The organism is Streptomyces sp. NPDC046712, assembly GCF_040645695.1.
Taxonomy (GTDB): domain Bacteria; phylum Actinomycetota; class Actinomycetes; order Streptomycetales; family Streptomycetaceae; genus Streptomyces.
Genome location: NZ_JBEYYW010000004.1, coordinates 1 through 115,343 on the forward strand (window position 1 = coordinate 1; position 115,343 = coordinate 115,343).

Consider the following 115,343-nt stretch of genomic DNA (forward strand, 5'->3'; position numbering starts at 1 on the left):
GAAGGGCTTGATCTGCTCCGCGTACTGGAGCATCTCCTCGACGATCTGCGCGGCGTCGATGGCCCGGCGGTTGTAGAGCTTGGCGAGGAGCTGGTGGCTCGCCCCGGGCACCCCGCCGCGCCGCTACTGCGCCACCTGGTCCTTGTCGAGCTCGGCCGCCAGGTCCGCCGGGCGGCGCCAGCCGTGCTCGCCGCGGGCGCGGAGCCAGGCCGTGGTCTCGCCGGGCGGCATCGCGGCGGCGACCAGCCAGCCCTGGACCGCGTCGCAGCCCAGGTCGCGCAGGCGCTCCCAGGTCTCGTCGTCCTCGACGCCCTCGGCGACCACGAGCAGGCCGAGCGAGTGGGCGAGGTCGAGGGTGCAGCGGACGATCTCGGCGTCCTCCGCGTCGACGGCGAGGCGGGCCACGAAGGAGCGGTCGATCTTCAGCTCGCTCACCGGGAGGCGCCGCAGGTGCACCAGGGAGGAGTAACCGGTGCCGAAGTCGTCCAGGGACATCTTCACGCCGTGGCCGGTCAGGCCCGCCATGGTGTCGGCGGCGCGCTGCGGGTCCTCCAGGAGCACGTGTTCCGTTATCTCCAGCTGCAGGGCGCCGGCCGGGACCCCGTGGCGGGCCAGGCGGGCGGCGACCGCACCGGCGAAGCCGGGCGTGTGGACGTCCCGGGGCGACACGTTGACGGCCACAGGAACGTTCAACCCCTGCGCGCGCCATCGGGCCACCTGCGCGAGCGCGGTCTCGAGGACGTACTCGGTGAGGTGCGGCATGAGGCCCGAGGACTCGGCGATCGCGATGAACTCGTCCGGGGGGACCCGGCCGCGCTCCGGATGCACCCAGCGCACCAGGGCCTCCAGGCCGGCGACCTGGCCGTCGAAGCGGACCTTGGGCTGGTAGTGGAGTTCGACCTCGCCGGCGTCCAGGGCGCGGCGCAGGTCGCCGAGGAGGCCGAGCCGGTCGGGGGTGTTGGAGTCGCGCTTCGACTCGTACACCTCCACGCCCGTGCGGTCCCGCTTCGCCTGGTACATCGCGACGTCGGCGCGGCGCAGCAGCCCCTCGGCGTCGAGTGCGTGGTCGGGGAAGACGGCGACGCCGGCGCTCGCCTCCAGGACGAGCGTGAGCCCGTCCAGGTCGAGCGGCGAGGAGAGTTCGGCGACGAGGTGGCGGGCGACCCGCTGGGCGCTCGTGGTGGAGTCGGCCGTCGGGATCAGGACGGCGAACTCGTCGCCGCCGAGCCGCGCGGCCTCCGCCCCGCGCGGCAGGGCCAGCTTGAGCCGCTCCGCGATCTGGAGCAGCAGCCGGTCGCCGGCGAGATGCCCGAGGGTGTCGTTGACCGATCGGAAACGGTCGAGGTCGATCAGGACGAGGGCGGAGCGCGCGCCCTCCCCCTCGGCCTGCTCCAGCGCCGTCCAGGCCCGCTCCAGGAGCCACTGGCGGTTCGGCAGCCCCGTCAGCGGGTCGCGCAGCTGTTCCTCGGCGCGGGCGCGGGCTATCCACAGGGTGGAGTCGAGGGCGATGAGCGGGACGGCGAAGAGCGGCAGCAGCACGGGCTGGGAGCCCGCGACGACACAGATCAGCGGGGCGATGCCGAGCAGTGCGACCGCGACGAGGCCCTGCCGGAGCAGGGCCGTACGGGCGACGGTCGGCAGTCCGCCGCCCTGGGGCGAGAGGGCGTACCACAGGAGCAGCCGGGTCACCACGAGATAGGCGGCCGCGGCAAGCGCGACTTCCGGTACGTCGGCGATCCCCCAGTCGAGGGGCTGCCAGGGGTTCTCCACGGTCGGTACGTCTCCGAACGCGGCGAGGACCAGGGCGGCCGCGCCGATGCCGAGGACGTCCGCGGCGCCGTGCACCAGCCCCTGTCGCCAGCGGTGGCGGCGGGCGGCGCCGACCAGCACGACGACGGCCATGGAGACGAGGCCGGCGGGCACCCAGCCGTACAGCAGCAGGACCGCGAGGGTGAGGGCGGCGCCGGAGCCGGTGCCGCCCCACCAGCGGTCGCGGCCGAGGGCGACCAGGTGTCCGACGATGAACCCGGTGAGGACGGCGAGGGACCAGCCCGCGGCGCCGCCGGGGAAGAGTCCGTGGCCGGTGCTCAGGGCCCGGTAGAGCCCGGTGACGAGCACGACGGCGGCGAGGCCCACCACGGCTCCGGGCAGCCCGGAGGTGATGCCCACGAAGGCCGCCGCCCGGCCTCGCGGTCGTGAGACCGGGGCGGCACTCTCGGTCGGTTTCATTCCGTCCCTCTCACAGCCGGCGGTGCCGTTGCAACGCGATGGGCCGTTGTCATGCCTCCACGACCGGCAGAGCCCTCACACGGCCGTGCACGGCAGACGCACGGTCTCAACACTAGGCTGCGGAGGGCTCCGACGGGCAGCGCTCTCCATGTCTTGCCCGAATGCGACCCGGCCACCCGTAACGATCTGATATGCGCCGAACGGGTGATGTTCCCGGCTGCCCCTTGCCTCTCTCCCGTCTATTCCTCTACCGGCACCGCTGCCTCCCGAGCGGCCTCCGGACCCTGCGCGAGCAGCACCGCGAAGCCGTCCTCGTCCAGAACCGGAACCTTCAGCTGCATCGCCTTGTCGTACTTGGAGCCCGGGTTGTCACCGACGACCACGAAGTCGGTCTTCTTCGAAACGGAACCGGTCACCTTCGCTCCGAGGTTCTGGAGCGACTCTTTTGCGCCATCCCTCGTGAAGTTCTGCAGGGTGCCGGTCACGACGACGGTCAGTCCCGCCAGCGGACGCGGTCCCTGCTCCTCGCCGGCGCCCTCGTCCTCGAACCGGACCCCGGCCGCGCGCCACTTGCGCACGATCTCCCGGTGCCACTCCTCGGAGAACCAGTCCTTCACCGCGGCCGCGATGATCCCGCCGACCCCGTCGACGGCCGCCAGCTCCTCCTCGGTCGCCTGCTCGATCCGGTCCAGGGAGCGGAACTCCCGAGCCAGCGCCTGGGCGGCCACCGGCCCCACGTGGCGGATCGACAGACCGTTGATGAACCGGGCCAGCGGCCGCGTCTTGGCCGCCTCGATGTTCGCCAGCATCGCGAGCGCGTTCTTCTTCGGCTCGCCCTTCTGGTTGGCGAAGACCGTGACGACCTTCTCCTCGCCGGTCTTCGGGTCGCGCTTGGGCAGCCCGCTGTCCTGGTCGAGGACGTACGCCTTGATCGGCAGGAGACGCTCGATGGTGAGGTCGAAGAGGTCGCCCTCGTCGGCCAGCGGCGGCTCGGCCGGCTCCAGCGGGCGGGTCAGCGCCGCGGCGGCCACCGCGCCGAAGTTCTCGATGTCCAGGCACTCACGGCCGGCCAGATAGAAGAGACGTTCACGCAGTTGGGCCGGGCAGGTCCGCGCGTTGGGGCAGCGCAGATCGATGTCGCCCTCCTTCATGGCCCGCAGCGGCGTCCCGCACCCGGGGCACTCGGCCGGCATCACGAACTCCCGCTCGGTGCCGTCCCGCAGATCGGCCACCGGTCCGAGGATCTCCGGGATGACGTCACCGGCCTTGCGCAGCACGACCGTGTCCCCGATCAGCACGCCCTTGGCCTTCACCACCTCCTGGTTGTGGAGGGTGGCGAACTCGACCTCGGAGCCCGCGACCGTGACCGGCTCCACCTGCGCGTACGGAGTGACCCGGCCGGTCCGGCCGACGCCGACCTTGATGTCGACGAGCTTGGTGTTGACCTCCTCCGGCGCGTACTTCCAGGCGATCGCCCAGCGCGGGGCGCGCGCGGTGGAGCCGAGCCGGCCCTGGAGCGGGACCTCGTCCAGCTTGACGACGACCCCGTCGATCTCGTGCTCCACGGAGTGCCGGTTCTCCCCGAAGTACGCGATGAACTCCCGTACCTCGTCGAGCGAGCCGACCACCCTGTTGTGCTGGGCGGTCGGCAGGCCCCACTCGCGCAGCAGTCCGTACGCCTGGCTGAGGAGGTCGATGTCGAAGCCCTCACGGGCGCCGATGCCGTGCACGACCATGTGCAGCGGGCGGGTCGCGGTGACCTTGGGGTCCTTCTGGCGCAGCGAACCGGCCGCCGCGTTGCGCGGGTTGGCGAAGGGCTTGTCCCCCGCCTCGACCAGGCGGGCGTTGAGGGCCTGGAAGGCCTCCATCGGGAAGTAGACCTCGCCACGGATCTCGACGAGGTCCGGGATGCGGTCCCCGTGCAGCCGGTCCGGGATGTCCGCGATCGTCCGCACGTTGGGCGTGATGTCCTCGCCCGAGCGACCGTCGCCACGGGTCGCCGCCCGGGTCAGCCTGCCGTGCTCGTACGTGAGGTTCACGGCGAGGCCGTCGACCTTGAGCTCGCAGAGGAAGTGGTGCTCGGCGGCGCCCACGTCACGGGCGATCCGCTCGGCCCAGGCGGCCAGTTCCAGGTCGTCGAAGGCGTTGTCGAGGGAGAGCATGCGCTCGCGGTGCTCGACGGAGGTGAACTCGGTCTCGTACTGCCCCGCGACCTTCTGGGTCGGCGAGTCCGGCGTGCGCAGCTCGGGATACTCCTCCTCCAGCGCCTCCAGGTCGCGCAGGAGCTTGTCGAACTCGCCGTCGCTGATGACCGGCTGGTCCTTCACGTAGTACCGGAAGCGGTGCTCCTCGACCTGCTCGGCCAGGTCGGCGTGCTTCTCCCGTGCCTCGGCGGGCAGGGCCCCCTGTTCGACTGCCACCGTTACTCGTCCTCCCGTTGCCTCTGACCCCGTCACTCAGGGTTGTCCGCGAGCGATCTCGCCGCCCTGGCGCAGTGCGCGAGCGCCGCCCGGGCATATGCCGGTGATGCGCCCGCGAGACCGCACGTCGGGGTGATCACCACGGACTCGGCGAGAGTCCCCGGATTCAGCCCCAGCCTGCGCCACAGCGTCCTGACACCCATGACGCTACCGCCCGGGTCCGACAATGGAGTGTCGGTCGAGGGCACCACGCCCGCGAAGAGCTTGGTGCCGGACTCTACGGCCTCGCCGATCGGCTCCTCGTCACGTTCGGTGAGCAGCGAGAAGTCGAACGAGATCCCGTGGACGCCGGCCCGGCGCAGCAGCCCGAACGGGACGTCGGGGGCGCAGGAGTGCACGACGACCGGGCCGTCGTGGACCGCGATCACCTCGCGCAGGGCGCTCTCGACGATCTGCCGGTCGACGGCGCGATGGGTGCGGTAGCCGCTGGCGGTACGGATGTGGCCGCGCAGGACGGCCGTCAGCGAGGGCTCGTCGAGCTGGAGGACGAGCCGGGCGCCGGGGACCCGCTTGCGGAGCTCGGCGAGGTGATGGCCCAGCCCCTCGGCGAGGGAGCCCGTGAGGTCCCGGCAGGCTCCGGGGTCGCCGAGCGCCGCCTCGCCACCGCGCAGCTCCAGGGCGGCGGCGAGCGTCCAGGGGCCGACGGCCTGGACCTTGAGCGGGCCTTCGTAACCCTGGGTGAACTCCTCCAGGGCGTCGAGGTCCTCGCCGAGCCAGGAGCGGGCGCGCCGGGTGTCCCGGCCGGGCCGGTCGCTGACCCGCCATCCGCTCGGCTCCACGTGGGCGTACATCTCGACGAGCATCCCGATGGTCCGGCCGATCATGTCGGCGCCGGGCCCGCGGGCCGGCAGCTCCGCCAGGAAGGGGAAGTCCTCGAAGGAGCCGACGACGGTCTTCGCGGCCTCCCGGGCGTCCCCACCGGGCATGGACCCCACGCCGGTGGCGGGGCCCTGGCCGAACGCGTGCGTCTCGCTGGTCTCGGTCACCGTTCCTACCGTCCCGGACGAACCGTCAGGTCGTTGATCTCGGCGTCGCGTGGCAGGTCGATGGCCGTGACGATCGTCGTCGCGACCGACTCCGGGTCGATCCAGCGCGAGGGGTCGTACTCCTTGCCCTCCTGCGCGTGGACCTTCGCCTGCATCGGGCTGGCGGTCCGGCCCGGGTAGACCGAGGTGACCCGCACCCCGTTGCCGTGCTCCTCGTGGCGCAGGGAGTCGGCGAGCGCCTTCAGGCCGTGCTTGGAGGCGGCGTAGGCGCCCCACTCGGCGTGGGCGTTGAGCCCGGCGCCGGAGTTGACGAACACCACGTGCCCCTGGGAGACCCGCAGCTGGGGCAGGAAGTGCCGGGTCAGCTCGGCGGGGGCGACGAGGTTGACGTTGAGCTGATGGCGCCAGGTCTTGGGGGTGAGCTCGCCGACCGGCCCGAGGTCGACGACGCCCGCGATGTGCAGGAGGGTGTCGACCCGCTCGGGCAGGGTCTGGTGCGAGAACGCCCAGGAGAGCCGGTCGGGGTCGGCGAGGTCCCCGACGAGGGTCCTGGAGCCGGGGAACTCGGCGGCGAGCTCCTTGGCCCTGCCCGCGTCGCGCGCGTGGAGCACGAGCTCGTCCCCGCGCGCGTGCAGACGGCGGGCGACGGCCGCGCCGATGCCGGAACCCGCCCCGGTGATCACATGTGTAGGCATGCGCACCATGCTCGCATCACCGCACGCCGGTCGACGCCTCCAGGTAGGCGAGAGCGGACACGCCGTCCTCCGCGAAGAAGACCAGGTCCGTCAGCGGCAGGGGCAGGAAGCCCTCGTCCTCCATGCGGTGGAACTGGGCCTTCAGACCGTCGTAGAACCCGGCCGTGTTCAGCAGCACCACGGGCTTGGTGTGCTTGCCGTGCTTCCTCAACTCCAGGACCTCGGTGGCCTCGTCGAGCGTGCCGGTGCCGCCGACCATGACCACGATCGCGTCGGACTTGGCCAGAAGCAGCGCTTTGCGCTCGGCGAGGTCCTTGGCGACGATCATCTCGTCGGCGCCCGGCCGGGCCTTGGCGGCGAGGAAGTCGACGGAGACGCCGACGAGTCGTCCTCCCGTCTCCTGCACGCCGTCGGCGACGACCTTCATCAGGCCGACGTCGGAGCCTCCCCAGACGAGGGTGTGGCCGGCCTTCCCGAGACGTTCGGCGAAGTCGCGGGCGGGGGCGGTGTAGCGCTCGTCGAGGTCGGCGGCGGAGAGGAAGACACAGATGTTCATGGGCCGCACCCTATCCGTGACCTCGGCTTTCGAGCTTCTTACGGGAATTCCCCTCCCCCACCGATGAGTTCCGGGAGCGCCCCCGGTCATCACTGGCATGGACGAGATGAACGGCACGCCGAGCAGGTCCCGGGGACGGGTCACGTCGGGGGACGGGACGCGGATCGTCTACGAGCGGCGCGGGGAGGGGGCGCCGGTGATCCTGGTGGGCGGGGCGCTGTGCACCGGCGCGTCCGAGCGGCCGCTGGCCGAGCTGCTCGCGGCGCGCTTCTCGGTCGTGACCTACGACCGGCGGGGGCGCGGTGGGAGCGGAGACACCGGTCCGTACACCGTGGAGCGGGAGATCGACGATCTGGCGGCGCTGATCCACGAGGTGGGCGACCGGGTGGCCGTGCACGGCACGTCCTCGGGAGGGGCGCTGGCGCTGGCCGCGGCGGAGGCCGGCGTCCCGATCGACCGGCTGTCGGTCTACGAGCCGCCGTTCTCGGCGGAGTCCGGAGCCCGGGAGACGTTCGCGGCCCACCGGCGCCGGCTGACCGGGCTCCTGGACCGGGGACAGCGGGCGGCGGCCGTGGAGCTGTTCCTGGCGGACGCGATGGCGCCGGAGGCGCTGGCCGGGATGCGGGGCTCGGAGGCGTGGCCGCGGCTGGAGGCCGTGGCGCACACCTTGGCGTACGACCACGCGGTCCTGGGCGACGGCGCGGTGCCGGCCGCGTGGCTGGGGCGGGTCCACGCGCGCGTGCTGGTGGTCGACGGCGGCGCGAGCCCCGCCTGGATGCGCCGCGCGGCCCGGGTCGTCTCGGCGGCTCTCCCTCGCGCCCGGCACCGCACCCTGACGGGCCAGACGCACCTGGTGGGCCCGCACGTCCTGGCGCCGGTCCTCGAGGAGTTCTACGAGGAGGACTGAACCGGCGCGCGCCGCGAGCGCGCGCCGGCTGCCGGTGCCGCGGCCTCCCGTCAGAGGCTCGCCGGCTCCGTGCGCCGTACCGTCGTCGCGATCGTCGCCGAGCCCACCACGCGCGTGCCGTCGTACAGCACGATCGCCTGGCCGGGCGCGACACCGCGGACCGGCTCGTCGAAGGAGACCTTCAGCTCGCCGTCCTCCAGCGAGGCCGTCACTTCGGTCTCGCCGCCGTGGGCGCGCAGCTGGGCGGTGTAGCGGCCGGTGCCCTCGGGGGCCGTGCCGCACCAGCGGGGCTTGATCGCCGTCAGGCCGGTGACGTCGAGCGCCTCGACCGGTCCGACCGTGACCGTGTTGTTCACGGGCGAGATGTCGAGGACGTAGCGCGGCTTGCCGTCCGGCGCCGGGTGGCCGATCCGCAGCCCCTTGCGCTGACCGATGGTGAATCCGTACGCACCCTCGTGGGTGCCCACCTTCGTACCCGACTCGTCGACGATGTCGCCCTCCGCGCGGCCGAGCCGGGAGGCCAGGAAGCCCTGGGTGTCGCCGTCGGCGATGAAGCAGATGTCGTGGCTGTCGGGCTTCTTCGCCACCGCGAGCCCGCGCCGCTCCGCCTCCGCCCGGATCTCGTCCTTGGTGGTGAGGGTGTCGCCCAGCGGGAACATCGCGTGGGCGAGCTGCTTCTCGTCCAGGACGCCGAGGACGTACGACTGGTCCTTGGCCATGTCGGACGCCCGGTGCAGCTCGCGCGAGCCGTCCTCGGTCAGCACGACCGTGGCGTAGTGGCCGGTGCAGACCGCGTCGAAGCCGAGCGCGAGCGCCTTGTCGAGCAGCGCCGCGAACTTGATCTTCTCGTTGCAGCGCAGGCACGGGTTGGGGGTGCGGCCCGCCTCGTACTCCGCGACGAAGTCGTCGACGACGTCCTCGCGGAAGCGTTCGGCGAGGTCCCACACGTAGAAGGGGATGCCGATGACGTCCGCCGCCCGGCGGGCGTCGCGGGAGTCCTCGATGGTGCAGCAGCCGCGCGCGCCGGTACGGAAGGACTGCGGGTTCGCGGAGAGCGCCAGGTGCACCCCCGTGACGTCGTGCCCTGCTTCGGCGGCGCGGGCGGCGGCGACGGCGGAGTCCACACCGCCGGACATGGCGGCGAGGACACGGAGCGGGCGCTGGGGAGTCTCAGTCATAGCCCTACCAGGGTACGGGGCTCCGGGAACCGCGGTCGCGTGAGTAAGCGTTGTCCTGCACATGGGGAGTGACAAGAAGCGGGGGGTGGGGCGGCGAGCCGTCCTGCTGGGCGGCGGCGTCGCCGTGCTGGGGACGGCGGCGCTGGCCCGCGACGAGCTGGCGCGCGCCTGGTGGCGGCTGCCCGGCACGGAGAAGAAGCGGATCGAGGGCGAGCTCGACCACAAGGGCGCCGACTGGTCCGCCGCGTCGCGTGCGAACTGGCGGCGGGCGGACCGGCCCGACGACTACACCATCGACCGGGTGGTGATCCATGTCGTCCAGGGCAGCTACGCGAGCGCCCTGAAGGTCTTCAAGAACCCGGGGCACGGCGCCGCCACGCACTATGTCGTCCGTAAGGACGGGCATGTCGCGCAGATGATCCGCGAGCTCGACGTGGCCTTCCACGCCGGGAACCGGGACATGAACGAGCGGAGCGTCGGCATCGAGCACGAGGGCTTCGTCGACCGGCCGCAGGACTTCACACCGGCGATGTACGCGTCCTCGGCGCGGCTGACCGCCGGGATCTGCGCCCGGTACGGCATCCCGGTCGACCGGAAACACATCATCGGACACGTCGAGGTGCCCGGGACCGATCACACGGACCCCGGGCCGCACTGGGACTGGGACCGCTACATGAAGCTCGTACGGGAGGCTTCGAAGAAGGTCACATGAGGTCCGCGGTCACATGAGGCCCGCGGTCCGCGCCCGCTCGACGGCCGGGCCGATGGCGTCGGCGACCGCCGCCACGTCCTCCTTGGTGGAGGTGTGGCCGAGGGTGAAGCGCAGGGTGCCCCGGGCGAGGTCCGGGTCGGTGCCGGTGGCGAGCAGCACATGGCTGGGCTGGGCGACGCCGGCCGTGCAGGCGGAGCCGGTGGAGCACTCGATGCCCTGGGCGTCGAGCAGCAGGAGCAGCGAGTCGCCCTCGCAGCCGGGGAAGGTGAAGTGGGCGTTGGCGGGGAGCCGGTCGACCGGATCGCCGCCGAGGACCGCGTCGGGGACGGCGGCACGGACGGCGGCGACGAGCTCGTCGCGCAGGGCGCCGATCTCCCGGGCGAACTCCTCGCGCCGCTCGGCGGCGAGCCGCCCGGCGACGGCGAACGCGGCGATGGCGGGCACGTCCAGGGTGCCGGAGCGGACATGGCGCTCCTGCCCGCCGCCGTGCAGGACGGGTACGGGGCTGTACTCACGGCCCAGGAGCAGCGCGCCGATGCCGTACGGTCCGCCGATCTTGTGGCCGGAGACGGTGAGGGCGGCGAGGCCGGAGGCTGCGAAGTCGACCGGGATCTGGCCGAAGGCCTGGACCGCGTCGGCGTGCAGGGGGACATCGAACTCGCGGGCGGCGTCAGCGAGTTCGCGGACCGGCATGATCGTGCCGATCTCGTTGTTCGCCCACATGACGGTGGCGAGCGCGACGCTCTCCGGCTCGCGGGCGATCGCCTCGCGCAGGTCGTCGGGGTGGACGCGCCCGTACCGGTCGACGGGCAGGTACTCGACGGTGGCGCCCTCGTGCGTGGCGAGCCAGTCCACGGCGTCGAGAACGGCATGGTGCTCGACGGGGCTGGCGAGGACGCGGGTGCGGGCCGGGTCGGCGTCGCGGCGGGCCCAGTAGAGGCCCTTGACGGCGAGGTTGTCGGCCTCGGTACCACCGGAGGTGAAGACGACTTCGCTGGGCCGGGCGCCCAGGGCGGCGGCGAGGGTCTCGCGCGCCTCCTCGACGGTCCGCCGGGCGTGCCGCCCGGCCGCGTGCAGCGAGGAGGCGTTGCCGGTGACGGCGAGCTGGGCGGTCATCGCCTCGATCGCCTCGGGGAGCATGGGCGTGGTCGCGGCGTGGTCGAGGTAAGCCATGGTGTTCTGATTCTACGAGGGTGCTCCCGCGCCTCGGCTCCGTGGCCGGTTTACGCCACCGGGGCGGGGCCCGGGGCGGACGCACCGCTACCCGCGCCGGGGTCGTGGGGTGTGCCCACCCTCCCTCTGGGACTTCGTCCCGGGGGACCCTCGGCCCCGGCGGAAGAGTCGCCCACACCGAGGTCCGAATAGAGCGCGACGATCTCCGCCGCCGCCTCTGCCAGCAGGGTGCGGACCTCCTCCGGTTCCAGGACCTCGAGGCTGCCGCCGAGGGCCAGGAGCGGGCGGGCGTCGCCGAGTTCGGTGAGGGCCAGTTCGACCTCGGTCCACTCCTCCCCCCGCTCGGGGGCGGTGGTCAGGCGGTCGCCGTGCAGGCGGAGGAAGCGGTCCAGACGGTCGCGGTGGACCCGGGCCCGCACCAGGACACCGGCGGGGCGTTCCTCGACGCGGCGGCGCAGTTGCTCCCACACCTCGGCCAGTTCGGCGCCCGCCCGGCGGCGGACCGGGTCGTCGAGGAGGTCGGCCCGGTGCACCCGGTCCGCGCGGAAGAGCCGCGGCTCGCGGCGGTGGTCGGCGACCAGGTACCAGACGCCCGCCTTCACGACGAGACCGTACGGGTCGACCGTGTACGTCTTCGGGGCCGGCGCCCCGCTGCTCCGGTACCGCAGCCGCAGCCGCCGGTCGGCGAAGACCGCCCGGTCGAGGACGTCCAGGTCCACGGCCGGAAGGGGCGTGCGCATCCAGCGGTCCGGGTCGACCAGGATCCGGCGGCTGGTCAGTTCGGCGGCGGGCCGGTGGGGTTCGGGGAGTGCGGCCATCACCTTGCGCAGGGCGGAGCCGAGGGCCCGGTCGAGGCCGAGGGCCGCGTGGGCGCCCTGGGCGGCGAGGACGAACAGGGCGCGGGACTCGTCCGCGGTCAGGCCCGTGACGTCCGTACGGAAGCCGGGGAGGAGGGTGATGCCGCCGTGCCGGCCGCGCTCGGCGTACACGGGCACGCCGGACGCCGAGAGCGCCTCGACGTCCCGGTAGATGGTGCGTACGGAGACTTCGAGGCGCTCGGCGAGCTCCGTGGCGGGGACCAGGCCCCGGGTCTGGAGGAGCAGCAGGAGGGAGAGGAGCCGGTCGGACTTCACCGGCTCACGTTAGCGGCGCAGGGTCAGCCGCGCGGGGCCCGGGCCAGCTGGCGGGACTGGGCGACGAGCCGGTCCGCGCTGTCCCAGACCTCGGCGTCCTCCTCCAGGAAGCCGCCGGCGAGGTTGCGGGTGGTGATGGAGACGCGCAGCGGGCCGGGGGCCGGGCGGCAGCGGATGTGGGTGGTGAGCTCGACGGTCGGGGTCCAGCCCTTGAGGCCCAGCTCGAAGGAGGTCGGCGGCAGGGCGTCGACGGTGAGGAGCAGGGAGAGCGCGTCGGGCTCGCGGCCGTCGGCGAGGCCGAACCAGCCGCGCATCTCGCCCTTGCCCGAGGGCGCGCCGATCGCCCAGCCGACGGTGGCGGGGTCGAGCTTGAGGGCGAGCCGCTCGGTGATGGCGTTGGAGCCGGGGATCTGCGGCGTGGGGCCGTCGGAGGCGCCGAAGCAGTGCTCGATGGGCGCGATGGCCGGGGGTGTGGCGGCGGTGCGGACGTCGTCGGGGAGCGCGTCGAGGTCTCCGTACGAGGCGAGGACCCGGATGCGCTCGACCTCGGTGCCGTCCTCGGCGTACTGGAAGAGGGACGCCTGGCCGGTGGAGAGCGTGCGGCCGGTGCGGACGGTCTCGGTGCGGATCACCGCGGGGCCGGGCGCGGACGGCGTGAGGTAGTGCGCCGAGATCGTGAACGGGTCCGGGTGCGGGAGGTGGTCACCGAGTGCGCGGCCGAGCAGGGCGAGGAGATAGCCGCCGTTGACGGCGTTGATGATCGTCCAGCCGGCGGAGAGATCGGCGTCGTAGACACCGGGGGCGCGGAGGGTGACGGCGGTGTCGCGGTCGAACTCGCTCGTCCCCGCGATCGTCTCGATGCTCGTGCTCATGCTTTCGACGGTACAGCAGGAAACTACTGAGCGGTAGCTTTTTCGGGCTCCTCGCGGGCGGAGGACCGGCGGTTCCAGGCGCGGGGCGCGCGCCAGTGGTAGCGCATCGCGAGGAGGCGGAGAACGAAGGCCGTCACGACGGCGGCGCCGCTGGTGAACGCGTTGAGGGCGTCGAAGCGGATGCAGAGGACGACCATCGCCGCGCCCACCATCGCGGGCACGGCGTAGAGGTCCCGGTCCCAGCGGAGCAGGGAGGGGACCTCGTTGGCGAGGACGTCACGCAGGACGCCGCCGCCGACGGCGGTCGCGAGACCGAGCGCGGCGGAGGAGGTGAGGCCCAGGCCGTACTCGTACGCCTTGGTGGTGCCGGTGACGGCGAAGAGGCCGAGGCCGGCGGCGTCGAAGACGTTGACGGCGGTCTGGGTGCGCTCGACCTGGGGGTGCAGGAAGAAGACGAGGACCGTGGCGACGAGCGGCATGAGGAAGTAGCCGAGATCGGTGAAGGCGGCGGGGGGTACGGCGCCGATGATCAGGTCGCGGAGGAGGCCGCCGCCGAGGGCGGTGACCTCGGCGAGGACGGCGATGCCGAAGACGTCGAAGTTCTTGCGGACGGCGAGGAGGGCGCCGGAGATGGCGAAGACGAAGATGCCGACGAGGTCGAGGGCGTGTTGTACGGAGGGACTGAACAGATCGTGGAGCACCGCCCAATTGTGCCGGGTCCGCGCGAGGGCGGTGCCCGTGCGGCGGGCGCACAGCACGAGGCCCCCGTGCCTCATGGCAGCGGGGGCCTCGCGTAGTGCTACGCCTTGGGCGCGTCGCCCTCCGGCGCCTCCTTGGAGACAGGCGCCTCGGGCTCCGCCGGGGTCTCCGTCGTGGACGGCTTCGAGATCGTGACCTCCACCGACTCACGCGCCGACGGCACCGTCACACCCTCCGCGTTCTCCGGGTGGTGGCAGGCCACGCGCTGGCCCGGGCGGAGTTCCAGGAGCGGGGGCTCCTGCGTCTTGCAGAGGTCCGTCGCCTTCCAGCAGCGGGTGTGGAAGCGGCAGCCCGGCGGCGGGGCGATCGGCGAGGGGACGTCGCCCTGGAGCAGGATCCGCTCGCTCTTCGCACCCCGGCGCCGCGGGTCCGGCACCGGGACCGCCGACATCAGGGCCTTCGTGTACGGGTGCATCGGCGACTCGTACAGGGACTTGCGGTCCGCCAGCTCCACGATCTTGCCGAGGTACATCACCGCGATCCGGTCCGAGACGTGCCGGATGACCGACAGGTCGTGGGCGATGATCACGTACGTGAGGCCCAGCTCCTCCTGGAGGTCGTCCAGGAGGTTCACCACCTGCGCCTGGATGGAGACGTCCAGCGCGGAGACCGGCTCGTCGGCCACGACCAGCTTCGGCTTCAGGGCGAGCGCCCGCGCGATGCCGATGCGCTGGCGCTGACCGCCGGAGAACTCGTGCGGGTAGCGGTTGTAGTGCTCCGGGTTCAGGCCGACCAGGCCCAGCAGGCGCTGGACCTCCTTCTTGACGCCGCCCTCGGGCTCCACGCCCTGGAGCTTGAACGGCGCCGAGATGATCGAGCCGACCGTGTGCCTCGGGTTCAGCGAGCCGTACGGGTCCTGGAAGATCATCTGGATGTCGCGGCGCAGCGGACGCATCTTGGCCACACCGAGGTGGGAGACGTCCACGCCCTCGAACTCGATCGTGCCCTGGGTCGGTTCGAGGAGCCGGGTGATCAGCCGGCCCATCGTCGACTTGCCGCAGCCGGACTCACCGACGACGCCGAGGGTCTCGCCCGGCAGCACCTCGAAGTCGATGCCGTCGACCGCCTTGACCGCCCCGACCTGGCGCTGCAGCAGCCCCTTCTTGATCGGGAAGTGCTTCACCAGGCCGTTGACCTTGAGCAGAGGTTCCATGTTGTCGCTCACAGCTTCGGCGCAATCTCTTCGGTCCAGATCCGGGTCCGCTCCTCCGGCGACATGTGGCAGGCGGAGTAGTGCCGGCCGGGGGCCTCACCACTCGGCGCGAGCCGCAGCTCGGGGCGCTCCGTGCGCGTGATGCCGCCCTTGGGCACGTCGGCGTACGGGCATCGCGGGTGGAACGCGCAGCCGCTCGGGATGTTGATGAGGCTGGGCGGCGAGCCCTTGACCGGGATGAGCCGGTCGGTCTGCTCCCGGTCGATCCGCGGCATCGAGCCCAGCAGGCCCCAGGTGTAGGGGTGCTGCGGCTCGTAGAAGACCGCTTCGGCCGGACCGCGCTCGATGCACCGCCCGCCGTACATCACGAGGATGTCGTCGGCGAGCTCGGCGACGACGCCGAGGTCGTGCGTGATCATGATGACCGCGGAGCCGAACTCCTTCTGCAGGTCCCGGATGAGGTCCAGGATCTGCGCCTGCACGGTCACGTCGAGCGCGGTGGTCGGCTCGTCCGCGATCAGCAGTTCGGGGTTGTTGACCAGCGACATCGCGATCATCGCGCGCTGGCGCATACCGCCGGAGAACTCGTGCGGATAGGCGTCGAACCGCTTGTCGGGCTCGGGGATGCCGACCCGGTCGAGCATCTCGACCGCGCGCTTGCGGGCGACCTTCTTGTCGACCTGGTTGTGGGTGCGGTACGCCTCCACGATCTGGTTGCCGACCGTGTAGTACGGGTGCATCGCGGACAGCGGGTCCTGGAAGACCATCGCCATCTTGCGTCCGCGCAGGCGCCGTACGTCGTCGGCGTCGGCGCTGATCAGCTCCTCGCCGTCGAGCCAGATCTCGCCCTCGATCACCGGGCGGTTGCGGCTGTGGCCGGTGCGGTGCAGGCCCATGATGGCGAGCGAGCTGACCGACTTGCCGGAGCCGGACTCGCCCACGATGCCGAGGGTCTTGCCGCGGGCCAGGTCGAAGGAGAGCCCGTCGACGGACTTGACCAGGCCGTCGTCGGTCGGGAAGTGGACCTTGAGGTCACGCACCGAGAGGTACGCGTCGCTCGGAGGGCCGGACTGCACGGGGACGCCGACCGGACCGGTGGTGGCGCCCGCGGGGCTGTCGTTGTTCAGCGGGGTCTCGGTCACGTCAGCCTCACGCGCGGGTCGACGACGGAGTACATGATGTCCACGATCAGGTTCGCCATGACGACGAAGAAGGCCGCGATGAGGGTGACGCCCATGATGACGGGCAGGTCACCGGCGCCGATGGCGCCGACCGCGGCGGTGCCGAGGCCCTGGAAGTTGAAGGTCGTCTCGGTGAGCACGGCGCCGCCCATGAGGGCACCGAGGTCGAGTCCGACGAGGGTGATGACGGGGGTCAGGGTCGAACGCAGGGCGTGCTTGCCGATGACCACGTTCTCCTTGAGCCCCTTCGCGCGGGCCGTGCGGATGTAGTCCTCACCGAGGACCTCCAGCATGGTGGCGCGCGTGATACGGGCGTACGTGGCGGCGAAGAGGAAGGCCAGCGTCACCCAGGGAAGGATCATGCTGTTGAGCCACTCCCCCGGATCCTCCGCCAAGGGTTTGTAGTTGCTCTCGTCCAGCCACCCCAGTGAGTAGACGAAGACCGCGCCCGCCAGCATTCCGGTGAAGTAGATGGGCAGCGAGACGCCGGCCAGTGCCGTCACCATCGTCGCCCTGTCCCAGATCGTGCCTCTGCGCAAGGCTGAGATCACGCCCGTCAGGACACCACCGATCACCCAGAGGATCACCGCGCCGCTGGCGAGGGAGAGCGTGACCGGGATGCGGTCGAGCAGGATCTCCCAAACCGGCTGCTCCGCCTTGAAGGAGTAGCCGAAGCACGGCGCGGGGCAGTGCGTCACCTCCGTGCCCTGGTTGTAGTCGCGGCCGGCGACTATGCCCTTGAGGAACAGTCCGTACTGCTCGGGGATGGACTTGTCGAAGCCCATCTTCACGCGGATGCCCGCAAGAGCGGTTTCGTTGGTCTCGCGGCCTGCGTACATGAGCGCCGGGTCGCTGCCGGTTATTTTCGGCACCGCGAAGAAGATGCCGAAGGTGACCGCGGAGACCACCAGCAGCGTTGCGACGACGTTGAAAAGCCGCCGGATGAGGTAGACGAGCACTGCAGTCGGCCGCTCGGGGCGGGCGGCTGCCGCCCCTTGTGGGGACGACAGCCGCCGCCTGCGGCCTTCACCTGCCCTTCGAACTAGCGCATGTGGGGTGAAGGCACATGTCCTGCTATTACTTGACGACGCCCACGGTGGCGAGGTCGATCTTGCCCAGCGAGTCGTTGAAGTAGACGTTCGTCAGGCGCGGGTTGTGGTAGACGAGCGCCTTGTCGAAGTTGATCGGCAGGTAGAGCGCCTTCTCCATGATCTTCTTGTTGATCTCGGTGTAGAACGGCGCGGCCTCGGCCGGCGTCGGGGCGTCGGCGGCCTTGTCGAACAGGCCGTTCACCTCGGGGTCGTTCAGCATCGAGTAGTTGTTGTTGCCGTTCGGCAGGATGAACGAGCCGTCCACCAGCGGCTGCAGGAAGCCGGAGCCGGAGTTGTAGTCGGCACCCCAGCCCATGACGATGATGCCGTAGCCCTTCTTCTTCACGTTCTCGGGCGAACCGATCGTGGAGGAGGAGAGCTTGCCGTCGTACTGGTCGATCGAGGCGTCGATGCCCACGGCCTTCAGCGCGGCCTGCAGGGACTCGGCCGTCTTGACCTCGGCCTTGCGGTTGTTGCGGACCGCGATCGTGGTCTTGAAGCCGTTCGGCTTGCCACAGGCGGCGAGGGCGGCCTTGGCCTTGTCGATCTGCGGCTTGCCGCCGGTCAGGCCGTACGGGTCGTACGACTTGTCGGAGCCGGGGATGCCGGGCGGCAGCATGTTGGCGCCGAGGTCACCGGAGGTCGGGCCGCCACGGGCGGTCTGCAGGGACTTCGGGTCGGCCGCGTAGATGACGGCCTTGCGGCACTCGACGTTGTCGAACGGCGCCACCGTCTGCGGGAAGACCATGTAACGGATGTAGCCCGTGAACGGGTTGTCCGCGTTGGCCTTCAGCTTCGGGTTCTGCAGGATCTTGATCTTCGCGGCGTCCTGGACACCCGTGCCGTCGACCGCGAGGTCGATGTCACCGGACAGCAGGCGCTGGTCCATGTCTTCGGCGTTGGTGGTCACCGTGAAGGAGATCTTGTCCGGCAGACCCTTGCGGATCGTGTCGGTCTTCGGGTCCCAGTGCGGGTTGCGCTCGAAGGTCGCGCCCTTGCCGGCGGTGAAGCTGGTCACCTTGTACGGGCCGGTGGACAGCGGCTTGTTGGTGTACTTCGCGCCCGTGTCCTTGGCCATCGGGACCGGCGAGGAGGACGGCATCGCCAGCAGGTAGGAGAAGTCCGAGTTCGGCTTCGCCAGGTTGAAGACGATGGTCTTGTCGTCGGGGGTCTGGACCGACTTCAGGCCGAGCTTGTCGGCGGCCTTGTCCTTGTACGGGCCGGGGTACTTCTGGCCCTGGTCGAGGATGTCGATCAGGTACGTCGGACCGCCGGACAGCACGTCCTGCGCGAAGACGCGCTCGATGCCGTACTTGATGTCCTTGGAGGTGACGGGCGTGCCGTCCTCGAACTTGACGCCGTCCTTCAGCTTCAGCGTGTACGTCTTGCCGCCGTTGCTCAGGACCGGCAGCGCCTCGGCGAGGTCCGGGACCAGCTTGGTGCCCGCCTCGCCCGGCTTGCTGTCGTACGCGAGCAGCTGACGGATGTACAGGCGCTGCATGTTCCAGACGAAGCCGTAGTAGGCGCGCGCCGGGTCCAGGTAGTCGACGTCCTGGGGCGACCAGAGCTTGAGCTCGCCGCCCTTCTTGTCGGACACGTTGACGACACCCTTGGTCGCCGCGTCGAACCCGGCGCCGGCGGCGTCCTTCCCCTTGCCGCTGTCGTCGCTGCCGCCGCCGCACGCCGCAGTCAGGGAGAGCGCGGCGACGAGCGCGGTGAGCGCTGCTGCCTTCTTTCTACGGACCACTGTGTTCCAACCTCCTCAGGAATGGATTCAGGTGAATCAGGTGAATCGGTTCAGCTGCCCTTGGGGTCGAGTGCGTCACGCAGCCCGTCCCCGAAGAGGTTGAACGCAAGGACGGTGACGAAGATCGCGAGACCGGGGACCACCATGAACGTCGGGTCCGCCTGGTAGATCGGGACGGCGTCGGAGAGCATCTTTCCCCAGGACGCGGTGGGCGGCTTGACGCCGGCGCCCAGGAAGCTCAGGGCCGCCTCGGTGAGGATGTTGGTCGGGATGATCAGCGTCGTGTAGACGAGGATCGGGGCGACCAGGTTGGGCAGGAGCTCCTTGCGCAGGATGTAGCCGCGGCCGGCGCCCAGGGACCGGGCGGCCTCGACGTACTCCCGTTCGCGCAGCGAGATCGTCTGGCCCCGGACGATGCGGCCGATGTACGGCCAGCCGAAGAAGCCGATGACGACGATCAGTACGCCCATGCGGACGCCGGTGCCGGTGAGTCCCCACAGCGAGTTGGGGACCACGGAGACCAGCGCGATGGTGAAGAGCAGCTGCGGGAAGGCGAGCAGCAGGTCCATCAGACGGCTGATGATCCCGTCGACCCAGCCGCCGAAGAATCCGGCGACGGCGCCCAGGATGCTGCCGATGATGACGGAGACGAAGGCGGCCAGGAAGGCGACGAGGAGCGAGATGCGCGCCCCGTAGACGATGCGACTGAAGACGTCGCGCCCGTTGGTCGGCTCCACGCCCAGCAGGAAGTCGGAACTCATGCCGCCGAAGGCTCCCTTGGGGATGCCCAGGTCGGGGTCGAGCATGTCCTCGTGGAACTCGTTCGGCGGGTGGCCCAGGAGGCTGACGATCTGCGGCGCGAAGACCGCGACGAGAATGAGGAAGAGCACGAGGAACGCGCCTGTCAGTGCGACCTTGTCGCGCTTGAGGCGGGTCCATGCGATTCGGCCGGGAGAACGGCCCTCGATGGCCTTGGCAGGGACTTTGGCGGCGACGGCTGCGATTTCGTCCGCGGCCGTGTCGTGCAGTGGTGCCGTCATCGTGGTGGGGACCCCTCTCGGCCGACGGTGGCCGGCCCATGCCCGCCGCTGTAGCGGCTTGTCTCACATCGGTGTCGCTGATGGTGCGAACGGGTGCGTTTGTTGCGTACGGATTACTGCGAAGAGCGTCTGAAGTGCATGTGAAGAGCTGGTGGTCGCGGGCCGTCCGGCTCTCGGTTGGGGGGAGTCTTCATCGGGCTCACGATCACCCGCCAGACCTGCCGGGGATGTGATGCGCAACCGTGATGTGGCCCGAAGCCTTCCGTTATCCGGACCGGCAGATCTGCTGAGCGAAGCAACACCGCCCGTTCGGCGCGGAACGGACATCACGGCCAACAGGGCCTTCCTGGCCGCTTTTTGGGTGGATTCGCCGAGGACGACGAAGGCCGCACCGAGGTTCTCGGTGCGGCCTTTTCGGACAGACGTCTCGCGATGCGGACGTGGCGTCAGATCTCCTCCTGGTCTCGTCGGAGCCTCGTACGGGGTCTCCTCGGGCCCTCGCCGGAGCCTGGTCCGAGGTCTCGTCGGAGGTCCCGTCTCAGGTCTCAGCGGTAGACCGGGACATGCGCGTCGCGGTCGTAGAACGGACGCGCGTTGGCCCGCAGCCACATCGCCACCGGGTCGTACTCGTCGGACATCGCGACCGTCGAGACGGGCAGCCCGTCGGGGACCGCGGAGATCGACTGACGCATCATGGCCCGCACCGCGTCGACGGAGGCGGCGGAGGTGTCGTACAGGTCGAGACCGATGGCGAGGTAGGGGGAGCCCAGCGCGGGTTGCACCCAGGCGCGGCGCAACGCCCGTACGGACGGGGTCCGATGGGCGTTCTGGGTCAGCAGGGCATAGAACTGCGGGATTTCCAGAGCGGGTTCGGACAGCCGCAGGGGCCCGGCGGGCATCCGGTCCAGACCGGTGGCGATCCGCCGGAGATCGGCCCAGGGGATGCCGACGCCGCCGTTCGGGTCGTGCGGGTTGAGCCAGATGCCCCAGCGGTCCGGGTAGAGGGCGCGGGCGATGTCGCGACCCGTGACCACCTCGTGGGCGCGGGTCCAGCCGGACGCCGCGAGCTCCTGGGCGGAGGTGACGCACGGGGCGTACCCGAAGCCGTCGACCTCCATGTTCCCGTACTGGGCGTCGGGCGAGCCGGGCGCACCCTGCCAGAGCAGCATCCACACCGTGCCGTCGGCGAGGGCGTGCAGCAGTTGTTCGTACGCGTCGTAGCGTCCGGGTGCCACCTGGCGCAGCATGTGCTCGACCTGTCCGGCCGCAGCGGTGCCTGACGCGCTCACCCTGGGTCCCGCCCCTCTTCCGTCCACCGAACCAGCTTAATTACGCGGAGGCCCGCTGATAGAAGGGGCGCACCTGCTCCAGCATCCAGTCGCCGACCGGGTCCTGCGCAACGTCCAGCAGGATGAGATTGACCGGCCAGGCCACCTCGACCCGGCCCAGCGCGCGGCCGAGCGCGTCGAGCGGGGCGTTCCGGTCGATGCCGTCCCAGGCGGCGAGCTGGACGCCGACGAAGAGCGCCGGTTCGGTGCCCTCGACGCTGGCCAGGGCGCGGCGCGCGGTGACGACGACTCCGGTGGCCTCGAACTCGGCGGAGGCGGCGGCGAGGAAGTCGACGGGGTCGTCCTGCCAGTCGGGCTCGAACAGCCGGACCCGGCCGCCGCTCGCGGGGCCGTCCAGCGGGGTGCGGCCGACCCGGCACAGCTCGGCGACGGCGGGCGGGGGCAGCGGGGCGCCGACCGTGCCGCCGGGGTTCACCGCGATGCCGAGCTGCGGGGGCAGACCGCGGGCGAATTCGCGGGCGGGGGCGACGGTGAAGGACATGTGGGCGCCGACACAGGCCAGGAATTGCTGCTCGGAGCTGAAGACGGGGACGTAGGGCAGTCCGTCGATCTCCATCGTGGGGAGATCGAGGTCCCGGCTCTCGGGGCTGCCGCCGTTGGGCAAGGGCACCCAGACGGGGCTCCGTCCGAGCACCTCGACGAGCCGGCCCCCGGCGGCGGGGTTGCCGAGCGAGGCGGCCAGCACCTCTTCGAGCTCATTGCCCGGCCATGTGACGTCCACGGTTCTCGGTTCCCCTTCTCGCGCGCCAAGGTCGCGTCTCGCACACCCTGGTCGCGGCGCCCTCGGGGCAGAACCCTAACGCCGCCCCGGCACCGCCGTGGCCAAAAGCGTACGGAGCACCCCGGTCCGGATCGGCCGGCCCCAGGGCCTGTCCGCCGGACAGGCCCTAGGGCCTCTCCGGCGGATCAGGGTCGGACAGGCCCTAGCCCGCGTCTCGGAACGAAATCCTCCGCAGGGCGCCCGCCGCGTCCCTGTCGAGCAGGGTCGCCGAGGCGCAGCCGCGCGGCAGGCGGCCGGACTCGACGGAGTGCAGCAGCCGTCCGACGGCGCGACGGTGCCGGGCGAAGGCGTATCCCGACACCCCGCGGCCGCGCTCGCGCTGACCCTCCCGGGCGGCGGCCGGTGTGACGTCGAGCAGGACCAGGTGCAGGGCGCGGCCCCGGCGGCGGGCCTCGCGGGCGAGCCAGTTCCGCACCCAGGACTGCGTGCCGCAGTCGTGCACGATCACGCTCCGCCCGGAGCGCAGGGCCCGGCGCAGCCCGGCGTAGTGGGCGATACGGGCCAGCGGGCGGTAGACGGCGTACGGCAGAAAGCGGGGCAGTCGTGCTTCCCAGCGCTCGCGGGCGTCCTGCGAATCGATGCCCAGGCCCTCCGCCGCACGCCGCATGAGCGTCGACTTTCCGCTGCCGGGCAGTCCGGAGACGACGACGAGGTCACCGGCGGCGAAGCAGAGCGCACGGGGGCCCCGGCCGCCCCGCTCGCGCAGATCGCGCAGCAGGGGCGTGACACGGGAGCGCCTGCGGGTCCTCGCCCGGGCGCGCTGGGCTCGTATGCCCGTACCTGACGCGTATGCGCCGGTGTGCTGAAACGTCATCGCCTCTCCCCCTGTCGGGTCCTGAGGACCCTTGCCCAAGAAGTGTAAAGAAACGGTAATGAGGCACAAGCGATTTGCCGATCAGACCCGCCATGCAATGATGTGCGCGCCAAGCGCACACAACCACATACTGGCCGCTCGAATCCGCGCGGGAGAGTCCCGGACAGGGCTGTAGCAGTGCTGTAGCAGTCCGGGCGCCGAAGGAGCAAGACCCTCCCTTGAATCTCTCAGGCCCCGTACCGCGTGGATGAGGCAGATCTGAAAAGTGAACCGTCCCGGCGTGTCCGGCGCGGCTCCACCCAAGGTGCAAGCCGAGGATGCCCTCGGTGAACCTCTCAGGTTCCATGACAGATGGGGAGGATTGTCCTCACCCGTCATGCATGTCGTGCCCTGCACGCCCCTGGGACCCGGGAGCCACCCCATGAGCAACGCCCCCCGCCTGACCGCCCTCGATGCGCTGCATCGTTCGCTGGGCGCGACCATGACCGACTTCGCGGGCTGGGACATGCCGCTGCGCTACGGCAGCGAGCGCGACGAGCACAACGCCGTCCGCACCAAGGCGGGCCTCTTCGACCTCTCCCACATGGGCGAGATCACCGTCACCGGTCCGCAGGCCGTCGAACTCCTCGACTTCGCCCTCGTCGGCAACATCTCGACGGTGGGCCCGGGCCGCGCCCGCTACACGATGATCTGCCAGGAGGACGGCGGCATCCTCGACGACCTGATCGTCTACCGCCTGGGCGAGACGGAGTACATGGTCGTCGCCAACGCCTCCAACGCCCAGATCGTCCTCGACGCGCTCACCGAGCGCGCGGCCGGTTTCGACGCCGAGGTGCGGGACGACCGCGACGCGTACGCCCTGATCGCCGTCCAGGGCCCGGAGTCCCCCGGCATCCTGAAGTCGCTCACCGACGCCGACCTGGACGGTCTGAAGTACTACGCCGGCCTGCCCGGCACGGTCGCCGGGGTCCCCGCGCTGATCGCCCGTACCGGCTACACCGGCGAGGACGGCTTCGAGCTGTTCCTGAAGCCCGAGCACGCCGAGGGCGTGTGGAAGGCGCTGACCGAGGCGGGCGCCCCGGTCGGCCTGATCCCCTGCGGCCTGTCCTGCCGTGACACGCTCCGCCTGGAGGCGGGCATGCCGCTGTACGGGCACGAGCTGACCACCGCCCTCACCCCGTTCGACGCGGGCCTCGGCCGGGTCGTGAAGTTCGAGAAGACGACCAACGACGGCGACTTCGTCGGCCGCAAGGCCCTGGAGGCCGCCGCCGAGCGCGCCGCCTCCAACCCGCCGCGCAAGCTCGTCGGCCTGATCGCCGAGGGCCGCCGCGTCCCGCGCGCCGGCATGGCGGTCGTGGCGGACGGCCAGGTCGTCGGCGAGGTCACCTCCGGTGCCCCGTCCCCGACCCTCGGAAAGCCGATCGCCATGGCGTACGTGGACGCGGCGCACGCCGAGCCCGGCACGCAGGGTGTAGGTGTGGACATCCGCGGCACCCACGAGCCGTACGAGGTCGTCGCGCTGCCCTTCTACAAGCGCCAGAAGTGACGTTTCACACGCCCGAACGTCTCACTCCTCGTCTCATCCCGTAAGACCCGCGTACATCAGCACTCCCCCGATCCAGGAGAATCACGACATGAGCAACCCCCAGCAGCTTCGCTACAGCAAGGAGCACGAGTGGCTGTCGGACGTCGTTGACGGCGTCGCGACCGTCGGCATCACGGAGCACGCGGCGAACGCCCTCGGCGACGTCGTGTTCGTTCAGCTCCCGGAGGTCGGTGACACGGTGACCGCGGGCGAGTCCTGTGGCGAGCTGGAGTCCACCAAGTCCGTCAGCGACCTGTACGCGCCGGTGACCGGCGAGGTCGTCGAGGCCAACCAGGACGTCGTGGACGACCCCTCCCTGGTGAACACCGCACCGTTCGAGGGTGGCTGGCTGTTCAAGGTGCGCCTCGAGGGCGAGCCGGAGGACCTGCTCACCGCCGACGAGTACACCGCATTCACCGCCGGCTAACCGAGACCCCCTAGGGATCGATTCATGTCGCTTCTGAACACCCCTCTCCACGAGCTGGACCCGGACGTCGCCGCCGCTGTCGACGCCGAGCTCCACCGCCAGCAGTCCACCCTCGAGATGATCGCCTCGGAGAACTTCGCTCCGGTCGCGGTCATGGAGGCCCAGGGCTCGGTCCTCACCAACAAGTACGCCGAGGGCTACCCGGGTCGCCGCTACTACGGCGGCTGCGAGCACGTCGACGTGGCCGAGCAGATCGCCATCGACCGGATCAAGGACCTGTTCGGCGCCGAGTACGCCAACGTCCAGCCGCACTCGGGCGCCTCCGCGAACCAGGCCGCGCTGTTCGCGATCGCCCAGCCCGGCGACACGATCCTGGGCCTGGACCTGGCCCACGGCGGTCACCTGACCCACGGCATGCGCCTGAACTTCTCGGGCAAGCAGTTCAACGTGGTCGCGTACCACGTCGACGACGCCGGCCTGGTCGACATGGCCGAGGTGGAGCGCCTCGCCAAGGAGCACCGCCCCAAGGTGATCATCGCGGGCTGGTCCGCCTACCCGCGTCAGCTGGACTTCGCCGAGTTCCGCCGGATCGCCGACGAGGTCGAGGCGTACCTGTGGGTCGACATGGCCCACTTCGCCGGGCTCGTCGCGGCCGGTCTGCACCCGAACCCGGTCGAGTACGCGGACGTCGTGACGTCCACCACGCACAAGACCCTCGGCGGTCCGCGCGGCGGCATCATCCTCGCCAAGAAGGAGTTCGCGAAGAAGCTGAACTCCTCGGTCTTCCCCGGCTTCCAGGGCGGCCCGCTGGAGCACGTGATCGCGGCCAAGGCCGTCTCCTTCAAGGTCGCGGCCTCCGAGGAGTTCAAGGAGCGCCAGCAGCGCACCCTGGACGGCGCCCGCATCCTCGCCGAGCGCCTGGTCCGGGACGACGTCACCGCGCACGGTGTCTCGGTCCTGTCCGGCGGCACGGACGTGCACCTGGTCCTCGTCGACCTGCGCAACTCCGAGCTGGACGGCCAGCAGGCCGAGGACCGCCTCCACGAGGTCGGCATCACGGTCAACCGGAACGCGATCCCGAACGACCCGCGTCCGCCGATGGTCACCTCGGGTCTGCGCATCGGTACGCCGGCGCTCGCGACCCGCGGTTTCGGCACCGAGGACTTCGCCGAGGTCGCGGACATCATCGCGGAGACCCTGAAGCCCGGCTTCGACGCCGAGTCCCTCAAGGCCCGGGTGACCGCTCTCGCCGAGAAGCACCCGCTGTACCCCGGCCTGAAGTAATTTCGTACCCTTTTGTTCGTACGAAGCTCCGGGGCACCGCGCACACTGGACAGTGAGCGCGGTGCCCCAGCCCGTTTCCCCGCTCAGTTTCCTGCTCCGTTCTGCACCACCCCGGCAGACAACGGCGTCTAGCCCCCACAAGGAGTCACCCGTGGCCATCTCGGTCTTCGACCTGTTCTCGATCGGCATCGGCCCGTCCAGCTCCCACACGGTGGGCCCGATGCGCGCGGCCCGGATGTTCGCCCGCCGGCTGAAGAACGAGGGCCTGCTGGCCCACACCGCCGCGATACGGGCGGAGCTGTACGGCTCGCTCGGTGCCACCGGCCACGGCCACGGCACCCCGAAGGCCGTCCTCCTCGGCCTCGAGGGCAACTCCCCGCGCACGGTCGACGTCGAGACGGCGGACGAGGAGTTCGAGCGGATCAAGTCGAGCGGCCGGATCAACCTGGTCGGCGCGCACGAGATCCCCTTCGACTTCGACGAGGACCTGGTCCTGCACCGCCGCAAGGCGCTCCCGTACCACGCCAACGGCATGACGATCTTCGCGTACGACGCCGAGGGCGCCCTGGTCCTGGAGAAGACGTACTACTCGGTGGGTGGCGGCTTCGTCGTCGACGAGGACGCCGTGGCCGGCGAGAACCCGATCGTCCCGGACGACACCGTCCTGAAGTACCCCTTCCGCACCGGTGACGAGCTGCTGCGGCTCGCCAAGGAGACCGGCCTGTCGATCTCCGCGCTGATGCTGGAGAACGAGAAGGCCTGGCGCACCGAGGCCGAGATCCGCGAGGGCCTCCTGGAGATCTGGCGGGTCATGCAGGCCTGCGTCTCGCGCGGCATGTCCCGCGAGGGCATCCTGCCGGGCGGTCTGAAGGTGCGCCGCCGCGCCGCGAACACGGCCCGCAAGCTGCGTTCCGAGGGCGACCCGGCGGCGCTCGCGATGGAGTGGATCACCCTCTACGCGATGGCCGTGAACGAGGAGAACGCGGCGGGCGGCCGCGTGGTCACCGCCCCGACCAACGGCGCGGCCGGCATCATCCCCGCGGTCCTGCACTACTACATGAACTTCGGGTCCGGGGGTGCCTCGCAGGAGGAGAAGGAAGACAGTGTCGTCCGCTTCCTCCTCGCCGCCGGCGCGGTCGGCATGCTCTTCAAGGAGAACGCCTCCATCTCCGGCGCCGAGGTCGGCTGCCAGGGCGAGGTCGGCTCGGCCTGCTCGATGGCGGCCGGCGCCCTCGCGGAGGTCCTCGGCGGCACCCCCGAGCAGGTCGAGAACGCGGCCGAGATCGGCATGGAGCACAACCTCGGCCTGACCTGCGACCCGGTCGGCGGCCTGGTCCAGATCCCGTGCATCGAGCGCAACGGCATGGCGGCGGTCAAGGCCGTCACGGCGGCGAAGATGGCGCTGCGCGGCGACGGCAGCCACCTGGTCTCCCTCGACAAGGTCATCAAGACCATGAAGGAGACCGGCGCGGACATGTCGGTCAAGTACAAGGAGACGGCCCGCGGCGGTCTCGCCGTGAACATCATCGAGTGCTGAGGCCGTAGGCCCCGCCTCAGGCACAGGACCGGTCCGACTCCGGCGCCCGTCGTGGGGCGGGCGCCTGGGGCGGCGTGGGCTCGTCCTGGATCATCACGTACAGCTCGCGCCGGTCCGAGATGGACAGTTTCCGGTACGCCCTGCTCAGGTGGATCTCCACCGTGCGGCGCGTCACGTACAAGCGGTTCGCGATCTCCTGGTTGGTCAGGCCGCCCGCGGCGAGCAGGGCGGTTCGGCGTTCGGCCGGGGTGAGCGAGGCGGGTCCGGTCTCGCTGTCGCGGCGCGGCCTCGCGCCCGACTCGATCAGGTCCTGACGCAGCTCGCGGACGAGTGCTCCCGCCCCGCACTTCTCGGCCAGGGCCATGGCCGCGCGCAGCTGCTCCCGGGCCTTCCGGATCTTGCGGGTGCGCATGTACTCGCGGCCGAGGTCACCCAGGGCCAGGGCCTCCATGAGGGCCGCGCCGGACTCCCGGAGGATCGCGACCGCCTCGGCCAGGAGGGCGGCCCGCCGGTCGCCGCCGGCCAGCAGGCCGAGGACGCGCAGGGCGCCCCCGATGGCGTGCGGCGCACCCCAGGCGCGGGCCAGTTCCAGCTCCTCGCGGGCGAGCCGGTCCGCGATGGCAACGTTGCCGAGGCGGCTGTGGGCGAGGGCGGCCTCGGAGCGCCAGGGGTACACGACGGAGTCCGCCCACCCGCGCAGCCGCAGCCGACGGCCGCACTCCTCCAGGTCGGCCAGGCCCGCCCTGGCGTGTCCCACCGCGATGTGCAGCCTGCCCCGGTGGAACAGCAGCCCGGGCAGCGCCACCCCGGGCGGACAGCTCGGGACCCCGTCGTCCAGGAGGATCCGCCGGGCCTGTTCGAGGTCGCCGGACTCGAGCAGGGCCGCCCCCAGCCAGCAGCGGGCCTGGGCGGACCCCAGCCACTCGCGGCCGGGCAGGACCGGGCTGTGCTCCAGCGCGTCGTACGCGGCCCGGGCGGACTCCTGGAGGCGGCCCACCCGGAACGCGCACTCCGCGAGCGCGGACCGGGCCAGTGCGGCCACGGTGTGCGAGCCCTCGGCCGTCGCCTGGGCGAGCAGCGCCCGACAGGTCTCCCGCGCCTCGTCGTGCTCGCCGGCGCGGGCCAGGACGAGGACGAGGGCGATCCGCAGGGCCGCGTCCTCGTTGACGGTCCCGACCGGTTCGCTGAGCGCCAGCCGGGCGAGCTGTACGGCCTCCTCCCGCCGGGTGCCCCGCCACTGCGCGTGCAGGGCCGGTACCGCCGCCTCGGCGCGTCGGACCCAGGGGGTGCGGGCGACCTCGGAGAGCGCCGCCCGGGAGGCCGGCGGACCCGACCGGGTGCTCCGGCCGTCCAGCAGGCGCAGCAGCTCCAGCAGGGCGCGGGTGCCGGCGCGTAACTCCTTCTCGGCGTCCTGCCGTTCGAGGTCGGCTACCTCGGCCTCCATGATCCGCAGCGCTTCGGGGATGTCGCCGGTCAGCACCACGGCCTGGACGAGGTCGGCGAGCGCGGCGGCCCGCCGGTCGCCGACCTGGGGTATCAGGTCGACCGTGGTGCGCAGCCGGGGCACGGCCGCGTCGAGGTCGTCGGCGAGTTCGACATGGCCGAGCCGCCGCAGCAGCTCCGGTTCGCGGTCCGCCCCGCACTCCTCCATGGCCCGTTCCAGAAAGGCCCGGGCCTCCTTCAGGGCGCCGGCGGCGAGGGCGGTGTCGGCCGCGTCGACGAGGATCTGGCAGGCCCAGGGCGCGCCCACGGGTGCGGCGTGCAGAAGGTGGGCGGTGATCTCGTCGCGGGGCGCGGCCGCGGTGTGGAGCGCCTTGGCCGCCTCCGCGTGCAGGCGCGCCCGTTCGCTGGGCGGCATGGCGGCGAGGAACGAGGTCCGGACCATCGGGCGGCTGAACCTGATCCCCTCCTCGGTCTCGTCCAGGACTCCGGAGCGGGCGAGGGTGTGGAGGACGTCCGCGGCCTCGGCGGGGTCGAGGCCGGCCAGCTCCGCGACGAGTTCGGCGGAGTGCGCCCGGCTCATGATCGCGACGGTGCCGAGGGCCCGGCCGATGCCAGGGAACCAGGTCTCGAAGCGGGCGACGAAGGTCTCCGCGACCTCCGCCGATCCCAGTTCGCCGATGCGCTCGGCGGACAGCTCCCCCGGGCCGACTCCGGTGCGCTGCAGCTCCCGTAACAGGGCCTGGACCAGCAGCGGGTTGCCACCGGTGCTCTCGTGGCAGGCCCGGGCGAGGCCGGCGTCCATCGGTACGCCGAAGGAGGACGACAGCAGGTAGCCGACGCTGTCGACGTTCAGGCCGCGCAGCACCACGCGCCGGTGGAACTCGGAGGCGACCGCGGCCACCGAGGCCGTGTCGGGCCGCTGCGGCTCCTCGTCCGCCGGCTCCGTGTGGTCCCGCGCCAGGGTGCCGAGCAGCGCGACCGGCAGTCCTTCGAGGCGGGCCATGAGGTGACCGAGCCAGTGGAGCGAGCGCGTGTCGGTCCACTGCAGGTCGTCGACGACCAGGAGCAGCGGCTTGCGGGCGGCGTGTCCGGTGAGGAGGCGGTGCACCTGGGCCGCGGCGGCCTCGGGCGGGGAGGCCGCCGTCACCGCGGGCGGCTCGGTCGGACGGCCGCAGCCGCCCGGAGCGGACAGGAGCTGGTCGCGTACCTGGTGCAGCACTCCGTACGGCAGCGTCCGTTCCGCCTGCCGGGCCCGGGCCGACACCACCTCGAAGCCCCTGGCCCGCGCCGTCCTCAGGGCGGCGCGCGCCAGATAGGACTTTCCGGTGCCGATGCCGCCCTCCATGAGCAGGCTGGCTCCCATTCCCCCTGCCGCCGCGGCCAGCGCCTCTTCCAGGGCGGACACTTCGCCATCTCGACTGAGCACAGCAACTCCCCTTTTGCCCCAGGGTTTCGATGTCGCTCGTGGTGCGTGCGGGTGCGCTTCAGACGCGCTCCGGCCCCCGGTGCCGACTGCGCCACCGGTCGGTGGCCACCCCGCCGAGGACGACTTCGACGACGTCCTCCGCCAGGGCCGCGGTGACCGGCAGGTGGCCGAAGAGCACCCGGTAGTAGGTGGTGGAGGCCAGCATGTCCAGGAGCAGATCGATGTCCGCGTCCCCGCGGATGTCCCCCCGCTGGATCCCGCGCCGCAGCGCCTCGGCCGTCGAGGCCCGGCGTACGTGGAAGAACTTCTCCAGGAACTCCGACTCCAGCTCCGGGTCGTCGGCCAGGTCCGCGACCAGGGCGGGCAGGACCCGCCGCCCGACCGTGTGGGTGAACGCCTGGCTGAGCGTGCCGATCCCGGCGATGAGGTCGCAGTGCGTGCACCCGGTGTCCGGTGTCGGGGTGGTGCCGATCGCCGCGGCGAGCGTGTCCACGACGAGGTGCTGCCGGGATCGCCAGCGGCGGCGCAGGGCCGGCTTGCTGGTGCCGGCGCGCGCGGCGACCGCTTCCAGGGTCAGTCTCCCGTAGCCCGCCTCGTTGAGGATCTCCATCACCGCGCTGGGCACGGCGACGTCGATACGGCTGTCGCGGGGCCTTCCGGAGCGCTGCCCACCGGGGGGCCGCACGTCGGGCTCGGCGGCTTTCGGGGTGTTCACCATGGCGTCAGTATAGGTATGCTCACCACCGTTCCGTTCCGGTACGAAATGAAAATGGCTCAAGGAGTGACTCCATGTCTCACGGTGTCGACGAGGTGGCCGAGGGGTCGGGAGGGCCGGGAGGGTCGCCGGCCCCCGCCGCCGCGGAAACCAGGCCCTCGGAGAGCGTCTTCGCGGGGCCCTATCGGGCGCTGACCTTAGGCGTGATCCTTTCGGTCAGCATGGTCGCGTTCGAATCTCTCGGCGTGGCCACGGTGCTGCCCGACATCGCACGGAAACTGGACGGCCTGGGCGCCTACGGCTGGGGCCTGTCCGCCCTCATGCTCGCCAACATCATCGGTACGGTGCTCGGCGGCCGGTCCGCCGACCGGAGCGGCCCGTGGCGGCCGATGGCGGTCGGCCTCGCCGTCTTCGCCGTGGGCTGCGCGGTGGCCGGTGCGGCCACGTCCTGGCCGTTGTTCCTGGTGGGCCGGTTCACCCAGGGACTGGGCGTCGGCGCTGTCATGGCCATGGCGTACACGGTGATCGGTCTGGCCTACCCGGAGCATCTGCGGGCGCGCATGTTCGCCCTGCTGTCCTCCGCGTGGACCATCCCCTCGCTGATCGGCCCGGTCGTCGCCGGCACCCTGTCCGACCTCACCGACTGGCGCGCGGTCTTCCTGCTCATGCTCCCGCTCATCGCGATCGCGGCGGCCCTGACCCTCCCCGGCCTGCGCGGGCTGAACCGCTCAGGAAACACCGCTGCGGACGCCGGTGCCTCCGCTCCCACGGCCCTGCCCTGGTGGAAGAGCCCGTTGGCCAACGCCGTCCTGCTCACCGTGGGCACCGGCCTGCTGCTCCAGGCGCTGCTCCTCGAGAACATCGCCCTGCTCGTCGTCCTCGCCCTGGTGGGTGTGGCCGTCGCCGTACCGGCGCTGCGCCAGGTGACACCGGAGGGCACCCTCAGCGCCCGGGCCGGCCTCGGCGCCGGCGTCGTGATCCGTGGTCTCCTCTGCGGCGTCTACTTCGGCAGCGAGGCGTTCCTGCCGCTGGGCCTGCAGGAACTGCGCGGTTCGAGCGCCACCGAAGCCGGTCTCGGACTGTCCGCGGGCGCGATCACCTGGGTGCTCGGCTCCGCCTGGCAGGCGAAGCGGGACAGCCGGAACCAGGGCAGCCGCACCGGCGGCGTCGTGCTCGGCTTCGTCGTCCTGCTGGCCGGTGTGGCCGTCATGGCCCTCGCCATCCTCACCGACTCGGTCCCCGCCTGGATCGCCGTACTGGGCTGGGCGATCGGCGGCATCGGCATGGGCGTCGCGTTCAACGCCGCCACCACCGACACCCTGGAGCAGACGCCGGCCGAGCGGCAGGGCGAGGTCAGCAGTGCCCTCCAGCTCGCCCAGACCCTCGCCACCGGTCTGATCGCCGGACTGGGAGGCGCGGCGATCGCGATCGCGCAGCACTACGACTCCACCACCCGTACCGCGCTGTTCGGGGTCTTCGCGCTCACCGGCGCCCTCGCCCTGATCGGCATCCTGCTCTCCCGGCGACTGCGCCCGGCGGCCGCGGTGAAGTGACCGTCGGCCCTACGGCGGCGGCCGTACGAAGGCGGTCGCACGAAGGGGGCTCCGCGGTGATCCGCGGAGCCCCCTTCGTGTGTGTCCGACCCTGCCCGTCAGGCGCGGCAGCGCAGCATCACCAGGGGCGGATTGGCCAGGAAGTCCGCCCAGAACCGCTCACCCATGGCCCGTACGCCGTCGGCGGGCACGTGCAGCGGCACCCAGGTCACCTCGCCGAAACCCGCCGCCCGAAGGCTCTGTTCGTACACCTCGCGGCGCGGGTAGTTCGTGACGAACTCGACCGGCGGGTCCAGGAGCGCCGTGATACGTACGCGCGGCCCGATCGCCCCCTCCCCCACCGGCGTGTAGAGGAAGCCGTACTTGCCGGTGGACGGCCCGTCGAACCGGAAGTCGGGCGCCTGCGTCAGGACGAAGAACTCGCCCCCCGGCACCAGGCTCCGGTGCACACCACGGCACATGCGCTCCATGGCGGCCGCGTCGTCGGCGTAGTTGAGCAGATAGACCGCGGTGGCCAGGTCGAAGGGGCGCTCGGGAACCGGGAGTTCGGCGGCGTCGGCGACGGCGTAGCGCACGCCGAGGGGACTGTTCTCCTCGATGCGCCGGGCGGCGGCCACCATCTCGCCCGAGATGTCGACCCCGAGCACGTCCGCCGCACCGAGGCGTTTGATCTGCCGAGTGTAGAAGCCCGTGCCGCAGGCCAGGTCGAGCACGGACCTGCCCCGGACGTCACCGAGCAGCCGCAGAAAGCCGGCCCGTTCCGGGTACCGCGCCATGGGCAGCGCCTTGAACCCTTCGTACGCCTCCCCGATCTCGTCGTACTGCAGAGCGTCCTGCTGCGCACTCACTTCGTGGACCTCCTCGTCATGCGATCTCCCGGGCGTTCCCGATGACTTCGGCGCTCTCGCCGGCGCTCCTGCCGACCTTCCCGCCGACCTTCCCGCCGGCTTTCCTGCCGGTGTTCTCGCCTGCGGCGCGGCGCAGCAGGTCGCCCGTGAGCGCCGCGCGCCGCCCCTGGTGCCGGGCCGCCTCGCGTACGGCGCGCGTCACGGCGCCCGCCGTCAGCGGGTGCGAGGTGCCGTACGGGTTCCCGCCGGCCGCGAAGACCGCCGGGTCCGTGTAGCCGGGCGGCACCACCACCGCCCCGCTGTGGAGCAGCACATGGTGGAACGCGAGCAGCGCCGACTCGCTCCCGGCGTGCGGGCGCGCGGTCGCGACGAAGCCGCTCGCCGGCTTGCCGGACAGCGGGCCGGTGCCGGCGGCCGGTTCCAGCGCCTGGAGGAATGCCAGCAACGGGGGTGCCATGGCGCCCAGTCGCGCCGGTCCGCCGAACACCACCGCGTCCGCCCAGGCCACGTCCTCCGGTGTGGCGAGCGCCGCCGGGGGCCCGGTCCACCCGGCCGCGTCCTCGCGCGCCGAGCCGCTGGTGCCGACGACCCGCCGCAACCGGACCCGCGCGCCCACGGAGCGGGCACCCGCCGCGCACTCCTGCGCGAGGAGGCGTGCGGGCCCACTGTCGGCGCAGTGCACCACCGTCACCCTGACCGGCCCCCGGGCGGTGGGCGCGGCGGCCGTCGGGCGCGCCCGCGAGGTCAGCTCGGCGAGCCGGTGGCCCAGCAGCCGGGCCGCCTCCTCTTCCGCCGAGCCGATGCCGATGCCGGTGCCCGTGCCCGTCCCGGTGCCGGTCCCGTCCGCGCCGCGTGGCCGGGACTCCACCGACAGGCCGTACGGATTGCCGCCCACCGCCCGGAACACCGGGTCCGCCGGATCGGCCCCGACCACCCAGGAGCCCCAGTGGTACGCGGTCTGATGCAGCGACAGCAGTGTCGCCTCGCGGCCGCCGTGCGTACAGGTGGAGGCCGTCATCCCGGTCACCAGCCGGTCGGCGAGCAGCCCTTGCCGCCACAGCGGGCTGGTCGTCTCCAGGAACCGCTTGAATGCGGCGGACACATTGCCGAAGTACGTCGGTGTCGCAAGGACCAGACCGTCCGCCCACAGCACGTCGTCCGGCCCCGCGACGGGCTCCGGCCAGCGGCCGCCGCCCTCTCCCTCGTCCGCCACCCGCAGCAGCCGTACGCGCGCTCCACCGGCCCGCGCGCCCTCGGCCGCCGCCAGGGCGAGGGCACGCATGGTTCCCCGGCGGCTGTGGTGGACGACCGCGACCCGGGGCCTCATACCGGCTCCCCGGGCAGCGGCCGGGCACGCAGCACGAGCCGTACGTCCTCCCCGACTCGGCCCACCTCGTCGAGGTGCAACCGGACCCCGTCACCGAGGGTCCGTATCCCCAGGTCGTCGAGGACCGGGCGGCCTCCGGCGCCGAGCAGCAGCGGCGCCACATAGGCGACGACCCGGTCGAGGAGGCCGGCGGCGGCGAAGGCCGCGGCCAGCCGTGCACCGCCCTCGAGCAGCAACGAGCGCACGCCCCGCGCGTACAGCGCGTCGGCCAGGGCCCGGATGTCGAGCTCGCCGTCCACGACGGGCACGTCCAACACCTCGTGCCGCCGGGGCAGTCGGGGCGGTGGCGCGCCCCGCCCGACGACCACCAGCGTGGGAGCGGCGTCGTCGAGCACCCGGGCGCCGGGCGGGATGGCGCCGGTCCGGTCGAGGACCACCCGCAGCGGCGGCCGGCCGGGCACCGCGTGCCGGAGTCCCAGGTGCGGGTCGTCGGCATGCAGGGTCCCCGAGCCGACGAGTACGGCGTCGTGTGCGGCACGCAGGGCGTGGACGTCCTCACGCGCCGGCTGCCCGGTGATCCACCGCGAGGTGCCGTCGGGCGCCGCCGACCTGCCGTCGAGGCTGCCGCCGAACTTCCAGGTCACACACGGCCGGGCGGCGCGGACCGCGGTGAGCCACAGCTCGTTGCCGCGTTCGGCCTCCGCGCGGAGGACTCCCGGGACCACCTCCACGCCGGCCTCGCGCAGCCGCCGGGCACCGCCGGCGGCGTCGGGGGTGGGGTCCGGCACCGCGTAGACGACCCGGGCGATGCCCGCGCGCAGCAGCGCGTCCGCGCACGGTCCGGTACGCCCCCGGTGCGCGCAGGGCTCCAGGGTGACCACGGCGGTCGCGCCGCGCGCCCGGGCTCCCGCGGCGGCGAGGGCCTCGACCTCCGCGTGCGGGTGGCCGGCTCCCCGGTGGAATCCCTCGCCCACCTGGGAGCCGTCCGGGCCGAGCAGGACGCAGCCGACGACGGGGTTGGGGCTGGTCTCCCCCAGCGCGGTGGCCGCGAGGCCGATCGCCCTGCGCATGGCGGCTTCCTCGGCGGGGAGCACCGGCGGGCGCGGTGTGGCCGGTGCCGTCGGGTTCCCGGCCGTCACGGCGTCTCCGCGAGCCGGAAGCCCATGGCGTAGATGTCCCGCTCGTACCAGCCGTGCCTCCGTCGGCAGCGGGCGAGATCGCCGAAGCGGGTGAAACTGCCGCCCCTGGCGATGCGATAGGCACCGCGGGTCCGCGCCAGGTCGTCGGCGACGTCCGTTCCGCCGGGGTACGGGCGGTAGTCGTCCGCGGTGTACTCCTCGACGTTGCCCGCCATGTCGTGCACGCCGAACGGCGAACATCCGCCGGGGTGCACGCCGATGGGGGTGGTGGTCAGCGGGCCGTACTCCACGGTGTTGGCGCGGTCGGCCGCGAACTCCTCCCCCCACGGGAAGTCCCGGCCGTCGCCGCCGGAGGCCGCGTACTCCCACTCGGCTTCGGTCGGCAGCCGGAACGCCCGGCCCGTACGGTCCGCGAGCCAGGCCGCGTACGCGTCGGCGGCCTCGGGGGGAACGGTCCACACCGGGTGGTTGCCGAGCCCCTCGGGGTGGACCCCGAAGCGCCAGGAGGTGGGCAGCCACCTGCTGTCGGTGTCCTCGAGGAAGCGGCGGTACTCGGCGTTGGTCACCGGGTGGAGCGCGATCCGGAAGGCCGCGACGTCCGTCTCGTACGTGGGGCACTCCTTGGCGATCCAGTCCTCCTCCACACCGGCGTGCCGCCAGCGTGCGGTGACCGGCCCGACCGACTCCGGGTCGAGGCCGAGCCGGACCCGGGCGCCCGGGACGGTGGCCATCGGTGGGTCGTCGGGGCGGATGCGCGGGTCCCCGACGAGGCCGAGCACGGTGCCCGCGGCGTACCTCCGGGGGAAGGGGGTGCCGGGATCCTCCGCGATCGAGACGAGGGTCACGGCGGGGGCGCCGAGGAGGTCGCGGTGGGCCCGCAGCGCCCAGGGGCCCGTGCGGGCGGTGAAGGTGTCGGGCAGGCCCATGGCCGCCCGGTCGGACAGGGTGTTGGGGTTGGCCATGACTGCCGGCGGAGCGGCGGGAGACGTACTGCTGGTCATTGGTGCCTCCGGTCGGTCGAGGGGGCGGGCGCGCGATCCGTTCCGGCCGGGGCCGGGACGCCGGCGCGGGCCGTGGCAGCCGGCATACCGGCGGTGGGCACGGCCTCGGCCAGGGCGCGGTAGCCCGCGTCGTTGAGGTGGATGTGGTCGCCGCTGTCGTACGCGGCCCGCACGCGCCGGGGGTCCGCGGGATCGCGGACCGCCGCGTCGAAGTCCACGACGGCGTCGAACTCGGGCGCCGTGCGCAGCGCCGTGTTGAGTTCCGTGCGGGCGCGTTCGGCGTCCGGGGTCCAGAACGGCGAGTCCTTGAACGGGGTCAGGGTGCCCACCAGCACGCGGATGTCTCGTTCGCGCAGGCGTTGCGCCATCGTGCGCAGCCCTCGCAGGACGTCGTCCGCACCGGCGTGCGGCGCGAGCTGGAGGTCGTTGATGCCCTCGTAGAGCACGACGGTCCGCACCCCGGCCTGGGCGATCGCGTCCCGGTCGAGCCGCCCCAGAGCGCTGGTGCCCCGCTGCGGCCGGTCGGTCTCGGTGCCGTCGCGCAGCACGCGGTTGCCCCCGATGCCCTTGTTGAGCACGCCCAGGCCGCGGGTCGCCGGGTCGGCGGCGAGGCGGCGCGCGAGGGCGTCGGTCCAGCGGCCGTTGCCGTCCGGGGTGGACCCCACACCGTCGGTCTGCGAGTCACCGATCGCGACGACCGTGCCGCGCGCCCGTGTTCCCCGCGCGTCCGCCCCGCGTACGTCCACGCCGGTGAGGAAGAACCACGAGGTCTCGGTGCGGGTGAACGCGGTCCCGTCCTGGTCGGCGGTGTGGTCGCCCGGCTCGGAGACATGGCTGCGCTGCTGGGCCAGCCAGTGCCAGGTGGTGGGGCCGGTGGGCTCCGGCAGATGGATGCTGACCAGCAGGTCCGCCCCGGCGGGCACGTCGAAGGCCACCGGGTCGCTGAGCGCCTCGGAACCGGCGGGCAGGGTCGTCCGTGCCGCGCCGCCGTCGAAGGTGACCGGTCGGACGCTGCCGGGCAGGACCGCCGCCGGGGCATCCGGCCGCGGCAGCGCGACGGTCGTCCGGCCGAGGGTCAACGGCCCGGTGCCGTGAGCGTTGGACAGCCGCAGCCGTAGTTCGCCGCCGCCGATCGAGGTGTGCACGACCATGCGTACGGTCCGGTCGTCCAGACCGTCCCGGGAGATGCCGTCGGGTGCGGCGGGCGCGGGAGCCGTACCCCAGGAGCCGGCCCAGCCCGCGGCGTCGGAGGCCCGGGGTGCGGACGCCGGGGCGGAGGACGGGGACGCGGCGGAGGAGGCGGGGGACGCGGCGAGCAGGCCCGCCGCGCACACCGCCGCCGACAGCACTGCGCGGCATCGTTTCATCGTGGATCGCCGTCCGCTGTGCGCCGGAACGTGCCCAGCAGATAGGTGAGGCCCGCCGTGCCGCGCGGCACCTGCCGCACCTCGATCGGCTCGAACCCGTGGGCGGTGACGAGGCGGTTGAGCTCGTCGGGGGTGAACTCGCGGTAGAGACGCTTGCCCGCGTTGACGAAGAGGCTGCCCGCGTCACCCGCGGCCTGGAAGACGGAGACGGTGAACAGGCCGCCGGGCACGAGCAGTTCACGGACGCGGCGCAGATAGCGCGGGTAGCTGTCCGGGTGCTGGTGATGCAGGCAGCCGTTGTCCAGCACGGCCTGGTATTCGGCCGTGCCTTCCAGCTCCGTCAGGGGGGTGACGAGAAAGCGGGCGCGCCCGGGTCGGCGGGCCATGACGGCCTCCCACTCGGGGGAGGCGATGAGGTCGATGCCGGTGACCCGGTGTCCGCCGGCCAGCAGGATCTCGGCGTCCCGGCCGTGGCCCGTGCCGATGTCGAGGATGTGGGCGTCCTCGGTGGCGCCGAGCGCGCTCGACAACAGGCGCGGCGCCTCCCGCATCGCCTGCTCGCCGGTCCACACGTCGCGCCCGGTGGCGTAGTGGTCCCGGAAGTCGGAGTGGAGCACGGCCGCGTACGCCGACTCGTCGAGCTGCGGTGCCGGTGCGGGGGTGATCGCGTAGCGGTCGGCTATCGGATGGCTGTCCATGGGGTGCGGAGTCCTCTCGTAGAGGAGTGGAGACAGGAAGGAGGAGAAGAAGGGCTCGTGGCACGGCGCCGGGGGAGGCGGGGTTTCCCTCACCTCCCCCGGCGCCGTACGCGATGACGGCGGCTCAGCCCCCGATCGGGTACACCTGACCGTCGTAGGACGCCGCGGCGAAGACCTTGCGCCCCGCGTCGTACGCGAGCGCCGAGATGCCCGCCGTGGTGGGCCTGACCACCTCGGTCCAGGCGCGCTCCAGCCGGTCGTACAGCGCGACCCGGCCGTTGTAGCTGCCGGTGGCCACGAGCCTGCCGTCGTCGGAGGCCGCGACGCACTTGATGGAGTGGGTGTGCGGCGTCGGCAGGACCTCGGCGCGCAGCTCGGGGCTCCACAGCCGCAGTTTCAGGTCCCGGCTCACGCTCGCGAACCAGCCGTCGCCCAGACCCGCGCACCCGTTGGCGATCCTGTCGTGCGCGTCCTCGACGGTGGCGATCTTCTGGAGGGTGGAGATGCGGTACCAGGTGGCCGAGGCGTCGGCCGCCACCGAGAAGAGGAGGTCTCCGGAGACCGCGACGCCCTTGACCGCGTTCACGTGCAGGGGCAGGTCCGCGATGTGCTCGACGCGGTCCGTGCCGTGCAGCCTCAGCAGCAGCCCCTCGCCGGTGTACGCCCCCACGACCGCGTACCGCTCGCCGTCCCGCTCGAAGGCCGCGCCGCAGTTGAGCGGTGAGCGGTGCTGGTACAGCTCGCGCCCCGTGAGCGCGTCGAAGACCTTGCCGAGCTGTCCACCGGAGAGTACGGCTCCGCCCAGCGGCGTGAGGAAGTTGCACAGACTCCCGGTCGCGGCCACGAACGCGCCGTCCCGGCGCACCACTCCGGCGTCGCCCACCGTCAGCGGGCCGTCGGGGGCGGGGAGTACGGCGTTGACCCCGCCGGTGGGCGGCACCTCGGCGGTGTCCCAGACCCGGTCCTCGTAGTCGTAGCCCCGGTAGCCGGCTCCGAAGGTGGCGAAGACCAGGCGTGAGGCCCCGGCGAACGCGCAGGAGCGGGGCCAGACGTCGTCGGGCAGACCGCTGGTGTCGCGCAGTTCGGGCCGGCCGGAGGAGACGTCCCACAGCCGCATGGTCCGGTCGTAGCTGAGACTGACCAGGAGGTGGCGGGAGTCGTCGAGCACGAGGCGCTTGATGCCCGCGTCATGGGCGGACACGTCGTGCTGCCCGGTCGGCCCGACGACGACGATCCGGCCCTCGTCGTTGCCGGCGAAGATGGTGCCGCCGGAGGAGATGGCGATGGTGTCCGTCTCCACCCCGCCCATGTCGAGGTTGGCGACCATGCCGCCGGTCTCCAGGGACCACCGCTTGATGGTGCCGTCGTCGCTCGAGGAGATCACCTCGTCGGCGTCGCGGGTCCATTCGACGGAGATGACGTCGGCGGTGTGACCGGCGAAGGTGGTGACGAGGCGCCCGGTGAAGTCGTAGACCCGCACCCTGTGGTCGCGGGAGGCGGTGGCGATCAGCTCCTTCGACGGATGGAAGACCGACATCTCCACGTCGTCCTCCTGCTCGGCGAAGACCGCGACAAGCCGGAGGTCGGGCACGGTCCACAGGCGGGCCGTGTAGTCGCTGGAGGAGGTGAGCAGGTGGCGGCCGTCGGGGGAGAAGGTGCACTGGTTGGCCAGGTGGTCGTGGAACGAGCGCGCCAGCGCCCGCCCCGTTCGCTGGTCCCAGCAGATCACCTGGTTGTCGTAACCGGCGGTGGCGACGTACGTGTCCCGCCAGGCGGCGATGCCGCTGATGGGTCCCCGGTGCTGGATCATATGGACTCCCCCGCGAGTCGAATGGTGTGCCCGCTCCGCTCGACCTTGGCGCGCAGGTAGTGGCGGTTGCGTTCGGTCTGGAAGATCCCGGTCGGAACCACCTCCTCGATGGCGATGCCGTACGAGGTCAGCTGCGCGGCCTTGTCGGGGTTGTTGGTGTGCAGCCTGATCCGCGTCGCGTCGAGCGCGCGGAGCATCTGGGCGGCCGCGCGGTAGTCGCGCAGGTCGTCGGAGAAGTTCAGCTCGCGGTTGGCGGCGAAGGTGTCGAGGCCGAGCTCGTCCTGGACGCGGTAGGCGTCGAGCTTGTTGTAGAGCCCGATACCGCGGCCCTCCTGGCGCAGATAGAGCAGGATGCCGCCGGATTCCGCGAGCAGCTGCATCGATTCGGCGAGCTGTGGACCGCAGTCACAGCGTGCGGATCCGAAGACGTCTCCGGTCAGGCACTCCGAGTGGAGCCGGACCAGCGGTACGGCCGCGGCGGGCGCGAACGTCACGGCGATGTGCTCCTGGCCGTCGCCGAGTTCGGAGAAGGTGACCATCTCGGCGGTCTTCCAGCCTCCGTCGGCCAGCCGCACGGGCACTTCGACCCGGGCCCGGGTACGGGTCGTGGGTTGCGCTGGATCGGCCAGTACGGAGGTCACCGGCGGTTTCGCACCGTTGAACGTGTTGCGCACGTGATCGTCCCTCCCGTTGGATCTGGTGCAATGGACCCAGCATCGGCAACCGCGTCGCCGCGCACAGCAGGGGTGGACCGGTATCGGCACCGAGACATTTGACGGTCACTACCGAACCAGCAGACACCGCTGTCACCCGGCGGCGGCCGGGGCTGCGGGGAGGGGGAGTCTTCCTGTGTCCGTCCGAGCCGGTCGGGCTCCGAGGAGGGCGACGAGGAGGCAGCGGGGAGGGCCGCGAGGGCGCCGAACGCGGCGGGCGCGGCTGCTGTGCGACGGATCGGGGTACGTGCGGGACCGGGAGGCGTCACCGGTCGTTCGTCGGCGAGGGCCGGACGGGCGGCGACTCACGTACGTACGCACGTGGTGGCCGTACGGAGTACGCCGTGCCGCCCGTCCTCGCCCGGCGGGTCAGGCCTTGTTGAGGCCGGCCCAGAACTCGTCCCAGGACAGCTTGCCGTCGGCGTTGCCGTCGCGCGGGGCGATCAGGGCCTCCGCGACCGTCTCGGTGACGTGGAAGTCACCCAGCTGCGCCATGACGCTCTTGTACTCGGCGGCGGTGATGAAACCGTCCCCGTCCACGTCGAACCGTTCGAATGCCTTGCGCGCCGACTCGATGTCCGCCACAGCTTCCGCCCCTTCTTGGTGCTTCGATGACGGGGTCAGATTACTGGGCGACCCGCCGCTTCCGGGCGCCGGGCCATGCCGGATCATGGTGGTATGAGCGACGACGTGGCACTGATCCTGGCGGCGGCGGCGCGCGGACAGTTCCCGCCGCCGGACGGCTCGACGACGGTGGTCCCGCAGCCGAACGCCCGGGACGTCGGCGTCCTCGCCTTCACCGCGCACTCGGTGATCTTCACGGACGAGGATCCGGCGTGGGTGCGGGAGGAGCTCGCGGCCGCCGCGAGCGACCCGCTGGCCGCCTCGATGAACCCGGGGTTCCTCGCCGCCTTCATGCGGCGCACGGGCCGGCACATGAACACGATCGACCTGCTGACGGTCGCCACGGCGCTGCCCGGGTCCCCCGAGCTTCCGCTGCGTGAGATCGAGGACCCGGGGCATCCGCGGGTGGCGCGGGCGTTGAAGTTCCGAGACGACGTACGGGTGTGGGCCGCCGACGGCGGTGTGCTGATCCTGGGCCGGGGCGTGGCAGGCCGCTGGGAGGCGGCGATCGAGGTCGACGAGGACGTCAGGCACCGCGGGCTCGGCCGTGCGCTGGCCCTCGCCGCCCGGCATCTGACGCCGGACGGCGTGGTCTGGGCCCAGCAGTCCCCCGGCAACGCCCGCAGCGTCCGCACCTTCCAGGCTGCGGGCTACCGCCCGGTGGCCTCCGAGGCCCTCCTCATCGCGGGCTGACGGAACGGCCGGTCACCTGAAGATCCCGGTGTGGCCCAGCGAGTAGCGGCCGGGCTGGGGGTAGACGGCCAGGCCGTGGGGGCCGCCGCCGACCGGGATGCGGGCCAGCTGCCTGCCGGTGGCCGTGTCGATCGCGTAGACCTCGGAGTCGTAGCGTCCGGAGAGCCAGAGCACCTTGCCGTCGGCCGAGACACCGCCCATGTCCGGGGAGCCGCCGTCCGGGAGCCACCACTTCTTCGTCAGCTTGTTCCGGGCGAAGTCGAAGACCGAGATGGAGCCCTCACCGCGGTTGGGGACGTACATCTCCTTGGAGTCGCGGGAGATGTAGAGGCCGTGGCAGCCCTTGCCGGTCGGCAGCAGCTCCGGGGTGGTGAACTTCTCGCCGTCGAGGACCCACATGCCGTGGGCCATCATGTCGGCGATGTAGAAGGTCTTGCCGTCCGGCGAGATCTTCACGTCCTGCGGCATCGCGCCTTCGAAGGGCAACTTCTGCTGGCCGATGACCTCCATCTTCTCCGTGTCGACCTTCAGCAGTTCGCCGGAGAACTCGCAGGAGACGATGAAGTACCGCCCGTCCGCGGAGAAGTCCGCGTGATTGACGCCGTAGCAGGAGACGGGGACGGTCTTCTTCCGGTCCATGGTGTGCGGGTCGCGGAAGACCAGCTCGCGGTCGAGGGAGGCCATCACGATGGCGTACTTGCCGTTGGGCGTGAAGTAGAGGTTGTACGGGTCGTGGACCTCGACGGGCTTGCCCGCGACCCCGGTGGCCGGGTCGATCGGGGTGAGGGTGTGGCCGCGGTTGTTGTTGACCCAGAGCGTCTTCATGTCCCAGGACGGGACGACGTGCTGCGGCTGGACGCCGACCGGGATGGTCTCGACGACCTGGTACGTCGCCGGGTCGATGACGGAGACGGTGTTGGAGTTGGTGTTGGGCACGTAGACGCGGGAGGGGAAGTCCTTGACCACGGGTGAGAGCTGGTTCGGCCGGTCGGCCGCGTAGACGTCGTCGGGGTCGAGGACGGGCGGCATGCCGGGGAGGCCGTCCGGGACGACCTTCTTGGGGACGGCCGGGGGCGCCGCGTTCTCCTTCTTGGCGCCGCCGCGGGGCTCGGCCCCGTGGTCCGCGGTGCCGCACCCGGCGAGCGCGGCGAGCAGCGCGGCGGCGAGGAGGCTCTTCGTACGCGTGGTGAGAGGCAGCATCAGGTCAGCAGCTCCGTGGTCGTCACCGCGCGCAGTCCGCGGCGGTCGAGGTCGGCGAGGAGGGGCGGCAGTGCGGCGACCGTGTCCGCGTAGCCGAGGTGCAGGCTCACGACAGATCCGTTGCGGACCGGTCCGGTGACGTTGCGGACGACGGCCGCGGCGCCGGGCGAGGTGAAGTCGAGGGAGTCGACGTCGTACGAGAGGACGTGCGGGTAGCCGGCCCGGCGGGCGGCCTCCTGGACGGCCGGGGTCGCGTGCTGGGTCCTGGAGGGCCGGAACCAGCTGCCGATGGAGCCGGTGAGCCGGCGCAGCCGTGCGGCGCAGGCGCTGATCTCCGCGTACGCCTGGTCTTCGGTCATCGCGTTGATGTCCAGGTGGCGCTGGGTGTGGTTGCCGAGGTCGTGGCCGCCGTCGAGGATCCGGCGGGCGAGCTCGGGATGGGCGTCGAGCCACTCGCCGACGGCGAGGACGGTGACCCGGGCGCCGCCCTTCTCGGCCTCGGCGAGCACGGCGCGGGCGAGGGCGGGGTCGCCCTGGCCGTGGAAGGTGAGCGCGACCCGGGGGCGGTCGCGCGGGCCGCTGGCGATCTCCACGGGGTGGCCGGGGAAGCGCCGGGGCGCCGGGCCGGCGCGTTCGGGGGCGGGCGCGGGGCGACGTGGCACGGGGCGGCTGTCGGTGCCGCAGGCGGTGAGCGCTCCGGCGAGGGCGGCCGCCGCACCCGCCCGGAGTGCGCTGCGGCGGTCGGTCAGGGTCACGCGCTCATTTAAGGCCAGTAACGACCGATTTCTAACGATTGAGCCAATTCAGGACGTTTACGGGTCGCATCCGGACGTCCACTATGCGGACGAATCAAGGAAACAATCGATGAACTCGATACTTATTCACCATTTACAAGGCGGGTGCTCTACATCACCAACGATTCATCGGAGATGAATCACGGTTTGACCGAATTTGCCCCAGTAGGGTCTTTTGGCTCGATGGCCCGCTGTCTGCCATAGTCGGAGACACGACCCCCATTGACCCGGGCCAGGTCGTTTTCACGGCCGTGGATACACCCCCCCGATCCACGGCCGTCCTCACGGAAGCCCCCAGGCGCCCCACCACGGCGAACGGGGGCTTCAGTGCGTACGGGGGGGCGCCGAGGGTCGGCGATCGGCAGTCAGCGGTCGGCGACGCGCATCTCGAACCAGGTCGTCTTGCCGCGCGGCTGCAGGTCCACGCCCCAGCGGTCGGAGAGCTTGTCGACGAGGAAGAGCCCGCGGCCGCTGATGTCCAGCTCCTGGACGGGCATGAGGCACGGCAGGCCGCGCGAGGGGTCCCGGACCTCGATACGGATCCAGCCGCGGCGGCGCAGCATGCGCAGCCCGAAGACCCGGGCGCCGGTGTGCCGGACGGCGTTGCCGACGAGTTCGGAGACGAGCAGGACGGCGTGCTCGGCGATCTGCGGGGACAGCGCCCACTGCCGCAGGACGACGCAGTGCGTGAGCCGGCGGGCGACGGCGGCGGATTCGGGGCGGGACGGCAGCCGCACGTCCTCCTCGGCCGGATTCCCGTACAACTCCAGCGCCTTGAGAGCCTGTTCGTCCTCGGCTGCCGGTACCCACCGTGCGGCCGTCGCACCGCCGTGCTGCCGCGGCTGCTCCACACCCTCCAGGCCCGCCATGCCCCCCATCATGGCCGGACGGAACGGGCCGCGGGGCCGTTCCGGCGGAATCGATCCCCCGGAATCGACAATTCCAGGGGATTCGCTTGACATATGCCAGAGTCAGACGAACTTCGCCTTACCCGGGCCCTCCTCGACGAAGCTGCGCATACCGCGCTCGCGGTCCTCGGTGGCGAACAGACCCGCGAACCAGGTCCGTTCGATCGCGAGGCCGGTGTCGATGTCGGCCTCGAGGCCCTGGTCCACCGCCTCCTTGGCGGCCCGCAGCGCGACGGCCGGCCCCTGGGCGAGCTTCGCGGCCCAGGCGTGCGCCTGCTCGTACACCTCGGCCGCCGGGACGACCCGGTCGACCAGGCCGAGCGTCAGGGCCTCGTCGGCCTTGACCATCCGGCCGGTGAAGATGAGGTCCTTGGCCTTCGACGGGCCGACCAGGCGGGACAGCCGCTGGGTGCCGCCGGCGCCCGGGATGAGACCGAGCAGGATCTCGGGCTGGCCGAGCTTGGCGTTGTCGGCGGCGATCCGGTAGTCGGCGCAGAGCGCCAGTTCGCAGCCGCCGCCCAGGGCGTAGCCGGTGATCGCGGCGACGACGGGCTTGGGGATGCGGGCGATCGCGGTGAAGGAGTCCTGGAGCGCGCGCGACCGCTTGACCATGGCCACGTGGTCCATGACCTGCATCTCCTTGATGTCCGCGCCCGCCGCGAACACCTTCTCGCCGCCGTACAGGATCACGGCCCGCACGTCGTCGCGGTCGGTCGCCTCCTGGGCCAGCTCGCGCAGCCGGTCCTGGGTGGCGATGTCGAGGGCGTTCATCGGGGGGCGGTCGAGACGGATCGTGCCGACGCCTTCGGCGACTTCGAGGTTCACAGTCATACCCGGCAGGTTAGCCGCCGTTAACGACAGCGGACCCGGTGCTGTTGCTCACAGCACCGGGTCCGTCGTTCGAGGTGGCTCGGGGAGCTACTTGATCCACTCCGACCAGGACATGTTCCAGCCGTTGAGGCCGTTGTCCGGCGCGATCTGCTTGTCCTTCGAGTTCTTCACGACGACCACGTCGCCGATGATCGAGCGGTCGTAGAACCAGGCCGCCGGCATCGAGCTGTCGCCGGCGCCGCGCGCGTCCCGCAGGCCGACGCAGCCGTGGCTGACGTTGGCCGAGCCGAAGGTGCCGGACGAGGCCCAGTAGTTGCCGTGGACGAAGGTGCCCGAGGTCGACAGACGCATCGCGTGCGGCACGTCCTTGATGTCGTACTCACCGCCGAAGCCGACCGTCGCGCCGTTCATCCGGGTCACCTTGTACTTCTCGCTGATGACCATCTGACCGTTGTACGTGGTCGTGGACGGGGCGCCCGCGGTGATCGGGATCGTCTTGATGATCTTGCCGTCGCGCTCGACCTTCATCGTCTTGGCGCTCGCGTCGACCGTGGAGACCTGACGGCGGCCGATGGTGAAGGAGACCTTCTTCTTCTGCTTGCCGTAGACGCCCGGCCGGCCCTCGACGCCGTCCAGGTTGAACTCGACGGTCACCTTGGTGCCCGCGGCCCAGTACTCCTTGGGACGGAAGTCCAGACGGTCGTTGCCGAACCAGTGGCCCTCGATCTCGACGGCGGGCTCGGCGGTCACCTTGATGGCGTTCTCGACGGCGGCCGGGTTGGTGATGCCCCGGGTGAAGTTGATGGAGACCGGCATGCCGACGCCGACGGTCGAACCGTCCTCGGGCGTGTAGTGGCCGATGAAGGTGTTCTTCGGGACCAGGGTGGTGAAGGTGGTGTCCTTCGCCGACTCACGGCCCTCGGCGTCCTTCGCGACGGCGTGGACCTTGTACTGCGTACCCGCGGCCAGGTGGCCGACGGGCTGCCAGCTCGCGCCGTCCGCCGCGATCTTGCCCTCGACCTCGGTGCCCTTGGAGTCGGCGACGGTGACCGTCGTCAGCTTGCCCTGCTCGGCCGTCACCTTCAGCGCGCCGCTGGTGGCCACCGAGTCGGCGCCGTCCTTCGGGGCGATCGTGACGACCGCCTGCGAGGCCGCTATCTCCTGCTTGCCCCCGCCGCTCTGCGCCGGGTCCTGGCCGCCCTTGCCGCCGCCGGACGGCTCCCCGCCCCCGCACGCCGTCAGCACGAGGAGCAACGCCCCCACAGCCATGGCCTGCAGACGCGCGCCCCCGCGCCGCCGTCCACGTCCCACCCCGGCCGATATCGGCTGCCCGTTCAAAATGGTCGTCTCCCCTCGCACGGCCTGGTCTCACCACGGCCCGCACCCCCGCACGCATCCTCCGCGCGCACGGCGCTAGATAATCACACCGCAGGACACGAAAGTTCCACGCGAATGTCACCGTTCAGTCCCAGTTGATCCAGGAACCGTGCACGTGACACAGGTCGCCGAGGGGACGACGAGGGCTCACCGCAGCGAGGAACCTGCCTTCCACTGGTTCCAGTCCATGTTCCATCCTCCGAGCCCGTTGTCGGGAGCGACCTTTCGGTCACGGGAGTTGACCACTTCCACCACGTCGCCGATGAGCGTCCGGTCGAAGAACCAGCCCGCCGGGGAGTCCGGACTGCCGCCCTTCTCGTCCCGCAGGCCGACGCAGCCGTGGCTGACGTTGGCCGAGCCGAAGGTGGAGGGCGCGGCCCAGTAGTTGCCGTGCAGGAAGGTTCCCGAGTCGGTCAGCCGCATCGCGTGCGGTACGTCCTTGATGTCGTACTCGCCGCCGAAGCCGACCGTCCGGCCGTCCATCCGCGTCACGTCGTAGAGCTCCGTGACCACCATCTTCCCGTTGTACGTGGTGGTCTTCGGCGCCCCGGCCGTGATGGGCACGGTCGCGAGGACCTCGCCGTCCTTGCGTACCTCCATGGTGTGCGCGGCCGCGTCGACCACGGAGACCTGGGAACGCCCGACGGTGAAGCCGACCTTCTTGCGCTGGATGCCGTACACGCCCGGCGCTCCCTCGACGTCGCGCAGGGCGAGCTCGACGGTCACCTCGGTGCCGGGCTGCCAGTACTCCTCGGGGCGGAAGTCGAGCCGCTCCTTGCCGAACCAGTGGCCGACGACCTCCACCGGCGGGTCCGAGGTGATTTTGATGGCCCGTTCGACGGCCTCGCGGTTCTCGATGGCCCGGTTGAAGCCGAAGGACACGATCATGCCGGTGCCGACCGTGGAACGGTTCTCCGGCTTGAAGTAGCCGATGAAGCGGCGCTCGGGCACGACGGTGGTGAAGGTGGTGTGCCGGGCGGAGCGCCGACCGTGCGCGTCGAGCGCGACGGCGTCCACGCTGTACTTGGCGGCCAGCGCGAGCCGCGCGTCCGCCGCCGGCCGCCAGCGCAGACCGTCCTCGCTGATCGCGCCGGGGACCGCGGTCCGCTGGGCGTCCTCGACCTGGACGACGGTGACCCGTTCCAGGCGTCCGCTGTCGACCCTCACCTCGAGCGGCCCCTCGGCGGGCACGGCCCGACTGCCGTCCTCGGGGCTGATCCGGATGACGTCACCGGGCGCCCGTGCCTTTCCCGGCAGGGAGAGGTCGACGCCGCCCTTGCCCTCCTCCTTGTCGGTGCAGCCCGCCAGGCCCGCCATCAGTGCCGCCACCGCGAGGACGTACCCCGCCCGCTTCCATACAAGTGTCACGCTCAGCCCAACGACGGCCACCCTCCAGGGGAAACGTGCGTGCGGGTCATGTTGGGAGTACGGCCGTACGGGCAGAACAGGTGGGAGGACCACGTGCGGGGAGTCGCGGCCGGGACGCCGCGCTCCGCGCCATGGGGGTACCTCCCATGCCGGAGGGCTATGGGGGAGGCCCGACGAGCCGCGGGAGGCCGACAGGTGTCGAGCGCAGCCGAGCAGGAGGCGGTACGGGACGGAGGGGGGCTCTCCCCTGCCCCGGGGCGGTTCCGGCCCATGGTGTGGCCGGGTGCGCCCACACCCCTGGGCGCACGGTGCCGGGTGGGGCCCGACGGGGTGCCGGGCACCAACTTCGCACTGTGGGCGGGCGGGGCGGAGGCCGTCGAGCTGTGTCTCTTCGACGCCGACGGGACGGAGAGACGGCTGCCGCTGACCGAGCTCACCCATGAGATCTGGCACGGCTTCGTGCCGGGGGTGGCGGCCGGGCAGCGGTACGGGTACCGGGTTCACGGGCGCTGGGACCCGTGGACGGGCGCCCGCTGGAATCCGGCCAAGCTGCTCCTGGACCCGTACGCGCGGGCGGTGGACGGCGACTTCACGTTGCCTCCGGAGGTGTACGGACACGTCCGGGACTGGCCGCAGCAGCATGTGGCCGACACCGTGCGGGACGACCGGGACTCGGCGCCGTTCGTGCCGAAAGGGGTCGTCGTCCAGGACGACGACGACTGGTCGGACGACCGCAGGCCGAAGACGCCCTGGCCGGACTCGGTCATCTACGAGCTGCATGTGAAGGGCTTCACCAAGCTCCACCCGGGCATCCCCGAGGAGCTGCGGGGCACCTACGCCGGGCTCGCGCACCCCGCGGCGATCGAGCATCTCGTACGGCTCGGCGTGACGGCGGTCGAGCTGCTTCCGGTGCACCAGTTCGCGCACGAGGACCATCTGCTCCGCCGGGGTCTGCGCAACTACTGGGGATACAACTCCATCGGCTACTTCGCCCCGCACGCGGGCTACTCCTCCTCGGGGACCGCCGGGCAGCAGGTCGGCGAGTTCAAGCGGATGGTGCGGGCGCTGCACGCCGCCGGGATCGAGGTCGTCCTCGACGTGGTCTACAACCACACGGCCGAGGCGGGCGAGCTGGGACCCACGCTCTCCCTGAAGGGCGTCGACAACCGGGGCTACTACCGGCTGCAGTCCGACGCCCGCCGGTACGCCGACTACACGGGCTGCGGCAACACGCTGCACGTGGTCCAGCCGCAGGTGCTGCGGCTGATCACGGACTCGCTGCGGTACTGGGTGACGGAGATGGGCGTCGACGGCTTCCGTTTCGACCTGGCGGCCGCGCTCGCCCGCTCGATGCACGACGTCGACATGCTCTCGCCCTTTCTCGCCGTCATCGCCCAGGATCCGGTGCTGCGCCGGGTCAAGCTGATCGCCGAGCCGTGGGACGTCGGCAACGGCGGCTACCAGGTGGGCGCGTTCCCGCCGCTGTGGACGGAGTGGAACGACCGCTACCGCGACGCGGTACGGGACTTCTGGCGCGGTGCGCTGCCCGACGTACGGGACCTCGGCTACCGGCTGTCCGGTTCGAGCGACCTGTACGCGTGGGGTGGGCGACGGCCGTACGCCTCGGTCAACTTCGTCACCGCGCACGACGGCTTCACGCTGCGGGACCTCGTCACGTACGAGCGGAAGCACAACGAGGCCAACGGAGAGGGCAACCGGGACGGGACGAACGACAACCGCGCCTGGAACTGCGGGGCGGAGGGCGAGACCGACGACCCCGCCGTGCAGGGGCTGCGCCTGCGTCAGTTGCGGAACATGCTGACGACGCTGCTGCTCTCGACGGGGGTGCCGATGCTGGTCGCGGGCGACGAGATGGGTCGCACGCAGGGCGGCAACAACAACGCCTACTGCCAGGACAACGAGACGAGCTGGCTGGACTGGTCGCTGCCCGAGGACCCGGGGCGGCGGGAGCTCCTCGCCCTGACGCGCCGGCTGCTCGCGCTGCGCCACGCCCACCCGGTGCTGCGCCGCCGCGCGTTCTTCTCCGGCCGCCCGCAGGCCGCCGACGGGCTGCGCGACCTCGCCTGGTTCACGGCGGACGGCACGGAGATGACCGAGCAGGACTGGTACGCGCCGGCGGCCACGCTCGGCCTCTACCTCTCGGGCCGCGACATCCCGGGCCGCGACGCCCGTGGCGCCCAGGTCACCGACGACAGCTTCCTGGCGATCCTGCACGCGGGCCCCCGCCCGATCGACTACCGGCTGCCGGGCCCGCCGTGGGCGGAGTCGTACGAACTGGTCCTGGACACCACCCTGGAAGACCAGTCCGACGCTCCCGGGACGGTGCACCGGGGCGGGGGGACGGTGACGGTGGGGGCGCGGTCGGTGCTGCTGCTGCGGGTCGGGGGGTGAAGACCCCGCACCGGCCACCGCGGCGCGACGGCGGTGGCCGGTGCGGGGAGGGGTGGTGCTTCCCCCTGCGTGCCGTGGCGGCACGCACGCCTGGGGCACCGGCGCGCGGGCCGCCCCCGACATCCCCCGTGGCGGCTCCGCGTGCCCGTCCAGTCTCCGCGCGCCCGTTCGGCGCTGTCTTTGGCCAGGAGCGCACAGCTCATTGACGGAGCGCGCACTCCCGGTACTCGGTGGGCGTGCAGCCGTACGCCGTGCGGAACGCCCGGCTGAAGGCCGCGTGGTGGCGGAAGCCCCAGCGGGCCGCGATGTCGTGGACGGGGGTCAGGCGCTGGGCCGGGTCGGCGAGGTCGTGGCGGGTCTGTTCCAGGCGGCGGTCGCGGATCCAGCCGGAGACGGTGATGCCGTGCTCCTGGCAGAGGCGGTGGAGGTAGCGCACCGAGATGTGGTGCGCGGCGGCGATGGTCTGCGGCGAGAGGCCGGGGTCGGCGAGCCGGAGCCGGACGAACTCCTGGATGCGCAGGAACAGGGCGCGCCGGCGGCTCTCGGGTTCCTGCGCGCCCGTGGCGTCGAGGTGCCGGCCGGCCGTACCGGCGAGGAGGTCGAGCAGCACGCGGGTGAGGCGGGGCGCGTCGGTGGCGTCGAAGGAGGCTCCCCCCTGGGCTTCGCCCTGAGGGGACCGCCAGTCGGTGGCGAGCCGCACGAGGAACTGGGCGAGCATCGCTCCGAAGCCGGATTCCGAGGCCATCCGCAGGGCGACGAGCCGTTCGGCCTCGCGGGCGGGCAGCGGGAGGAGGGCCTTGGGGAACTGGGCCACGATGTGCCCGAGCCGGCCGTCCTCGCTCCGCGTGCCGCCGAGGAAGGGCAGCGAGGAGTCGTAGATCATCAGGTCGCCCGGGCCGACGGTGGTGTCCCGGCCGGCCTGGGAGATCCACATGTCGCCGCTGAGGGTGAGCGAGAGCTGGTAGTAGCCGGGATCGGAGCGGCTGATCAGCCGGGGTGTGCGCGCGGTCGTCAGCGGCGGGTAGCGCAGCGCGGTCACCTGGACGGCGCCGAGGTCGAGGACGTGCGCCTCGGCGTGGAAGTCGTCCGCGTACTCGCTGCGCATGACGGTCGGGATGAGGGCCGTGGCCGTCATGTCGTGCCACCAGCCGAAACGGTCCGCCCGGTCCAGTGCGTCGGTCGTGAAGTGCTGGACGTCCATGACTCCCCCGAGTCGCGTCGCACGGGTCAGTTACGGCCCAGGATGCCCCGCTCGTACGCCACCGCGACCGCGGCCGCCCTGTCCTTGGCGCCCAACTTGCCATAGATGTGCGTCAGATGGGTCTTCACGGTCGCCTCGCTGATGAAGAGTTCGGCGGCGATGGCGCGGTTGGAGGTTCCCTTGGCGACGAGTTCGAGGACTTCGCGTTCGCGGGCGGAGAGGGACTCGTCCGCGGGTGCGGCGGGGGCGCGGACGCGGGAGACGAGCCGGGAGGCGACGGCCGGGGAAAGCACGGTGCGGCCCTCGGCCGCGGCCCGGACCGCGGCGAACAGCTCTTCGCGGGGCGCGTCCTTAAGGAGGTAGCCGGTGGCGCCGGCCTCGATCGCGGGAAGCGTGTCCGTGTCGGTGTCGTACGTGGTGAGGACGAGAACCCGGGAGCGGGCGCCGCGCCGGGTCAGTTCGGCGATGGCGTCGACTCCGTTGCCGCCCGGCATCCGCAGGTCCATGAGGACGACGTCCGGGTCGAGCCGCAGGGCGAGTTCCACGGCCTCGACGCCGCCGGACGCCTCGCCGAGGACGTCGAAGCCGGGGTCGGCGGTGAACATGCCGCGCAGGCCGTCGCGTACGACGGGATGGTCGTCGACGATCAGCAGGGTGATCTCATTCATGGTGCACCAACGGTACGCGGGCGGAGATCGCCGTGCCCTCACCCGGCGCCGTCTCCAGGGTCACGCAGCCGGCGAGGCGTTCGGCGCGGGCCCGCATGCCGTCGAGGCCGAACCCGCCGCCGCCCGCGGTGCGGGCGGGGACGCTCCCGGGGTCGAAGCCGCGCCCGTCGTCCCGTACGTCGAGGGTGATCTCGTCGCCCATGTACGAGAGGGTGACACCGGCCCGGGAGGCCCCGGAGTGGCGCTCGGCGTTGGCGAGCGCCTCCTGGGCGATCCTCAGCAGGGTGGCGGCGAGCTCGTCGTGGAGGGGCTCCTCGGTGCCGGTGACGGTGAACCGGGTGGTGATGCCGGTGCGTTCGGACCAGGTGGCGACGGTCTTCTTCAGCGCTTCGGGGAGCGTGTCGTGCTCCAGGGCGACCGGGCTCAGGTTCTGCACGGAGCGGCGGGCCTCGCCGAGGCTGTGGCGGGCGAGGTCGGCCGCGCGCTGGAGGTGGACGCGGGCGACGCCGGGGTCGGGGGTGAGGGTGACCACCTGGAGCTGGGCGATGATGCCGGTCAGCCCCTGCGCGATGGTGTCGTGGATCTCGGCGGCGAGCCGCCGCCGCTCGTCGGCGACCCCCGCCTCGCGTGCCTGGAGCAGAAGTTGGGCCTGCAGGGCGGCGTTCTCGGCGAGTGCCTGTTCCAGGCGGGCGTTGGTGCGGGCGAGTTCGGTGATGGTGGCGGCGCGCTCGGCGGCCTTCTCGGCCTCCTTGGTCCCGAGGTGGGAGAAGACGACGGCGAGGCAGGCGTTGAGCGCGAACAGCCCGCCGAAGGCGACCCAGGTCACGAGCGAGGTGGGCGGGAGCCCGCCGGACTGGGCCCCGGCCATGATGACGGCGGTGACGAGGAGCCCGGCACGGACGAGCCGGCGGGGCAGCAGGTGGGCGGCGTCGAAGAAGCCGATGCAGGCGAAGACGGAGAAGAAGGGGTTGAGCCAGGTGAGCGCGAAGGCGAGGACGGTACGGAGGGTGAAGTAGGCGATGGACGCCGGTCCGGGGGTCCCGAGGACGTCGGTGAGGGCGGTGGGGTCCGGGCGCTCCGCGGCGGCCGGTTCGCCCTCCGGTTCCTGACGCCCGGTCGCGTGGCGGCGGTGGATGTCCCACCCGATCTGGAGGGCGAGGACGGCGGCGGCCAGGCCGGCCGCGACAGTCGTCTCCGCCCTGCTCATGGACACCGCGTCCGCCGCGGTCGCCGCCAGGATCGCGGCGACGGTCAGCAGGCCGTACGGTCCCCAGCGGAAGAACTGGAGCCAACGCTCCTCGACCGTCGTCGTCATCACGATCTCTCCCCCGTCGATGTCCGTCACTCCCAGCGGAACCAGCGCGCCGCCGTGGCCGTGAGGACCACCGCCCACAGAGCCATCACCCCGAGCGCGGCCCACGCGGTCCCGGCGCCGGACGTCGCGGCGTCGAGGGCCTGCGAGGCGGCACCGAACGGCGTGAACTCCACGATGCCTTGGAGCGTATCCGGCATGGCCTGCACCGGGACCCAGACCCCGGCGGTGAACATCGTCGGGAAGAACACGACCGAACCGACCGCGGTGGCGATCTTCTGCGTACGGGAGACGGCGCAGACGGCGGCTCCGAGGGCGAGACCGCAGGCGACGGCGAGCAGCAGGGCGAGGGCGTGGCCGGGGAGGTTCTGCGGCAGCCGGACGCCGAAGCCGAGTCGGCCGACCGTGATGACGAGAACGGCCGAGACGAGCGCCGCGACCCCGTGCAGCACGAGCTGGGCGGTGAGGAGGGAGGCCGGGCGGACCGGGGTCGTCGACATCCGGCGCAGGATGCCGCGTTCGCGGTAGCCGGCGAGGACGGGTGGCATGGCCTGGAGTCCGGACATGATCACGGCGAAGAGGACGGAGACGGGGACGTACAGATCGATGACGCGGCGGCCGCCGAGGTCGTCGGACGCCTCGCGGAAGGACGGGATCAGTCCGAGGATCACGAGGAGGACGGTCGGCGAGACCATCACCCAGAACAGGGCACCCGGTTCGCGGGTGAAGAGGCGGGCCTCGGTCTTCAGAACCGTGGTGGTGGCGGTGCTCATCGGTCGTCGGCTCCTGTCAGGTCGAGGAAGGCGTCGTCGAGGGTGGCGTCGGTGACGCGGAGTTGGTGTGCGGTGACGCCGCGGCGGGCGAGCAGGGCGAGGAAGGCGTCGACGGTGGCGTCCGTCCCCTCGACGACGGTCCGCCCGTCGGCGGTGTCCACCGCGGTCACCTGCGGGAGGGCGCGCAGCTCGGCCGGGTCCAGCGGGGTGCCGGCCGCGAAGGAGATGACCTTGGAGGCGGTGGCGCGGCCGATCAGCCCGTCGGGGGTGTCGAGCGCGACGAGCCGGCCCTTGTCGATGACGGCGATCCGGTCGCAGAGGCGCTGAGCCTCCTCCATGAAGTGGGTGACGAGCAGGACGGTCACGCCGTCGGCCCTGATGTCCTCGACGAGGGACCAGGTGTCGCGCCGGGCGCGCGGGTCGAGCCCGGTGGTGAGCTCGTCGAGGACGACGGCGCGCGGATCGCCGACGAGGGCGAGGGCGATGAACAGCCGCTGCTTCTGCCCGCCGGACAGCTTCCCGAACCGGGTCCTCAGCTGCCCTTCGAGGCCCAGCCGTTCGACGAGTCCGCGCCAGTCGGCGGGCCGCTCGTAGAAGGAGGCGTACAGCTCGAGGGCCTCCTGGACGGTGAGTTTGGGCTGGAGTTCGCTCGCCTGGAGCTGCACGCCGAGCATCCGGGTGACGTCGGCGTGCCGGGCGACGGGGTCGAGTCCGCCGACGCGTACGGTCCCGGCGTCCGGTGTCCGCAGCCCTTCGACGCACTCGACGGTCGTGGTCTTGCCGGCCCCGTTGGGGCCGAGGATCCCGAAGATCTCCCCCTCGGCGACCTCGAAGGAGACGCCGTCGACGACCACCTTGTCGCCGTAGGCCTTGCGCAGGCCCTCAACCTCGATCATTGACATGCCTCAAGACTGGCCGCGGGGGCCCGTCCCGGACATCGGCCATCACGCTCGAAGCCGTATCAGCCGATCGGTTGATCGGCGGTACGACCCGGGGTCGGCCCCTCAAGAGACGGAGCGGGAGGGTGCTGGGGGGCGAAAAACCGGATGAGGGTTGTCAGTGGTGAACCGTAGGCTCGCTCGTGATGCCCGGAGAAGATGTAGTCCCCAAGAAGTCCGCCGTCCGGACCCTGTTGCGCCTCTGGCCCTATGTACGGCCGGTGCGGGGGCGGTTGGCGACGGCGGCCGTGGTCGCGGTCGTCGCCTCGTGTCTGTCGCTCGTCATCCCGCTCGTCCTGAAGTGGATGGTCGACGGGCCCGTCGCCGAGGGCGATCCGGGTGGGGTGTGGCTGGGAGCGCTGTATCTGCTGCTGCTCGGGATCGCGGAGGCGGTTCTCTTCGGCTTCCGGCGGTGGCTGGTGGCCCGGCCGCTGGCCGGGGTCGAGGCGAGCATGCGGGCCGATCTGTACCGGCGGCTGCAGCGGCTGCCGATCGCCTTCCACGACCGGTGGGCTTCGGGACAGCTGCTGTCGCGCGGCACGACCGATCTGATGCTGGTGCGGATGTTCCTCGCCTTCCCGCTGACCTTCCTGCTGGTCAACGCCGTGACGATCCTCGCCGGTTACGTCCTGCTGCTCGGCCAGGACTGGACGCTCGGCCTGGTGCTGCTCACGCCCGTCGTCCCGCTGGTGATCCTCTGCCAGCTGTTCGAGACCAAGTACTCCGTCGTCGCCCGGCGCGCCCAGGACCAGGTCGGCGATCTGACGACCGTGGTCGAGGAGAGCGTCCTCGGCATCCGGATCGTCAAGGGCTTCGGCCGCCACCGCAGCCAGGCGCTCGCGTTCCGGGCCCTCGCCGAGCGGCTGCGGGGCACGGAGCTGGTCAAGGCCCGGCTGCTCGCCGGGATCTGGGCGTTCATCACCGTCATCCCGGAGCTGGCGATCGGCGCGGCGCTCGTGCTCGGCACGGTCCAGGTCGCCGACGGCGCGCTGTCGGCGGGCACGCTGGTCGCCTTCCTGTCGACGGCGCTCGCGCTGCGCTGGCCGGTGGAGTCGATCGGCTTCCTGCTCGCGATGAGCCAGGAGGCGGCGACGGCGACCGAGCGGTACTTCGAGGTGATGGACGAGGCCGAGGAGACGCCGGGCCCGGCGTCGGTCGAGCCGGGGTCCCCGGACGGGGTCCGGTTCGAGAACGTCTCGTTCCGCTACCCGGACGCGGCCCCCGACGCGCCGCCCGTGCTCGACCGCGTCGATCTGCACATCCGTCCCGGTGAGACCCTCGCCCTGGTCGGCGGGACCGGCTCCGGCAAGACGACGCTCACCGCCCTCGTACCACGGCTGCACGAGGCGACCGGCGGGCGCATCCTGCTCGACGGCGAGGACATCACGCGCATGGAGCGCGAACGGCTGCGCGAGCTGGTGTCGGTGGCCTTCGAGGAGCCGACGCTCTTCTCGGCGAGCGTCGGCGAGAACGTCCTCATGGGGGCGGCGGCCGGGGCCGGCGAGCCCGAACTGCGGCGCGCGCTGGGGGTGGCCCAGGCGGACGGCTTCGTGACGGCGCTCCCCGAGGGCGCGGCCACGCAGGTCGGCGAGCAGGGGCTGAGCCTGTCGGGCGGCCAGCGCCAGCGTCTCGCGCTGGCGCGAGCGGTCGTCGGCCGGCCCCGCTTCCTGGTCCTCGACGACCCGCTGTCCGCGCTCGACGTGCACACCGAGGCGCTGGTGGAGGCCGCCCTGCGGGAGGTGCTGCGCGACACCACCGCCCTGGTGGTGGCGCACCGGCCGTCGACGGTGCTCCTCGCGGACCGGGTCGCGCTCCTGTCGAAGGGCCGGATCGCGGCGGTGGGCACCCATCACGAACTGCTGCGGAGCAACGCCGAGTACGCCTGGCTGATGTCGGGCGAGGGGACTGAGGCACGATGACGGACACGACGAGCGCGGGGGCCGGCCCCTCGTCCGACGCGCAGGCCCCCGGGCCCGAGGGCGGCGACCCCTTCGACCGGGACGATCTGCCCACCGCTCCCGGGGCCACCGGGGCGCTGCTGCGCTCGCTGCTGGCCGCGCACCGGGCGCGCGTGGTCGTCGCCGCGCTGGTGCTGTTGCTGCAGCAGGCCGCCGTGCAGGCAGGTCCGCTGCTCGTCGCGTACGCCATCGACCGTGGCGTGCCGGCCTTCCGGGACGGGGACCACGGGCCCGTCGTGGCCGTCGCCGTCGGGTATCTGCTCTGCTCGGCGGCCGCCGGGCTCCTCCAGTACGCCTTCGTCCGCGGCGCCGCCCGCGTCAACCAGGACGTGCTGCTCGATCTGCGCGGGCGGATCTTCCGCCACGCCCAGGCGCTCAGCGTGGACTTCCACGAGCGGTACACCTCCGGCCGGCTCATCTCCCGCTCCACCACGGACGTGGAGTCCCTGCGGGAACTGCTCGCCGAGGGGCTCCAGGAGCTGATCGGCGTCGTCCTCGCGTTCGTCTACATCTCGGCGATGCTGCTCTGGCTGGACCTCGGCATCGGCGCGGTGGCCGTCGCCTCCTTCGTACCGCTGTATCTGCTCGTACGGGTCTACCAGCGGCGCGCGGCCGTCGTCTTCGCCGAGCGGTCCACCGCCATCGCGGGCGTGATCGTGAAGTTCGCGGAGACGATGAACGGGATCCGGCCGGTGCGGGCGTTCCGCAGGGAGCGGGCCAACGACACCGAGTTCGCCGCGCTCAACCACCGGCACGAGCGCAGCAACGGCGACGCGCTCCTGGAGATGGCGCGCTATGTCGTCGGCTCGCGCCTCGTGGCGAACACGGCGGTCGCCGGAATGTGTCTGTGGGGCGCCTACCGGGTGGCCGGCGGGACGCTGGCGCTCGGCGTGCTCGCGGCGGCGGTGCTGTACATGCGGCGGCTGTACGACCCGATCGACCGGCTCGGGATGTTCCTCAACTCGTACCAGTCCGCGGCCGCTTCGCTCGCCAAGATCGCGGGTCTGCTCGCCCAGGAGCCCGGGGTTCCGGAGACCGCCTCGCCGAGGGAGCTCCCGGCGCGGCGGAACGGGAACGCGGGGCGGGAGGTCGTCTTCGAGGGCGTGCGGTTCGCGTACCGGACCGGCGGCGAGGTGCTGCCCCGCTTCGACCTGACGATCCCGGCGGGGCAGACGGTCGCGGTGGTGGGGTCCACGGGCGCCGGCAAGTCGACGCTCGCCAAGCTGCTGGCCCGCTTCTACGACCCGACCGAGGGGCGGGTGCTGCTCGACGGGGTGGACGTCCGGGACCTCACGACGCCCGAACTGCGCCGGGGTGTGGTGATGGTGACCCAGGAGGCGTTCCTGTTCTCGGGGACGGTCGCCGAGAACATCGCGATCGGGCGGCCGGACGCGACCCGGGCGGAGATCGAGCAGGCGGCGAAGGCGATCGGCGCGCACGACTTCATCGCGGGTCTTCCGGACGGCTACGACACGGACGTACGGAAGCGGGGCGGGCGGATCTCGGCCGGCCAGCGGCAGTTGGTGGCCTTCGCCCGCGCGCTCCTCGCGGATCCGGCGGTCCTCATCCTGGACGAGGCGACGAGCTCGCTGGACGTACCGGGGGAACGGGCGGTGCAGCGGGCGATGGACACGGTGCTCGCCGGGCGGACCGCCGTGGTGATCGCCCACCGGCTGTCGACGGTGGAGATCGCGGACCGGGTGCTGGTGATGGAGCACGGCCGGATCGTGGAGGACGGTCTGCCCACGGCCCTCGTGGACGGGGAGGGCCGCTTCGCGACCCTCCACCGCGCGTGGCGGGACAGCCTGGTGGGGTGACGTCAGGTGGACGTCACGTACGCCGTCCTCTCAGCAGTGCCGAGGACAGCACGGCCGCCAGGAGCGTCACCACCGCCGCTCCTCCCGACGCCCAGTTCAGTGCGGCCGTGAAGGCGTCGCGGGCCGCGTCCAGGACGGGGCCGGGGGAGGAGGTGAGCGCGCCGCCGAGGGTCTCGCGGGCCGCCGCCGGGGCCGTGGCGGGCATCTCGGCGGTGTAGACGGCGGCTCCGATCGAGCCGAGGACCGCCATGCCGAGCGCGCCGCCGAGCTCCGTGCCGGATTCGAGGACGGCCGCCGCGGCGCCGGCCCGCTCGGGCGGGGCGGCGCCCAGGGCGCTCTCGTTGGCGAGGGTCATGGCGGAGACGAGGCCGGAGATGTAGACGGTGGCGCCGGTGAGTACGGCCGCGAGCGGGGTGTCGGCGCCGATGAGGGTCAGCGACGCGAAGCCGGCCGCGGCGAGCAGGAATCCGCCGGTCATCACGTACGCCCGGTCGACCCGGCGGGCGAGCGCGGCGGCGGTGGGGGCGGCGACCATGACGCCCGCGGAGGGCGCCAGGCTCCACAGCGCCGCCTCCAGCGGGCTCTGGCCGAGGACGGACTGGAGGTACTGGGTGAGGAAGACGGCGGAGCCGACGGTGGCGACCATGGCGAGCAGGTTCACCAGCAGCGATCCCCCGTACGCCCGCTTGCGCAGCAGCGCGAGGTCCACCATCGGCTCCGCGAGCCGGGTCTGACGGCGCAGGAACACCAGGGCGATCAGCAGGCCCGTCGTGACGGCGAGCGCCGGCAGCGGTCGCCAGCCGTCCTTGGCGAGTTCCTTGATGCCGTGGATCAGCGGAAGCAGCGCGGCGAGGGAGAGCAGGGCGCTGGTCCAGTCGAACCGGCTTCGCGCCGCCGCCCCCTTGGACTCGGGCAGGAGCGCGGGCCCGAGGACCAGGAGCAGGCCCATCGCGGGCAGGTTGATCAGGAACACCGAACCCCACCAGAAGTGTTCGACGAGCGCGCCGCTGACGACCGGGCCGAGTGAGATCCCGCTCGCCATCACGGTCGTCCACAGGGTGACCGCCTTGGCCCGCTGGGCCTCGTCGCGGAAGAGGGTGCGGATCAGGGCCAGGGTGGACGGCATCAGGCAGGCACCGGCGACCCCGAGCAGCGCGCGGGCGGCGATCAGCGAGCCCGGGCTGTCGGCGTAGGCGGCTGCGACCGACGCGAGACCGAAGAGCGCCGCGCCGCCGAGGAGTAGCTTGCGGCGGCCGACGCGGTCCCCGAGCGCGCCCATGGTGATGAGGAGTCCGGCGAGGACGAAGCCGTACATGTCGAGGATCCACAGCTGCGCGGTGGCCCCGGGGTGCAGGTCGGCGCTGATGGAGGGGATGGCGAAGTAGAGGACGGAGACGTCCATGGAGACGAGGAGCAGCGGCAGCATCAGCACGCCGAGCGCGGTCCATTCACGGCGGCCGGCGAGCACGCTTTCAGGTGGTGTCGTGAGCGTCATGCGGGGAGCGAAGCAGCCGTCCGCGTACGGGGCCAGCGCCGCCCTAGTACACCCGCACGGTGGCCATGAACCACCAGGTCATCACCGCGTACGGGGCGTCAGGTGCACTAGTACACTGCCCGCCGTGACGACCCCGCCGCGCTACCTCGCCATCGCCGCCGAGATCCGTCGCCGGATCCGCGCGGGGGAGCTCTCCCCCGGCGACCGCGTCCCCTCCACCCGGGCCATCACCCGCGAGTGGGGAGTGGCCATGGCGACGGCCACCAAGGCCCTGGCCGCGCTGCGGCAGGAGGGTCTCGTCAGGGCCGAGCCGGGCGTCGGGACGGTGGTGAAGCGCTCGGCCGCCGCCCCGGCCGCGGAGGCCCTGAACCGTGAGCGGATCGTCCGGGCCGCGCTCGAACTCGCCGACGCCGAGGGGCTTTCGGCGCTGTCCATGCGCCGGATCGCGACGCGGCTCGGCACGTCGACCATGGCGCTGTACCGGCATGTGCCGGGCAAGGGCGAGCTGGTGCGGCTGATGACGGACGCGGTCTGCGGCGAGGTGCCGATGGGGCCGGTGCCGGCCGACTGGCGTACGGGGATGGAGCATGCCGCCCGCTGGTTGCGCGCGGTCTACGCACGGCACCGCTGGATGGCGCAGGCGATGGCCTCGTTCACCCGGCCGATCGCCTCACCGAACGCGATGGCGTACACGGAGTGGGTCCTCGGGGCACTGCGGAGCACGCCGCTGACGCCCTTCGAGAAGATCCATACTCATCTGGTGATCTTCGCCTATGTCCAAGGAGTGGCCATGGCCGACGACTTGGAGGAGCAGGCCCGGCAGGACTCGGGGATCTCGGACGGCGAGTGGATGGAACGGAACGAGCCACGCTACGACGCGATCTCGGGTGGGGGCGCGTACCCGCTGCTCAGCAGTCTGAGCGAGGGCGAGGAGTTCGAGCTCGACCTGGAGACGCTCTTCGAATTCGGGCTCCGGAGAACGCTGGACGGCGTCGCGGCCATGATCGACGAAACGTCCGGTTAACGAACACGGCCTTTCGGGCACCGGACGATTTCCGGCCAACTTGTTGACGCGCTCCTGACAGGGGCCGGTCACGGCTGCCACTCTCTCCCCGACTCGTATGAGAGTTCGTGCTCCACAGCTCTGCTTGCTCTGCCCGGAGGGCCCACCCAGTCCGCCGGTACCCCCCTCGCAAAAGGAGTCTGCGTGAGATCCACGCCCAGCCGTCGCGCCACCGCGACCGGCGCTCTGATCGCTGCCGCCGCCATGCTCGCGGTCGGTGTCCAGTCCGGTGCCGCGACCGCCGCGGACGACCCCTGGACCGCCGCCCCGAAGGCACAGGCCGGCACCGCGGCCAACCCCGGCAAGCTGCCGGCCGACCTCTCCCCCGCCCAGCGCACCGCGCTGATACGCGCGGCCGACGCCGACAAGGCGGCGACCGCCAAGGCCCTCGGCCTCGGCGCCCAGGAGAAGCTCGTCGTCCGCGACGTCGTCCAGGACCGCGACGGCACGACCCACACGCGCTACGAGCGCACGTACGCCGGACTCCCCGTCCTCGGTGGCGACCTGGTCGTCCAGGAGACGAAGGCCGGAGTGACCCAGGGCGTCACCAAGGCGTCCCGCGCGGAGCTGAAGAACGTCGACATGACCGCCGACGTCGCCCCGGCCGCTGCCGAGAAGCAGGCGCTCGGCGCCGCCGCCGCGGAGGGCTCGAAGAAGACCGCCGCCGAGCGCGCCCCGCGCAAGGTCGTCTGGATGGCGCAGGGTTCGCCGGTCCTCGCGTACGAGACCGTCGTCGGCGGGCTCCAGCACGACGGCACTCCGAACGAGCTGCACGTCGTCACCGACGCCACCACCGGCAAGAAGCTGTACGAATGGCAGGCCGTCCACACCGGTACCGGCAACACGCAGTACAGCGGCCAGGTGACGCTGGGCACCGCGCCGTCGTACACGCTGACCGACACCGGCCGCGGCAACCACAAGACGTACAACCTCAACCGCGGTACGTCCGGCACCGGAACGCTCTTCTCCGGCTCCGACGACATCTGGGGCGACGGCACCCCGCAGAACCTGGAGACCGCGGGCGCGGACGCGCACTTCGGCGCCGGGGTCACCTGGGACTACTACAAGAACGTGCACGGCCGCTCCGGCATCCGCGGTGACGGCGTCGGCGCGTACTCCCGGGTCCACTACGGCAACGCGTACGTCAACGCCTTCTGGCAGGACTCCTGCTTCTGCATGACGTACGGCGACGGCTCGGCCAACGCCAAGCCGCTCACCTCGATCGACGTGGCCGCGCACGAGATGACGCACGGCGTCACCTCCAACACCGCCGGCCTGGTCTACAGCGGCGAGTCCGGCGGTCTGAACGAGGCCACCTCCGACATCTTCGCGGCGGCCGTCGAGTTCTACGCCAACAACGCCCAGGACAAGGGCGACTACCTCGTCGGCGAGAAGATCGACATCCGCGGCAACGGCACCCCGCTGCGCTACATGGACAAGCCGAGCAAGGACGGCTCGTCCAAGGACGCGTGGTACTCGGGCATCGGCAGCATCGACGTCCACTACTCCTCGGGCCCGGCGAACCACTGGTTCTACCTGCTCTCCGAGGGCAGCGGCGCGAAGACCGTCAACGGCGTGAACTACGACTCGCCGACCTCCGACGGCCTGCCCGTCACCGGCATCGGCCGTGACAAGGCCGCGCTGATCTGGTTCAAGGCGCTCACCACCAAGTTCGGCTCGAACACCAACTACGCCGGTGCCCGCACCGGTACGGTCGCGGTGGCCACCGAGCTCTACGGCGCCGGCAGCCCCGAGGTCCTGGCCGTCGAGCACGCCTGGGCCGGCGTCAACGTGGGCGCGCGTCCCGGCGGCGGCAACCCGAACCCCGGCAAGGTCTTCGAGAACACCGCCGACGTCTCCATCCCGGACAACGGCGCCGCGGTGACCTCCACGGTCAACGTCACCGGTGTCACCGGCAACGCGCCGTCCACCCTCAAGGTGGACGTGAACATCGTCCACACCTACCGCGGTGACCTCGTCGTCGACCTCGTCGCCCCCGACGGCTCGGTCTACAACCTGCACAACCGCTCCGGCGGCAGCGCCGACAACATCGTCCAGACCTACACCGTGAACGCCTCCTCGGAGGTCGCCAACGGCGCCTGGAAGCTCCGCGTCCAGGACAGGGCCGCGATCGACACCGGCTACATCAACAGCTTCAAGCTCACCTTCCCGTAACACCGGGTGAGTGACGGACGCCCGGAGGGACTCGTTCCCTCCGGGCGTCCGCGCGTATGTGCGGGGTCGCCTGCCAGGATGGGCCCATGGAGCAGACTGAGATCGTCCGGGGATTCTGGGACCGTATGCAGGCGAGGGACTGGGCCGGCCTTGCCGCGTTGCTCGCCGACGACCTGGTGGTGGAGTGGCCGGTCAGCGGCGAGCGGATCGTGGGCCGCGAGAACTACGTACGCGTCAACGCGGAGTACCCGGAGGGGTGGTCGATCCGGGTCCTGCGTGTCGTCGCGCAGGGAGAGGACGTGGTCTCCGAGGTCGAGGTCCCCCACGACACGATGGGGGTGCACCGGGTGGCGTCGTTCTGGACGGTCAGGAACGGGACGATCACCGGTGGACGGGAGTACTGGACCGAGGTGGGTTCGGATCCGTCTCCGGAGTGGCGCGCGGCGTACGTGCAGAGGCTTTCGCCGTGATCAGGGTGCTGCTCGCGGACGACGAGACGATGATCCGGGCCGGCGTGAGGGCGATCCTCGCCGCCGACCCGGGGATCGAGGTGGTCGCGGAGGCGGCCGACGGGCGCGAGGCCGTCGAACTCGCCCGCCGCCACCTGCCCGACGTGGTCCTCCTCGACATCCGGATGCCGCGGCTCGACGGCCTCGGCGCGGCGGAGGAGCTGCGCCGCGCGGTGCCGGACGCGGCGGTCGTGATGCTGACGACGTTCTCCGAGGACGAGTACATCGCCCAGGCCCTCGGCTCGGGCGCGGCGGGCTTCCTGCTGAAGTCCGGCGACCCGAGGGAACTGCTCGCGGGGGTACGGGCGGTGGCCGGCGGGGCCGCGTTCCTCTCCCCCGAGGTCACCCGACGGGTCATCGCGCATCTGCCGACCGGCCGGCTCTCCCGGGCGGCGGAGGCGCGGGAGCGGCTCGAGCCGCTGACCGGGCGGGAACGGGAGGTCGTGGCGCTGGTCGGCGCCGGCCTGTCGAACGGGGAGATCGCGGCCCGGCTGTACGTCGTGGAGGGCACCGTGAAGGCCCATGTGAGCGCGGTCCTCGCCCGGCTGGGCCTGAAGAACCGCGTGCAGCTCGCGATCCTGGCGTACGAGGCGGGGCTGGTGGAGGACGGGGCCGTAGGGGCCTGACTTTCGTCGGGGGCGCCGTGCGGTGGTCGTCCGGCAAGCTGGGCGGATGCGTCGCGAACGACTCCGGGACCTCCTGCTCGACCTGGGCCTGTGGGGGCTCCTCTCCGTCCCCGTCCTGCTGCGGCTCGACCCGAACGACGGCGGCTCCTGGGGGCAGGTCGCCGCCGGAGTCGCCGTGCTCGGGGTGTGCGTGGCGTTCTGCCGGTCCCTGCCGCTGGTCTCGCTCGGCATCACGGTCGCCGTGAGCCTCGCCTCGACGGTGGAGCTGTACACCCCGGCGTACAGCCTGGGGCTGGTCGTCTTCGGCTATCTCTCGGGACGCCGGCAGGAGCACACCCGGGCCGCGCTCGCCCTGTTCGGGGCGGTGGCGGCGGCCGGTCTCGGCCTCGTCCTGGGGTCGGGGGTGTCGATCGCCCAGTGGTTCACCCTGGTCCTCGCCCTCGCTCTGGCGATCGTCGCGCCCTGGCTCACCGGCCGGTACGTGCGCCAGTACGCCCGGCTGGTCCGGACGGGCTGGGAGCTGGCCGAGCGCATGGAGCGCGAGCAGACGGCGGTCGCCGAACGGGAGCGGCTGCGCGAACGCTCCCGGATCGCCGGCGACATGCACGACTCGCTCGGCCACGAACTGGCCCTGATCGCGCTGCGCGCGGCGGCACTGGAGGTGGATCCGGCGCTCGGCGCGCGGCAGCAGGAGGCGGCGGGGGAGCTGCGCCTGGCGGCCGCCGGCGCCACCGCCCGGCTGCGGGACATCATCGGCGTGCTGCGCACGGGCGAGGAGACACCGGGCACCCGGACGGCGCCAGCCGGGGAGACGGTCGAGGAGGTGGTGGAGCGGGCGCGCGCCTCGGGGCTGCGGGTCGAGCTGACGGTGACCGGGCCGGACGGCGGGACCCCGCCGATGGTCGACCGGGCCGCGCACCGGGTGGTGCAGGAGTCGCTGACGAACGCGGCCCGGCACGCGCCGGGCGCACCCGTCCGGGTCTCGCTGGAGCGCGGAGGCGGCACGCTGAAGGTGTCGGTGGCCAACGGCCCGGCCGGGCACGCCCCGGCCCCCTCCGGCGGGACCGGGCTCGTGGGGCTCGACGAGCGGGTGCGGCTCGCCGGGGGACGGCTGAGTCACGGTCCGGACGGGGCGGGCGGGTTCGCCGTACGGGCGGTGCTGCCGCTGGAGCCGGGGGCGGCGGCGTCCGGTGCGAGCACCGGCTCCACGGGAGCGGTGGCCGCCGCGCAGACTGCCGCGCCCGCCGCGCCCACGTCCGTACGGGAACGGGACCGGGCGCGGCGGGAGGTGCGGCAGGGGCTCGCGCGGGCGATCTGGATCCCGCTCGCGCTGGTCACCGCGCTCGGTCTGGTGATGCTCGGGTTCGGGCTCTGGACGCAGTCCCGGTCGTTCCTGGACCGGGACGACTACGTCGCGCTTCGCCTCGGCGATCCGCTCACCGCCGATGCCGAACGGCTCCCGCCGCACCCGCTGGACGGTCCACCGGCCGGTGCCCCGGCCGAACCGCCCGGCACGGACCGGTGCCTCTATTACCGTTCGACGCTCCTCGCCGCCGTGCCGGTCTACCGTCTCTGCCTCGCCGACGGGCGGCTCGCCGACAAGGCACTCGTGGGGTGAGACGGCGTCAGTTCGGGTTCTGCGCGTGGGTGAGGGTCTCCCAGGAGACGAAGTAGTTGTCCGTGCCGGACGGCCGGTGCGCCTCGGTGTAGAGCGCCGTGTTCGTCATGGAGATCCCCATGCGGCCGTGGAGGGCGTTGTAGCCGACCTCGGTCACCCGCCCCAGGCCGGGCTTCACCGTGCCGCCGCAGAGCCAGGACGGGACCGCCGTGCCGTTCTCGTACTTCGTGTGGAAGCCGAGGGCGTGCCGCAGCCGTTCGGTGACCTGGGGGTAGAGGTCCGCGCCCTGGATGCGGCTGGTCTCGGCGGTGTGGACGGCGGCGGCGAGGCCCCAGCCCGTGTGGCCGAAGTCCCGGCAGGTCTCCTGGGAGAGGCCGTCGGCGAAGGTGGACTGGCCCTGCCAGTACTTCACGATCTCGTCGCGGGTGTCGATGCCGCTGTTCGGCGGCGGCTTGGGGGTGGAGCCGTCGGTGGTCAGGTAGATGTACGCCGGGACCCGGCCGAGATAGGTCGTGACGGCCTTGTCGTATGCCGCGCGGTCCTCCAGGTGGACGGCTATGCCGAGCGCGGCCTCGGTCATGATGAGTTCCCAGTTGCCGTTCTTGGTGGCGGCGCCGTTGATGACCTCGGGGAGATAGACCGTCCGCAGCATGGTCGCGAACCGGCCGGAGTTCGGCCAGCCGCCGGTGTAGGTGTGCTTGATGATCTCGGCGGCCCGGGGCCAGGAGGAGCCGGCCCAGCCGGTCTGGAGCGGGGCGTTGGAGTTGGTGTGGTCCTTGATCACGGCCGACCAGGCGTCCATGATCTCGATCGCCTTGCGGGCGTGCCGGTCGTCCCTGGTGATGTACCAGGCGAGCGCCTGGGTGTAGGCGGCGACCGCGTCCTGCCGCTCGTCCGTGCAGCCGTAGTTGGGGTTGGAGGAGGAGCCGCATTCGACGATCGCGCGTGGCTTGGGGGTCCGGGTGAGCGACGCGTAGGTGCTGGCCATCATCTGGTCGTAGGCACCCTTCCAGGGCTGGGCGCCCGCCTGGACCTTGGACCGTACGAAGTCGAGTTGGGGCCGGGAGACGACGACGCCGGGGTGCGTGAATGTCGCGGGGGCGGCGACGGCCCGTGCCGGGGCGGGGGTGGCGTCGTCCGCTTCGGGGCCGGCGACGGCGGTCGGGGCGAGCGTGGCGGCGGCGGCCGCGGCGAGGGCGAGGACCAGGGCTTTGAAGCGCATGTGGGGGGTGCCTTTCGTTCCTGTATGTGAACGCCGGGCGGACAGATGAACTCCGCTTCGAGCGTGGAACGTAGAGCTTGCTCATGCACACGTCAAGGCCCTGGTCCAGACCATCTCACCTCAGGAGTACACCGGCCCCCTCCCCCGTCGCCTCCGTCGGCAGGGCCACCAGACCCAGCTCGGCCGCCGAGGCGAGCAGCGGGTGGGCGGGCAGCACACGCACCGTGCAGCCGAAGGGGCCGGTGCGGTCCAGGACGAGGGAACCCTCGTAGGGCACCCGGCCCTCCAGGTCCGCCCCGCCCGCGGGCTTGAGCGCGCACACCCGGGTGTCGACGAGCGCGTCGTCGGGCGTCACCCGGCCGGCGACCGCCTGGACCTCCACGTCGTCCGGGCGCAGTTCGCCGAGCGCCACCCGCACCCGTACCGCCGTCGTCGCACCCAGCTCCGCGTCGGCCAGGTCCTCGCCGACCTCGCCGATCTCGATGTGGTCGATGGCGACCTTCGGCCAGGCGCCCCGCACCCGGCCCTTCCAGTCGGCCAGGGCCCGCGCCGCGTCCGGGGCGAGGGCCCGGTGCGCCCGGGCCGCCGGGGCGTACAGCCGCTCGACGTACTCGCGCACCATGCGGTCGGCGAGCACCCTCGGGCCGAGGTCGCCCAGCGTCCTGCGGACCATCTCGGTCCAGCCGGCCGGCACCCCGTCCGCGCCCCGGTCGTAGAAGCGCGGGGCGACGCGGCGCTCGATCAACTCGTAGAGCGCGGCCGCCTCCAGGTCGTCGCGGCGCTCCTCGTCCGTCGCCGCCGCCCCGTCGGCCGTCGGGATCGCCCAGCCGAAGTCGGGCTCGAACCACTCGTCCCACCAGCCGTCCAGGACCGAGAGGTTGAGACAGCCGTTCAGGGCGGCCTTCATCCCGCTGGTCCCGCAGGCCTCCAGGGGACGCAGCGGGTTGTTGAGCCAGACGTCGCAGCCCGGATACAGCTTGCGGGCCATGGCCATGCCGTAGTCGGGCAGGAAGACGATCCGGTGTCGCACCCGCGGGTCGTCGGCGAACCGCACCAGCTCCTGCACGAGCCGCTTCCCGCCGTGGTCGGCGGGGTGCGCCTTGCCCGCGACGACGAGCTGCACCGGCCGCTCGGGGTGCAGGAGCAGGGCCCGCAGCCGGTCGGGGTCGCGCAGCATCAGCGTGAGCCGCTTGTACGAGGGGACCCGTCGGGCGAACCCGATGGTGAGCACGTCGGGGTCGAGGACGGAGTCCGTCCAGCCGAGTTCGGCGGCCGCGGCGCCCCGCTGCCGCCAGGAGGCCCGCAGCCGTTCCCGTACCTCCGTCACCAGCTGTTCGCGCAGGGTCCTGCGCAGCTCCCACAGCTCCCGGTCGTCGGCCCCTTCGGAACAGCGGCCGACCTCGGGCGCGGTCCACGTCGGCGCGTGCACCCCGTTGGTGATCGAGCCGATCGGCACCTCCTCCGGGTCGAAACCGGGCCACAGACCGGCGAACATCTCCCGGCTGACGGCCCCGTGGAGGGTGGAGACGCCGTTGGCGCGCTGCGCCAGGCGCAGGCCCATGGCGGCCATGTTGAAGAGCCCGTGCTCGCCGCCGAGCGAGGTCTCGTCGCCGAGGGCGAGCACACGGCCCACGTCGACGCCGGGGAGCTCGCCGTCCTCGCCGAGGTGGCGGGCGACGAGGCTCCGCTCGAAGCGGTCGATCCCGGCCGGGACGGGCGTATGGGTGGTGAAGACCGTCCCGGCCCGGACGGTCTCCAGGGCCGCGTCGAAGTCGAGGCCCTTCCCGTGCGGCCCGTCGCCCGCCAGTTCCCGGATGCGTTCGAGGCCGAGGAAGCCGGCGTGGCCCTCGTTGGTGTGGAAGACCTCGGGCGCGGGGGTGCCGGTGAGCCGGCAGTACGTGCGGACGGCGCGGACACCGCCGATGCCGAGGAGCATCTCCTGGAGCAGCCGGTGCTCGCTGCCGCCGCCGTACAGCCGGTCGGTGACCTCGCGTTCGGCGGACGCGTTCTCCTCCACGTCGGAGTCGAGCATCAGGAGGGGCACCCGGCCGACCTGCGCGGTCCAGATGTGGGCGTGCAGACTACGGCCGCCGGGCAGGGCGAGGGTGACCCGGGCGGGGGTGCCGTCGGGCTCGCGGAGCAGGCAGACGGGCAGCTCGCCGGGGTCGAGGACGGGGTAGTGCTCCTGCTGCCAGCCCTCGCGGGAGAGGGACTGCCGGAAGTAGCCGTGCCGGTAGAGCAGGCCGACGCCGATCAGGGGGACGCCGAGATCGCTGGCGGCCTTGAGATGGTCCCCCGCGAGGATGCCGAGGCCGCCGGAGTACTGCGGCAGGGCCGCGGTGACCCCGAACTCGGGCGAGAAGTAGGCGACGGAGGCGGGCAGGTGCCCGTTCTGCTCCTGGTACCAGCGGGGGGCGTGCAGATAGTGGTCGAGGTCCTCGGCCGCGGCGCGCAGCCGGGCCAGGAAGTCCTGGTCGGCGGCGAGCTCGGCGAGGCGGTCGGCGGAGACGGAGCCGAGCAGCCGGACGGGGTCGACGTCCCCGCCGCGCCGGGCCCCGGGCCGGAGCGCGGGGTCGGGGTCGGGGTCCAGGGAGTCGAAGAGTTCACGGGTCGGCTCGTGCCAGGACCAGCGCAGGTTCCGCGCCAGGTCGGTGAGAGGTCGAAGGGTGTCGGGGAGGACGGGACGCACGGTGAATCGACGGATTGCCTTCACGTGTTCCACCTTCGCAGGGGAGTACGGAGCGGAGCGGACGCACCACGCTGTGCAGCCGGCTGTGCATCCCCCCGACGGTAGGCCACGTCGCCCTCCCGGGCCACGGCGCGCGGGGGTCGCGCGCCGTGGCGTGCACGGTGGCGCGGCGTCAGGGGAGCGCGCTCAGGGGCACGGTGTAGGGCGAGCCCTGGTTGACGGCGGCCGGGTCGCAGGCGCCGGTGGCCGCGTAGCGGGCCGCGATCGCGGCCAGTTCGGCGGCGGGGATCACCTGGTGGATGTCGGTGAACCCGTGCGGCGCCCGCTCGTGCGCCAGATTGATGACGGCCTCGGGGCCGAGCCGCCGGTTGGCGAGCTGGAGCGCGGTGGTGGCGGGCCTGCGGTCGCGCTCGTACGAGGCGAGGGCCTCCGCCGGATCGCGGTGGAGGGCCAGGGCGTGGGCGAGGGCACGGGCGTCCACGACGGACTGGGTGGCGCCGTTGGAGCCGATCGGGTACATCGCGTGCGCCGCGTCGCCGATCAGCGTGGTGCGGCCGTGGCTCCACCGGTCGAGGGGCTCGCGGTCGACCATCGGGTACTCGTGGGCGGTGTCGGCAGCCCTCAGCACCTCGGGAACACTGACGCCGTCGAACTCCCACCCGTCGTAATGGTGCAGGAACGTCTCCACGGGTACGGGACGGTTCCAGTCGCCCCGGTACTCCTCCTCCGCGGCCTCGGCGGGCCGGGCGAGCGCCCAGTTGACCAGTACGTCGTCCCCCGCCCGGTGCATCGGGTAGACCACGGCCTTCTGCCGGTCGTCGCCCGCGATGAACATGAAGGAGCCGACGGCACGGGCCGGCATCCGCGACACGCCGCGCCACACCAGCATCCCGTTCCAGGGCGGGCTGCCCTCGGTGGGGTTGAGCGCCGCTCTGACGGCGGAGCGGATGCCGTCCGCGCCGATGAGCACATCGGGTTCCAGGGAGGCCCGGCCGCGCCGGGCACCGTCGCGGTGCTCGAGCCGGACACGGGCACGGCCATCGGGCAGCGGCTCCACCCCGGTGACCCGGACGCCGGTGACCAGGGCGGCCGCGCCGAGCCGTTCCCGTACCGCCTCGGCGAGGACGTGCTGGAGGTGGGCGCGGTGGATCGAGAGCTGCGGCCAGCGGTAGCCGGCGCCGAGCCCGCGCGGCTCGCGGGAGATCAGGCCGCCGCAGCGGTGGTAGTAGCGCAGCTCGCGGGTGCGCAGGGCACCGGCTTCGAGGCGTGGGAGCAGCCCGAGCGCGTCGAGTTCGCGGACCGCGGGGGGCAGCAGGTTGAGGCCGGCGCCGACGGGGAGGTTCTCCCGGGCGGACTCGACGACGGTGACCCGGTCGAATCCGGCGGCGTGCAGGGCGAGAGCGGTGGTGAGGCCGGCGATGCCGCCGCCGGCGACGACGATGTGGAGGAGCCCGCTGCCGGGCAGATCGCGCCCGCTGTCCGGCAGGAAGGGCTCGTACGGGGTGCGCAGGGTCATCGGGTCCTCCCTCAGCCGGCCGAGGCGCCGGAACCGGCCCCCGAACGGCCCCCGGTCGCGCGGCGCACCATGGTCTCGTTGTCCCGGGTGAGGTCGAGGATCGATCGCAGCAGGGCGATCGGGGCGCCGCCGCTCCCTTCCTCGTAGAGCCGCAGGTCGTCCGCGTACGCCTTGCGGGCCATGCCGATGTGGCGGGCGCGGAAGGTCTTGAGGATCCGGAGCACCCGGCCGAGCGCGTGGGCGGAGGCGGCCAGTTGCGGGGGCAGCCGGTCGGCGTTCTCCCAGCTGATGGCCGCGGAGAGCTTGCTGACGGCCGAGACACCGCCGGCGTGGCGGGCGTGGAAGTCCCGCCAGGACGGCAGGCTGTACTGGACGGAGTCGGCGAGGAACGCGTCGTAGGCGGGGTTCGAGCGGTCGCACTGCCAGAGCGTCAGGTCGACCAGCCAGAGCGGGACCTGGGCGGCGGCCGGGCCGAGGTAGTCGCGTCCGGCGACGTCGATCTCCTCGAAGTAGGGGCGCAGGGTCAGTGCGAAGAACTCCGGGGAGACATGGGCGATCGTGTGGTCGATGGAGTCGACCATCGACTGGACGTGCTGGGCGGTGCGGTCGAGGGCGACCGCGAAACCGGGGTCGTACGGTTCGAGCCGGGCGAGCCGCGAACAGGTGTCGAGGGCGGAGACGAGCCCGGGGAACGCCATCCGGACGGCTTCCTGGAGATGGGCCTCCATGGGGTGGCCGGTGTACATCCGCCGGCGCGGGCCGGGCGGGTTCCAGGTCGTGTAGTGGTGCACGGTGTCGCGGGGCACCATGTCGGTGCGGCGGCCGAGGAGTTCGAGGACCGGGAGGACTTCGGGGACGGCGGCCACGGGCTGGATGCCGTGACGTTTCAGCGAGCCGAGCAGGATGCCGAGGTCGCGCATCGCGGCGAGCGCGTCCACCACGCTCCACTCGGCGGCCAGCTCCCGGTCGGGGACGACGGTGCGTAAGGCGACCGTGAGAGCGGCAGTGTCGGCGTCGGCGTTCATCGCGGGCAGTGCGGCGAGCAGGGCGTCGGCGCCGAGCGGGTCGGCGGAGCGTATGTCGGCTATGCAGTAGCGCGGGTCTCCGCGTTCCTCGAGCCGGGGCGCGACAAGGTCGTACAGGGCCAACGGAATGCCCCCTCTTTTTCGGGGCTCGTTCACCTCCGGGGAGCGCGTCGACGGTCGCGGTCCCCTCGGCTCACTCGCCGGGTCTACGTGGTCACCGTGTTCACCGTGGTTCGGCCACGCGTCCGCGGCGTGGCGGCGCCGGGGTGGGCGTGGGCAGGCGCAAGCGTACGGAGATCATCGTGGCGGCGGCGGCGAAGACCGCGCCGACGAGCAGAGCGGCCCGGAACCCGTCGGTCCGGGCGGCCGCGGTGGCTGATTCGGTACCGGTGGTGGCGACGGCCACGAGGACGGCGAGGCCGAGGACCGAGCCGAACTGCTGGCTGGTGTTGACCAGTCCGGAGGCGAGCCCGGTCTCCTCGGGGGCGGCCTCGGCCGTGGCGGCCACATTGGTGGTGACCATGACGAGCGGCAGGGCGGCGCCCAGGAGGAGGCTGGGGGCGAGGACGGTGGTGAGGAAGCTGCCGTCGGGGGTGAGCGCGAGGGCCAGCCAGAGGGTGCCGGCGCACAGCAGTGCGAAGCCCAGGGTCATGGTCCGGGTCACTCCGAGCCGGAAGATGAGCCGGCCGGTCTGCGGGGCGACGGCGACGACGACGAGCGAGAGGGGCAGCAGGCCGAGACCGCCGCCGAGGGGCGCGTACCCGAGGACGCTCTGCAGATAGATGCTGACCAGGAAGAACATCGGGAAGAGCGTCATCTGGGCGAGGGCGCTGAGGGCGTTGGCGCGACGGAGGGCGGGGCGGGCGAGGACGGCCGGGGGCACGAGCGGCCGCGTGGACCGGGTCTCGACGACGGCGAAGGCGGCGAGGAGGGCCAGTCCGCCGGCGCCCGCGCCGATGGTCGGCGCGGAGACCCATCCGTTCTCGGCGGCGCCGACGAGCGCGTAGGCGACGAGCCCGAGGCCGCCGGTGCCGGTGAGGGCGCCGGCGAGGTCGAGGCCGCTGCCCCCGGTGGCGCTTTCCGCGATCACGCGCAGGGCGAGGGCGCCGAGGAGCAGGGCGGCGAGGACGTTGAGCCACAGGGTGGACCGCCATCCCAGGAGATCCGTCAGGACGCCGCCGAGTACGGTCCCGAGGACACCGCCGAGGCCCCCCATCGCGGCGAACGCGCCGAGCGCCTTGTGCCGGGCGGGCCCGTCGGGGAAGAGGACGAGCAGCAGCGCGAACGCGGCGGCCGCGGCGAGCGCGGCACCGAGGCCCTGGGCGGCGCGGGCGGCGACCAGGACGCCGGCGTCCGGCGCGAGGGCGCCGACGGCGGAGGCGACCGCGAGCAGCCCGAGCCCGGCGAGGAACACCCGCCGGTGTCCGAGCAGATCGGCGGCGCGCCCGCCGAGCAGCAACAGCCCCCCGAAGGTGATCAGATACGCGTTCGCCACCCAGGACAACCCGGTGGCCCCCGCCCCGAGGTCCTCGCCGACGGAGGGCAGTGCGACGTTGACGATCGCGGTGTCGAGGATGAGCAACAACTGCGTGGCGGCGAGCAGCACGAGAGCGCCGCGCGGCGTGCGGCCGACCGTCACCTGGTCGTCCCCAGGTCGTACCCGTCCAGGCAGGCCTGTGCCAGGCTCTCGCAGCCGTCGGCCGCGCCCGCCCAGGTCTGCATCGTCAGATAGACGTGCGGGGCGCCCTGGTAGAAGCGTTCGTACTGCTCATGTCGCCCGGCGAACTCCGTGCCGAGCGCGTCCCAGGCGAGCTTGAGGAGCTTGAGCCGGTCTTCGGCAGGCTGTCCGGGCGTACGGAAGTACTGGCGCACGAGCGCCCCCAGCTCGGGGTGGAGCAGGTCGCGGGCGCTCGCGGGGGTCTGGAGGATCGCGCCGCCGGCGAGCAGCTTGATGTCCTCGACCGCTCGCGGGTACAGCTCGCCGGCCATGATGCGCTGGGCGAAGGAGATGTCCCGCCCGGGCCGCACGCCGCCCCGCCCGCCGTCGACCGGCTCCCACGACGCCTCGGCCGCGAGGACGAACGCCTTGGCCTGCGCGACCATCCCCAGCAGCCGCCCGATCGCCTGGGTGACCTGGGGGATCTTCTCCGTGCCGTTGGAGCGGGCGATGAGGATCGCGAGGCCGGTGAGGAACTCCAGCTTGGTCCAGAAGCGGGTCGCGGACTGGTGCACGAAGTTCAGGTAGGCCGGGGTCTCCCACCACATCGCGGCCGTCGCGGCCACGTCCCGGTAGGTCAGCACCCGTTCCCAGGGCACGAACACGTCGTCGCAGACGAGGACGGCGTCGTTCTCGTCGTAGCGGGAGGAGAGCGGATGGTCGAAAACGGAGCGTGCCTGCGCTTCGTACGAGGTCCGGGAGACGAGCTTGAGGCCGGGGGTGTCGGGGCGCACGGAAAACGACAGCGCACGGTCGACGTCCTCGGGCGCGAGCGGCTCGATGGTCCCGACGAGGATCTCGTCGGCGAAGACGGCGCCGGTGCCGATGGTCTTGGCGCCGCGCACCACGATCCCGTCGGCGCGGTCCTCGACGACCCGGACGCCCTCGCAGGCCGGGTTGGTGATGGTGAACGCGCAGTGCAGTCCGCCCTCGGCGAGCCTGCGGTGGTACGCGAGCGCGTTCTCGGCACCGTCGAAGCAGTCGGTGGTGAACACCTCGGGCGCGGCGGCGAACCCGGCGGCGCCGGACGCCATGTAGTCGGGGGTCCGCCCCAGGAAGCCGTAACTCGCCTCCGCCCACACCTTGTACGCCCGTCGGCGCGCGACCAGGTCCTCGTACGAACGGGGCACGGCGCACGCGCGGTGCACCCCGCCCTGGACGAGGGTGGAGGCGTGCGGGGAGTCGTGGGCGAGGTCGAAGAGCCCGGCGAAGGAGGCCGCGGTGGCCCGGAAGGCGGGGTGCGTGGTGACGTCCTTGATCCGCTCACCGTCGAGCCAGACCTCGCGCCCGTCGCGCAGTGCCTCCAGATACTCCTGCCCGGACCTCGTCACGGTGATATCGCCTCTCCTCGTGGGTCACGGCTGTGCCGATCGGCTGTGCCGGTCCCGAGCCTTCACGGCCGGCCCCCACGAGGCAATGAACGTCCGTCCAGCGGTCCTTAAGAACCGGCCAGTCAGCTTCCGTTCATGTGGCATTTGTGCACTTCGAGCGCGCCTACGCGGTGGGGGTACCACCCTCGGGCGACTTCGCGACGAACGACCCCAGCCCGGGCTCGGTATGGATCAACCCTTCCTCGCGGAGCGCGCGGTGCACTTTCTGACCAGTGGCGACTACACGGGGGCGCACACCACTCAGGCAGGCGCGACCCACCCCAGGGGGCGCCGCCCTGCGTCCCGGGTCAGATGCACGTCACCTGTCGGATGTAGACGCATTCGCTGCGGGGAACGACGAGGTAGACGAACATCCCGTGGGGTACCCGGGCCGTCTCGCCTTTGGGTCCCATCTCCCCGTACACGGTGCCATCGAGGTAGAAGGCTTCAGCGGCCCTGAGCAGCTCATCGGCTTTCTTCTCGACCTCGGCGACGAACGCCGGCGGAGCACCACCGATGACGTACTCCTCGCTGGGGTCGTACTCCCACCTCCAGGTCACTCGGACACCGCCCGCGCGGCCTCGTCGTCCACGGCGCGCAGCTCGTCCATGGCGGGGCGGAAAGCCGGATCTTCTCGGTTCGTCGTCCGATGTACGGCCTCGAGCGCTCGGTCGCGTCGAAGGAAAAGGTCAGGCCGCCGTTCGATCTCAACCTGTGCCGCCCAGTACGCGACCCACTGGTGGATGTGGCCGATCTTGCCCGTCTCGGCAGCGAACTCGAACGCCTCTTCCTTGGCCTTTTCCATCTCAGCCAGGCGGTGCGGGGCGACGCGTGCCATGGCGAGGCGCAGGGCTTGCGGAGTGCGCTCGGGGCGGGGGATCAGCTCCCCGCCGTCGATTGGCTGTGTACTCATCGTGTCCTCCAGGGTGGGCCCCGGCCAAGCCTAGCCAGCCGGAGTGTGCGAGGGCTGCGCTGCATGCAGAGACTGTCGGCGTCCGGGCCGGGCCAGTAGCGCGCTCACGGCACGAGGCCCCGGGGGCCGGGAGCTCTGCTCACGCCGCGTTGTCCACGCCCGCCCGGTACTCCCCCGGGGTCACCCCGAACCACTTCCTGAACGCCAGGTGGAAGCCGACCGCGCTCTGGTATCCGACCCGGGCCGGGACGCCCGACTGGGCCAGGGAGGTCTCCGTCAGGAGACGGGCCGCCTCCTGCATGCGGCGGCTGGTCAGGTGGCGGGCCGGGGACTCGCCGACGAGGTCGCGGAAGGCGGCCGTGAACGCCGAGCGGGACATGCCGACCTCGCGGGCGAGGGATTCGATGGTCCAGGGTTCGGCGAAGCGGGTGGCTATGACCACCAGGGCGCGGCTGATGCCGGGGTGGCGGAGCATGGGCAGTGAGGTCGGGTTGTCGGCGAGTTCGCGCAGCAGGGGGCGCAGGGCGAGGACGAGGGCCATCTCGAAGGCCCGCAGGGTGATGAGGCGGTCTCCGGGGCCGACGGGCCGGTCGGGCGAGGCGAGCAGCCGCAGGGTGTCGCGGAGCAGCGGTTCGCGGTCGACCTGGGCGCCGTCGAGGACGAGGGCCCAGGGCAGCGAGGTGTAGAGGCCGGTGGCGGCGCTGGCGTCGTAGTGGAGACCGGCGCACAGCAGCCGGCTCTCCGGGCCGGGGCCGTCGATGACGATCTCGCCGGAGGTGCCGGGCCGGCGTTCGGGCAGCACGGCCTTGAGCGGCACACCCTGGCGGTCCGGCCGGTCGGAGAGCCGGTGGGCGGTGCCGGTGGGGAAGACGATCAGGTCGCCGGCGCGCAGCTCCAGGGGAGGCCGGTCGTCACCGGTGATCCAGCAGCCGCCCTCGACGATGTAGTGCAGAACGGCGCAGCTCTGTTCGGCGTCCCCCTCGATGGCCCAGGGCGCGCGGACGTGCCAGCGACTGTCGAAGACGCCGGTGAGGCGGAGCGGCTGCAGCAGCTCGCTCAGCAGGTCGTCACGGTCGGTTCCCACGGTTTCCATGGACGATCCTTCAACTTCCGCCCCGGTTTGTTAATTGAACGGACGAAGCCCCCCGCCGCAGCCTGAGAGTGCCGTCACGGCAGCAGCAGCCACAGCCTATCGAAGGGCCTCAACCACACATGTCCAGTCAGATTCCGATGCGGGTCGCGGTCGTGGGGGCGACCGGTTTCCAGGGGGGCGCCGTGGCGCGTCTGCTCGCCGAGCGGCACCACCGGGTGCGTACGCTCACCCGCCGTCCCGCGGGCGACCGCCCGCCGCTGCCCGGCGCCTCCTTCGTGGCCGGCGACCTGGCGAACCCGGCGGACGTCCGGCGGCTCTTCGAGGGGACGACCCATGCCGTGGTGACGATGCCCCTGGTGTACGAGCCGGAGCGGGTACGCCGCTACGCCCGCAACATCGCGCTCGCCGCCCTGGAGTCCGGCGTCGTACGCCTGGTCCACAACGCCAACACCCGCCTCCCGCAGGGCCCGACGTCGGTGGCCGCCTTCGAGACCCGGCGGATCGCCGAGGAGGTGCTGCGGGACAGCGGCGTCCCGCTGGTCGTCGTACGGCCCCCGGTGTATCTGGACAACCTCTTCTCGCCGTGGAACGGCCCGGCCCTGGTCGACGAGGGCGTCCTCGCCTATCCGCTGCCCCCGTCCACGCCGACGGCGTGGCTGTCGCACCGGGACCTGGCGGAGGCGGTGCTCGCGGCGCTGACCGTGGAGGGTCTCGACGGCCGCACCTTCGACATCGGCGGGGCGCAGTCGCTGACCGGCGCGGAGCTGGCGGCCGCGTTCGGCCGGGGGCTCGGCCGGGCGGTGCGGTACGTGCAGCTGTCGCCCGCGGTCTTCGAGCGCGGTCTGGCCCAGCTGCTGGGGCCGGAGACGGCGGCCGGCGTCGCCGGGATCTACCACTACATGGCGATGGGCTCCGACCCGCTGCTCCTGGCGGCCGATGACGGTGTGTCGGCGGAGGTCCTCGGGGTGCGTCCGGCTCCGGTGGAGGAGTGGGTGACCCGTCAGCCGTGGCAGGTGTGGGCCGGCGACGCGGAGGAGCAGTCGCCGTCCGCGCAGGGTTGATGCGCACGAGATCCGTACAGGCGATCCGTACGCCCGTTCGTGAACCGGTCCCGTCCCACAAGGACGGGGCCGGTTTCTTGTGGGTGCCGTGTGCTTGTCCGTACAGCTACGTCCGGGTAGTTAACAAAGCGCCGGATTGACCACCCGAAGTGGGTGGAAGGCTCCCCCGGTACACCCCCGTAGACCCGCCATCCGAGTGAACGCGGACAGGAGCGGCCATGCCCGCAACCCGCCAGCCGTCGACGGAGCTACAAAGAGCGCACCACCACCCGCACCCCCGTAAACCCTCAGGTGATGCTGTGAATCCGCTCATGGGACGTATTCCCGTACTGGACGTCCGCCCGCTGGTCGACTGCGGCCGCCGCCCCGCGAAGGCGGTGGCCGGCGAAACCTTCCAGGTGACGGCCACTGTTTTCCGCGAGGGCCACGACGCCGTCGCCGCCAACGTCGTGCTGCGTGGCCCCTCAGGACGCCCCGGCCCCTGGACCCCGATGCGTGAACTGGCCCCCGGTACCGACCGGTGGGGCGCCGAGGTCACGCCGGACGCCGAGGGACTGTGGACGTACACGGTCGAGGCGTGGAGCGATCCGCTGGCGACGTGGCGACACGCCGCGAAGATCAAGATCCCCGCGGGGATCGACTCCGAACTCGTCCTCGCCGAGGGCGCCGAGCTGCACGAGCGGGCCGCGAAGGGCGTCCCGAAGAAGGGCGGCGGCCGGGAGGCCGTGCTGGCCGCCGCGGACGCGCTGCGCGACGAGTCCCGCCCCGCCGCGGCCCGGCTCGCGGCGGCGCTCGCCCCGCAGGTGACCGCGGCCCTTGACCGGCACCCGCTGCGCGAACTGGTCAGCTCCTCCCCCGCGTTGCCGCTCCAGGTGGAGCGCGAGCGGGCGCTGTTCGGCTCCTGGTACGAGTTCTTCCCGCGCTCGGAGGGCGTGAAGAAGGTCCGCGGCAGGACCAGGCCGGGAACCTTCCGTACCGCCGCCGAGCGGCTGCCGGCGATCGCCGCGATGGGCTTCGACGTGGTCTACCTGCCGCCCATCCACCCCATCGGCACCACGCACCGCAAGGGCCCCAACAACTCGCTCTCCGCGAGCCCGAACGACGTCGGCGTGCCCTGGGCGATCGGTTCCCCCGAGGGCGGCCACGACGCGGTCCACCCGGATCTGGGCACGATCGAGGACTTCGACGCCTTCGTGGCGCGCGCCCGGGAACTGCGCCTGGAGATCGCGCTGGACTTCGCGCTCCAGTGCTCGCCGGACCACCCGTGGGTGGAGAAGCACCCGGAGTGGTTCCACCACCGCCCGGACGGTTCGATCGCCTACGCCGAGAACCCGCCGAAGAAGTACCAGGACATCTATCCGATCGCGTTCGACAAGGACATGAAGGGGATCGTCGCCGAGACCGTGCGGGTCCTGCGGCACTGGATGGACCACGGCGTACGGATCTTCCGCGTCGACAACCCGCACACCAAACCGGTGGTGTTCTGGGAGCGGGTCATCGGCGAGATCAACCGGACCGACCCGGACGTGATCTTCCTGGCGGAGGCGTTCACCCGGCCTGCGATGATGCACACCCTCGGCGCGATCGGCTTCCAGCAGTCGTACACGTACTTCACCTGGCGCAACACCAAGGCGGAGCTGACGGAGTACCTCACGGAGCTGTCCGGCGAGGCGGCGGCGCACATGCGACCGAACCTCTTCGTGAACACGCCCGACATCCTGCACGCCTACCTCCAGAAGGGCGGCCGACCGGCCTTCGAGGTACGAGCGGTGCTGGCCGCCACCCTGGCGCCGACCTGGGGCATGTACGCCGGGTACGAGCTGTGCGAGGGCACGGCGCTGCGGGACGGGAGCGAGGAGTACCTCGACTCGGAGAAGTACCAACTGCGGCCCCGCGACTGGGAGTCGGCGGAGCGCTCGGGGGCCTCGATCGCTCCGCTGATCACCACGCTCAACCGGGTCAGGCGCCGCCACCCGGCCCTGCGCCGACTTCGGAACCTGCACTTCCACACGACCGACAACGACGCGGTGATCGCGTACAGCAAGAGGTCGGGTTCGAACACCGTTCTGGTGGTCGCCAACCTCGATCCGCACCACACCCAGGAGGCCACGGTCTCGTTGGACATGCCGGAACTCGGCCTCGAATGGCACGAGACCGTACCGGTGCGCGACGAGCTCACCGGTGAGACCTATCACTGGGGCAGGGCCAACTATGTGCGCCTCGAGCCGGGCCTCACGCCCGCGCACCTCTTCGCCCTGCGACCGTCCCCGCCGATCGGAGGGTCACCCACATCATGACTGTCAACGAGCCCGTCCCCGACACCTTCGAGGACACGCCTGCCAAGGACCGTGACCCGGACTGGTTCAAGAGGGCCGTCTTCTACGAAGTGCTCGTCAGGTCCTTCCAGGACAGCAACGGGGACGGCGTAGGCGACCTCAAGGGCATCACGTCCAGGCTGGACTACCTGCAGTGGCTGGGCGTCGACTGCCTCTGGCTGCCGCCGTTCTTCAAGTCCCCTCTGCGGGACGGCGGCTACGACGTCGCCGACTACACCTCCGTGCTGCCGGAGTTCGGCGATCTCGCCGACTTCGTGGAGTTCGTCGACGCGGCGCACCAGCGCGGCATGCGCGTGATCATCGACTTCGTCATGAACCACACGAGCGACGCCCACCCGTGGTTCCAGGAGTCGCGCGCCAACCCCGACGGGCCGTACGGCGACTACTACGTCTGGGCGGACGACGACAAGCAGTTCCAGGACGCGCGGATCATCTTCGTCGACACGGAGACCTCGAACTGGACCTTCGACCCGGTGCGCAAGCAGTACTACTGGCACCGGTTCTTCTCGCACCAGCCGGATCTCAACTACGAGAACCCGGCGGTGCAGGAGGAGATCCTGTCGGCCCTGAAGTTCTGGCTGGACCTCGGTATCGACGGCTTCCGGCTGGACGCCGTGCCGTACCTGTACCAGCAGGAGGGGACCAACTGCGAGAACCTCCCGGCCACGCACGCCTTCCTCAAGCAGCTCCGCAAGGAGATCGACGACCACTACCCGGACACGGTGCTGCTCGCCGAGGCCAACCAGTGGCCTGAGGACGTGGTCGACTACTTCGGCGACTTCAGCTCGGGCGGCGACGAGTGCCACATGGCGTTCCACTTCCCCGTGATGCCGCGCATCTTCATGGCCGTACGGCGCGAGTCGCGCACCCCGGTCTCGGAGATCCTGGCCAAGACCCCGGCGATCCCGGACGGCTGCCAGTGGGGCATCTTCCTGCGCAACCACGACGAGCTGACCCTCGAGATGGTCACGGACGAAGAGCGTGACTACATGTACGCGGAGTACGCCAAGGATCCCCGGATGCGGGCCAACATCGGCATCCGGCGGCGGCTCGCCCCGCTCCTCGACAACGACCGCAAGCAGATGGAGCTGTTCACCGCGCTGCTGTTCTCGCTGCCCGGCTCGCCGGTGCTGTACTACGGCGACGAGATCGGGATGGGCGACAACATCTGGCTGGGCGACCGGGACGGGGTGCGGACCCCGATGCAGTGGACGCCGGACCGGAACGCGGGCTTCTCGTCCTGCGACCCGGGCCGGCTCACGCTGCCGGCCATCATGGACCCGGTCCACGGCTACCAGGTCACCAACGTCGAGTCGGGCATGGCCTCGCCGTCCTCACTGCTCCACTGGACGAAGCGGATGATCGAGATCCGTAAGCAGAACCGCGCCTTCGGGCTCGGCTCGTACACGGAACTGCCGTCGTCCAATCCGGCGGTGCTCGCCTTCCTCCGGGAGGACGGCGACGATCTGGTGCTCTGCGTGAACAACTTCTCCCGGTTCGCGCAGCCGACGGAGCTGGACCTGCGGCAGTTCGACGGGATGAGCCCGGTGGAACTGATCGGCCAGGTGCGGTTCCCGGCGATCGGGCAGTGGCCGTATCTGCTGACCCTGGCGGGTCACGGCTTCTACTGGTTCCGTCTGAAGAAGGCCCGGTCGGCCAAGAGCTGACGAAAAAGGGCCAACTGCCCGGGGTGGGGCGGGTTTCCCCCGCGCCACCCTGGGCACTGTGTCCCACACACGGTCGATTCAGGTCCATACGGGCCTTCTTGTCGGGCCCGAATGGATCTTCCCCTCCCGACACGTCCCGCACTTCCGGACAGTCGAAGCCGCCATCCGGGACACTTTGCGCATTTGAACTCGATTCACACGAACTCGAATCTGCGCCCCCCGGGGAAAGGACGCGATGCCATGCCGGAGACCGCATCCTCCACCACCCGGGCCCCGGCCGCCCTCCTCCCGTCACTCGCTCCCCTGCTCCATGAATGGCTGCCTCGGCAGCGCTGGTTCGCGGGCAAGGGCCGCCGGGTCATCGGATTCAGTCTGGAAGCGGCCACCGAGCTGCTGCCGCTGGACGGCGCGGGACCCGGGCTGCTGCACCTGCTCGTACGGGTCGAACAGCCGGGCCGCCCGGCCGGAACGCCCGCCGACTGCTACCAACTGCTCCTGGGCGTACGGACCCAGCTGCCGCCCCGCCTCGCCCCCGCCCTGATCGGGCGGATCCGACAGGGGCCGCTGGCCGGCCGGGCGGTGTACGAAGGGCTGCGCGACCCGCGGCTCGCCGGGCTGCTCTACGAGCGGCTGCGCACACCGGGCCGGATCGGCCCGCTGAGCTTCCATGGTTCGGCCGCCCTGCCCGCCGCGCTTGCGCCGCGCGTGCTGGACGCCGAGCAGTCCAACTCCTCGCTCGTGTACGGCGATACGTACATCCTGAAGATCTTCCGCCGAGTCAGCCCCGGGGCCAATCCGGACCTGGAGCTGCCGCTCGCTCTCGCCCGGGCCGGCTGTGCGCGGGTCCCGGCACCGGTGGCCTGGTTCGAGTCGGGCGCCAGCACGCTCGGCGTCCTCCAGCCGTATCTGCGGGACTCGCGGGACGGCTGGCGGCTTGCCCTCGACGCGCTGGCGGACGGCCGGGAGTTCACCACCGAGGCCCATGCCCTGGGCCGTGCCACGGCGGAGGTGCACCTCGCCCTGGCGACGGCGCTGCCGACCGAGCGGCTGCACCGGACCCAGACAGAGCATCTGGCCGGCGAGATGGACCAGCGGCTGCACGCGGCGGCGCAGGCGGTGCCGGCGCTGCTGCCGTACGTCCCCGCGCTGCGCGCCGTCTTCGCGGCGGCGGGCGGCGCGGTCGGCTCGGGCCTGCTCCAGCGGGTCCACGGCGATCTGCACCTGGGCCAGACACTGCGGGCGGCGGACGACGGCGGCTGGACGGTGATCGACTTCGAGGGCGAGCCCGCGAAGCCGCTCACCGAACGGTGCCGCCCGCAGCCGGCGGTCCGCGACGTCGCGGGCATGCTCCGCTCCTTCGACTACGCGGCGCGCACCCACCGCCCGTGGAACGCCGAGTGGGCGGCGCGGTGCCGCGCGGCCTACTGCACGGGCTACGCCGAGATCTCGGGCACGGACCCCCGCACCGACCCGGCGCTGCTGCGCGCCTACGAGACCGACAAAGCGGTGTACGAGGTCGTCTACGAGGCCCGCCACCGACCGGACTGGCTCCCGGTCCCCATGGCCGCGATCGAACGATTGGCGGGCCCCGAGTGACCGTGGACCCCGTTCGGCCGAGTGTCCTGTGCGGGGCACGCGGCGTTGCGGTTGCGTGGGGACCGGCGCATTTTCCCCGTCCCATCCTTCCGACCCCCTTGCAGGAGGCATCCCCGTGACCGCCCGATCCGCCCGATCCGCTCGAAAGACGGCAGTGCCCCCGGCGAAGACCCCCGCGCCCCCCGCGCCCCGGGCGGCCCAGGATCCCGTACGGAAGGTGCCGCCGCTCGACGCGGGGGACAGGGCGCGGCTGCTCGCCGGGGAGCACCACGACCCGCACGCGCACCTCGGCGCCCACCCCGTCCGCGGCGGTATCGCGATCCGGGTCCTGCGCCCGTACGCCCGTGAGGTCACCGTCCTCGCCAAGGGGAAGCGCACCCCCCTGCGCGACGACGGGGACGGCTTCTTCTCCGGGTTCCTTCCCCTCCTGCGCAAGATCCCCGAGTACGAGCTCCGCGTCCGCTACGACGGCGACGAGCTGGCCGTACAGGATCCTTACCGGTTCCTTCCGGCGATCGGCGAGCTGGATCTGCATCTCATCGGCGAGGGGCGCCACGAGGAGCTGTGGAAGGCCCTCGGTGCGCGGATCACCACCCACCAGGGCGTGACCGGCACCCGCTTCACGGTCTGGGCGCCCAACGCCCGCGGTGTCCGCGTCGCCACCGACTTCAACCACTGGGACGGCACCGGACTGCCGATGCGCTCCCTCGGCGCGACGGGCGTCTGGGAGCTCTTCGTGCCCGGCATCGGCGAGGGCACGCTCTACAAGTACGACATCACCCGCCCCGACGGCTCCCACACGCTGCGCGCCGACCCGATGGCGCGCCGCACCGAGTGCCCTCCGAACACCGCCTCGGTGGTGACGGACTCCCACCACGAGTGGAGTGACGGGGCGTGGCTGGCGAGCCGCGGCGCCCGACCGCACCACGAGGCGCCGCTCTCCGTCTACGAGGTCCACCTTCCCTCCTGGCGGCCGGGGCTGACGTACCGGCAGCTTGCCGAGCAGCTGCCCGACTACGTCCGCGATCTCGGCTTCACGCACGTGGAGTTCATGGCAGTCGCCGAGCATCCCTTCAGCGGCTCCTGGGGCTACCAGGTGACCGGCTTCTACGCGCCGACCGCCCGTATGGGCACCCCCGACGACTTCAAGTACCTGGTCGACGCCCTGCACCGGGCCGGGATCGGCGTCCTGATGGACTGGGTGCCCGCGCACTTCCCGCGCGACGACTGGGCGCTCGCGGAGTTCGACGGCCGGCCGCTGTACGAGCACGAGGACCCGCGCCGCTCCGCGCACCCGGACTGGGGCACGCTGGAGTTCGACTACGGCCGCAAGGAGGTGCGGAACTTCCTGGTCGCCAACGCGGTCTACTGGTGCGAGGAGTTCCACATCGACGGCCTGCGGGTGGACGCCGTCGCCTCGATGCTCTACCTCGACTACTCCCGCGAGCACGGCGAGTGGGTGCCGAACGAGTTCGGCGGGCGGGAGAACCTGGACGCGGTCGCCTTCCTCCAGGAGATGAACGCGACGGTGTACCGGCGCTGCCCCGGGATCATCACCTTCGCCGAGGAGTCCACCGCCTGGGACGGGGTCACCCGGGCGACGGACCAGGTCGGGCCCGGCGGCTTCGGCGGTCTGGGCTTCGGCATGAAGTGGAACATGGGCTGGATGCACGACTCGCTCGGCTACGTCGCCAAGGAGCCGGTGCACCGCAAGTACCACCACAACGAGATGACCTTCTCGATGGTGTACGCGTACAGCGAGAACTACATCCTGCCGATCTCCCACGACGAGGTCGTGCACGGCAAGCAGGCGCTGGTCTCGAAGATGCCCGGCGACTGGTGGCAGCGGCGCGCCAATCACCGCGCGTACCTCGGCTTCATGTGGGCCCACCCGGGCAAGCAACTCCTCTTCATGGGTCAGGAGTTCGCCCAGGGCGCGGAGTGGTCCGCGGAGCACGGCCCGGACTGGTGGCTGCTCGACCCCTCGTACGGGGCGGAGGCCGATCACCGGGGCGTACGGGATCTGGTGCGCGATCTGAACACGGTCTACGGGGCGACACCGTCGCTGTGGGAGCGGGACACCGTCCCGGAGGGCTTCCAGTGGGTGGTGGGGGACGCGGCCGAGGACAACGTCTTCGCGTTCCTCCGCTACGACGCCGAGGGCTCGCCGCTGCTCGCGGTCTGCAACTTCTCCCCCGTCGTACGGCATGACTTCCGGCTCGGGGTCCCGGACACGTGCGCGGCCTGGGTGGAGGTCCTGAACACGGACGAGACGCGGTACGGCGGCGGTGGCGTGGTGAGCACCGACCCGGTGAAGACCGAGTCGGTGCCCTCCCACGGACGTTCGGCGAGCGTACGGATGACGCTGCCGCCGCTGGCGACGGTGTGGCTACGGCCTGCGTGAGGCGTCGGCGCTCCGGATGACGCCGAGCCGCTGAGTGGCCCGGGTCAGCGCCACGTACAGGTCGTTCACGCCGTGCGTGGCGCCGGCCCGGATGCCGTCCGGGTCGACGACGAGGACCGTGTCGAACTCCAGGCCCTTGGCCTGGCGGGGGGCGAGGAGGACCACCGGGCGGGTCAGGTCGGGCGTCGGTCCGTACGAGGCGTCCGGCAGCGCGGCCGTGAGGCCCGGGTGCAGGTCCGGCGGGGCGATCACGGCGAGCCGGCCCTCGGTGCGCAGTTCGGCGGCGACCGCGTCGGCGGTCTCCTTGACCGGGTCCTCGACGGTCCGCTCCCAGGGCTCGACCCCGGTGGAGCGGACCGAGCGCGGCGGCTCGAACGCCGGGTCGGCCTCGCGCCGGACGTCGGCGGCGATCGCCATGATCTCGGCGGGGGTGCGGTAGTTGACCCCGAGCCGGACAAGCTCCCAGCGGTCCTCCACGTACGGCGTGAGGATGTCCTGCCACGAGCCGACGCCCGCCGCGTCCCCGGTCTGGGCCGGGTCCCCGACCAGGGTCATCGAGCGGGTCGGGCTGCGGCGCATCAGCAGCCGCCAGGCCATCGCGGACAGCTCCTGCGCCTCGTCGACGATGATGTGGCCGAAGGCCCAGGTGCGGTCCGCGGCGGCGCGTTCGGCGGCGCTGCGGTGGTCGGCCTCCTCGTGGCGTTCGGCGAAGCGCTCGGCGTCGATGATGTCGTGCGCGGAGAGCACCTCGGAGGCGTCCTTGTCCTGCTCCTCCTTGTCCTCGAACTCGTAGGTGCGCGAGGCGTAGGAGACGTCGAGGACGCCCTGCGCGTACTGGATCTGCTTCTCCCGCTCGGCCTCCGCCGCGGCCCGGGCGGCCGAGTCGTCCTCGCCGAGGAGTTCGGCGGCCTCGTCGAGCAGCGGGACGTCGGCGGGGGTCCAGGGGCCGCTCTCGCGCCGGATCGCGTCGGCGTCCTCCGCGGAGAGGTGCGTCGGCTCGGCGAGGTAGCCGGCGAGGAAGGACTCCGGGGTGAGCGGCGGCCAGAGGGTGTCGATGGCGGCGTGGACGTCGGCGCTCGCGGCGATGCCCTTGGCGAGCAGGGCGATGTCGTCGGGGCCGAGGAAGTTGGGGCCGCCGTAGGGGTCGGCTCCGATGCGGTCGGCGAGCTGCTCGGCGAGCGCGTCGAGGATGTTGAAGACGAAGTAGGGGCGGGCGAGGTTGTGCGGCAGGGCGGTCTCCCGGGCCTTGTGGCGGGCTTCGAGGGCCATGTCCCAGTCGATGATCAGGTCGCCGTCGTCGTGCGGCACGATGAGCGGTGCCCCGCGCTCGGGCACCTGCTGCCGGTCCCGTACGGCCTGGGCGAGCGCCTCGGCCATGGCGCCGGCGCCCTTGACCGCGGCGGCGCGCGGGGTGTCCGTACCGGTGGCGCGGACGCCGGGGAAGAGTTCGCCGGGGGTGGCGAGCAGGACGCCGGTCTCGCCGAGGGAGGGCAGGACGTTGCCGATGTAGCCGAGGAAGGCGGGGTTGGGGCCGACGATGAGGACGGCGCGCCGGGCGAGCTGCTCCCGGTGTGCGTAGAGCAGGTACGCGGCCCGGTGTAGGGCCACGGCGGTCTTGCCGGTGCCGGGGCCGCCCTCGACGACCAGGACGCCCCGGTGCGGGGAGCGGATGATGCGGTCCTGCTCGGCCTGGATGGTCTGCACGATGTCGTGCATGCGCCCGGTGCGGGCCGCGTCGAGCGCGGCGAGCAGCACCTCGTCGGCGTCCCGGTTCTCGTGCCCGGTGCGGGTCGCGTCGGCGAGGTCGAGCACCTCGTCGTGGAGCGCGGTCACCTCGCGACCGTGGGTGGTGATGTGCCGGCGGCGGCTGAGCCCCATCGGCTCGTACCCGGTGGCGAGGTAGAAGGGGCGGGCGGCCTCGGCGCGCCAGTCGACGACGAGGGGGGTGCGGTTCGGGTCGTCCTTGCGGATGCCGATCCGGCCGATGTGGTGGTCGCGCCCGTCCCGGAAGACGAGCCGGCCGAAACAGAGCCCGGTCTCCCCCGCGTTGAAGGCGGCGAGCAGCCCGGACTGTTCGGCGACCATCACGTCCCGCTCCAGCCGGCCCTGGTTGCCGACCCACGGCGCCTTGAGCGCCACGCCGACGGCGGCCTCGGCCCGGTCCCTCAGGTCGTCGAGTCGTGCGTAGAGCTCTGTGATGAATTGCTGCTCATTCCGAAATTCCTCGGTTGACAATTCGACTCCCGGCGCGATACAGTGCGTTTATTGAACTTCTCCGCGTCTTTTGTGTGCGTAGACACGGAATCCATGAATATACGCGAGAAACAACCCCGGCTGCAATTCTAGTCGGGGTATTTTCATGTCTCATGGGGAGAGACGAACCCCGCGATCTGCTGATCGCGTACGGAGCGGACACACGCGACCACCCGGGCGGGACGCTGCTCGCCCACCTGGAACGGGTCGAGGCCCGACTGGCGGCCTGGGGCGCACGGGATGAGCTGCGGCTCGCCGGTCTGTGCCACGCCTTCTACGGGACGGACGGATTCGCCGAACACCTGCTGCCGCCGGAACGCCGGGAGATTCTGGCGGCGGCGATCGGCACGGAGGCGGAGGCGCTCGTCTACGTCTACGCGAGCTGCGACCGGGAATTCTCCCATCCGGGCCTCGGGCAGGAGGACGGTCTCTTCCGGGACCGGTTCACGGGCGAGACCTTCACACCGACGGGCCGGCAGCGGGCGGACTTCGCGGAGCTGACGGCCGCGAACGAACTGGACGTGCTCCAGGAGAACCGCGAGCTGCGGACCCGGCACGGCGGCGGCCTGCTGAAGCTCTTCACGCGATGGCGGTCCCTGCTGAGCGACGCGGCGTTCAAGGACGCGCGGGAGACCCTGGCCCTGAAGGGCGAGGAGCGCGAGGCGTTCCTGAACGGCCTGGAGCGGGGCGATGTCGTCACCGGTGTCGTGGCGGTGATCGCGACCTTCGGCGTGACCTTCGTGGAACTGGGCGGCGTGGAGGGGATGATGAACATCCCGGAGGTGTCCTGGGGCGTGTACGACGTCCCCGGTGACGTCATCCGCCAGGGGCAGGAGCTGACGTTCGAGGTCTTGGGCGTCGACCTGAGCCGGGAAAGGATCTTCCTGTCCCTCAAGGCCCTGGAGCCCGACCCGCTGCGCGCCTTCGCCCGCGCCGGCTTCGACGGCCTCCGAACGGGGCTTGTCACGCGGAGAGTTCCGTCCGGCGTCTTCGTCCTCGTCGCCGACGGCGTCGAGGCTCTCGTCGACCGCGACGACCTCGACGGCCGCTCGCCGCAGCCCGGCGACGAGCTGACCTTCGAGATCACGGCCGTCAACGTGATCACCCGCCGCGTGCGGCTGACCCTGCGCGAATAATCCCGCGCACCCCGCCCGTACCGCCTGCTAGCGTCATCCGCATGAAGCGCGCTGCCATGATCACGACGACGCCGGAGAGTGTCCCGGCGCGCTGACTGCTGACCAGTGACGAAGCCCCGGGGCGAGTGCCCCGGGGCTTCGTGCTGTGGTCGCTCGCCCGCTGTCCGCGAGGAGACCACCGTGCACGACCACCGCAAGCTCGGCCGTGAGCTGAACCTGTACGACACCGACCCGCTGATCGGCTCCGGGCTGCCGTACTGGCTGCCCGACGGCGCCGTCGTACGCCACACCCTGGAGGAGTACGTCCGCGCCGCCGAGCGCCGGGCCGGCTACCGCCATGTGTACTCACCCGTGCTCGGCAAACGGGAGCTGTACGAGATCTCCGGGCACTGGGCGCACTACAGCGACGACATGTTCCCGCCCATGGAGCTCGGCGGCGAGCAGGTCGTGCTGCGGCCGAGCCTCTGCCCGCACCACGCGGTGATGTACCGCTCCCGCCCGCACAGCTACCGCGAACTGCCGTTGCGGATGGCCGAACTCGGAGGCATGTACCGCTCCGAACTCTCCGGAGTCCTCGGCGGGTTGACCCGGGTCCGGGCCATCCAGCTGAACGACGCGCACATCTTCTGCACCCTGGACCAGGTCGCCGAGGAGGCGGCGGGCGCGCTCCGGCTGATCCGCGAGGCGTACGACGCGATGGGCATCGTGCCCGCCCGGTACCGGCTCTCCCTCCCCGGGCCCGGCGGCAAGTACGTCGCCGCGCCCGAGCTGTGGGAACGTGCCACCGCCCTGCTGCGCGAGGTGCTCGACGCCTCCGGGCTCGCGTACGAGGCCGTCGAGGGCGAGGCCGCGTTCTACGGACCGAAGATCGACGTGCAGGTCGTGGACGGCGCGGGGCGGGAGTCCACCCTCTCCACCGTGCAGATCGACTTCCACCAGCCCGAGCGCTTCGATCTGCACTACATCGGCGCGGACGGCGCCAGGCACCGGCCGGTCATGATCCACCGCAGCGTCGTCGGCAGCGTGGAGCGGGCCGTCGCCCACCTCCTCGACCACCACGGCGGCGCCTTCCCGGCCTGGCTGGCACCTGTCCAGCTGGTGGTGCTGCCGGTCTCGGAGTCCGAGCTGCCGGTGGCGGAGGCGCTGGCCGCCCGGTGCGCCGAACGCGGTCTGCGGGCCGAGGTCGCGGGCCTGGAGCGGGGCACCCTGGGCGCCCGCGTCCGGGAGGCCCGCCTCGTCCCGTACCAGGCGGTCGTCGGCGGCAAGGAGGCGGCGGACGCCCGCGTGGCCCTGCGGCTGCGCGACGGCCGCCGACTCGACCCGCTCCCCTCCGAGGAGGCCCTCGACCGCATCGAGACCCTCGTCGGGTCCCACAGCACCGCGCTGTGGGCCTAGGGGGCCAGCACGTCCTCCAGTTCCTGGAGGAGCCGGCGCTTCGGGCGGGCGCCCACCATCGACTTCACGGGTTCGCCCGCCCGGAACACCATGAGCGTCGGCGTCGCGAGGACCCCGTACCGCACCGTGACCTCCGGGTTCCTGTCCACGTCCAGCTGCACGATCCGCAGCCGGTCCGCCTCCTCCGCGGCGACCGCGCCGAGCACCGGCCCCAGCTGCCGGCACGGGCCGCACCAGTCGGCGGTGAACTTCACCAGGACCGGCAGCTCCGCGCCCAGGACCTCGGCGTCGAAGTCGGCGTCCGTCACCTCTGCAACACCCTCGACCTGCATCATTCCGTCATCCTCCGAGTTCGCACGTGGGTTCCGGGCCGCCGGGCAGTTCCGCCTCGGCCCGCAGCAGCTGCGCGGCGACCTGGGCACGCACCGCCTGGAGCTGCTCGACGAGTCCGTCCAGCTCCGCGAGCTTGCGCCGGTACACGTCGAGCGAGGCGGGACAGGCGTCCCCCGCCGGGTGCCCCGCCCGCAGGCAGTCGACGAACGGCCGGGTCTCCTCCAGCTCGAACCCGAAGTCCTGCAAGGTCCTGATCTGCTGGAGGAGCCGCAGGTCGTCCTCGTCGTACGTGCGGTAGCCGTTCTCCGTACGCCGGGCGGCCAGAAGGCCACGGGACTCGTAGTACCGCAGAGTCCGCGTGGTCGTTCCGGCCCGCTCGGCCAGCTCGCCGATTCGCATGCCCCCGAACGTAAGCCTTGACGCCGACGTCAAGGCAAGCAGATGAGGCCCGACGATCTCCGAGACGTGATGCGGGATTCGCCGACTCGGCCGGACGGGCGGCGCGTTGTCACGACCGGTTGGCCGCGTCGGGCGGGAGCAGGGGTTTGCGCTCCACCGGGGACGACAGGACGATCGAGGTGGTCGTCCGGCCGAGCGCCGAGGTCTGTTCCAGGATCTCCTCGAGGTGGATGGTGTCGGTGACGGCGACCTTGAGGATCCAGCAGTCCTCGCCCACCACGTGGTGGACCTCGCGGATCTCGGGCCGGGCGGTGAGCTCCAGGGTCCGCGGGTGCTTGAGGGTGTAGCCGCCGTGCGGGTCGACCCGGATGAAGGCCTGGATGCCGTAGCCGAGCCGGGCCGCGGAGACATGGGCTCCGTATCCGGTGATCGCCCCGCACGCCTCCAGGCGCCGCACCCGCTCGGTGACGGCCGCGGGGCTCAGCCGGACGCGCCGGCCGAGTTCGCTGAGCTTGATCCGGCCGTCGGTCTGGACGAGTTCCAGAATCTGCCGGTCGATGGGGTCGAAGGCGCCCACCGAGGTTTCGTCGGCGGCGGCGCGCAGATGCCGTGGTTCCTTCGGTGCGGCGGCCTGGACTCCCATGTTTCCCCCTTCAGACGGCGAGCGCCCAACGTAACACTTGTCGTATGGACATTCTGATCATCGGCGGGAACCGCTATTTCGGAAAGCGGTTGACGTCCCGTCTGCTGGAATCCGGTCATGCCGTGACGATTCTCAACCGGGGTTCTTCCGGCGTTCCGGAGGGTGTTGACCACCTGATCGCCGACCGGAACGACGAGGCGGCTCTGGAATCCGCTCTCGGCGACCGGACTTTCGACGTCGTCGTCGACCAGGTCTGTTACACCCCGCGCCAGGCGGCCGTCGCCCGGCGGGTGTTCGGGCCGCGTACGGCGCGTTATGTGATGACGTCGACGGTGGAGGTGTACGAGTACGAGGACTCGGCCGCCCCGGTACGGGAGGAGGCGGTCGACCCGCGCACGGTCGCCGTCGACCCGGACCTTCCCTGGGAGGACCCGGAGTTCCTCGAGGAGCACTACGGCGAGGGAAAGCGGCAGGCCGAGGCGGTCTTCGCGGCCGAGCCGCCGTTCCCGTACACGGCGGTGCGGGTCGCCCATGTGCTGGGCGGCGAGGACGACTTCACCGGGCGGATCGACCACTACGCGCGCCGCATCCGGGCGGGCGAGCCGATCGCCGTCCCGGCGGTGAACCACCCGGCCACCTATGTGTATGTCGAGGAGATAGCGGAATTCCTCGCATGGGCGGTGGAGGCCGAATTCACCGGACCCGTCAACGCCCATTCCCATGGTCCGCTCACCACCGCGGAGATCTGCGCGGAGATCGAGCGGCAGGTGGGTGGCAGGACCGTCTTCCAGGAGGTGGAGGTCGGCGAGGTCTCGCCCTTCTCCTTCGCCCGCTCGTACGGAATGGACAACTCCCGTGCCACGGCTCTCGGATTCTCCTTCGGGAATTCCGCGCAGTGGCTGGCGCCCGCCCTCGCGGAGACGCTGGGGGCGCGCCGATGACGCGGTACCGGATGCTCGGGGACGTACGGGTCGGCGCGATCGGTCTCGGCGCCATGCCGCTGTCGATCGAGGGCCGCCCGGACGAGGCCCGCGCCCTCGCCACCGTCCACGCGGCGCTCGACGCGGGTGTGACCCTGCTCGACACGGCGGACTCGTACCACCCGCCGGCCGGCGAGCCGGGCGAGGGCGAACTGCTGGTGGCGCGGGCACTGGCCGCGTACGGGGGCCGGAGCCGTACGGACGGCGTGCTGGTGGCGACGAAGGGCGGGCGCGGGCGGACGGCGGACGGGGGATGGACGGTCGACGGACGGCCGGAGCATCTGCGGCGGGCGGCCGAGGCCTCGCGCGCGCGGCTGGGTGTCGAGGCGATCGGCCTGTACCAGCTGCACAAGCCGGACCCGGCCGTGCCGTACGCCGAATCGCTGGGCGCGATACGGGAGTTGCTGGACGCGGGGACGATCCGGCTGGCCGGGATCTCCAATGTGGACGTGGCGCAGATCCGGCTCGCGCGGGAGATCCTGGGCGAGCGACTGGTCTCCGTGCAGAACCGGTACTCCCCCGCCGTACGGACCGCCGAGGCGGAGCTGCGGCTCTGCGCGGAACTCGGCCTCGCCTTCATGCCGTGGAGTCCGCTGGGCGGGATCTCGCGCAGCTCGCTGGACGGGGCGTCGCAGCTCCAGGAGGCGGACCCGGAGTTCGGGGGGTTCCACCGGGTGGCACGGGCGCGCGGGGTCAGCCCGCAGCGGGTGGCCCTCGCCTGGCTGCTCTCACGCTCGGAGACGGTGCTGCCGATCCCGGGGGCGAGCCGGCCGGAGACGGCGCGGGACTCGGCGGCGGCAGCCGAACTCGTGCTGAATACACAGGAGTTGGCCGAACTGGACGTTCGGTAGTCGAAGGCACCGAACCCATTGACGGGTTCGGTGTCTCCAACTACAAAAGCCTCCTGAGAGCGCTCTCACGCTCTCGTCCCCCACCGGAGGTGTTCTCCTTGAGCCGCGTCCGACGCACCCCCCTGCTCGCCTCACTCCTCGCCGCCGCCCTCGCCGCGGGCGCCCTCCTCGGCCTGGGCGGCGCCGGCACCGCCAGTGGCGCCGTGCCCCCGGCGCCCGGCTGGTCGCTCCAGTGGAGCGACGACTTCGACGGCCCCGACCGCGCCCTGCCGAACGGCGCCGACTGGCAGATCGACACCGGCCACGGCTATCCGGGCGGCCCCGCCAACTGGGGCACCGGAGAGATCCAGAACTACACCTCGAGCCCCGACAACCTGCGGCTCGACGGCACCGGCAACCTGCGGATCACCCCGCTCAAGGACGGTGCGGGCAACTGGACGTCGGCCCGGATCGAGACCAAACGCGCCGACTTCAAGGCCCCGGCGGGCGGGACCCTGCGCATCGAGGGCCGGATCCAGATGCCGAACGTGACCGGTGACGCCGCCCTCGGCTACTGGCCCGCCTTCTGGGCGCTCGGTGCGCCGTACCGGGGCAACTACTGGAACTGGCCCGCCATCGGCGAGTTCGACATCATGGAGAACGTCAACGGCCTCAACTCGGTCTGGGGCGTGCTGCACTGCGGGGTGAACCCGGGCGGGCCCTGCGGGGAGACCACCGGTATCGGCGCCAGCCGAACCTGCCCCGGCGCGAGCTGCCAGTCGGCCTTCCACACGTACCGCTTCGAGTGGGACCGCTCGGTCTCCCCCAACGAGCTGCGCTGGTACGTGGACGACCAGCTCTTCCACAGCGTGAACGAGACCCGGGTCGGCGCGCAGGCCTGGGCCGACATGACCAGCCACGCGGGCTACTTCATCCTGCTGAACGTGGCGATGGGCGGGGCCTTCCCGGACGCGCTGGCCGGGAAGACGCCGACGGCGGCGACCGTGTCCGGGCGGCCGATGCTCGTCGACTACGTGGCGGTGTGGACGAAGGGCGGATCGGGCACCACCCCGCCCACGACGCCCCCGACCACTCCGCCGCCCTCGGGCTCCTCGCAGCTGTACCTGCGGACGGGCTCGGGCGCAGGGGACGCGCAGTCCGCCTCCACGGTGACGCTGGCCTCGGCGGGCGGCGCCAACCACGACGGCGCCCCCGCCAACCCGCAGGTCTTCACCTCGGGTCCGGTCACGCGCACGTACAACGGCGGCTCGACGCAGTTCGACCTCTTCGTGGACGCCGGGTCGGTGGTCGCCAACGGGCAGCAGGTACGGGTGAGTTACGACCGTACGGGAGACGGGAGCTGGGAGCGCGTGGAGACGTACCAGTACTTCGCGACCGATCCCGTGCCGGGGTACGAGCACTACACCCAGGCGAGCGGTCTGAAGTCGGCGACCGGCAGCCACGGGAATCTGGTGAACGGACGCGTCCGGATCGAGGTGTGGAACGCGATCGGGAACGGGCCGAGCACGGTCGGCGTCGGGAACCAGTCGGTGGTCAGGATTCCGTTCTCCTGATCCCCGGGGTACCGACAGGACGACCCCGGCCGCGACATGCGCGGCCGGGGTCGTCCCTCCTTCCCCGAGGCCCGGATCCGGCTCAAGGCCCGGGACACGGGATTCCTCAGACGCCCGCGCGCGCCTTCTCCTCGCCCTCCTCGGCGGCGTCGGCCCGCTGGTCCGGGAGGGACGAGTCCGTGACCGCCGGGGCGTGGTCGTCGACCAGGGTCTTCTCGTCGAAGGGGACACGGCCGGCCAGGACCTCGGAGACCCGGGCCTTGTCGATCTCCTTGGTCCAGGTGCCGACCAGGACGGTCGCGACCGCGTTTCCGGCGAAGTTGGTCAGGGCGCGGGCCTCGCTCATGAAGCGGTCGATGCCGACGATCAGACCGACGCCGTCGACCAGCTCCGGCCGGTGCGACTGGAGACCGCCGGCGAGGGTCGCGAGGCCGGCGCCGGTCACGCCCGCCGCACCCTTCGAGGCGATGATCATGAAGACGAGGAGGCTGATCTGCTCGGCGAGCGAGAGCGGGTTGCCCATCGCCTCGGCGACGAAGAGCGAGGCCATCGTCAGATAGATCGCCGTGCCGTCCAGGTTGAACGAGTAGCCGGTGGGCACGGTGATGCCGACGACGGGCTTGCTGACACCCAGGTGCTCCATCTTCGCGATGAGCCGCGGCAGCGCCGACTCGGAGGACGAGGTGGAGAGGATCAGCAGGAACTCGCGGCCCAGGTACTTCAGCAGCACCAGGATGTTGACCCCGGCGACCAGCCGCAGCAGGGCGCCGAGCACCACGAAGACGAAGAGCGCACAGGTGACGTAGAAGCCGATCATGATGACCGCGAGCGACTTCAGCGCGTCGATGCCGGTCGCGCCGACGACCGCCGCGATGGCACCGAAGGCGCCGATCGGGGCCGCCCACATAATCATGCCGAGGATGCGGAAGACCAGCCGCTGGATGTGCCCGATGCCGCGCAGGACCGGCTCACCGGCCTTGCCCATCGCCTGGAGCGCGAAGCCCGCGAGGAGGGCGACGAGCAGGGTCTGCAGCACCTCGCCCTCGGTGAAGGCGGAGACCAGCGTCTTGGGGATGATCCCGAGCAGGAAGTCCACCGTGGACTCGCTCGCCCCGTCGGCCTGCTTGGCGCCGGCCTCGGCGACCTCCTTCGTGAGGTGCAGGCTGGAGCCGGGGTCGAGGATGTTGCCGACGAGCAGGCCGATGGCGAGGGCGACGGTCGACATCACGAGGAAGTACCCGAGCGCGAGCCCGCCGACGGCACCGACCTTCGCGGCCTTGCGGACCGAGCCGACGCCGAGAACGATCGTGCAGAAGATGATCGGCGAGATCATCATCTTGATCAGGTTCACGAAGCCGGTGCCCAGCGGCTTGAGTTCGACGGCGACGCCCGGGGCCACGAAGCCGACCGTGATGCCGAGCAGTACGGCGGCGATGACTGCCAGATACAGGTAATGGGTACGGTCCCGCTGTGCGGCCACGGGGTCCTCCTCGAGCTGATGAATGTCCACGTCCCGGTGGATCCCAGCGAATATCCATCAGCCTGTGACCGAGGTCACCCTTACGTTCGTTTCGTTCACGACCGAACCGTCGGCGGAGAACGATTCGGGAACGGGATTCCCCGGCGCAAATCCGGCCAGGCACACTTACCGGCATGCGCATACCGTTCCCCCGGCCCCGAAGTCTGGCCGGGCAGCTCTTCGCGATGCAGGTCGTGCTGGTGGCCGCGATCGTGGCCGGGTGCGCCGTCTTCGCCTACGTCACGGACCGCGCCCAGGCCGAGGAGACCGCGCGCCGCCAGGCCACCGCGACCGCGACGGCCGTCGCCGGGTCCCCCTCGGTGGTGGAGGCCGCCGGGTCCACGGACCCGACGGCCCGGCTCCAGCCGTACGCGGAGGAGGTGCGGCACCGGACCGGCGTCGCCTTCGTGGTGATCATGGCCCCGGACGGCACGCGCTGGACCCATCCGGAGCTGGAGCAGATCGGGCGTACGTATCTCGGCCACATCGAGCAGGCCGTCCAGGGGCGGACCTTCTCCGAGACGCACCTGGGCGTGCTGGGGCCCTCGGTCCGTACGATCGCCCCGGTGCGCGCCGCCGACGGCAGGGTCGTCGCCCTGGTCAGCGCGGGGATCACGATCGAGAAGATCAGCGAGCAGGTACGGGAGCAGGTGACGGCCCTCCTCGGAATGGCGGGCGCGGCGCTGGCGCTCGGCGGTGTCGGCACGTACGTGATCAACGCCCGGCTGCGCCGGCACACGCACGGCATGAACGCGGCCGAACTGAGCCGGATGCACGACTACCACGAGGCCGCGCTGCACGCCGTGAGCGAGGGCCTCGTGATGCTGGACGGGCAGCGGCGCATCGCGCTCATCAATGACGGGGCGCGGGAGCTGCTCGGTCTGGACGCGGAGGTGGTCGGCAGGTCGGCGGCGGATCTGGGGCTGCCCGTCTCGCTCACCAGCGCGCTGCTCGCCTCCGAGCCCCGGGTGGACGAACTCCACCTGACGGCCGAGCGGGTGCTCGTGGTCAACACCAGGCCGGTGGTGGGCGGGGAGCGCCGGGGCACGGTCGTCACCCTCCGGGACCGTACCGAACTCCAGGCGCTTTCCGGTGAGTTGACCTCCGAGCGGGGGTTCACGCAGGCGCTCCGCTCACAGGCCCACGAGGCGGCGAACCGCCTGCACACGGTCGTCTCGCTGATCGAGCTGGGCCGGGTGGACGAGGCCGTCGGCTTCGCGACGGCCGAACTGGAGCTTGCGCAGGCGCTCACCGACCGGGTGGTCGACGCGGTCGGTGAACCGGTCCTGGCGGCCCTGCTCCTCGGCAAGGCGGCGCAGGCCAACGAGTCGGGGGTGGAGCTGGTCCTGACCGAGGACAGCCGCATCGACGACGGCCTGCTGCCGCCGGCGCTCCCGTCCCGGGACCTCGTCACGATCCTCGGCAATCTGATCGACAACGCGGTCGAGGCGGCGAGCGGTACACCGCACGCGCGGGTCACGGTCACGGCCCGCACCCACGACGGGGAACTCCTCCTCCGGGTCGCCGACACCGGCCCCGGGATCGACGCGGGCGACCGGGACGCCGCCTTCGAGCGCGGCTGGTCCACCCGCGGCCCGGGCCGCGGTCTCGGCCTCGCCCTGGTCCGGCAGGCGACGAGCCGCGCCGCCGGCACGGTGACCCTGACCCGCTCCGCTGAGGGCGGCGCCGAGTTCACCGTACGGCTGCCGTTGACGGCGGAGCCGGGGCGGGAGCCCGCCGCCGGGACGAGAGACGCGGAGGTTCCCGTATGAGCCAGGACATCCGCGTGCTGGTCGTCGAGGACGACCCCGTCGCCGCCGACGCGCACGCGCTCTACGCCGGGCGGGTGCCCGGGTTCACCGTCGTCGGGGTCGCGCACTCGCGGGCCGCCGCCGTGCGCGTTCTCGACCGCATGCCCATCGACCTGATCCTGCTCGACCTGTACCTGCCCGACGGCCACGGACTGCAGCTGCTGCGGTCGCTGCGCGCGGGCGGGCACTCCGCCGACGTCATCGCCGTCACCTCCGCCCGGGATCTCGCGATCGTGCGCGAAGGGGTGTCCCTCGGGGTCGTCCAGTACGTCCTGAAGCCGTTCACCTTCGCGACGCTGCGGGACCGGCTCACCCGGTACGCCGAGTTCCGTGCCAGCGCCGGGGAGGCGTCCGGTCAGGACGAGGTGGACCGGGCCCTGGCCACCCTGCGCACCCCGCAGCCCGCCTCGCTCCCCAAGGGGCTGAGTGCTCCCACCCTGGAGGCCGTCACCCGTACCCTCCGGGACACGCCGGCCGGCCTGACCGCGGCGGAGGCCGGAGCCGCCGTCGGGATCTCCCGGATCACCGCGCGCCGCTATCTGGAACACCTGGTCACGGACGGGCGGGCCGCGCGGGCTCCGCAGTACGGGCAGATAGGCCGGCCGGAGCTCCAGTACCGGTGGATCACGACGATCGGCCGCTGACCTCGGCGAGCGGCCACGACAGCGCGGCCGGCAAGGCCCCGGCAATCAACGCGTGCGCGGGGCCTTGTCGGCCGACGACATGTACGACAGGGTGGCCTGACCAGGGATCGGACGCGCTCTCCGGACGGCGGGGCGTACCGCGACGACCGCTCATCGGACACATGTCACCGGTCACCGAACCCATGGGTGATCATTACGGATTGCTACCGACCGGTTCCGACGTTTCTACGACTTCTGGCCTTGGCTGAACGCACCGTAGCCATTGGTCACGTTCCGCATCTACCGTGTCGACGTGCAAGCCTCCCCTCCCTCACCTCCCTTCAATGCCCTCGCCGCGCGCCGATTGCGCGAAGGTCTCGGCATGGCACCCGGCCATGTCGCCTACGGCCTCCGCGCGCAGTACGGCCTCGACATCACCCCCGACACCGTCGTCGCCTGGGAACGCGGCCGGCTCGCCCCCACCTCCCATGAACTCACCGCCCTCGCCGGCGTCCTCTGGTGCGCCCCCGGCGAGCTGATCGCCGCCGCCACCACCCTCCGCGAGCACCGGATGGCCCGCGGCCTCGCCCCCGAAGACCTGGCGCGGCGGCTTGGCCTCGACGCGCCCGGCTATCTGCGGATGGAGGAGTCGGGCCGCTGGCGCGGCAACGAACGCCAGACCGCCGCCCTCGCCGAGACCCTCGGCCTCGGGCCGCGCGAGCTGCTCACGGTGACCGGCCGGGACGAGGACCTCGCCCAGCTGCTCCGGGACGCGGCCACGACACGCTGGCAGGCGTACGTACGTCCCGCCGTGAAACTGCTGCCCATGCCCAAGCGGACCCTGGAGTACGCGCTCCAGCGGCTGCACACGGAGTACCACGCGAAGATGGTCGCGACGAGCAGCTGGGGCGCCTCGGGCGACAGCGGGGAGTCCGGCCGCGAGTACCTCGACGCGATCGTCCAGCACTTCTGGGAGGCGGTCGGCGCGTAGAGACGGCGGCGGGAATCGGCTTCGCGTCGATACGCTGCGCGCCATGGACATGATCAACACATACGCGGAGCTGGACGACGCGGGCGTTGCGGTGGCCGCGGTGAGCTCCGGCGCGGATGTCGTGCGCACCCTGTACGGACAGCGGCTCGCCCGTATCGACAAGGGGGCCGGGGACTTCGCCACCGCCGCCGACGTGGAGGCCGAGCGGGCGATCCTCGAGGTCCTTCGTGCCGCTCGGCCCGACGACGCGGTGCTCGGCGAGGAGGGCGGGCAGCAGGGGGCGGACGGTGCGGCGCGCCAGTGGTTGGTGGATCCGCTGTGCGGCACGCTGAACTACGCCGTCGGCAACATGCTGGTGGCCGTCAACGTGGCACTGCGCAACGGGGCGGCGGCGGTGGCCGACCCGTTCGGCGGCGAGGTGTTCTTCACCGACGGCGAGGCCGCCTGGGCACGCAACGACGGCCTGGTCGAGCGGCTCGCGCCCACGCCCGCCACCCGGCTGGTGGACGTCAACCTGGATCCGCCGTTTCCCGGCGCACCCGGATTCCGGGCGGTGGACCTGCTGGCCCACCCCGCATTCGTCGAGAGCTTCCGGCCGCGGGTCGTGTCCACGACGCTGGCCCTGGCCTGGGTCGCGGCGGGCAAGCGCGCCGCCTACGTCACCGATGGCGGCGATCTGTCGGGGAGCGTGCACTTCGCGGCCGGCATCGCTCTGTGCCGGGCTGCCGGCTGCGTCGTGACCGGCATCGACGGGGCCCCGATCGGACCGGCCGGCCGCGGACTCGTGGCGGCCGCCGATGCCGAGACCCACGAGCAGCTGATGTCGATCATCCGAGGCTGACCGCGCCGCGAGCCCGGCCATGATCCACCGGACAGGCCCGCGACACCCCCTAGCGGCGGTCGAAGCTGAAGAGCTGACCCTGCGCGTCCGTGCGGCAGGGCGCCTGGGCCAGCTTCGCCCACTCCGCCGCGCGGTCGCCGACCACGGTCACACAGGAGCCGGCCGTCGCCGAGCCTGCGGGGACGATGCGGTAGCCCGTGACGGGGCTGCCGAAGGGCTCCAGGCGAAACCTTTCGACACGGGACGGGTCGCCGCACTCCGAGTCCTCGAACGCGGCGTCGGGGACGCGGCCGCCGGAGGGGATGCCCGAGCAGCCGGGGCCGTAGTACGGGTGGTCGGAGACGATCCACCAGTGGCCGTCTCCGAGATCCTTGAGCGAGTAGCGGGGGACGTCGGCGCCCTCGCACTCCCTCTGGTGGATCTGGCCGCTGCGTCCGCCCCGCCGTTCGTTCAGGCAGAGGTCCGAGCCGACCACCCGGATGTGTACGTCCCCGGCGGCGGGCGCGACCGGGGCGTCCGGCACCGTCCCGCCGTCGTCCCGGACGAGGGCGACGACCACGCTGATCCCGGCGAGGACGAGTCCGGTGACGGCGACGAGCGTGACGAGAGTCCGGCGTATGCGGGACCGGGGGCTGGGGCGCGGCGGCTCGGAGCCGGGCTCGGGTTCGGCCTCGGCTTCGGATTCCGGCGCCGCCGTCCACGCGACGGCCGTACTCGTTCCCGTACCCGTACCCCCCGCGTACGCGCCCCGTGCCGCCAGCTCCTTGCGGACCGTCTGCCAGTTCTCCAGCTCCCCGGCGTCCACCCCACAGGCGCGGACGAAGGCGATCAGCAGCTCCTCGCGGGGGACGGTGGAGCGCGCGAGCATGTTCGCCACGGTCGAGCGGGGCAGGACCTCGCCGAGTGCGTCGGCGCGGGCCGACAGCTCGCGGTAGGTCAGCCCGGACCAGTCCTTGAGCGCCTGGAGCTGCGCGATGAACGAGGCGGCGTCGGTGGCCTCTCGCGGGTCGGGCGCGCTGTGCCCGCCGGCGTACCCCTCGGTCATACGTGCTCCCCACCCCTCCCCCGGACAGGGTTGGGACATGTCCGGGACAGGCCCAAGCCTTGTTGATCGAACGGTTCGGCTCAAGAGTGGAAATCGGCAATTCCGGCCGCAGCCGGAATCGCCACGGGAGAAACACGGGAAAGTCCGGCGAAGCCCGGCGCCCACGGGGGAGCACGAAGGGCCCCGATCGTCCACGGGGGGACGATCGGGGCCCTTCGGAAGCCGGGGCCTCTGCGGGACGGATGTCTGCGGTCGGGACGGCTTCGGGGCCTCTTCGGGACCGAGGTCCCGGCGGGCGGGTCAGAAGACCGACTCGGCCTCGGACATCCGGTTGCCCGGCACGGTCTTCAGCTGCGTGACGGCCTCGGCCAGCGGCACCATGTGGATGTCGGTGCCGCGCAGAGCGGTCATCTTCCCGAACTCGCCCCGGTGCGCGGCCTCCACGGCGTGCCAGCCGAAGCGGGTCGCGAGCACCCGGTCGTACGCCGTCGGCGTGCCGCCGCGCTGGACGTGTCCCAGAATGACGGGCCGCGCCTCCTTGCCGAGGCGGCGCTCCAGCTCGACCGCGAGCCGGTTGCCGATGCCCTGGAAACGCTCGTGGCCGTACTGGTCGATCTCGCCCTTCTTGTAGTCCATCGAGCCCTCGGCGGGGTGCGCACCCTCGGCGACGCAGATGACTGCGAACTTCTTGCCGCGCGCGAAGCGCTCCTCGACCATCTTGACCAGGTCGTCGACCTGGAAGGGACGCTCGGGCAGGCAGATGCCGTGGGCGCCGCCGGCCATGCCGGACTCAAGGGCGATCCAGCCGGCGTGCCTGCCCATCACCTCGACGACCATCACGCGCTGGTGGGACTCGGCGGTGGTCTTGAGACGGTCTATGGCCTCCGTCGCCACACCCACGGCGGTGTCGAAGCCGAAGGTGCGGTCGGTGGAGGAGATGTCGTTGTCGATCGTCTTCGGTACGCCCACCACGGGCATCCCGGCGTCGGCGAGCATCCGGGCGGCGGTCAGGGTGCCCTCGCCGCCGATCGGGATGAGCACGTCGATGCCGTGCTGCTTCGCCAACTCCTGGGCGGATTCGGCGGCTTCGGCCAGCCGGTTGCGCTCCAGGCGGGCGGAGCCGAGGATGGTGCCGCCGCGGGCGAGGATGCCGCTGACCGCGTTGAGGTCGAGCGGGCGGTAGTGGCCGTCGAGGAGACCCTTGAACCCGTCCTCGAAACCGATGACTTCGTCGTTGTGGCCGGTCAGGGCCCGGTGCACGACCGACCGGATCACTGCGTTCAGGCCAGGACAGTCGCCGCCTGCGGTGAGAACTCCGATGCGCATCGTGCCGTGTCTCCTGCTCGGTAGCGGTACATGTGAGCTCTGTCGATTCTCACACGCCCGGCATGGCGTCCGCGCTCCGACTACTCCGCGTGCCCGGCCCCGCGGGGCCTTTCGGCCCTTGTTCCAGGCCCTTCGTCCAGCCTGCGCCCTAACCACCCCCAGAGGTATTGTCAAGAGGGCATTGCCACCCTTGCGGGGTTTTTTGAACACACTCGGTTGACGAGACCGGGCGGACAGGACTGGACAGGAGACCACGGCGTGACGCGCAGCGTGTACGTGACCGGGATCGACCGCGGAGACGGCCGGCAGGTCGTCGAGCTGGGAGTCATGGAGCTCCTGACCCGCCAGGTGGACCGGGTGGGGGTGTTCCGGCCGCTCGTGCACCACCGCCCCGACCGCCTCTTCGATCTGCTGCGGGCCCGCTACCGGCTCACCCAGGACCCGTCGACCGTCTACGGCATGGACTACCAGGAGGCCTCCGCGCTCCTGGCCGAGCGGGGCACCGACGAGCTGGTCTCCCGGCTCGTCGACCGCTTCCACACCGTGGCCCGCGACTACGAGGTCGTCCTCGTCCTCGGTACGGACTTCGCGGCCACCCAGCTCCCCGACGAACTGGCGCTCAACGCGCGCCTCGCCAACGAGTTCGGCGCCTCGGTCATACCCGTCGTCGGCGGCAAGGGCCAGCCCGCGGAGTCGGTGCGGGCGGAGGCACGCAACGCCTTCCGGGCGTACGAAGGGCTCGGCTGCGACGTCCTCGCGATGGTTGTCAACCGGGTGGCCGGCGACGACCGGGCGGCCATCGCCGAACGGCTCGCGGCCCGGCTGCCCGTGCCCTGTTACGTCCTTCCCGACGAGCCCGCGCTGGCCGCGCCCACGGTCGCGCAGATCACCCACCACCTGGGCGCCGAGGTGGTGCTCGGGGACAGCGCGGGCCTGGCCAGGGACGCCCTGAACTTCGTCTTCGGCGGCGCCATGCTGCCGAACTTCCTCAACGCGCTGACCCCGGGCTGTCTGGTGGTCACCCCCGGCGACCGTGCCGACCTCGTCGTGGGCGCGCTCGCGGCCCACTCGGCGGGAACGCCGCCCATCGCCGGTGTCCTGCTCACCCTGAACGAGCGGCCCAGCGAGGAGATCCTGACCCTGGCCGCCCGTCTCGCGCCCGGCACCCCGGTCATCTCGGTCCCCGGTACCAGCTTCCCCACCGCCGCCGAACTCTTCACCCTCGAAGGGAAGTTGAGTGCGGCCACTCCCCGCAAGGCGGAGACGGCGCTCGGCCTCTTCGAGCGGCACGTGGACACCGCCGATCTGCTGAAGCGGATCTCGGTCGCGCGCAGCGGCCGGGTCACGCCGATGATGTTCGAGCACGACCTCCTCGAGCAGGCACGCTCCGACCGCCGCCGCGTGGTCCTGCCCGAGGGCACCGAGGAGCGGGTGCTGCGCGCCGCCGACGTGCTGCTGCGCCGGGACGTGTGCGACCTGACGCTGCTGGGCGACGTCGAGATCATCCGAAAGAAGGCCGCGGACCTGGGCATCGCGCTCGGGGACACGCAGCTGATCGACCCGCAGACCTCGGAGCTGCGCCAGGAGTTCGCCGAGCTCTACGCGGGGCTGCGCGCCCACAAGGGCGTGTCGGTGGAGCTCGCTCTCGACGTCGTGGCGGACGTCAACTACTTCGGCACCCTCATGGTCGAGCAGGGCCTGGCCGACGGCATGGTCTCCGGCTCGGTGCACTCCACCGCCGCGACGATCCGGCCCGCCTTCGAGATCATCAAGACCAAGCCGGACGCCTCGATCGTCTCCTCCGTCTTCTTCATGTGCCTGGCCGACAAGGTCCTGGTGTACGGCGACTGCGCGGTCAACCCGGACCCGAACGCCGAGCAGCTCGCGGACATCGCCGTCCAGTCGGCGGCCACCGCGGCCCGATTCGGTGTCGAGCCGCGGATCGCGATGCTCTCGTACTCCACCGGCACCTCGGGCTCCGGAGCGGACGTCGACAAGGTCCGCGAGGCGACCAAGCGGGTACGGGAGTCCAACCCGCGGCTGCGGATCGAGGGGCCCATCCAGTACGACGCGGCGGTGGAGCCGTCCGTCGCCGCGACCAAGCTGCCGGATTCGGAGGTGGCCGGGCAGGCGACCGTGCTGATCTTCCCGGACCTCAACACCGGCAACAACACCTACAAGGCCGTGCAGCGTTCGGCCGGCGCCGTGGCCGTCGGCCCGGTGCTGCAGGGTCTGCGCAAGCCGGTGAACGACCTCTCGCGCGGCGCGCTCGTCAGCGACATCGTCAACACGGTCGCCATCACGGCGATCCAGTCCCAGGTCCCGTCCCAGGGTCAGGAGCCCACCGCATGACCACCTCCACCCCCACGCGGGTTCTCGTCCTCAACTCCGGCTCCTCGTCGGTGAAGTACCAGCTCCTCGACATGAAGGAGCACTCCCGGCTGGCGGTCGGTCTGGTGGAGCGGATCGGCGAGGAGACCTCGCGTCTGGTCCACACCCCGCTGCGGGGCGTGGGAGGCGAGAAGCGCGAGCGGAACAGCCCCGTGGCCGATCACGCGGCCGCGCTGAAGGCCGTGGCCGAGGAGCTGGCGGCGGACGGGCTCGGCCTCGACTCCCCCGAACTGGCCGCGATCGGCCACCGGGTGGTGCACGGCGGGCTGCGGTTCTCCGAACCGACCGTGATCGACGACGAGGTGCTGGCCGAGATCGAGCGGCTCGTCCCCGTCGCGCCGCTGCACAACCCGGCGAACCTCACCGGCATCCGTACGGCGATGGCGCTGCGCCCCGACCTTCCGCAGGTCGCGGTCTTCGACACCGCCTTCCACACCACGATGCCGGAGTCCGCGGCCCGGTACGCGATCGACGTGGAGACCGCGGACGCGCACCGCATCCGCCGGTACGGCTTCCACGGCACCTCGCACGCCTATGTGTCGCGCGAGACGGCGAAGCTGCTCGGCAAGGCACCGGAGGAGGTGAACGTGATCGTGCTGCACCTGGGCAACGGGGCCTCCGCCTCCGCCGTCCGCGGCGGGCGGTGCGTGGACACCTCGATGGGGCTCACCCCGCTGGAGGGGCTGGTCATGGGCACCCGCTCGGGCGACATCGACCCGGCGGTCACCTTCCACCTCAAGCGGGTCGCCGGGATGTCCACGGACGAGATCGATGTGCTGCTCAACAAGAGGTCGGGGCTCGTCGGGCTCTGCGGCGACAACGACATGCGGGAGATCCGCCGTCGGATCGACGAGGGCGACGAGCGGGCCGCCCTCGCCTTCGACATCTACATCCACCGGCTGAAGAAGTACATCGGGGCGTACTACGCGGTACTCGGGAGGGTGGACGCGGTGGCGTTCACGGCGGGTGTCGGCGAGAACGCGGCTCCGGTGCGGGAAGCTGCGATCGCCGGTCTGGAGGAGCTGGGCCTGACGGTGGACGCCGACCTCAACGCCGTACGGTCCGACGAGGCACGGATCATCTCGCCGGATGACGCACGGGTGGCGGTCGCGGTGGTGCCGACGGACGAGGAGCTGGAGATCGCCCGCCAGACCTTCGCCCTGGTCGAAACCGCGCACGGAGAAGTGAACGCCTGAGCGCCCCCGCGCCCATTTGTACTTTCCACCAGACGGAATATTCCGCAGTGAAACAAACCGATAGGATCCGCCTCATGCGCCGTTCCAAAATCGTCTGCACGCTGGGCCCCGCCGTCGACTCGTATGAGCAGCTGAAGGCTCTCATCGAGGCCGGAATGAACGTGGCCCGATTCAACATGAGCCACGGAACCCAGGCAGAGCACCAGGAGCGGTACGACCGTCTCCGCAGGGCGGTGGCGGACACCGGCCGCGCCGTCGGCGTGCTCGCCGACCTCCAGGGCCCCAAGATCCGTCTGGAGACCTTCGCGGAGGGTCCCGTCGAGCTGGTCCGCGGTGACGAGTTCACCATCACCACCGACGACGTCCCCGGTGACAAGTCCATCTGCGGCACCACGTACAAGGGCCTGCCCGGCGATGTCTCCAAGGGCGACCAGGTCCTGATCAACGACGGCAACGTCGAGCTGCGGGTCGTCGAGGTCGAGGGCCCGCGCGTCAAGACCGTGGTCATCGAGGGCGGTGTCATCTCCGACCACAAGGGCATCAACCTGCCCGGCGCCGCGGTCAACGTCCCGGCCCTGTCCGAGAAGGACGTCGAGGACCTCCGCTTCGCGCTCCGGATGGGCTGCGACATGGTCGCCCTGTCCTTCGTCCGCAACGCCGACGACGTCAAGGACGTCCACAAGGTGATGGACGAGGAGGGCCGCCGGGTCCCCGTCATCGCCAAGGTGGAGAAGCCGCAGGCCGTCGAGAACATGGCGGACGTCGTCGCCGCCTTCGACGCCGTCATGGTGGCCCGTGGCGACCTCGCGGTGGAGTACCCGCTGGAGAAGGTCCCGATGGTGCAGAAGCGCCTCGTGGAGATGTGCCGCCGCAACGCCAAGCCGGTCATCGTCGCCACCCAGATGATGGAGTCGATGATCACCAACTCGCGCCCCACGCGCGCCGAGGCCTCCGACGTGGCCAACGCGATCCTGGACGGCGCGGACGCGGTCATGCTGTCGGCGGAGTCCTCCGTCGGCGCGTACCCGATCGAGACCGTGAAGACGATGTCGAAGATCGTCGCCGCGGCCGAGGAGGAGCTGCTCTCCAAGGGCCTGCAGCCGCTCGTGCCCGGCAAGAAGCCGCGTACGCAGGGCGGTTCGGTCGCCCGCGCGGCCTGCGAGATCGCGGACTTCCTGAACGGCAAGGCGCTGATCGCCTTCACCCAGTCCGGCGACACCGCGCGCCGCCTCTCGCGCTACCGCACGATCCAGCCGATCCTGGCCTTCACCACGGACGAGAGCACCCGCAACCAGCTCACGCTGAGCTGGGGCGTGGAGTCCTTCCTCGTGCCGTTCGTGGAGACCACGGACGCGATGGTCGACATCGTCGACGCGGAGCTGCTGAAGCTCCAGCGCTACAACGAGGGCGACACCATGGTCATCACGGCCGGCTCGCCCCCCGGCGTCCCCGGCACCACGAACATGGTCCGGGTGCACCACCTGGGCGGCGGGCAGCCCGCCTGACGCTCCCCCGCCCCCGGCATGACGAGGGCCCCCGTCCGGATCGGACGGGGGCCCTCGTCATGTGCGGCTCCCTGACGGGTTCGTGACGGCTTGCCGATCAGCTGGGCTCGATCGTGTTGCGCAGGCCGGGGACGGTGAGCGTGCCGCCGAACTGGCCGGCCTGGATGACCTCGACATCGGTGAAGATCGCGAACGGTACGTCGAGCGGCGGCGGGGTCTCCGGGCTGAAGGTGACCGGGATGAGCCCGAAGAGGTTGCCCTTCAGGCGCTCCGTGTACATGGTCACCGTGCCGTTGGTCATGGTCGACGTCGAGCCCTTGTCGGACCGGACGTGCCCGGTGAAGCCGTCGGAGTGGACGGTGCGCTGGTGCAGGTCCTTGATGTCCACGCCGTCCTTCGCGGTGAACTTCAGGACCTTCTTGATCTTCCCGCTGCCGGTCTTCACCTCGACGATGCCGTGGTACTTGAGGCCCTTCAGCGTGAGCTTCGTGCTGTTCAGGATCCACGGCTCGTCCGGGAGCAGCGGGATGCCCTGCTCCAGCTCCGCCGCCGCCAGCGCCTCCGGGTCGGCCTCGGGGCACGGGAAGCGCGGCTTGGCGCCCTCGGGTATGTCCTCGTCCTTCTTGGCGTCGAGGCCCTTGGCGTCCTCCGGCAGCTCCTCGACCTTGGCGCCGACCTTGTCGGCGGCGTCCTCGATGGCTTCCTTGGTCGTGTCGACCGGGGAGTCGGCCTTGTTCGCCGTGTCCGTCTTCGGAGCCGTCGCGGCCGGCTTCTCGCTCGCCGTGGCGGTCGGCGCCGGCGTGGTCGACGGCGTGGTCGTCGGCGTGCTCGTGGGCGTCGCGTCGGGCCCGTCGAACAGGTCCTTGATCTTGTCGCCGACGCCCAGCGGGTCGAGCGGGTTGACGCTCTTCGTCGCGGTGGGCGTCGGGGCCGGTTCCGGGGCCTGCTGCGTGGTGGCGCGCTGCTCCGTGCCGGCCGTCGCCGACGGGCTGGCCGTCGGCTCGGGCGACTCCTGCTCCTCGGTCGCCTCCGGCTTCGGCGAGGTGGTCGCGCTCGCGCTGGCCGTAGGCTTCGGGCTCTCGGTCGCGGCGGGCTTCGTCGACTCCTCGGTCACCGGCTCGTCCGAGCGGGTCACGCACGGACCGGGCGCGAAGGGAATGTCCTTCTCGTCGGCGAGGGCGAGCTTGGGCGCCATGCCCATACCCATCAGGACGGCGGTCGGCATGGCCGCCAGGGCCATCGCCTTGCCCGCCGGTCCCTGGATCTTGTTCAGCAGAGACTTGCGCGGAGCCGCGTGCCGCGGACCCCTGCCTGCCAGAGTGGCGCCGTCCCCAGCCGTCGCCGACTGCGGCGACTGTGTTTCGTCACCCCGCACTGTTCCTCCCGCCGTTGGCGTCGATCGTCGTTTCGGTCGCCTGCGCACCGGGACCCGCCTGCGGGTCCGGCTCCTCACCGGCGCGCTGCTCCGGGACCGGCAACGGCTCGACGGCGTCGACGCCTTCGTCGCCTTCCGGGCCCAGCGGCGGACCGTCGTACTTGTGCTCGCCCGCAGCGGCCGCGGCCTGCTCCGTCGCCTGCTCCGCGGACTCGTCAGCCGGCACACCGGGGGCCCAGGAGACGGAGAGCCCGCCACCGACGAGGGCGAAAAGGAACCCGATGAAGAAGCCACCGAGGTTGGAGACCGGGATGGAGACGAGCGCCAGCACGATCGCCGCGACGCCCGCGAACACCCGGACGATGGGCTGGAACCACATCGTCAGTCCGAGCGTCACCAGCAGCACGCCGATGATCAGCGCTCCGGCGCCGCCCGTCGTCGCCATGGCGATCGTCATGTTGCCGAGTCGCAGGTCGGCGTACGGGAAGTAGGCGATCGGTACGCCGCCGATCATGGTGAACAGGCCGCCCCAGAAGGGTCGGCTGCCCCGCCAGTCGTGGAAGCGGCGCTCGTTCGGGACTCCGCGGGAAGCAGTGGACTCGGCGCTCATGGAAAAACAGCTCCCTGGAAGCGGTGTTGCTGAGAAGTAGAGAAAGTGGCGCTATGGCCGGGAACGGGCGGGGCCGTACGGAACGAATCGACGACCCTCGCCCGCCGGGCGGTTACTGCCGGGTGCCGCCGAGTGACTACTCGGTGAAGCACTCCTTGGTGCCCTTGTGCAGCTTCAGGCTCAGGTTGCTGAGCTTGAACGTTCCGGCGGTGGTCGCCCACGCCTTCTGCTCCACGTTGGTCAGCTTCGCCGTCTTGGCGCGCTGCGAGAAGCCGTACGGGTTGGCCTGGGTGCCCGGCTGGATGCCCGGGTCCTTCAGGGAGCCCGCGGCCACGCCGATGTCGATGTTGCCGAACTCGGCGTCCGCCTTCAGCGAGGAGACATCGAGGTAGATGTCCTTCGCGTAGACCGGCTTCTCCGGGTTCGTACCGGCGCGCAGCTCCAGCGAGACGTTGCCGATGAACGGAACGTCCGGCGTCACGACGGACTGGCACATGTTGGTGATCCAGGCCTCGGAGAAGCCCGAGACGCCGACCGGCTCCGCGAACGGCTTGCCGTGCAGGTCCTTGCCCGCCGCGACGCTGCCGTACTGGACGAAGTCCTTACCGACAAGGCTGTCGGCCTTCACCTTGAACTCCTGGCCGGAGATGCTGAAGGACGCGGCAAGCGCGCCCTGAGCCAGGCCGACACCGATCGCGGCCGTCGCGGCCACACTCGGCACCATGACAACGGCGAACCGCTTCCATCTGGTCCCGCCACGAACCTGGGACTTCATGAGAATCCTCCTTCTCGGACGTACATCTCCGGATGGGCCCAGGGCCCGTCCTGGGATGGGAGAAGTGCTACGTCCTCGGGAAGGAGCGCCGAACACCGGGCGCGACGCGCGTCCGATTCACCGGCGATCACCCCCGAGCGACAACCACTGGCCACGCCTTGCGCGCAACCTCCTTGGACAGGCCCTGCCGGTGAGAGCAGGAACCCCCCTGTCCACGGCCGGCGCCACTGTCGCCGGCCCGCTCGGTGGGGACCCTCGCCGCGAACCCGGTTGGTTGCCGGGCTGGTGCGGTTTCGGACCGAGCGTCGCCGATCGTGGTCCATTACGAGCCGGGGCACAAGGGGGTTCGTTACTGACTAGTAACGGCTGGATAACCGCGCCACGACGGGGCGATGTCGCCCGGCCACACAGGGTGCCGTCTACGCGCGCCATACATCGGGAGGATGAGGGTGAAAGCCGGACAGAAATCCGGGTTCGATTTACTGCAAGTAACAGCGGCCGCGATTACCAAGTTTTGGTAAAGCGCGGCCGCGTTTTGTCACTGTGTCGCCAAATCGGCGCGATTCCGACCCTCGCGCGCTGACCGCGTGAGGGCCGTGCGCGGGCCTAGAACAGCACCCGCGCGAGGGCCTGACGGGCCGTCGTGACCCGCGGGTCCTCCGGGCCGATGACCTCGAACAGCTCCAGGAGACGCAGTCGCGCCGCGTCCCGGTCCTCGCCGGCCGTACGCCGCACGGCGTCCACGAGCCGACCGAAGGCGTCCTCGACGTGACCGCCCACGAGATCGAGGTCGGCGGCGGCGATCTGCGCGGTGACGTCGGCCGGGTTCTCGGCCGCGTTCTTGCGCACCGCCTGCGGGTCCATGTCCTGCACCCGGGCGAGCAACTCGGCCTGGGCCAGACCCAGCTTGGCCTCCGGGTGGCCGGGGTCGTCGGCGAGCACGTTCTTGTACGCCTGGACGGCGCCGGCCAGGTCACCGGCGTCCAGCGCCGACATGGCCGCCTCGAGCAGCGCGTCGTACGGGCCGGCCGGCACCGGGGCCGCGGCGGCCTCACCGGCGGCCTCGGCGTCCGGGTCCACGACGATGCCCGTGAGGCCGAAGCGCTCCTCGCCG

The 115,343-nt window shown here is 71.8% G+C and carries 93 protein-coding genes, 1 pseudogene and 1 riboswitch (1 of these 95 running past the window's edge); of the genes and pseudogenes, 33 read left to right on the plus strand and 61 right to left on the minus strand.

The genetic code is table 11. The features are described from left to right. Positions 1-123: 123 nt before the first annotated feature. The 5 genes from ABZ939_RS06600 to ABZ939_RS06620 form a co-directional block, all read right to left on the minus strand. On the minus strand, positions 124-2,229 hold the full coding sequence (locus ABZ939_RS06600) for a bifunctional diguanylate cyclase/phosphodiesterase (protein WP_361850011.1): 2,106 nt from the start codon (positions 2,227-2,229) through the stop codon (positions 124-126). Between the two features lie 239 nt (positions 2,230-2,468). Further along, complete coding sequence (gene ligA, locus ABZ939_RS06605) at positions 2,469-4,649, minus strand: NAD-dependent DNA ligase LigA (protein ID WP_361850013.1); 2,181 nt, start codon at positions 4,647-4,649, stop codon at positions 2,469-2,471. A gap of 32 nt (positions 4,650-4,681) precedes the next feature. After that, the gene (locus ABZ939_RS06610; RefSeq protein WP_361850015.1) at positions 4,682-5,695 is read right to left on the minus strand and encodes a methionine synthase; all 1,014 of its coding nucleotides are present in this window, start codon (positions 5,693-5,695) and stop codon (positions 4,682-4,684) included. Between the two features lie 5 nt (positions 5,696-5,700). Beyond that, positions 5,701-6,399 carry an SDR family oxidoreductase gene (locus ABZ939_RS06615; protein WP_361850017.1) on the minus strand — a complete coding sequence of 233 codons (699 nt, stop codon included), beginning with the start codon at positions 6,397-6,399 and terminating at the stop codon, positions 5,701-5,703. A gap of 7 nt (positions 6,400-6,406) precedes the next feature. Beyond that, the gene (locus ABZ939_RS06620; RefSeq protein ID WP_361850019.1) at positions 6,407-6,946 is read right to left on the minus strand and encodes a TIGR00730 family Rossman fold protein; all 540 of its coding nucleotides are present in this window, start codon (positions 6,944-6,946) and stop codon (positions 6,407-6,409) included. Positions 6,947-7,043: 97 nt separating this feature from the next. On the opposite strand from ABZ939_RS06620, the gene ABZ939_RS06625 reads away from it, so the two are divergent. Further along, positions 7,044-7,853, plus strand: coding sequence for an alpha/beta fold hydrolase (locus ABZ939_RS06625; protein WP_361850021.1), 810 nt, complete (start codon positions 7,044-7,046; stop codon positions 7,851-7,853). A gap of 50 nt (positions 7,854-7,903) precedes the next feature. Here the strand turns inward: ABZ939_RS06625 and mnmA are convergent, their stop codons facing one another. Beyond that, the gene (mnmA, locus tag ABZ939_RS06630; RefSeq protein WP_361850023.1) at positions 7,904-9,031 is read right to left on the minus strand and encodes a tRNA 2-thiouridine(34) synthase MnmA; all 1,128 of its coding nucleotides are present in this window, start codon (positions 9,029-9,031) and stop codon (positions 7,904-7,906) included. A 61-nt stretch (positions 9,032-9,092) separates the two neighbouring features. Between mnmA and ABZ939_RS06635 the strand changes: the two genes are divergently transcribed. Further along, positions 9,093-9,743 carry an N-acetylmuramoyl-L-alanine amidase gene (locus ABZ939_RS06635; RefSeq protein WP_361850025.1) on the plus strand — a complete coding sequence of 217 codons (651 nt, stop codon included), beginning with the start codon at positions 9,093-9,095 and terminating at the stop codon, positions 9,741-9,743. 9 nt (positions 9,744-9,752) lie between these two features. On the opposite strand, the gene ABZ939_RS06640 is transcribed toward ABZ939_RS06635, so the two are convergent. The 12 genes from ABZ939_RS06640 to ABZ939_RS06695 form a co-directional block, all read right to left on the minus strand. Further along, positions 9,753-10,916 (minus strand): cysteine desulfurase family protein, encoded by a 1,164-nt coding sequence (locus ABZ939_RS06640; RefSeq protein ID WP_361850027.1) that lies wholly within the window; start codon positions 10,914-10,916, stop codon positions 9,753-9,755. 50 nt (positions 10,917-10,966) lie between these two features. Next, positions 10,967-12,049: a WYL domain-containing protein gene (locus ABZ939_RS06645; protein WP_361850029.1), complete on the minus strand. Its 1,083-nt coding sequence runs from the start codon at positions 12,047-12,049 to the stop codon at positions 10,967-10,969. Between the two features lie 23 nt (positions 12,050-12,072). After that, positions 12,073-12,921: a thioesterase family protein gene (locus tag ABZ939_RS06650; RefSeq protein ID WP_361850031.1), complete on the minus strand. Its 849-nt coding sequence runs from the start codon at positions 12,919-12,921 to the stop codon at positions 12,073-12,075. A 23-nt stretch (positions 12,922-12,944) separates the two neighbouring features. After that, a complete protein-coding gene (locus tag ABZ939_RS06655; RefSeq protein ID WP_361850033.1) occupies positions 12,945-13,622 on the minus strand; it encodes a trimeric intracellular cation channel family protein in 678 nt (225 codons plus the stop codon). A gap of 98 nt (positions 13,623-13,720) precedes the next feature. Next, a complete protein-coding gene (locus tag ABZ939_RS06660; RefSeq protein WP_361850035.1) occupies positions 13,721-14,833 on the minus strand; it encodes a dipeptide ABC transporter ATP-binding protein in 1,113 nt (370 codons plus the stop codon). Positions 14,834-14,841: 8 nt separating this feature from the next. Next, positions 14,842-15,909: an ABC transporter ATP-binding protein gene (locus ABZ939_RS06665; RefSeq protein ID WP_361850691.1), complete on the minus strand. Its 1,068-nt coding sequence runs from the start codon at positions 15,907-15,909 to the stop codon at positions 14,842-14,844. Between the two features lie 62 nt (positions 15,910-15,971). Next, positions 15,972-16,973 carry an ABC transporter permease gene (locus tag ABZ939_RS06670; RefSeq protein WP_361850037.1) on the minus strand — a complete coding sequence of 334 codons (1,002 nt, stop codon included), beginning with the start codon at positions 16,971-16,973 and terminating at the stop codon, positions 15,972-15,974. Positions 16,974-17,091: 118 nt separating this feature from the next. Further along, positions 17,092-18,852: an ABC transporter substrate-binding protein gene (locus tag ABZ939_RS06675; protein WP_361850039.1), complete on the minus strand. Its 1,761-nt coding sequence runs from the start codon at positions 18,850-18,852 to the stop codon at positions 17,092-17,094. Positions 18,853-18,902: 50 nt separating this feature from the next. Beyond that, positions 18,903-19,892, minus strand: a complete 990-nt coding sequence (locus tag ABZ939_RS06680; RefSeq protein ID WP_361850041.1) for an ABC transporter permease — start codon at positions 19,890-19,892, stop codon at positions 18,903-18,905. A 545-nt stretch (positions 19,893-20,437) separates the two neighbouring features. Further along, positions 20,438-21,181 (minus strand): enhanced serine sensitivity protein SseB C-terminal domain-containing protein, encoded by a 744-nt coding sequence (locus ABZ939_RS06685; protein WP_361850043.1) that lies wholly within the window; start codon positions 21,179-21,181, stop codon positions 20,438-20,440. Between the two features lie 40 nt (positions 21,182-21,221). Continuing rightward, positions 21,222-21,962, minus strand: a complete 741-nt coding sequence (locus ABZ939_RS06690) for an enhanced serine sensitivity protein SseB (protein WP_361850045.1) — start codon at positions 21,960-21,962, stop codon at positions 21,222-21,224. A gap of 202 nt (positions 21,963-22,164) precedes the next feature. Continuing rightward, on the minus strand, positions 22,165-22,836 hold the full coding sequence (locus ABZ939_RS06695; protein WP_361850047.1) for an AAA family ATPase: 672 nt from the start codon (positions 22,834-22,836) through the stop codon (positions 22,165-22,167). Between the two features lie 139 nt (positions 22,837-22,975). Beyond that, a riboswitch (glycine riboswitch) is annotated at positions 22,976-23,088 on the plus strand. Between the two features lie 169 nt (positions 23,089-23,257). Between ABZ939_RS06695 and gcvT the strand changes: the two genes are divergently transcribed. The 4 genes from gcvT (at position 23,258) to ABZ939_RS06715 (ending at position 27,669) form a co-directional block, all read left to right on the plus strand. Beyond that, positions 23,258-24,382, plus strand: a complete 1,125-nt coding sequence (gcvT, locus tag ABZ939_RS06700) for a glycine cleavage system aminomethyltransferase GcvT (protein ID WP_361850049.1) — start codon at positions 23,258-23,260, stop codon at positions 24,380-24,382. An 88-nt stretch (positions 24,383-24,470) separates the two neighbouring features. Next, positions 24,471-24,848: a glycine cleavage system protein GcvH gene (gene gcvH, locus ABZ939_RS06705; protein ID WP_361850051.1), complete on the plus strand. Its 378-nt coding sequence runs from the start codon at positions 24,471-24,473 to the stop codon at positions 24,846-24,848. A 24-nt stretch (positions 24,849-24,872) separates the two neighbouring features. After that, complete coding sequence (gene glyA / locus ABZ939_RS06710) at positions 24,873-26,132, plus strand: serine hydroxymethyltransferase (protein ID WP_361850053.1); 1,260 nt, start codon at positions 24,873-24,875, stop codon at positions 26,130-26,132. A gap of 151 nt (positions 26,133-26,283) precedes the next feature. Next, positions 26,284-27,669, plus strand: a complete 1,386-nt coding sequence (locus ABZ939_RS06715; RefSeq protein ID WP_361850055.1) for an L-serine ammonia-lyase — start codon at positions 26,284-26,286, stop codon at positions 27,667-27,669. A gap of 16 nt (positions 27,670-27,685) precedes the next feature. On the opposite strand, the gene ABZ939_RS06720 is transcribed toward ABZ939_RS06715, so the two are convergent. Both ABZ939_RS06720 and ABZ939_RS06725 read right to left on the minus strand, forming a co-directional pair. Continuing rightward, a complete protein-coding gene (locus ABZ939_RS06720; protein ID WP_361850057.1) occupies positions 27,686-30,538 on the minus strand; it encodes an AAA family ATPase in 2,853 nt (950 codons plus the stop codon). 58 nt (positions 30,539-30,596) lie between these two features. Then, positions 30,597-31,256 (minus strand): TetR/AcrR family transcriptional regulator, encoded by a 660-nt coding sequence (locus ABZ939_RS06725; RefSeq protein WP_361850059.1) that lies wholly within the window; start codon positions 31,254-31,256, stop codon positions 30,597-30,599. Between the two features lie 218 nt (positions 31,257-31,474). Here ABZ939_RS06725 and ABZ939_RS06730 point away from each other — a divergent pair, with 218 nt between their 5' ends. Next, a complete protein-coding gene (locus ABZ939_RS06730) occupies positions 31,475-32,806 on the plus strand; it encodes an MFS transporter (protein ID WP_361850061.1) in 1,332 nt (443 codons plus the stop codon). Positions 32,807-32,904: 98 nt separating this feature from the next. Here ABZ939_RS06730 and ABZ939_RS06735 read toward each other — a convergent pair whose 3' ends face one another. The 9 genes from ABZ939_RS06735 to ABZ939_RS06775 form a co-directional block, all read right to left on the minus strand. After that, a complete protein-coding gene (locus tag ABZ939_RS06735) occupies positions 32,905-33,582 on the minus strand; it encodes a class I SAM-dependent methyltransferase (protein WP_361850693.1) in 678 nt (225 codons plus the stop codon). Positions 33,583-33,670: 88 nt separating this feature from the next. Continuing rightward, a complete protein-coding gene (locus ABZ939_RS06740) occupies positions 33,671-34,981 on the minus strand; it encodes a flavodoxin family protein (RefSeq protein ID WP_361850063.1) in 1,311 nt (436 codons plus the stop codon). After that, positions 34,978-36,051 (minus strand): bifunctional diaminohydroxyphosphoribosylaminopyrimidine deaminase/5-amino-6-(5-phosphoribosylamino)uracil reductase RibD, encoded by a 1,074-nt coding sequence (ribD, locus tag ABZ939_RS06745; RefSeq protein WP_361850065.1) that lies wholly within the window; start codon positions 36,049-36,051, stop codon positions 34,978-34,980. Before ribD ends, ABZ939_RS06740 begins: the two co-directional genes overlap by 4 nt. 65 nt (positions 36,052-36,116) lie before the next feature. Further along, positions 36,117-37,121, minus strand: a complete 1,005-nt coding sequence (locus tag ABZ939_RS06750) for an SUMF1/EgtB/PvdO family nonheme iron enzyme (RefSeq protein ID WP_361850067.1) — start codon at positions 37,119-37,121, stop codon at positions 36,117-36,119. Further along, a complete protein-coding gene (locus ABZ939_RS06755; protein WP_361850069.1) occupies positions 37,118-38,470 on the minus strand; it encodes an SGNH/GDSL hydrolase family protein in 1,353 nt (450 codons plus the stop codon). Before ABZ939_RS06755 ends, ABZ939_RS06750 begins: the two co-directional genes overlap by 4 nt. A 14-nt stretch (positions 38,471-38,484) precedes the next feature. Next, entirely contained in the window at positions 38,485-39,186 is a 702-nt protein-coding gene (locus ABZ939_RS06760; protein WP_361850071.1) for a methyltransferase domain-containing protein, read from the minus strand. Between the two features lie 124 nt (positions 39,187-39,310). Then, positions 39,311-40,996: a WD40 repeat domain-containing protein gene (locus ABZ939_RS06765; protein WP_361850073.1), complete on the minus strand. Its 1,686-nt coding sequence runs from the start codon at positions 40,994-40,996 to the stop codon at positions 39,311-39,313. Further along, the gene (gene ribA, locus ABZ939_RS06770; protein WP_361850695.1) at positions 40,993-41,625 is read right to left on the minus strand and encodes a GTP cyclohydrolase II; all 633 of its coding nucleotides are present in this window, start codon (positions 41,623-41,625) and stop codon (positions 40,993-40,995) included. The genes ABZ939_RS06765 and ribA overlap by 4 nt, the downstream gene beginning before the upstream one ends. 453 nt (positions 41,626-42,078) lie before the next feature. After that, entirely contained in the window at positions 42,079-42,294 is a 216-nt protein-coding gene (locus tag ABZ939_RS06775; RefSeq protein WP_361850075.1) for an EF-hand domain-containing protein, read from the minus strand. Between the two features lie 93 nt (positions 42,295-42,387). Here ABZ939_RS06775 and ABZ939_RS06780 point away from each other — a divergent pair, with 93 nt between their 5' ends. Next, a complete protein-coding gene (locus ABZ939_RS06780) occupies positions 42,388-43,026 on the plus strand; it encodes a GNAT family N-acetyltransferase (RefSeq protein ID WP_361850077.1) in 639 nt (212 codons plus the stop codon). Between the two features lie 12 nt (positions 43,027-43,038). Here the strand turns inward: ABZ939_RS06780 and ABZ939_RS06785 are convergent, their stop codons facing one another. The 6 genes from ABZ939_RS06785 to ABZ939_RS06810 form a co-directional block, all read right to left on the minus strand. Continuing rightward, the gene (locus ABZ939_RS06785; protein WP_361850079.1) at positions 43,039-44,226 is read right to left on the minus strand and encodes a hypothetical protein; all 1,188 of its coding nucleotides are present in this window, start codon (positions 44,224-44,226) and stop codon (positions 43,039-43,041) included. Next, positions 44,226-44,981 (minus strand): polysaccharide deacetylase family protein, encoded by a 756-nt coding sequence (locus ABZ939_RS06790; RefSeq protein WP_361850081.1) that lies wholly within the window; start codon positions 44,979-44,981, stop codon positions 44,226-44,228. Before ABZ939_RS06790 ends, ABZ939_RS06785 begins: the two co-directional genes overlap by 1 nt. A 404-nt stretch (positions 44,982-45,385) precedes the next feature. Next, positions 45,386-45,889: an ATP-binding protein gene (locus ABZ939_RS06795; RefSeq protein WP_361850083.1), complete on the minus strand. Its 504-nt coding sequence runs from the start codon at positions 45,887-45,889 to the stop codon at positions 45,386-45,388. Positions 45,890-45,991: 102 nt separating this feature from the next. After that, positions 45,992-46,759, minus strand: a complete 768-nt coding sequence (locus ABZ939_RS06800; protein WP_361850084.1) for an enoyl-CoA hydratase-related protein — start codon at positions 46,757-46,759, stop codon at positions 45,992-45,994. Positions 46,760-46,846: 87 nt separating this feature from the next. Continuing rightward, entirely contained in the window at positions 46,847-48,097 is a 1,251-nt protein-coding gene (locus ABZ939_RS06805) for an Ig-like domain-containing protein (RefSeq protein ID WP_361850086.1), read from the minus strand. Positions 48,098-48,283: 186 nt separating this feature from the next. Then, positions 48,284-49,453 (minus strand): Ig-like domain-containing protein, encoded by a 1,170-nt coding sequence (locus ABZ939_RS06810; protein ID WP_361850696.1) that lies wholly within the window; start codon positions 49,451-49,453, stop codon positions 48,284-48,286. A gap of 321 nt (positions 49,454-49,774) precedes the next feature. On the opposite strand from ABZ939_RS06810, the gene glgX reads away from it, so the two are divergent. Then, positions 49,775-51,916, plus strand: a complete 2,142-nt coding sequence (gene glgX, locus ABZ939_RS06815; protein WP_361850698.1) for a glycogen debranching protein GlgX — start codon at positions 49,775-49,777, stop codon at positions 51,914-51,916. A 199-nt stretch (positions 51,917-52,115) separates the two neighbouring features. Here the strand turns inward: glgX and ABZ939_RS06820 are convergent, their stop codons facing one another. Genes ABZ939_RS06820 through ABZ939_RS06840 form a run of 5 tightly spaced genes read right to left on the minus strand, consistent with a single transcriptional unit; the run spans position 52,116 to position 56,772 of the window. Further along, positions 52,116-53,117 carry a helix-turn-helix domain-containing protein gene (locus tag ABZ939_RS06820; protein ID WP_361850088.1) on the minus strand — a complete coding sequence of 334 codons (1,002 nt, stop codon included), beginning with the start codon at positions 53,115-53,117 and terminating at the stop codon, positions 52,116-52,118. A gap of 26 nt (positions 53,118-53,143) precedes the next feature. Beyond that, positions 53,144-53,785, minus strand: coding sequence for a response regulator transcription factor (locus tag ABZ939_RS06825; RefSeq protein WP_361850090.1), 642 nt, complete (start codon positions 53,783-53,785; stop codon positions 53,144-53,146). After that, positions 53,778-55,100 (minus strand): sensor histidine kinase, encoded by a 1,323-nt coding sequence (locus ABZ939_RS06830; protein ID WP_361850092.1) that lies wholly within the window; start codon positions 55,098-55,100, stop codon positions 53,778-53,780. The genes ABZ939_RS06825 and ABZ939_RS06830 overlap by 8 nt, the downstream gene beginning before the upstream one ends. Before the next feature lie 26 nt (positions 55,101-55,126). After that, complete coding sequence (locus ABZ939_RS06835; protein ID WP_361850094.1) at positions 55,127-55,870, minus strand: ABC transporter permease; 744 nt, start codon at positions 55,868-55,870, stop codon at positions 55,127-55,129. Beyond that, entirely contained in the window at positions 55,867-56,772 is a 906-nt protein-coding gene (locus ABZ939_RS06840) for an ABC transporter ATP-binding protein (protein WP_361850096.1), read from the minus strand. The genes ABZ939_RS06835 and ABZ939_RS06840 overlap by 4 nt, the downstream gene beginning before the upstream one ends. A gap of 182 nt (positions 56,773-56,954) precedes the next feature. Here ABZ939_RS06840 and ABZ939_RS06845 point away from each other — a divergent pair, with 182 nt between their 5' ends. Then, the gene (locus tag ABZ939_RS06845) at positions 56,955-58,727 is read left to right on the plus strand and encodes an ABC transporter ATP-binding protein (RefSeq protein WP_361850098.1); all 1,773 of its coding nucleotides are present in this window, start codon (positions 56,955-56,957) and stop codon (positions 58,725-58,727) included. Further along, positions 58,724-60,583: an ABC transporter ATP-binding protein gene (locus ABZ939_RS06850; protein WP_361850100.1), complete on the plus strand. Its 1,860-nt coding sequence runs from the start codon at positions 58,724-58,726 to the stop codon at positions 60,581-60,583. Before ABZ939_RS06845 ends, ABZ939_RS06850 begins: the two co-directional genes overlap by 4 nt. Before the next feature lie 13 nt (positions 60,584-60,596). Here ABZ939_RS06850 and ABZ939_RS06855 read toward each other — a convergent pair whose 3' ends face one another. Beyond that, on the minus strand, positions 60,597-62,078 hold the full coding sequence (locus tag ABZ939_RS06855; protein ID WP_361850102.1) for an MFS transporter: 1,482 nt from the start codon (positions 62,076-62,078) through the stop codon (positions 60,597-60,599). Between the two features lie 124 nt (positions 62,079-62,202). On the opposite strand from ABZ939_RS06855, the gene ABZ939_RS06860 reads away from it, so the two are divergent. The 5 genes from ABZ939_RS06860 (at position 62,203) to ABZ939_RS06880 (ending at position 68,069) form a co-directional block, all read left to right on the plus strand. Next, positions 62,203-63,102, plus strand: a complete 900-nt coding sequence (locus ABZ939_RS06860; protein ID WP_361850104.1) for a TetR/AcrR family transcriptional regulator C-terminal domain-containing protein — start codon at positions 62,203-62,205, stop codon at positions 63,100-63,102. A 183-nt stretch (positions 63,103-63,285) separates the two neighbouring features. Further along, the gene (locus tag ABZ939_RS06865; protein ID WP_361850106.1) at positions 63,286-65,316 is read left to right on the plus strand and encodes a M4 family metallopeptidase; all 2,031 of its coding nucleotides are present in this window, start codon (positions 63,286-63,288) and stop codon (positions 65,314-65,316) included. A gap of 86 nt (positions 65,317-65,402) precedes the next feature. After that, entirely contained in the window at positions 65,403-65,786 is a 384-nt protein-coding gene (locus ABZ939_RS06870; RefSeq protein ID WP_361850108.1) for a nuclear transport factor 2 family protein, read from the plus strand. A 29-nt stretch (positions 65,787-65,815) separates the two neighbouring features. Then, positions 65,816-66,451 (plus strand): response regulator transcription factor, encoded by a 636-nt coding sequence (locus ABZ939_RS06875; RefSeq protein ID WP_361850700.1) that lies wholly within the window; start codon positions 65,816-65,818, stop codon positions 66,449-66,451. Between the two features lie 46 nt (positions 66,452-66,497). Beyond that, entirely contained in the window at positions 66,498-68,069 is a 1,572-nt protein-coding gene (locus ABZ939_RS06880; RefSeq protein ID WP_361850110.1) for a histidine kinase, read from the plus strand. A gap of 7 nt (positions 68,070-68,076) precedes the next feature. On the opposite strand, the gene ABZ939_RS06885 is transcribed toward ABZ939_RS06880, so the two are convergent. From ABZ939_RS06885 to ABZ939_RS06925, 9 genes are all read right to left on the minus strand, one after another. Next, a complete protein-coding gene (locus ABZ939_RS06885; RefSeq protein WP_361850112.1) occupies positions 68,077-69,291 on the minus strand; it encodes an alginate lyase family protein in 1,215 nt (404 codons plus the stop codon). Between the two features lie 115 nt (positions 69,292-69,406). Further along, the gene (glgP, locus tag ABZ939_RS06890; RefSeq protein ID WP_361850114.1) at positions 69,407-72,004 is read right to left on the minus strand and encodes an alpha-glucan family phosphorylase; all 2,598 of its coding nucleotides are present in this window, start codon (positions 72,002-72,004) and stop codon (positions 69,407-69,409) included. 148 nt (positions 72,005-72,152) lie between these two features. Next, positions 72,153-73,496, minus strand: coding sequence for an FAD-dependent monooxygenase (locus tag ABZ939_RS06895; protein WP_361850116.1), 1,344 nt, complete (start codon positions 73,494-73,496; stop codon positions 72,153-72,155). An 11-nt stretch (positions 73,497-73,507) separates the two neighbouring features. Continuing rightward, positions 73,508-74,644 carry a monodechloroaminopyrrolnitrin synthase PrnB family protein gene (locus ABZ939_RS06900; RefSeq protein ID WP_361850118.1) on the minus strand — a complete coding sequence of 379 codons (1,137 nt, stop codon included), beginning with the start codon at positions 74,642-74,644 and terminating at the stop codon, positions 73,508-73,510. Positions 74,645-74,744: 100 nt separating this feature from the next. After that, entirely contained in the window at positions 74,745-76,160 is a 1,416-nt protein-coding gene (locus tag ABZ939_RS06905) for an MFS transporter (RefSeq protein WP_361850120.1), read from the minus strand. Continuing rightward, positions 76,157-77,569, minus strand: a complete 1,413-nt coding sequence (locus ABZ939_RS06910) for a 4-hydroxyphenylacetate 3-hydroxylase N-terminal domain-containing protein (protein WP_361850122.1) — start codon at positions 77,567-77,569, stop codon at positions 76,157-76,159. The genes ABZ939_RS06905 and ABZ939_RS06910 overlap by 4 nt, the downstream gene beginning before the upstream one ends. Before the next feature lie 347 nt (positions 77,570-77,916). After that, positions 77,917-78,168: a hypothetical protein gene (locus tag ABZ939_RS06915; protein ID WP_361850124.1), complete on the minus strand. Its 252-nt coding sequence runs from the start codon at positions 78,166-78,168 to the stop codon at positions 77,917-77,919. Next, positions 78,165-78,521, minus strand: coding sequence for a hypothetical protein (locus ABZ939_RS06920; RefSeq protein WP_361850126.1), 357 nt, complete (start codon positions 78,519-78,521; stop codon positions 78,165-78,167). Before ABZ939_RS06920 ends, ABZ939_RS06915 begins: the two co-directional genes overlap by 4 nt. A 139-nt stretch (positions 78,522-78,660) precedes the next feature. After that, complete coding sequence (locus tag ABZ939_RS06925) at positions 78,661-79,614, minus strand: AraC family transcriptional regulator (RefSeq protein WP_361850128.1); 954 nt, start codon at positions 79,612-79,614, stop codon at positions 78,661-78,663. Positions 79,615-79,733: 119 nt separating this feature from the next. Here ABZ939_RS06925 and ABZ939_RS06930 point away from each other — a divergent pair, with 119 nt between their 5' ends. From ABZ939_RS06930 to glgB, 5 genes are all read left to right on the plus strand, one after another. Continuing rightward, positions 79,734-80,675 carry an NmrA family NAD(P)-binding protein gene (locus tag ABZ939_RS06930; protein ID WP_361850130.1) on the plus strand — a complete coding sequence of 314 codons (942 nt, stop codon included), beginning with the start codon at positions 79,734-79,736 and terminating at the stop codon, positions 80,673-80,675. Between the two features lie 311 nt (positions 80,676-80,986). After that, positions 80,987-82,972 carry an alpha-1,4-glucan--maltose-1-phosphate maltosyltransferase gene (locus ABZ939_RS06935; RefSeq protein ID WP_361850132.1) on the plus strand — a complete coding sequence of 662 codons (1,986 nt, stop codon included), beginning with the start codon at positions 80,987-80,989 and terminating at the stop codon, positions 82,970-82,972. Further along, on the plus strand, positions 82,969-84,678 hold the full coding sequence (gene treS, locus ABZ939_RS06940) for a maltose alpha-D-glucosyltransferase (protein ID WP_361850134.1): 1,710 nt from the start codon (positions 82,969-82,971) through the stop codon (positions 84,676-84,678). The genes ABZ939_RS06935 and treS overlap by 4 nt, the downstream gene beginning before the upstream one ends. Positions 84,679-84,918: 240 nt before the next feature. Continuing rightward, complete coding sequence (locus tag ABZ939_RS06945) at positions 84,919-86,274, plus strand: phosphotransferase (protein WP_361850136.1); 1,356 nt, start codon at positions 84,919-84,921, stop codon at positions 86,272-86,274. Between the two features lie 154 nt (positions 86,275-86,428). Further along, a complete protein-coding gene (gene glgB / locus ABZ939_RS06950; protein ID WP_361850702.1) occupies positions 86,429-88,678 on the plus strand; it encodes a 1,4-alpha-glucan branching enzyme in 2,250 nt (749 codons plus the stop codon). Here the strand turns inward: glgB and ABZ939_RS06955 are convergent. Further along, complete coding sequence (locus ABZ939_RS06955; protein WP_361850138.1) at positions 88,664-90,913, minus strand: UvrD-helicase domain-containing protein; 2,250 nt, start codon at positions 90,911-90,913, stop codon at positions 88,664-88,666. The genes glgB and ABZ939_RS06955 overlap by 15 nt on opposite strands. Positions 90,914-91,044: 131 nt before the next feature. On the opposite strand from ABZ939_RS06955, the gene ABZ939_RS06960 reads away from it, so the two are divergent. Further along, on the plus strand, positions 91,045-92,067 hold the full coding sequence (locus ABZ939_RS06960) for a DUF6817 domain-containing protein (protein WP_361850140.1): 1,023 nt from the start codon (positions 91,045-91,047) through the stop codon (positions 92,065-92,067). A 174-nt stretch (positions 92,068-92,241) separates the two neighbouring features. Continuing rightward, a pseudogene (thrS, locus tag ABZ939_RS06965) lies at positions 92,242-93,462 on the plus strand (threonine--tRNA ligase); the annotation flags it as partial. Here thrS and ABZ939_RS06970 read toward each other — a convergent pair. From ABZ939_RS06970 to ABZ939_RS06980, 3 genes are all read right to left on the minus strand, one after another. Continuing rightward, positions 93,459-93,797 (minus strand): thioredoxin domain-containing protein, encoded by a 339-nt coding sequence (locus tag ABZ939_RS06970; protein ID WP_361850142.1) that lies wholly within the window; start codon positions 93,795-93,797, stop codon positions 93,459-93,461. The pseudogene thrS and the gene ABZ939_RS06970 overlap by 4 nt on opposite strands. A gap of 4 nt (positions 93,798-93,801) precedes the next feature. Then, entirely contained in the window at positions 93,802-94,194 is a 393-nt protein-coding gene (locus tag ABZ939_RS06975) for a MerR family transcriptional regulator (protein WP_329115735.1), read from the minus strand. A gap of 109 nt (positions 94,195-94,303) precedes the next feature. After that, a complete protein-coding gene (locus tag ABZ939_RS06980) occupies positions 94,304-94,837 on the minus strand; it encodes an Lrp/AsnC family transcriptional regulator (RefSeq protein WP_361850145.1) in 534 nt (177 codons plus the stop codon). Positions 94,838-94,881: 44 nt separating this feature from the next. On the opposite strand from ABZ939_RS06980, the gene ABZ939_RS06985 reads away from it, so the two are divergent. From ABZ939_RS06985 to ABZ939_RS06995, 3 genes are all read left to right on the plus strand, one after another. Beyond that, positions 94,882-95,778, plus strand: a complete 897-nt coding sequence (locus tag ABZ939_RS06985; RefSeq protein WP_361850147.1) for an NAD-dependent epimerase/dehydratase family protein — start codon at positions 94,882-94,884, stop codon at positions 95,776-95,778. Next, the gene (locus ABZ939_RS06990; protein WP_361850149.1) at positions 95,775-96,668 is read left to right on the plus strand and encodes an aldo/keto reductase; all 894 of its coding nucleotides are present in this window, start codon (positions 95,775-95,777) and stop codon (positions 96,666-96,668) included. Before ABZ939_RS06985 ends, ABZ939_RS06990 begins: the two co-directional genes overlap by 4 nt. Before the next feature lie 98 nt (positions 96,669-96,766). Continuing rightward, positions 96,767-98,221, plus strand: a complete 1,455-nt coding sequence (locus tag ABZ939_RS06995; RefSeq protein ID WP_361850151.1) for a glycoside hydrolase family 16 protein — start codon at positions 96,767-96,769, stop codon at positions 98,219-98,221. 106 nt (positions 98,222-98,327) lie between these two features. Here the strand turns inward: ABZ939_RS06995 and ABZ939_RS07000 are convergent, their stop codons facing one another. Next, the gene (locus ABZ939_RS07000; RefSeq protein WP_361850153.1) at positions 98,328-99,701 is read right to left on the minus strand and encodes a cation:dicarboxylase symporter family transporter; all 1,374 of its coding nucleotides are present in this window, start codon (positions 99,699-99,701) and stop codon (positions 98,328-98,330) included. A gap of 173 nt (positions 99,702-99,874) precedes the next feature. On the opposite strand from ABZ939_RS07000, the gene ABZ939_RS07005 reads away from it, so the two are divergent. The 4 genes from ABZ939_RS07005 (at position 99,875) to ABZ939_RS07020 (ending at position 104,006) form a co-directional block, all read left to right on the plus strand. After that, a complete protein-coding gene (locus tag ABZ939_RS07005) occupies positions 99,875-101,512 on the plus strand; it encodes a sensor histidine kinase (protein WP_361850155.1) in 1,638 nt (545 codons plus the stop codon). After that, entirely contained in the window at positions 101,509-102,195 is a 687-nt protein-coding gene (locus ABZ939_RS07010) for a response regulator (protein ID WP_361850157.1), read from the plus strand. Before ABZ939_RS07005 ends, ABZ939_RS07010 begins: the two co-directional genes overlap by 4 nt. Before the next feature lie 361 nt (positions 102,196-102,556). Continuing rightward, positions 102,557-103,165 carry a helix-turn-helix transcriptional regulator gene (locus ABZ939_RS07015; protein ID WP_361850159.1) on the plus strand — a complete coding sequence of 203 codons (609 nt, stop codon included), beginning with the start codon at positions 102,557-102,559 and terminating at the stop codon, positions 103,163-103,165. Between the two features lie 49 nt (positions 103,166-103,214). Then, complete coding sequence (locus ABZ939_RS07020) at positions 103,215-104,006, plus strand: inositol monophosphatase family protein (RefSeq protein WP_361850704.1); 792 nt, start codon at positions 103,215-103,217, stop codon at positions 104,004-104,006. Between the two features lie 49 nt (positions 104,007-104,055). Here ABZ939_RS07020 and ABZ939_RS07025 read toward each other — a convergent pair whose 3' ends face one another. Continuing rightward, positions 104,056-105,051 (minus strand): helix-turn-helix domain-containing protein, encoded by a 996-nt coding sequence (locus tag ABZ939_RS07025; RefSeq protein ID WP_361850161.1) that lies wholly within the window; start codon positions 105,049-105,051, stop codon positions 104,056-104,058. Positions 105,052-105,351: 300 nt separating this feature from the next. Then, positions 105,352-106,377 carry an ATP-dependent 6-phosphofructokinase gene (locus ABZ939_RS07030; protein WP_361850163.1) on the minus strand — a complete coding sequence of 342 codons (1,026 nt, stop codon included), beginning with the start codon at positions 106,375-106,377 and terminating at the stop codon, positions 105,352-105,354. Positions 106,378-106,635: 258 nt separating this feature from the next. Between ABZ939_RS07030 and pta the strand changes: the two genes are divergently transcribed. The 3 genes from pta (at position 106,636) to pyk (ending at position 111,469) form a co-directional block, all read left to right on the plus strand. Then, positions 106,636-108,729: a phosphate acetyltransferase gene (pta, locus tag ABZ939_RS07035; RefSeq protein WP_361850165.1), complete on the plus strand. Its 2,094-nt coding sequence runs from the start codon at positions 106,636-106,638 to the stop codon at positions 108,727-108,729. Further along, complete coding sequence (locus ABZ939_RS07040; RefSeq protein WP_361850167.1) at positions 108,726-109,964, plus strand: acetate kinase; 1,239 nt, start codon at positions 108,726-108,728, stop codon at positions 109,962-109,964. The genes pta and ABZ939_RS07040 overlap by 4 nt, the downstream gene beginning before the upstream one ends. A 74-nt stretch (positions 109,965-110,038) precedes the next feature. Further along, the gene (gene pyk, locus ABZ939_RS07045) at positions 110,039-111,469 is read left to right on the plus strand and encodes a pyruvate kinase (RefSeq protein WP_361850169.1); all 1,431 of its coding nucleotides are present in this window, start codon (positions 110,039-110,041) and stop codon (positions 111,467-111,469) included. Positions 111,470-111,566: 97 nt separating this feature from the next. On the opposite strand, the gene ABZ939_RS07050 is transcribed toward pyk, so the two are convergent. The 4 genes from ABZ939_RS07050 to ABZ939_RS07065 all read right to left on the minus strand — a co-directional run. Beyond that, positions 111,567-112,844 (minus strand): hypothetical protein, encoded by a 1,278-nt coding sequence (locus tag ABZ939_RS07050; RefSeq protein ID WP_361850171.1) that lies wholly within the window; start codon positions 112,842-112,844, stop codon positions 111,567-111,569. Then, positions 112,834-113,454, minus strand: a complete 621-nt coding sequence (locus ABZ939_RS07055) for a DUF6114 domain-containing protein (RefSeq protein WP_361850173.1) — start codon at positions 113,452-113,454, stop codon at positions 112,834-112,836. Before ABZ939_RS07055 ends, ABZ939_RS07050 begins: the two co-directional genes overlap by 11 nt. A 136-nt stretch (positions 113,455-113,590) precedes the next feature. After that, entirely contained in the window at positions 113,591-114,229 is a 639-nt protein-coding gene (locus ABZ939_RS07060; RefSeq protein WP_361850175.1) for a DUF6230 family protein, read from the minus strand. A gap of 606 nt (positions 114,230-114,835) precedes the next feature. Continuing rightward, on the minus strand, positions 114,836-115,343 hold the 3' portion of the coding sequence (locus tag ABZ939_RS07065; protein WP_361850177.1) for a tetratricopeptide repeat protein. The gene runs 467 nt beyond the window's last position; 508 of the gene's 975 nt are visible here — the last part of the coding sequence; its start codon lies beyond the right edge, outside the window — the gene reads right to left on this strand; the stop codon is at positions 114,836-114,838.

What these genes read in the sequence shown, in the direction of transcription:
- ABZ939_RS06600 (WP_361850011.1), bottom strand. Translation starts at nt 2,229, where the DNA reads ATGAAACCGACCGAGAGTGCCGCCCCGGTCTCACGACCGCGAGGCCGG.
- ABZ939_RS06615 (WP_361850017.1), bottom strand. Translation starts at nt 6,399, where the DNA reads ATGGTGCGCATGCCTACACATGTGATCACCGGGGCGGGTTCCGGCATC.
- ABZ939_RS06620 (WP_361850019.1), bottom strand. Translation starts at nt 6,946, where the DNA reads ATGAACATCTGTGTCTTCCTCTCCGCCGCCGACCTCGACGAGCGCTAC.
- ABZ939_RS06625 (WP_361850021.1), top strand. Translation starts at nt 7,044, where the DNA reads ATGGACGAGATGAACGGCACGCCGAGCAGGTCCCGGGGACGGGTCACG.
- mnmA (WP_361850023.1), bottom strand. Translation starts at nt 9,031, where the DNA reads ATGACTGAGACTCCCCAGCGCCCGCTCCGTGTCCTCGCCGCCATGTCC.
- ABZ939_RS06635 (WP_361850025.1), top strand. Translation starts at nt 9,093, where the DNA reads ATGGGGAGTGACAAGAAGCGGGGGGTGGGGCGGCGAGCCGTCCTGCTG.
- ABZ939_RS06640 (WP_361850027.1), bottom strand. Translation starts at nt 10,916, where the DNA reads ATGGCTTACCTCGACCACGCCGCGACCACGCCCATGCTCCCCGAGGCG.
- ABZ939_RS06650 (WP_361850031.1), bottom strand. Translation starts at nt 12,921, where the DNA reads ATGAGCACGAGCATCGAGACGATCGCGGGGACGAGCGAGTTCGACCGC.
- ABZ939_RS06660 (WP_361850035.1), bottom strand. Translation starts at nt 14,833, where the DNA reads ATGGAACCTCTGCTCAAGGTCAACGGCCTGGTGAAGCACTTCCCGATC.
- ABZ939_RS06680 (WP_361850041.1), bottom strand. Translation starts at nt 19,892, where the DNA reads ATGACGGCACCACTGCACGACACGGCCGCGGACGAAATCGCAGCCGTC.
- ABZ939_RS06695 (WP_361850047.1), bottom strand. Translation starts at nt 22,836, where the DNA reads ATGACGTTTCAGCACACCGGCGCATACGCGTCAGGTACGGGCATACGA.
- gcvT (WP_361850049.1), top strand. Translation starts at nt 23,258, where the DNA reads ATGAGCAACGCCCCCCGCCTGACCGCCCTCGATGCGCTGCATCGTTCG.
- gcvH (WP_361850051.1), top strand. Translation starts at nt 24,471, where the DNA reads ATGAGCAACCCCCAGCAGCTTCGCTACAGCAAGGAGCACGAGTGGCTG.
- glyA (WP_361850053.1), top strand. Translation starts at nt 24,873, where the DNA reads ATGTCGCTTCTGAACACCCCTCTCCACGAGCTGGACCCGGACGTCGCC.
- ABZ939_RS06725 (WP_361850059.1), bottom strand. Translation starts at nt 31,256, where the DNA reads ATGGTGAACACCCCGAAAGCCGCCGAGCCCGACGTGCGGCCCCCCGGT.
- ABZ939_RS06730 (WP_361850061.1), top strand. Translation starts at nt 31,475, where the DNA reads ATGGTCGCGTTCGAATCTCTCGGCGTGGCCACGGTGCTGCCCGACATC.
- ABZ939_RS06735 (WP_361850693.1), bottom strand. Translation starts at nt 33,582, where the DNA reads ATGGCGCGGTACCCGGAACGGGCCGGCTTTCTGCGGCTGCTCGGTGAC.
- ABZ939_RS06740 (WP_361850063.1), bottom strand. Translation starts at nt 34,981, where the DNA reads ATGAGGCCCCGGGTCGCGGTCGTCCACCACAGCCGCCGGGGAACCATG.
- ribD (WP_361850065.1), bottom strand. Translation starts at nt 36,051, where the DNA reads ATGCGCAGGGCGATCGGCCTCGCGGCCACCGCGCTGGGGGAGACCAGC.
- ABZ939_RS06750 (WP_361850067.1), bottom strand. Translation starts at nt 37,121, where the DNA reads ATGACCAGCAGTACGTCTCCCGCCGCTCCGCCGGCAGTCATGGCCAAC.
- ABZ939_RS06760 (WP_361850071.1), bottom strand. Translation starts at nt 39,186, where the DNA reads ATGGACAGCCATCCGATAGCCGACCGCTACGCGATCACCCCCGCACCG.
- ABZ939_RS06765 (WP_361850073.1), bottom strand. Translation starts at nt 40,996, where the DNA reads ATGATCCAGCACCGGGGACCCATCAGCGGCATCGCCGCCTGGCGGGAC.
- ABZ939_RS06780 (WP_361850077.1), top strand. Translation starts at nt 42,388, where the DNA reads ATGAGCGACGACGTGGCACTGATCCTGGCGGCGGCGGCGCGCGGACAG.
- ABZ939_RS06785 (WP_361850079.1), bottom strand. Translation starts at nt 44,226, where the DNA reads ATGCTGCCTCTCACCACGCGTACGAAGAGCCTCCTCGCCGCCGCGCTG.
- ABZ939_RS06795 (WP_361850083.1), bottom strand. Translation starts at nt 45,889, where the DNA reads ATGGCGGGCCTGGAGGGTGTGGAGCAGCCGCGGCAGCACGGCGGTGCG.
- ABZ939_RS06800 (WP_361850084.1), bottom strand. Translation starts at nt 46,759, where the DNA reads ATGACTGTGAACCTCGAAGTCGCCGAAGGCGTCGGCACGATCCGTCTC.
- ABZ939_RS06810 (WP_361850696.1), bottom strand. Translation starts at nt 49,453, where the DNA reads ATGGCGGGCCTGGCGGGCTGCACCGACAAGGAGGAGGGCAAGGGCGGC.
- glgX (WP_361850698.1), top strand. Translation starts at nt 49,775, where the DNA reads ATGGTGTGGCCGGGTGCGCCCACACCCCTGGGCGCACGGTGCCGGGTG.
- ABZ939_RS06820 (WP_361850088.1), bottom strand. Translation starts at nt 53,117, where the DNA reads ATGGACGTCCAGCACTTCACGACCGACGCACTGGACCGGGCGGACCGT.
- ABZ939_RS06825 (WP_361850090.1), bottom strand. Translation starts at nt 53,785, where the DNA reads ATGAATGAGATCACCCTGCTGATCGTCGACGACCATCCCGTCGTACGC.
- ABZ939_RS06830 (WP_361850092.1), bottom strand. Translation starts at nt 55,100, where the DNA reads ATGACGACGACGGTCGAGGAGCGTTGGCTCCAGTTCTTCCGCTGGGGA.
- ABZ939_RS06835 (WP_361850094.1), bottom strand. Translation starts at nt 55,870, where the DNA reads ATGAGCACCGCCACCACCACGGTTCTGAAGACCGAGGCCCGCCTCTTC.
- ABZ939_RS06840 (WP_361850096.1), bottom strand. Translation starts at nt 56,772, where the DNA reads ATGTCAATGATCGAGGTTGAGGGCCTGCGCAAGGCCTACGGCGACAAG.
- ABZ939_RS06845 (WP_361850098.1), top strand. Translation starts at nt 56,955, where the DNA reads ATGCCCGGAGAAGATGTAGTCCCCAAGAAGTCCGCCGTCCGGACCCTG.
- ABZ939_RS06850 (WP_361850100.1), top strand. Translation starts at nt 58,724, where the DNA reads ATGACGGACACGACGAGCGCGGGGGCCGGCCCCTCGTCCGACGCGCAG.
- ABZ939_RS06855 (WP_361850102.1), bottom strand. Translation starts at nt 62,078, where the DNA reads ATGACGCTCACGACACCACCTGAAAGCGTGCTCGCCGGCCGCCGTGAA.
- ABZ939_RS06870 (WP_361850108.1), top strand. Translation starts at nt 65,403, where the DNA reads ATGGAGCAGACTGAGATCGTCCGGGGATTCTGGGACCGTATGCAGGCG.
- ABZ939_RS06875 (WP_361850700.1), top strand. Translation starts at nt 65,816, where the DNA reads ATGATCCGGGCCGGCGTGAGGGCGATCCTCGCCGCCGACCCGGGGATC.
- ABZ939_RS06880 (WP_361850110.1), top strand. Translation starts at nt 66,498, where the DNA reads ATGCGTCGCGAACGACTCCGGGACCTCCTGCTCGACCTGGGCCTGTGG.
- ABZ939_RS06885 (WP_361850112.1), bottom strand. Translation starts at nt 69,291, where the DNA reads ATGCGCTTCAAAGCCCTGGTCCTCGCCCTCGCCGCGGCCGCCGCCGCC.
- ABZ939_RS06895 (WP_361850116.1), bottom strand. Translation starts at nt 73,496, where the DNA reads ATGACCCTGCGCACCCCGTACGAGCCCTTCCTGCCGGACAGCGGGCGC.
- ABZ939_RS06920 (WP_361850126.1), bottom strand. Translation starts at nt 78,521, where the DNA reads ATGAGTACACAGCCAATCGACGGCGGGGAGCTGATCCCCCGCCCCGAG.
- ABZ939_RS06925 (WP_361850128.1), bottom strand. Translation starts at nt 79,614, where the DNA reads ATGGAAACCGTGGGAACCGACCGTGACGACCTGCTGAGCGAGCTGCTG.
- ABZ939_RS06930 (WP_361850130.1), top strand. Translation starts at nt 79,734, where the DNA reads ATGTCCAGTCAGATTCCGATGCGGGTCGCGGTCGTGGGGGCGACCGGT.
- ABZ939_RS06935 (WP_361850132.1), top strand. Translation starts at nt 80,987, where the DNA reads ATGGGACGTATTCCCGTACTGGACGTCCGCCCGCTGGTCGACTGCGGC.
- treS (WP_361850134.1), top strand. Translation starts at nt 82,969, where the DNA reads ATGACTGTCAACGAGCCCGTCCCCGACACCTTCGAGGACACGCCTGCC.
- ABZ939_RS06945 (WP_361850136.1), top strand. Translation starts at nt 84,919, where the DNA reads ATGCCGGAGACCGCATCCTCCACCACCCGGGCCCCGGCCGCCCTCCTC.
- ABZ939_RS06960 (WP_361850140.1), top strand. Translation starts at nt 91,045, where the DNA reads ATGGGGAGAGACGAACCCCGCGATCTGCTGATCGCGTACGGAGCGGAC.
- ABZ939_RS06970 (WP_361850142.1), bottom strand. Translation starts at nt 93,797, where the DNA reads ATGATGCAGGTCGAGGGTGTTGCAGAGGTGACGGACGCCGACTTCGAC.
- ABZ939_RS06975 (WP_329115735.1), bottom strand. Translation starts at nt 94,194, where the DNA reads ATGCGAATCGGCGAGCTGGCCGAGCGGGCCGGAACGACCACGCGGACT.
- ABZ939_RS06980 (WP_361850145.1), bottom strand. Translation starts at nt 94,837, where the DNA reads ATGGGAGTCCAGGCCGCCGCACCGAAGGAACCACGGCATCTGCGCGCC.
- ABZ939_RS06985 (WP_361850147.1), top strand. Translation starts at nt 94,882, where the DNA reads ATGGACATTCTGATCATCGGCGGGAACCGCTATTTCGGAAAGCGGTTG.
- ABZ939_RS06990 (WP_361850149.1), top strand. Translation starts at nt 95,775, where the DNA reads ATGACGCGGTACCGGATGCTCGGGGACGTACGGGTCGGCGCGATCGGT.
- ABZ939_RS07005 (WP_361850155.1), top strand. Translation starts at nt 99,875, where the DNA reads ATGCGCATACCGTTCCCCCGGCCCCGAAGTCTGGCCGGGCAGCTCTTC.
- ABZ939_RS07010 (WP_361850157.1), top strand. Translation starts at nt 101,509, where the DNA reads ATGAGCCAGGACATCCGCGTGCTGGTCGTCGAGGACGACCCCGTCGCC.
- ABZ939_RS07015 (WP_361850159.1), top strand. Translation starts at nt 102,557, where the DNA reads ATGGCACCCGGCCATGTCGCCTACGGCCTCCGCGCGCAGTACGGCCTC.
- ABZ939_RS07020 (WP_361850704.1), top strand. Translation starts at nt 103,215, where the DNA reads ATGATCAACACATACGCGGAGCTGGACGACGCGGGCGTTGCGGTGGCC.
- ABZ939_RS07025 (WP_361850161.1), bottom strand. Translation starts at nt 105,051, where the DNA reads ATGACCGAGGGGTACGCCGGCGGGCACAGCGCGCCCGACCCGCGAGAG.
- ABZ939_RS07030 (WP_361850163.1), bottom strand. Translation starts at nt 106,377, where the DNA reads ATGCGCATCGGAGTTCTCACCGCAGGCGGCGACTGTCCTGGCCTGAAC.
- ABZ939_RS07040 (WP_361850167.1), top strand. Translation starts at nt 108,726, where the DNA reads ATGACCACCTCCACCCCCACGCGGGTTCTCGTCCTCAACTCCGGCTCC.
- pyk (WP_361850169.1), top strand. Translation starts at nt 110,039, where the DNA reads ATGCGCCGTTCCAAAATCGTCTGCACGCTGGGCCCCGCCGTCGACTCG.
- ABZ939_RS07055 (WP_361850173.1), bottom strand. Translation starts at nt 113,454, where the DNA reads ATGAGCGCCGAGTCCACTGCTTCCCGCGGAGTCCCGAACGAGCGCCGC.
- ABZ939_RS07060 (WP_361850175.1), bottom strand. Translation starts at nt 114,229, where the DNA reads ATGAAGTCCCAGGTTCGTGGCGGGACCAGATGGAAGCGGTTCGCCGTT.